This window comes from Thiothrix subterranea, from assembly GCF_016772315.1.
Lineage (GTDB): Bacteria > Pseudomonadota > Gammaproteobacteria > Thiotrichales > Thiotrichaceae > Thiothrix > Thiothrix subterranea.
The window spans coordinates 2012748-2128090 of the sequence record NZ_CP053482.1 but is presented as its reverse complement, the minus strand read 5'-3'; the positions used below and the strand labels follow the sequence as shown (position 1 = coordinate 2128090).

At 51.0% G+C, this 115343-nt stretch carries 113 protein-coding genes (2 of these 113 cut by a window edge); 55 read left to right on the top strand and 58 right to left on the bottom strand.

Annotation, left to right across the window (positions count from 1 at the left end):
• From glmS to HMY34_RS10440, 5 genes are all read right to left on the bottom strand, one after another.
• On the bottom strand, positions 1 to 1080 hold the 5' portion of the coding sequence (gene glmS / locus HMY34_RS10460; RefSeq protein WP_202715439.1) for a glutamine--fructose-6-phosphate transaminase (isomerizing). Its footprint begins 759 nt before the window's first position; the window shows 1080 of its 1839 coding nt (coding positions 1-1080); it begins with the start codon at positions 1078 to 1080; its stop codon lies beyond the left edge, outside the window.
• Positions 1080 to 2459 carry a bifunctional UDP-N-acetylglucosamine diphosphorylase/glucosamine-1-phosphate N-acetyltransferase GlmU gene (gene glmU / locus HMY34_RS10455; RefSeq protein ID WP_202715438.1) on the bottom strand — a complete coding sequence of 460 codons (1380 nt, stop codon included), beginning with the start codon at positions 2457 to 2459 and terminating at the stop codon, positions 1080 to 1082. Before glmU ends, glmS begins: the two co-directional genes overlap by 1 nt.
• Before the next feature lie 65 nt (positions 2460 to 2524).
• Positions 2525 to 3217 carry an acireductone synthase gene (mtnC, locus tag HMY34_RS10450; protein ID WP_202715437.1) on the bottom strand — a complete coding sequence of 231 codons (693 nt, stop codon included), beginning with the start codon at positions 3215 to 3217 and terminating at the stop codon, positions 2525 to 2527.
• Positions 3217 to 3759, bottom strand: a complete 543-nt coding sequence (locus HMY34_RS10445; protein ID WP_202715436.1) for a 1,2-dihydroxy-3-keto-5-methylthiopentene dioxygenase — start codon at positions 3757 to 3759, stop codon at positions 3217 to 3219. Before HMY34_RS10445 ends, mtnC begins: the two co-directional genes overlap by 1 nt.
• A 4-nt stretch (positions 3760 to 3763) precedes the next feature.
• The gene (locus HMY34_RS10440; protein ID WP_202715435.1) at positions 3764 to 4375 is read right to left on the bottom strand and encodes a methylthioribulose 1-phosphate dehydratase; all 612 of its coding nucleotides are present in this window, start codon (positions 4373 to 4375) and stop codon (positions 3764 to 3766) included.
• 168 nt (positions 4376 to 4543) lie between these two features.
• On the opposite strand from HMY34_RS10440, the gene HMY34_RS10435 reads away from it, so the two are divergent.
• Entirely contained in the window at positions 4544 to 4999 is a 456-nt protein-coding gene (locus HMY34_RS10435) for a sulfur globule family protein (protein WP_202715434.1), read from the top strand.
• Positions 5000 to 5131: 132 nt separating this feature from the next.
• Here the strand turns inward: HMY34_RS10435 and HMY34_RS10430 are convergent, their stop codons facing one another.
• From HMY34_RS10430 to HMY34_RS10410, 5 genes are read right to left on the bottom strand one after another with little or no spacing between them, the layout of a single operon-like run.
• Complete coding sequence (locus HMY34_RS10430; RefSeq protein WP_228287822.1) at positions 5132 to 6412, bottom strand: ribonucleotide-diphosphate reductase subunit beta; 1281 nt, start codon at positions 6410 to 6412, stop codon at positions 5132 to 5134.
• A gap of 35 nt (positions 6413 to 6447) precedes the next feature.
• On the bottom strand, positions 6448 to 7518 hold the full coding sequence (locus HMY34_RS10425) for a DNA cytosine methyltransferase (protein ID WP_202715433.1): 1071 nt from the start codon (positions 7516 to 7518) through the stop codon (positions 6448 to 6450).
• 5 nt (positions 7519 to 7523) lie between these two features.
• Entirely contained in the window at positions 7524 to 8711 is a 1188-nt protein-coding gene (locus tag HMY34_RS10420; protein ID WP_202715432.1) for a DNA cytosine methyltransferase, read from the bottom strand.
• Positions 8708 to 9355 (bottom strand): Eco29kI family restriction endonuclease, encoded by a 648-nt coding sequence (locus HMY34_RS10415; protein WP_202715431.1) that lies wholly within the window; start codon positions 9353 to 9355, stop codon positions 8708 to 8710. Before HMY34_RS10415 ends, HMY34_RS10420 begins: the two co-directional genes overlap by 4 nt.
• A 5-nt stretch (positions 9356 to 9360) precedes the next feature.
• Complete coding sequence (locus HMY34_RS10410) at positions 9361 to 13326, bottom strand: ribonucleoside-diphosphate reductase subunit alpha (RefSeq protein ID WP_202715430.1); 3966 nt, start codon at positions 13324 to 13326, stop codon at positions 9361 to 9363.
• Between the two features lie 230 nt (positions 13327 to 13556).
• On the opposite strand from HMY34_RS10410, the gene HMY34_RS10405 reads away from it, so the two are divergent.
• The 10 genes from HMY34_RS10405 (at position 13557) to HMY34_RS10360 (ending at position 22316) form a co-directional block, all read left to right on the top strand.
• Positions 13557 to 14057 carry a CREC-EF hand family protein gene (locus tag HMY34_RS10405; RefSeq protein WP_202715429.1) on the top strand — a complete coding sequence of 167 codons (501 nt, stop codon included), beginning with the start codon at positions 13557 to 13559 and terminating at the stop codon, positions 14055 to 14057.
• Between the two features lie 3 nt (positions 14058 to 14060).
• Entirely contained in the window at positions 14061 to 14888 is an 828-nt protein-coding gene (locus tag HMY34_RS10400; RefSeq protein WP_202715428.1) for an HvfB family MNIO-type RiPP peptide maturase, read from the top strand.
• Complete coding sequence (locus HMY34_RS10395) at positions 14885 to 15634, top strand: HvfC family RiPP maturation protein (protein ID WP_202715427.1); 750 nt, start codon at positions 14885 to 14887, stop codon at positions 15632 to 15634. The genes HMY34_RS10400 and HMY34_RS10395 overlap by 4 nt, the downstream gene beginning before the upstream one ends.
• Before the next feature lie 101 nt (positions 15635 to 15735).
• Complete coding sequence (locus tag HMY34_RS10390) at positions 15736 to 15954, top strand: hypothetical protein (RefSeq protein WP_202715426.1); 219 nt, start codon at positions 15736 to 15738, stop codon at positions 15952 to 15954.
• Positions 15955 to 15957: 3 nt separating this feature from the next.
• Positions 15958 to 16968, top strand: coding sequence for an AraC family transcriptional regulator (locus HMY34_RS10385; RefSeq protein WP_202715425.1), 1011 nt, complete (start codon positions 15958 to 15960; stop codon positions 16966 to 16968).
• Between the two features lie 151 nt (positions 16969 to 17119).
• Entirely contained in the window at positions 17120 to 17731 is a 612-nt protein-coding gene (gene lexA / locus HMY34_RS10380) for a transcriptional repressor LexA (RefSeq protein ID WP_202715424.1), read from the top strand.
• Between the two features lie 23 nt (positions 17732 to 17754).
• Entirely contained in the window at positions 17755 to 18066 is a 312-nt protein-coding gene (locus HMY34_RS10375) for a hypothetical protein (protein WP_202715423.1), read from the top strand.
• 111 nt (positions 18067 to 18177) lie between these two features.
• A complete protein-coding gene (locus tag HMY34_RS10370) occupies positions 18178 to 19629 on the top strand; it encodes a hypothetical protein (RefSeq protein ID WP_202715422.1) in 1452 nt (483 codons plus the stop codon).
• Between the two features lie 116 nt (positions 19630 to 19745).
• On the top strand, positions 19746 to 20906 hold the full coding sequence (locus tag HMY34_RS10365; protein WP_202715421.1) for a FimV/HubP family polar landmark protein: 1161 nt from the start codon (positions 19746 to 19748) through the stop codon (positions 20904 to 20906).
• 414 nt (positions 20907 to 21320) lie between these two features.
• Positions 21321 to 22316, top strand: a complete 996-nt coding sequence (locus HMY34_RS10360) for an adenosine kinase (RefSeq protein WP_202715420.1) — start codon at positions 21321 to 21323, stop codon at positions 22314 to 22316.
• On the opposite strand, the gene ribF is transcribed toward HMY34_RS10360, so the two are convergent.
• Complete coding sequence (gene ribF / locus HMY34_RS10355; protein WP_202715419.1) at positions 22313 to 23230, bottom strand: bifunctional riboflavin kinase/FAD synthetase; 918 nt, start codon at positions 23228 to 23230, stop codon at positions 22313 to 22315. The two genes, HMY34_RS10360 and ribF, sit on opposite strands and share 4 nt — an antisense overlap.
• Before the next feature lie 9 nt (positions 23231 to 23239).
• A complete protein-coding gene (locus HMY34_RS10350; protein WP_202715418.1) occupies positions 23240 to 23704 on the bottom strand; it encodes a tRNA (cytidine(34)-2'-O)-methyltransferase in 465 nt (154 codons plus the stop codon).
• Between the two features lie 89 nt (positions 23705 to 23793).
• Here HMY34_RS10350 and HMY34_RS10345 point away from each other — a divergent pair, with 89 nt between their 5' ends.
• Positions 23794 to 25032, top strand: coding sequence for an ATP-binding protein (locus HMY34_RS10345; protein WP_202715417.1), 1239 nt, complete (start codon positions 23794 to 23796; stop codon positions 25030 to 25032).
• A 107-nt stretch (positions 25033 to 25139) separates the two neighbouring features.
• Positions 25140 to 25550: an SMEK domain-containing protein gene (locus tag HMY34_RS10340; RefSeq protein WP_202715416.1), complete on the top strand. Its 411-nt coding sequence runs from the start codon at positions 25140 to 25142 to the stop codon at positions 25548 to 25550.
• A gap of 13 nt (positions 25551 to 25563) precedes the next feature.
• On the opposite strand, the gene HMY34_RS10335 is transcribed toward HMY34_RS10340, so the two are convergent.
• On the bottom strand, positions 25564 to 26001 hold the full coding sequence (locus tag HMY34_RS10335) for a transposase family protein (RefSeq protein ID WP_202715415.1): 438 nt from the start codon (positions 25999 to 26001) through the stop codon (positions 25564 to 25566).
• Complete coding sequence (locus tag HMY34_RS10330; protein WP_202715414.1) at positions 25970 to 26470, bottom strand: helix-turn-helix domain-containing protein; 501 nt, start codon at positions 26468 to 26470, stop codon at positions 25970 to 25972. Before HMY34_RS10330 ends, HMY34_RS10335 begins: the two co-directional genes overlap by 32 nt.
• A gap of 106 nt (positions 26471 to 26576) precedes the next feature.
• On the opposite strand from HMY34_RS10330, the gene HMY34_RS10325 reads away from it, so the two are divergent.
• Both HMY34_RS10325 and HMY34_RS10320 read left to right on the top strand, forming a co-directional pair.
• Positions 26577 to 27236, top strand: coding sequence for a hypothetical protein (locus HMY34_RS10325; protein WP_202715413.1), 660 nt, complete (start codon positions 26577 to 26579; stop codon positions 27234 to 27236).
• Between the two features lie 11 nt (positions 27237 to 27247).
• The gene (locus HMY34_RS10320) at positions 27248 to 28720 is read left to right on the top strand and encodes a hypothetical protein (protein WP_202715412.1); all 1473 of its coding nucleotides are present in this window, start codon (positions 27248 to 27250) and stop codon (positions 28718 to 28720) included.
• 58 nt (positions 28721 to 28778) lie between these two features.
• On the opposite strand, the gene HMY34_RS10315 is transcribed toward HMY34_RS10320, so the two are convergent.
• Positions 28779 to 30677: a Dam family site-specific DNA-(adenine-N6)-methyltransferase gene (locus HMY34_RS10315; protein WP_202715411.1), complete on the bottom strand. Its 1899-nt coding sequence runs from the start codon at positions 30675 to 30677 to the stop codon at positions 28779 to 28781.
• Between the two features lie 185 nt (positions 30678 to 30862).
• Here HMY34_RS10315 and HMY34_RS10310 point away from each other — a divergent pair, with 185 nt between their 5' ends.
• From HMY34_RS10310 to HMY34_RS10300, 3 genes are all read left to right on the top strand, one after another.
• Positions 30863 to 32740, top strand: coding sequence for a hypothetical protein (locus HMY34_RS10310; RefSeq protein ID WP_202715410.1), 1878 nt, complete (start codon positions 30863 to 30865; stop codon positions 32738 to 32740).
• Between the two features lie 146 nt (positions 32741 to 32886).
• On the top strand, positions 32887 to 33468 hold the full coding sequence (locus tag HMY34_RS10305; protein ID WP_202715409.1) for an RNA polymerase sigma factor: 582 nt from the start codon (positions 32887 to 32889) through the stop codon (positions 33466 to 33468).
• The gene (locus HMY34_RS10300) at positions 33465 to 33944 is read left to right on the top strand and encodes a cupin domain-containing protein (protein WP_202715408.1); all 480 of its coding nucleotides are present in this window, start codon (positions 33465 to 33467) and stop codon (positions 33942 to 33944) included. The genes HMY34_RS10305 and HMY34_RS10300 overlap by 4 nt, the downstream gene beginning before the upstream one ends.
• 6 nt (positions 33945 to 33950) lie before the next feature.
• On the opposite strand, the gene HMY34_RS10295 is transcribed toward HMY34_RS10300, so the two are convergent.
• From HMY34_RS10295 to HMY34_RS10275, 5 genes are read right to left on the bottom strand one after another with little or no spacing between them, the layout of a single operon-like run.
• On the bottom strand, positions 33951 to 34583 hold the full coding sequence (locus HMY34_RS10295) for a histidine phosphatase family protein (RefSeq protein WP_202715407.1): 633 nt from the start codon (positions 34581 to 34583) through the stop codon (positions 33951 to 33953).
• A 7-nt stretch (positions 34584 to 34590) separates the two neighbouring features.
• Positions 34591 to 35097 carry a bifunctional pyr operon transcriptional regulator/uracil phosphoribosyltransferase PyrR gene (gene pyrR / locus HMY34_RS10290; RefSeq protein WP_202715406.1) on the bottom strand — a complete coding sequence of 169 codons (507 nt, stop codon included), beginning with the start codon at positions 35095 to 35097 and terminating at the stop codon, positions 34591 to 34593.
• Entirely contained in the window at positions 35078 to 35524 is a 447-nt protein-coding gene (gene ruvX / locus HMY34_RS10285; RefSeq protein WP_202715405.1) for a Holliday junction resolvase RuvX, read from the bottom strand. Before ruvX ends, pyrR begins: the two co-directional genes overlap by 20 nt.
• Positions 35521 to 36087 carry a YqgE/AlgH family protein gene (locus HMY34_RS10280; RefSeq protein ID WP_202715404.1) on the bottom strand — a complete coding sequence of 189 codons (567 nt, stop codon included), beginning with the start codon at positions 36085 to 36087 and terminating at the stop codon, positions 35521 to 35523. The genes ruvX and HMY34_RS10280 overlap by 4 nt, the downstream gene beginning before the upstream one ends.
• Positions 36088 to 36109: 22 nt before the next feature.
• Entirely contained in the window at positions 36110 to 36967 is an 858-nt protein-coding gene (locus tag HMY34_RS10275) for an energy transducer TonB (RefSeq protein ID WP_228287821.1), read from the bottom strand.
• A 149-nt stretch (positions 36968 to 37116) separates the two neighbouring features.
• On the opposite strand from HMY34_RS10275, the gene HMY34_RS10270 reads away from it, so the two are divergent.
• Positions 37117 to 37713 (top strand): SCO family protein, encoded by a 597-nt coding sequence (locus tag HMY34_RS10270; protein ID WP_202715402.1) that lies wholly within the window; start codon positions 37117 to 37119, stop codon positions 37711 to 37713.
• Here HMY34_RS10270 and HMY34_RS10265 read toward each other — a convergent pair.
• From HMY34_RS10265 to HMY34_RS10230, 8 genes are all read right to left on the bottom strand, one after another.
• Positions 37694 to 38476, bottom strand: coding sequence for a methyltransferase domain-containing protein (locus tag HMY34_RS10265; RefSeq protein ID WP_202715401.1), 783 nt, complete (start codon positions 38474 to 38476; stop codon positions 37694 to 37696). The two genes, HMY34_RS10270 and HMY34_RS10265, sit on opposite strands and share 20 nt — an antisense overlap.
• 234 nt (positions 38477 to 38710) lie before the next feature.
• Positions 38711 to 40513 (bottom strand): ATP-binding cassette domain-containing protein, encoded by a 1803-nt coding sequence (locus HMY34_RS10260; RefSeq protein ID WP_202715400.1) that lies wholly within the window; start codon positions 40511 to 40513, stop codon positions 38711 to 38713.
• A 98-nt stretch (positions 40514 to 40611) separates the two neighbouring features.
• Positions 40612 to 41454: a transglutaminase-like domain-containing protein gene (locus HMY34_RS10255; protein ID WP_202715399.1), complete on the bottom strand. Its 843-nt coding sequence runs from the start codon at positions 41452 to 41454 to the stop codon at positions 40612 to 40614.
• A 77-nt stretch (positions 41455 to 41531) separates the two neighbouring features.
• Positions 41532 to 43214, bottom strand: coding sequence for an ATP-binding protein (locus HMY34_RS10250; protein WP_202715398.1), 1683 nt, complete (start codon positions 43212 to 43214; stop codon positions 41532 to 41534).
• 107 nt (positions 43215 to 43321) lie between these two features.
• The gene (locus tag HMY34_RS10245) at positions 43322 to 44935 is read right to left on the bottom strand and encodes a hypothetical protein (RefSeq protein ID WP_202715397.1); all 1614 of its coding nucleotides are present in this window, start codon (positions 44933 to 44935) and stop codon (positions 43322 to 43324) included.
• Between the two features lie 109 nt (positions 44936 to 45044).
• Positions 45045 to 45404, bottom strand: coding sequence for a hypothetical protein (locus HMY34_RS10240; RefSeq protein ID WP_202715396.1), 360 nt, complete (start codon positions 45402 to 45404; stop codon positions 45045 to 45047).
• A 4-nt stretch (positions 45405 to 45408) separates the two neighbouring features.
• Positions 45409 to 45696, bottom strand: a complete 288-nt coding sequence (locus HMY34_RS10235) for a heavy-metal-associated domain-containing protein (protein WP_202715395.1) — start codon at positions 45694 to 45696, stop codon at positions 45409 to 45411.
• 72 nt (positions 45697 to 45768) lie between these two features.
• Positions 45769 to 46116 carry an FUN14 domain-containing protein gene (locus HMY34_RS10230; RefSeq protein ID WP_202715394.1) on the bottom strand — a complete coding sequence of 116 codons (348 nt, stop codon included), beginning with the start codon at positions 46114 to 46116 and terminating at the stop codon, positions 45769 to 45771.
• 106 nt (positions 46117 to 46222) lie between these two features.
• Between HMY34_RS10230 and HMY34_RS10225 the strand changes: the two genes are divergently transcribed.
• The 4 genes from HMY34_RS10225 (at position 46223) to rnd (ending at position 50700) form a co-directional block, all read left to right on the top strand.
• Complete coding sequence (locus HMY34_RS10225) at positions 46223 to 47002, top strand: hypothetical protein (protein WP_202715393.1); 780 nt, start codon at positions 46223 to 46225, stop codon at positions 47000 to 47002.
• Positions 46912 to 47481: a hypothetical protein gene (locus HMY34_RS10220; RefSeq protein WP_202715392.1), complete on the top strand. Its 570-nt coding sequence runs from the start codon at positions 46912 to 46914 to the stop codon at positions 47479 to 47481. Before HMY34_RS10225 ends, HMY34_RS10220 begins: the two co-directional genes overlap by 91 nt.
• A gap of 11 nt (positions 47482 to 47492) precedes the next feature.
• Positions 47493 to 49232, top strand: coding sequence for a trypsin-like serine peptidase (locus tag HMY34_RS10215; RefSeq protein WP_202715391.1), 1740 nt, complete (start codon positions 47493 to 47495; stop codon positions 49230 to 49232).
• 325 nt (positions 49233 to 49557) lie between these two features.
• Positions 49558 to 50700: a ribonuclease D gene (gene rnd, locus HMY34_RS10210; protein ID WP_202715390.1), complete on the top strand. Its 1143-nt coding sequence runs from the start codon at positions 49558 to 49560 to the stop codon at positions 50698 to 50700.
• A 1-nt stretch (position 50701) separates the two neighbouring features.
• On the opposite strand, the gene HMY34_RS10205 is transcribed toward rnd, so the two are convergent.
• Complete coding sequence (locus HMY34_RS10205) at positions 50702 to 51742, bottom strand: tRNA (5-methylaminomethyl-2-thiouridylate)-methyltransferase (protein WP_202715389.1); 1041 nt, start codon at positions 51740 to 51742, stop codon at positions 50702 to 50704.
• A 156-nt stretch (positions 51743 to 51898) separates the two neighbouring features.
• Between HMY34_RS10205 and HMY34_RS10200 the strand changes: the two genes are divergently transcribed.
• The 4 genes from HMY34_RS10200 to HMY34_RS10185 are packed head-to-tail and all read left to right on the top strand — an operon-like array spanning position 51899 to position 57957.
• Positions 51899 to 53020 carry a glycosyltransferase family 4 protein gene (locus HMY34_RS10200; RefSeq protein ID WP_202715388.1) on the top strand — a complete coding sequence of 374 codons (1122 nt, stop codon included), beginning with the start codon at positions 51899 to 51901 and terminating at the stop codon, positions 53018 to 53020.
• Positions 53020 to 53541, top strand: coding sequence for an oligosaccharide flippase family protein (locus HMY34_RS10195; protein ID WP_202715387.1), 522 nt, complete (start codon positions 53020 to 53022; stop codon positions 53539 to 53541). The genes HMY34_RS10200 and HMY34_RS10195 overlap by 1 nt, the downstream gene beginning before the upstream one ends.
• Positions 53538 to 54512 (top strand): lipopolysaccharide biosynthesis protein, encoded by a 975-nt coding sequence (locus HMY34_RS10190; RefSeq protein WP_202715386.1) that lies wholly within the window; start codon positions 53538 to 53540, stop codon positions 54510 to 54512. The genes HMY34_RS10195 and HMY34_RS10190 overlap by 4 nt, the downstream gene beginning before the upstream one ends.
• A gap of 46 nt (positions 54513 to 54558) precedes the next feature.
• Positions 54559 to 57957, top strand: a complete 3399-nt coding sequence (locus tag HMY34_RS10185) for a polysaccharide biosynthesis tyrosine autokinase (protein WP_202715385.1) — start codon at positions 54559 to 54561, stop codon at positions 57955 to 57957.
• A 21-nt stretch (positions 57958 to 57978) separates the two neighbouring features.
• Here the strand turns inward: HMY34_RS10185 and HMY34_RS10180 are convergent, their stop codons facing one another.
• Entirely contained in the window at positions 57979 to 59211 is a 1233-nt protein-coding gene (locus HMY34_RS10180) for an O-antigen ligase family protein (RefSeq protein ID WP_202715384.1), read from the bottom strand.
• 275 nt (positions 59212 to 59486) lie between these two features.
• Between HMY34_RS10180 and HMY34_RS10175 the strand changes: the two genes are divergently transcribed.
• Positions 59487 to 60467: a polysaccharide deacetylase family protein gene (locus tag HMY34_RS10175; protein WP_202715383.1), complete on the top strand. Its 981-nt coding sequence runs from the start codon at positions 59487 to 59489 to the stop codon at positions 60465 to 60467.
• A gap of 145 nt (positions 60468 to 60612) precedes the next feature.
• The gene (locus tag HMY34_RS10170) at positions 60613 to 62277 is read left to right on the top strand and encodes a fibronectin type III domain-containing protein (RefSeq protein WP_202715382.1); all 1665 of its coding nucleotides are present in this window, start codon (positions 60613 to 60615) and stop codon (positions 62275 to 62277) included.
• A gap of 12 nt (positions 62278 to 62289) precedes the next feature.
• Here the strand turns inward: HMY34_RS10170 and HMY34_RS10165 are convergent, their stop codons facing one another.
• From HMY34_RS10165 to HMY34_RS10155, 3 genes are read right to left on the bottom strand one after another with little or no spacing between them, the layout of a single operon-like run.
• Positions 62290 to 62463 (bottom strand): hypothetical protein, encoded by a 174-nt coding sequence (locus HMY34_RS10165; RefSeq protein WP_202715381.1) that lies wholly within the window; start codon positions 62461 to 62463, stop codon positions 62290 to 62292.
• Complete coding sequence (locus HMY34_RS10160) at positions 62441 to 63391, bottom strand: hypothetical protein (RefSeq protein WP_202715380.1); 951 nt, start codon at positions 63389 to 63391, stop codon at positions 62441 to 62443. Before HMY34_RS10160 ends, HMY34_RS10165 begins: the two co-directional genes overlap by 23 nt.
• 39 nt (positions 63392 to 63430) lie before the next feature.
• Positions 63431 to 64633: an RtcB family protein gene (locus HMY34_RS10155; RefSeq protein WP_202715379.1), complete on the bottom strand. Its 1203-nt coding sequence runs from the start codon at positions 64631 to 64633 to the stop codon at positions 63431 to 63433.
• A gap of 305 nt (positions 64634 to 64938) precedes the next feature.
• Between HMY34_RS10155 and HMY34_RS10150 the strand changes: the two genes are divergently transcribed.
• Together HMY34_RS10150 and HMY34_RS10145 are read left to right on the top strand one after the other, a co-directional pair.
• Positions 64939 to 66267, top strand: a complete 1329-nt coding sequence (locus HMY34_RS10150) for a Fic family protein (protein WP_202715378.1) — start codon at positions 64939 to 64941, stop codon at positions 66265 to 66267.
• A gap of 70 nt (positions 66268 to 66337) precedes the next feature.
• Positions 66338 to 66508 carry a hypothetical protein gene (locus HMY34_RS10145; protein WP_202715377.1) on the top strand — a complete coding sequence of 57 codons (171 nt, stop codon included), beginning with the start codon at positions 66338 to 66340 and terminating at the stop codon, positions 66506 to 66508.
• Here the strand turns inward: HMY34_RS10145 and mog are convergent, their stop codons facing one another.
• From mog to HMY34_RS10120, 5 genes are all read right to left on the bottom strand, one after another.
• Complete coding sequence (gene mog, locus HMY34_RS10140; RefSeq protein ID WP_202715376.1) at positions 66509 to 67057, bottom strand: molybdopterin adenylyltransferase; 549 nt, start codon at positions 67055 to 67057, stop codon at positions 66509 to 66511.
• 83 nt (positions 67058 to 67140) lie between these two features.
• Positions 67141 to 67593, bottom strand: a complete 453-nt coding sequence (locus HMY34_RS10135; RefSeq protein WP_202715375.1) for a sulfur globule family protein — start codon at positions 67591 to 67593, stop codon at positions 67141 to 67143.
• Between the two features lie 141 nt (positions 67594 to 67734).
• Positions 67735 to 68661, bottom strand: a complete 927-nt coding sequence (locus HMY34_RS10130) for a LysR family transcriptional regulator (RefSeq protein WP_202715374.1) — start codon at positions 68659 to 68661, stop codon at positions 67735 to 67737.
• A gap of 108 nt (positions 68662 to 68769) precedes the next feature.
• The gene (locus HMY34_RS10125) at positions 68770 to 69309 is read right to left on the bottom strand and encodes a hypothetical protein (protein ID WP_202715373.1); all 540 of its coding nucleotides are present in this window, start codon (positions 69307 to 69309) and stop codon (positions 68770 to 68772) included.
• A complete protein-coding gene (locus HMY34_RS10120) occupies positions 69303 to 70001 on the bottom strand; it encodes an SDR family oxidoreductase (RefSeq protein ID WP_202715372.1) in 699 nt (232 codons plus the stop codon). The genes HMY34_RS10125 and HMY34_RS10120 overlap by 7 nt, the downstream gene beginning before the upstream one ends.
• Positions 70002 to 70195: 194 nt before the next feature.
• Between HMY34_RS10120 and HMY34_RS10115 the strand changes: the two genes are divergently transcribed.
• Both HMY34_RS10115 and HMY34_RS10110 read left to right on the top strand, forming a co-directional pair.
• The gene (locus tag HMY34_RS10115; protein ID WP_202715371.1) at positions 70196 to 71356 is read left to right on the top strand and encodes a YncE family protein; all 1161 of its coding nucleotides are present in this window, start codon (positions 70196 to 70198) and stop codon (positions 71354 to 71356) included.
• Positions 71357 to 71394: 38 nt separating this feature from the next.
• The gene (locus HMY34_RS10110) at positions 71395 to 73704 is read left to right on the top strand and encodes a PKD domain-containing protein (RefSeq protein ID WP_202715370.1); all 2310 of its coding nucleotides are present in this window, start codon (positions 71395 to 71397) and stop codon (positions 73702 to 73704) included.
• Here HMY34_RS10110 and HMY34_RS10105 read toward each other — a convergent pair.
• Complete coding sequence (locus HMY34_RS10105; protein ID WP_202715369.1) at positions 73701 to 75515, bottom strand: tetratricopeptide repeat protein; 1815 nt, start codon at positions 75513 to 75515, stop codon at positions 73701 to 73703. The genes HMY34_RS10110 and HMY34_RS10105 overlap by 4 nt on opposite strands.
• A 107-nt stretch (positions 75516 to 75622) precedes the next feature.
• Here HMY34_RS10105 and HMY34_RS10100 point away from each other — a divergent pair, with 107 nt between their 5' ends.
• Positions 75623 to 75856 carry a DUF6489 family protein gene (locus HMY34_RS10100; RefSeq protein WP_202715368.1) on the top strand — a complete coding sequence of 78 codons (234 nt, stop codon included), beginning with the start codon at positions 75623 to 75625 and terminating at the stop codon, positions 75854 to 75856.
• Here the strand turns inward: HMY34_RS10100 and bioF are convergent.
• Positions 75853 to 77025 carry an 8-amino-7-oxononanoate synthase gene (gene bioF / locus HMY34_RS10095; protein ID WP_202715367.1) on the bottom strand — a complete coding sequence of 391 codons (1173 nt, stop codon included), beginning with the start codon at positions 77023 to 77025 and terminating at the stop codon, positions 75853 to 75855. The genes HMY34_RS10100 and bioF overlap by 4 nt on opposite strands.
• Positions 77026 to 77078: 53 nt before the next feature.
• Positions 77079 to 77309 (bottom strand): sulfurtransferase TusA family protein, encoded by a 231-nt coding sequence (locus tag HMY34_RS10090; protein ID WP_202715366.1) that lies wholly within the window; start codon positions 77307 to 77309, stop codon positions 77079 to 77081.
• Between the two features lie 126 nt (positions 77310 to 77435).
• Here HMY34_RS10090 and dapF point away from each other — a divergent pair, with 126 nt between their 5' ends.
• From dapF to HMY34_RS10070, 4 genes are all read left to right on the top strand, one after another.
• Positions 77436 to 78275, top strand: coding sequence for a diaminopimelate epimerase (gene dapF / locus HMY34_RS10085; RefSeq protein WP_202715365.1), 840 nt, complete (start codon positions 77436 to 77438; stop codon positions 78273 to 78275).
• Positions 78272 to 78991, top strand: coding sequence for a DUF484 family protein (locus tag HMY34_RS10080; RefSeq protein ID WP_202715364.1), 720 nt, complete (start codon positions 78272 to 78274; stop codon positions 78989 to 78991). The genes dapF and HMY34_RS10080 overlap by 4 nt, the downstream gene beginning before the upstream one ends.
• A complete protein-coding gene (gene xerC, locus HMY34_RS10075) occupies positions 78992 to 79909 on the top strand; it encodes a tyrosine recombinase XerC (protein WP_228287820.1) in 918 nt (305 codons plus the stop codon).
• Between the two features lie 197 nt (positions 79910 to 80106).
• Positions 80107 to 81315: an RNA-guided endonuclease InsQ/TnpB family protein gene (locus tag HMY34_RS10070; protein ID WP_202715363.1), complete on the top strand. Its 1209-nt coding sequence runs from the start codon at positions 80107 to 80109 to the stop codon at positions 81313 to 81315.
• Between the two features lie 24 nt (positions 81316 to 81339).
• Here the strand turns inward: HMY34_RS10070 and HMY34_RS10065 are convergent, their stop codons facing one another.
• The 4 genes from HMY34_RS10065 to HMY34_RS10050 are packed head-to-tail and all read right to left on the bottom strand — an operon-like array spanning position 81340 to position 83648.
• Positions 81340 to 81948 carry a hypothetical protein gene (locus tag HMY34_RS10065; protein WP_202715362.1) on the bottom strand — a complete coding sequence of 203 codons (609 nt, stop codon included), beginning with the start codon at positions 81946 to 81948 and terminating at the stop codon, positions 81340 to 81342.
• 8 nt (positions 81949 to 81956) lie between these two features.
• Positions 81957 to 82298, bottom strand: coding sequence for a hypothetical protein (locus HMY34_RS10060; RefSeq protein ID WP_202715361.1), 342 nt, complete (start codon positions 82296 to 82298; stop codon positions 81957 to 81959).
• 24 nt (positions 82299 to 82322) lie between these two features.
• Positions 82323 to 82865 carry an ankyrin repeat domain-containing protein gene (locus HMY34_RS10055; RefSeq protein WP_202715360.1) on the bottom strand — a complete coding sequence of 181 codons (543 nt, stop codon included), beginning with the start codon at positions 82863 to 82865 and terminating at the stop codon, positions 82323 to 82325.
• Entirely contained in the window at positions 82866 to 83648 is a 783-nt protein-coding gene (locus HMY34_RS10050; RefSeq protein WP_202715359.1) for an ATP-binding protein, read from the bottom strand. It lies immediately after the preceding gene.
• Positions 83649 to 83861: 213 nt separating this feature from the next.
• Between HMY34_RS10050 and HMY34_RS10045 the strand changes: the two genes are divergently transcribed.
• The gene (locus HMY34_RS10045) at positions 83862 to 85280 is read left to right on the top strand and encodes a hypothetical protein (protein WP_202715358.1); all 1419 of its coding nucleotides are present in this window, start codon (positions 83862 to 83864) and stop codon (positions 85278 to 85280) included.
• Here the strand turns inward: HMY34_RS10045 and HMY34_RS10040 are convergent.
• On the bottom strand, positions 85277 to 86020 hold the full coding sequence (locus HMY34_RS10040; RefSeq protein WP_202715357.1) for a YdcF family protein: 744 nt from the start codon (positions 86018 to 86020) through the stop codon (positions 85277 to 85279). The two genes, HMY34_RS10045 and HMY34_RS10040, sit on opposite strands and share 4 nt — an antisense overlap.
• On the bottom strand, positions 86017 to 86967 hold the full coding sequence (gene lipA / locus HMY34_RS10035) for a lipoyl synthase (protein WP_202715356.1): 951 nt from the start codon (positions 86965 to 86967) through the stop codon (positions 86017 to 86019). The genes HMY34_RS10040 and lipA overlap by 4 nt, the downstream gene beginning before the upstream one ends.
• Before the next feature lie 156 nt (positions 86968 to 87123).
• Here lipA and HMY34_RS10030 point away from each other — a divergent pair, with 156 nt between their 5' ends.
• The 4 genes from HMY34_RS10030 (at position 87124) to HMY34_RS10015 (ending at position 91929) form a co-directional block, all read left to right on the top strand.
• Positions 87124 to 89175 carry a type I restriction-modification system subunit M gene (locus tag HMY34_RS10030; protein WP_202715355.1) on the top strand — a complete coding sequence of 684 codons (2052 nt, stop codon included), beginning with the start codon at positions 87124 to 87126 and terminating at the stop codon, positions 89173 to 89175.
• A 133-nt stretch (positions 89176 to 89308) separates the two neighbouring features.
• Positions 89309 to 90325, top strand: coding sequence for an Abi family protein (locus tag HMY34_RS10025; protein ID WP_202715354.1), 1017 nt, complete (start codon positions 89309 to 89311; stop codon positions 90323 to 90325).
• Between the two features lie 139 nt (positions 90326 to 90464).
• Positions 90465 to 91622 carry a restriction endonuclease subunit S gene (locus tag HMY34_RS10020; protein WP_202715353.1) on the top strand — a complete coding sequence of 386 codons (1158 nt, stop codon included), beginning with the start codon at positions 90465 to 90467 and terminating at the stop codon, positions 91620 to 91622.
• Positions 91623 to 91677: 55 nt separating this feature from the next.
• Positions 91678 to 91929 (top strand): UPF0175 family protein, encoded by a 252-nt coding sequence (locus tag HMY34_RS10015; protein ID WP_202715352.1) that lies wholly within the window; start codon positions 91678 to 91680, stop codon positions 91927 to 91929.
• A 35-nt stretch (positions 91930 to 91964) separates the two neighbouring features.
• On the opposite strand, the gene HMY34_RS10010 is transcribed toward HMY34_RS10015, so the two are convergent.
• Together HMY34_RS10010 and HMY34_RS10005 are read right to left on the bottom strand one after the other, a co-directional pair.
• Positions 91965 to 92201: a YlcI/YnfO family protein gene (locus HMY34_RS10010; RefSeq protein ID WP_093065262.1), complete on the bottom strand. Its 237-nt coding sequence runs from the start codon at positions 92199 to 92201 to the stop codon at positions 91965 to 91967.
• A complete protein-coding gene (locus HMY34_RS10005) occupies positions 92198 to 92629 on the bottom strand; it encodes a putative toxin-antitoxin system toxin component, PIN family (RefSeq protein WP_202715351.1) in 432 nt (143 codons plus the stop codon). Before HMY34_RS10005 ends, HMY34_RS10010 begins: the two co-directional genes overlap by 4 nt.
• Before the next feature lie 139 nt (positions 92630 to 92768).
• Between HMY34_RS10005 and HMY34_RS10000 the strand changes: the two genes are divergently transcribed.
• Together HMY34_RS10000 and HMY34_RS09995 are read left to right on the top strand one after the other, a co-directional pair.
• Positions 92769 to 93434, top strand: coding sequence for a hypothetical protein (locus HMY34_RS10000; protein WP_202715350.1), 666 nt, complete (start codon positions 92769 to 92771; stop codon positions 93432 to 93434).
• A gap of 15 nt (positions 93435 to 93449) precedes the next feature.
• Positions 93450 to 96638 carry a type I restriction endonuclease subunit R gene (locus HMY34_RS09995; protein ID WP_202715349.1) on the top strand — a complete coding sequence of 1063 codons (3189 nt, stop codon included), beginning with the start codon at positions 93450 to 93452 and terminating at the stop codon, positions 96636 to 96638.
• A 1-nt stretch (position 96639) separates the two neighbouring features.
• Here HMY34_RS09995 and mnmE read toward each other — a convergent pair whose 3' ends face one another.
• Genes mnmE through rpmH form a run of 4 tightly spaced genes read right to left on the bottom strand, consistent with a single transcriptional unit; the run spans position 96640 to position 100237 of the window.
• Entirely contained in the window at positions 96640 to 97980 is a 1341-nt protein-coding gene (mnmE, locus tag HMY34_RS09990; RefSeq protein WP_202715348.1) for a tRNA uridine-5-carboxymethylaminomethyl(34) synthesis GTPase MnmE, read from the bottom strand.
• Positions 97981 to 97993: 13 nt separating this feature from the next.
• Positions 97994 to 99667: a membrane protein insertase YidC gene (yidC, locus tag HMY34_RS09985; RefSeq protein ID WP_202715347.1), complete on the bottom strand. Its 1674-nt coding sequence runs from the start codon at positions 99665 to 99667 to the stop codon at positions 97994 to 97996.
• A 26-nt stretch (positions 99668 to 99693) separates the two neighbouring features.
• Entirely contained in the window at positions 99694 to 100098 is a 405-nt protein-coding gene (gene rnpA, locus HMY34_RS09980; RefSeq protein WP_202715346.1) for a ribonuclease P protein component, read from the bottom strand.
• A gap of 4 nt (positions 100099 to 100102) precedes the next feature.
• Positions 100103 to 100237: a 50S ribosomal protein L34 gene (gene rpmH, locus HMY34_RS09975; RefSeq protein WP_028488473.1), complete on the bottom strand. Its 135-nt coding sequence runs from the start codon at positions 100235 to 100237 to the stop codon at positions 100103 to 100105.
• Between the two features lie 235 nt (positions 100238 to 100472).
• Here rpmH and dnaA point away from each other — a divergent pair, with 235 nt between their 5' ends.
• The 9 genes from dnaA (at position 100473) to HMY34_RS09930 (ending at position 112029) form a co-directional block, all read left to right on the top strand.
• Positions 100473 to 101864 carry a chromosomal replication initiator protein DnaA gene (gene dnaA, locus HMY34_RS09970; protein WP_202715345.1) on the top strand — a complete coding sequence of 464 codons (1392 nt, stop codon included), beginning with the start codon at positions 100473 to 100475 and terminating at the stop codon, positions 101862 to 101864.
• 225 nt (positions 101865 to 102089) lie between these two features.
• Positions 102090 to 103199 carry a DNA polymerase III subunit beta gene (gene dnaN / locus HMY34_RS09965; RefSeq protein ID WP_202715344.1) on the top strand — a complete coding sequence of 370 codons (1110 nt, stop codon included), beginning with the start codon at positions 102090 to 102092 and terminating at the stop codon, positions 103197 to 103199.
• A gap of 17 nt (positions 103200 to 103216) precedes the next feature.
• Positions 103217 to 104314, top strand: a complete 1098-nt coding sequence (gene recF, locus HMY34_RS09960; protein ID WP_202715343.1) for a DNA replication/repair protein RecF — start codon at positions 103217 to 103219, stop codon at positions 104312 to 104314.
• 30 nt (positions 104315 to 104344) lie between these two features.
• Entirely contained in the window at positions 104345 to 106780 is a 2436-nt protein-coding gene (gene gyrB, locus HMY34_RS09955) for a DNA topoisomerase (ATP-hydrolyzing) subunit B (RefSeq protein WP_202715342.1), read from the top strand.
• A gap of 8 nt (positions 106781 to 106788) precedes the next feature.
• Positions 106789 to 108828, top strand: coding sequence for a M3 family metallopeptidase (locus tag HMY34_RS09950; RefSeq protein ID WP_202715341.1), 2040 nt, complete (start codon positions 106789 to 106791; stop codon positions 108826 to 108828).
• Positions 108825 to 109592 (top strand): exodeoxyribonuclease III, encoded by a 768-nt coding sequence (gene xth / locus HMY34_RS09945; protein ID WP_202715340.1) that lies wholly within the window; start codon positions 108825 to 108827, stop codon positions 109590 to 109592. The genes HMY34_RS09950 and xth overlap by 4 nt, the downstream gene beginning before the upstream one ends.
• Positions 109589 to 110092 (top strand): hypothetical protein, encoded by a 504-nt coding sequence (locus tag HMY34_RS09940; protein ID WP_202719080.1) that lies wholly within the window; start codon positions 109589 to 109591, stop codon positions 110090 to 110092. The genes xth and HMY34_RS09940 overlap by 4 nt, the downstream gene beginning before the upstream one ends.
• Positions 110093 to 110210: 118 nt before the next feature.
• Positions 110211 to 111056 (top strand): hypothetical protein, encoded by an 846-nt coding sequence (locus HMY34_RS09935; protein ID WP_202719079.1) that lies wholly within the window; start codon positions 110211 to 110213, stop codon positions 111054 to 111056.
• 4 nt (positions 111057 to 111060) lie between these two features.
• Entirely contained in the window at positions 111061 to 112029 is a 969-nt protein-coding gene (locus HMY34_RS09930; RefSeq protein ID WP_202719078.1) for a patatin-like phospholipase family protein, read from the top strand.
• A 6-nt stretch (positions 112030 to 112035) separates the two neighbouring features.
• Here HMY34_RS09930 and HMY34_RS09925 read toward each other — a convergent pair whose 3' ends face one another.
• Entirely contained in the window at positions 112036 to 112713 is a 678-nt protein-coding gene (locus tag HMY34_RS09925; protein WP_202719077.1) for an energy-coupling factor ABC transporter permease, read from the bottom strand.
• Between HMY34_RS09925 and HMY34_RS09920 the strand changes: the two genes are divergently transcribed.
• Positions 112712 to 113101 (top strand): VanZ family protein, encoded by a 390-nt coding sequence (locus HMY34_RS09920; RefSeq protein WP_202719076.1) that lies wholly within the window; start codon positions 112712 to 112714, stop codon positions 113099 to 113101. The two genes, HMY34_RS09925 and HMY34_RS09920, sit on opposite strands and share 2 nt — an antisense overlap.
• Here the strand turns inward: HMY34_RS09920 and HMY34_RS09915 are convergent.
• The 4 genes from HMY34_RS09915 to HMY34_RS09900 all read right to left on the bottom strand — a co-directional run.
• Positions 113098 to 113763, bottom strand: a complete 666-nt coding sequence (locus HMY34_RS09915; RefSeq protein WP_202719075.1) for a DUF3299 domain-containing protein — start codon at positions 113761 to 113763, stop codon at positions 113098 to 113100. The two genes, HMY34_RS09920 and HMY34_RS09915, sit on opposite strands and share 4 nt — an antisense overlap.
• Before the next feature lies 1 nt (position 113764).
• Positions 113765 to 115024, bottom strand: coding sequence for an ABC transporter permease (locus HMY34_RS09910; RefSeq protein WP_202719074.1), 1260 nt, complete (start codon positions 115022 to 115024; stop codon positions 113765 to 113767).
• On the bottom strand, positions 115021 to 115269 hold the full coding sequence (locus tag HMY34_RS09905) for a VF530 family protein (RefSeq protein WP_202719073.1): 249 nt from the start codon (positions 115267 to 115269) through the stop codon (positions 115021 to 115023). The genes HMY34_RS09910 and HMY34_RS09905 overlap by 4 nt, the downstream gene beginning before the upstream one ends.
• A 71-nt stretch (positions 115270 to 115340) precedes the next feature.
• A protein-coding gene (locus HMY34_RS09900; RefSeq protein WP_202719072.1) for an ABC transporter ATP-binding protein crosses the window boundary here: on the bottom strand, positions 115341 to 115343 show its end. It continues 672 nt past the right edge of the window; the window shows 3 of its 675 coding nt (coding positions 673-675); the start codon falls outside the window, past its right edge; its stop codon occupies positions 115341 to 115343.

The following is a 115343-nucleotide window of genomic DNA, read 5'->3' as shown; positions in this document are numbered from 1 at the left end:
AGCCAAGGTATCAGCGGTTTCGCCCGACTGTGAAATTGTCACGAATAGCATGTTTTTGCGCGGCGGCTGACGGCGGTAACGGTATTCGCTGGCAACTTCCACGTTACATGGAATATCGGTATTCGCCTCAATCCAATAACGCCCCACCAAGCCTGAGTGGAAACTCGTACCACACGCAATGATTTGAATTTCATCCACTTGCGCCAAACGTTCCAACGCATCCGGCACACCTAACAATGCAGGCAAAACGTGATCACCTGCCAACCGGTTTTCCAATGTCCCCGTCACCGATTGCGGCTGCTCGAAGATTTCCTTCAGCATGAAATGGCGGTAGTCGCCCAATTCCGCCGAACACATCGACGCATTCGACTCGCGTACCGGACGCTCCACGCGCTCGCCATTCAGGTCAAAAATGTCGATCTTCTTGCGCGTAATTCGCGCCACATCGCCATTTTCCAAATAAATAAAGCGGCTAGTTACGGGTAACAGTGCTTGAATGTCTGAACCAATGAAATTTTCACCAATCCCCAAGCCCAGCACCAGCGGGCTGCCTTGACGTGCCACGATCAGCGTATCCGGCTCATCGGGCGAAATCACCGCCATTGCATACGCGCCATGCAATTCACAACGCGCCGCCATCACCGCATCCAACATACTCACACCCTGACGGCGGAAGATGTCGATCAAATGCGCAATGACCTCAGTATCGGTATCCGAATCAAAACGGTAGCCGTCATCCTGCAAGCGTTTGCGCAGTTCGACATGGTTTTCGATAATGCCGTTATGCACCAAACCGACCCATTCACCGCTGAAATGCGGGTGCGCATTGCGTTCGGCAGGCACGCCATGCGTCGCCCAACGGGTGTGCGCAATGCCTAATTTGCCGTCAATCGGTTCGCCTTCAAGGCGTTCCATCAGCGCCGCCACTTTGCCCACAGCACGGCTACGCACCAAATCCCCCATGTCACGAATGACTGCGACCCCTGCGGAGTCATAACCGCGATATTCCAGACGGCGTAAGCCTTCCAATAAAATTTCCACCACCGGACGTTGCGCAACTGCGCCGACAATACCACACATTATTTTTTCTCCTTCACTGGACGCTGCCAGCCTTTCAAGGTCATTTGTTTGGCGCGGGACAAGGTGAGTTCACCTGCCGGAGCATCTTTAGTAATGGTTGAACCTGCGCCAATGGTAGCACCGTCGCCAACACTGACCGGCGCAACCAATTGGGTGCAAGAACCGACAAACACATCGTTACCGATCACGGTTTTGTGTTTATTGGCACCGTCGTAATTGCAGGTAATCGTGCCTGCCCCAATATTCACGTTGTCACCCATCTCGGTATCGCCGATGTAGCTCAGGTGGTTCACCTTGCTGCCTTTGCCGATGATGGCTTTTTTGGTTTCGACGAAATTGCCGATCTTGGCTTTTGCAGCAAGAACTGTGCCGGGGCGCAACCGCGCAAACGGGCCAATGTCGCAATTTTCCGCAATGACGGCTGATTCAATCACCGAATGCGCTTTGATGTGTGTATTGTCACCAATTTCAGCATCCTGAATCACGCAACCGGCTTCCACCGTGACGTTATTGCCGAACTTGACCTTGCCGATCAACACCACATTCACATCCAAAAAGACATCTTGCCCGGTTTCGACCGTGCCGCGAATGTCCAAACGGGCGGGATCAGCAACGGTCACGCCTTCCAGCATCAACTTTTCCACCTGACGTTGTTGGCAAGCGCGTTCCAAACGTGCCAATTGCACGCGGTTATTCGCGCCTTCGACCTCGACCGGATCAGCACACATTACCGTATTAATGCTACCGCCTTCGGCTACCGCCAAGCTGACGCAATCGGTGAGGTAATATTCGCCTTGTGCATTTTGCGGGGTCAGTTGCTGCAACCAACGCTTCATATCTGCACCGCGTGCGGCAATAAAGCCGGTATTCACTTCGCCAATCTGGCGCTGCGCATCAGTTGCATCTTTTTCTTCGACAATCGCCTGCACCAAACCGTCAGCATTGCGCACAATACGCCCGTAGCCTTTCGGATCAGCGAGTTGCGTGGTCAAAATGCATAACGCTGCATCGCCCAAGCCTTGCGCCAACGCTTGTAACGTCGTGGAACGAATCAGTGGTACATCGCCATACGCAATCAATACCACGTCGTCATTGTCCACCAAATGGATGGCTTGGCTGACCGCATGACCCGTGCCTTTTTGCAGCGATTGCAGCGCCCAGTTGAGGTTTTCGCCTTGAATGCGTTCGCGCACCAATTCGCCGCCATGCCCATACACAATCGCCATGTGGCAAGCCACACAACGGTTTTGCAATACCGCACAAGCATCCACGACGTGTTGCAGCATGGGTTTGCCTGCGATAGGGTGAAGGACTTTGGGCAACGCGGAACGCATCCGAGTGCCTTGACCCGCTGCGAGGATAATCGGAAAAATATTCATGGGGGATATGCCCGTCAGTAAAATAAAATGATTGTCTTAAATAATAGTCATATTATGCAGCCTGATTACGTGATGCTCATCACATCCAGCTCATCAAAGTTTTTTACGCAAGGGTGCTGCAAGGTAGCCGTTGGCTGATTTTCGCGAACCAGACAGCACGTTTTTAAACCCACTTGCGCGGCAGCATCCAATTCTTCCGCAATATCCGACAGGAACAGGATCTCGCTTGCCGACAAATCAAGCGCTTCCACAATCGTCTGATACGAGTTAGCCTCGCGCTTATGCCCTACCGCCGTATCGAAATAGCCACTGAACAGCGGGGTTAAATCACCTGCATCAGAATAACCGAACAACAGCTTCTGCGCATACACCGAACCCGACGAATAGACATACAATTTCAGACCAAGCTCATGCCAGTGCAATAAATGACGCACCGCATCCTCATACACATGCCCGGTGAAATCGCCGTTGCGGTAGCCTTCTTCCCACATCAAACCCTGAATCGCTTTTAGCGGGGTAATCTTTTTATCGTCCGCAATCCACTGCCGCAATTGCGCAATCGCCCCCGCCAACGACAACACCGCATTGCCGGTTTCCAGTCGCACGTCATCTATGAGTTTGGCGACTTGCGGGTCTTGACGATGCTTCACCACAAACACTTCCATTTGCTGGTCGGCGTAAGGAAATAACACGTCTTTCACGAATGACAGACTGGTGGTCGTGCCTTCAATGTCGGTAAGTATGCCTTTAATGCTCATCAGTTCTCCAAGCGCGGAAACAGTGCCGCAATCTCACTGCCGGTAAAATTCGCCACCCAGCCGTCGGTATTGGTGAACAAGCGAATCGCCTTGAAACGTGGATTTGCTCCCATATCAAACCAATGCGTTGCCCCCGCTGGCACGCTGATCAAATCGCCCTTTTCGCACAATACCGTGTATACCTTATCGCCCAGATGCAGGTAAAACAAACCCTGACCATCCACAAAAAAACGCACTTCGTATTCGGTATGGGTGTGTTCGTTCAAAAATTTCTGGCGAAATAGCGCCTTGTCGGGGTGATCGGGCGTTAAACTGACGACATCCACGCTTTGAAAGCCGTTTTCAGCCATTAAACGCTCAATATCCGCACGATACGCCGCAATCACTTCTTCTTGCGTTGCCGTATCCGACAACGGTGCATTGGCTTCCCAACGCTCAAAACGCACGCCTTGCACCTGCAATAAGGCGCTGATGGTCGCGTAATCGGTATAGGTGTCTGCTTGGTGCGGATTGTTGTCCGCGTAAATCTTCAATTCACTCATGGTGTTACCTGTCTAATAGCAGTTGCCGATAAACACATTCAAACAAAAACTCTAACGCCTCAATATGCCGCTGGGTATCCGCCACTGTCGCGCCCCACGTATACAAGCCATGCCCGCGAATCAAATAGCCGACGGTCTGCGGGTTTGCATCCAAATAAGCATCCACGACGGCCACCAACGCGGGAATATCTTGGCTATTCGGGAACACGGGGATAACGACACGACTTTCATGCGTTTCAACATTAGGAAAGGCTTTTTGCACTTCGTAGCCCTCGAATACCACCTCATCCAGCCGCATCGACAGCACGGTGGCATTCACCGAATGCGTATGCAACACACAAACAATCGCCGGATCGCGCCGGTACATCACCGTATGCAAACCCGTTTCCGCAGAAGGGCGTTTGCCCGCATCTAAAGCATTGCCTTGCAAATCTGCTCGCAAAAACCCGTGCTCATCCAGCCGCCCTTTATGCTGACCGGAACTGGTAATGAGCATCTCGTCAGCACCCAAGCGGGCAGAGAAATTGCTGCTAGTCGCCGGAACCCAACCCCTAGCATGAAAAAACTGCCCAGCGGCGATTAACTCAGCACGCAAGCGCAATAATGTCTCAGACATAACATCACTCATGGCATAAAGCTTAGCATTTTCGCAGCATTGCACCCGTTTGTCAGACGATTTGCAAAAAGTTCTCCAAACCGTAAAAAATCACTTTACATTAGAAAACTCTAATATTATAATACTCTCATATTGAACTTACACACAAATTTGCTAGGAAACACACTCATGAAATTACAAGCTATTCTTTTCTCTGCTCTGATCGCTCTGTCTGGCGCTGCTTCTGCTGAATTCTTTGACGGCTTCGACAACGGTTCTGCAACTGGCAACACGGCTGGTAACGGCACTGCTTCTACTGCTGGTAACGGCACTGGCTACAGCAAAGGCAACGGCGATGCAAACGGCTGGGGTCGTGGTAAAGGCGACGCTGACGGTGAAGTTGATTTCAGCATCACTTTCAAAGGCAAAGGCCGCACTAATCTGGATACCGACATGGCTGCTAACGGCAAAGGCAACGGCGACTGGTACGGCGCTGGCAATGGTTACGGCTACGGTGATGGCAACAGCAACGCTTACGGTACTGGCAACTCTTCCAAAGCTGGCTACGGCGCTCCTGTAATGGCTCCTGCTATGCCAATGGCTGCACCACAAGCGCCAGTTGCTGCACCTGCTGCTGCGAAATAATACTTAGGGCGGGAATACCTGCTCACAGTCCTAGCAAGGGCATCATTCTTCGGGATGGTGCTCTTGCTTTCGTTTATGCGCAAAAAAAGCCCGGTTAATTCGGGCTTTTTTTGTTTCAGGGCAAGCGCAAACTTAATCCCACTTCAGCGCCCCGCCCGTTTGGTATTCCGTCACGCGCGTTTCAAAGAAGTTCTTTTCCTTACGCATATTGGACTGCTCGTCCAACCAAGGCAGGGCATTTTGCGCACCGGGGAACGGTTCTGCCATGCCCAACTGACGCGCCCGACGGTTCGCAATAAAACGGAACTGTTCGTGATGGTCTTGCTGGCTATAACCCAAAATCGGCGTCGGCAGGATGTACTTGGAATAGTTGATTTCTGCTGCTTCCGCCTCATCCCACATATCGCGCACCGCTTGCGGGTCGAGTGTCACGTTTTCTTCCTGCATGATTTGGCGCACCACGCGAATACCAAACGAAGCGTGCATTACTTCATCGCGCATAATGTATTGAAATTGCTCACCCGTACCTTTCATCATGCCCCGACGTTGCAGCGCAAAAATCGGTGAGAAACCGTTGTAGAACCAGCAGCCTTCAAAAATCCCTGAAAAGAAGGTATACGACATTACAAAATTGTGCAGATCGTCGCGATTCTTCAGGTCAATGTCATGGCGCAGCGCATCGTTTAAGCGCCGGTTCGCCAGTTGAATTTTGGCATTGATTTCCGGCACGACGCGGTAACGGTTATAGATTTCCACCTGATCCAAGCCGATGGTTTCGATGCAATGCTGGTATGTCCAGGTATGCAGGGCTTCTTCGTACACTTGGCGGGCTTGGTAGATTTGCAATTCCGGCGCGGTCATTTTTTCCATGACTGCCAAGCCAATATTGCGCATCGCCAGAATGTCGGAAGTGGTCAAGTAAGCCAGCACGTTTTCATAAACGTGACGTTCGGCGGGGCTGAGGTTGTGATGGTAGTCATGCACATCCTGCGCCATATTGATGTCGAGCGGTGTCCAGTGATTTTTGTTGGCGTTGAGGAAAAAATCCCATGCCCACGGGTATTTGAACGGCGCAAGTTGGTTGATGTCGCCACTGCCATTGATCACGCGCTTGTCAGCGCTACTGATCGGCTGTTGAGGTTTGAAAGTCTCTGGTGCAGACGGCTGGCGGGTAGCGCTGACCGTTGGAGCGGCTTCTACAGTTCTGTGAGAAGCCGCCTCTGTTACCGCCGTTGCAAGCGTCGCCGACTCCGTTGGCGATTTAACTGCAACTTGGGTTTTTGCACTGAGCTCACTTTCATCTACCTCCACAGTAGGTTCTTCAACAAACACTTCGTCAAAACTAAAAGCCGGTTGATAGCCGTTCGTGCGCGGCACGGGTGCGGCAAGTGGGTTATCCCAATTAAGCGTCATGATTTTACTCTCCTAAATGCTGAATGCCAACTAAACTAAGGTTTGAAGCTGGCAGGTGGTAAGGTTGCGAGTATTTCTCCCGCTCCCACGTAACGTGGTAGTCCTAAAAGATTGGCATATTCACTGTGTGTCGGCTCTGGAAAATGGAAACCTGCCAAATTTTGCGCCGCCACAAAAAATAGCCTTCGCCGTTTTTGAGGTGTGCCGTAATCAGCCGCCATCAACTCGCTGTGGGTCACGTCGTAACCGATGTCCGCAAATGATTGGTAGATTTCTTCAATCATGTTGGCACTCTTGACTTGCGCAAGACCATAGACATTTTCCATTACCACCATCCGAGGTTTGAGGTAGGCAATATGGCGGATGTAATCGCGGTATAAAATACCTAACGGGTCATGGGTCGCTTTCTGCTTGCCTGCGACGCTAAAAGGCTGGCAAGGTGGGCCGCCAATAATGACATCGGGATTACTGCCGATGGATAGTCGCACCTGTTCCGGTTCAAGCTCCCGAATGTCGGCACGCTGAAAATTCCATTCTGGTCTGTTTTTACAAATTGTTTTTTCTACAGGCTCTTCTATATCCGTCGAAAAGCAGGTCTTAAATTGAACAAGCGCATGACTAGCCTGTTCAAATCCCAAGTCTAAACCACCTGCCCCGCAAAAATAGGAGGCGATGTTAATCTGCCCCGTTTGCCCTTGCTTCACAAAGTAATTAGCCACTTCCCCTGCAATCGCTTTACCCAATTTGACCGGAACAGCATTGCCGATTTGCTGATGGATTTGCCCTTGTGTTCCCATAAAAACGTAGTCTACTGGGAAATCCTGCAAGGTGGCGGCTTCGCGTGGGGTCAAATAACGATCTTCTGTTGGGTGGACAAACTTATTGAAAATGTACGCTGTTACTGTCAATGCGGGTTTGTCGTGTTCCAAACGCAGCAGGCGCATGTTGGGGCCGCCTGTTTTCTTTGCACCCGTGCGCACAAAACTTTCATGTTGCAAATGCGGGGGTAAATCACCCATTTTTCCGCCGGGTGGCAAGTGCTTGATGCGTTCAAGTACAATACCAGTGTAGGGTCTGGTTTCGTGATTGCAAAATAAAACACTCATAGCGATCATGCACCTACCGCAAAAGCCAACGGCATTGTTTGTTCAAACGCTGGTTTGGCTTGCTGCAATGTTGTGCGCAAAGCCTTACCGAGTGTTTGGGACAAATGCACTGGCACGGCATTCCCGATCTGCCGCATTGCTTCGCCCCACGCGCCTTCGATATAAAAATCTGCCGGGAAGGTTTGCAGCAACTTGGCTTCATGCACAGTGAAATAGCGCACCGAGCCATCACGGTAACGCAGCATATTTTCGCCACCCGGTACGCCATGCCCACCCGCTTTCAAGGTTTTGGCAGGCAAGTCATGATCACTGCCAGTATGCCCCGGATACACCCGTGCGCCATCACGGAAAATGTGATCAGGAATAGCATGATCAGAGCGCGGGTCTGGCAAATGTCCCAACGCATCACGCACGGTTTGCCAAGGTTTCAGCACAGGCGGGAACAAACCATAACGGGTTTTGAGCGCATTTACTTGCTTTTGGATTGCTGCATTCGGCTGTTCACGCTGCTCATGCGCCAAACCGTATTTTTCCCAGTATTCGCCTGTCACAAATTTGTCCCACAACAAGCGACTATCGGAATGTGTTGGAGCAGGAAATACCCATTCCACCTCCAGATCATCACGGATACCGACCATGAACACCCGTTCACGGCTTTGCGGCACACCGTAATCCGCCGCATTGACAAGCTGATAAGCCACCTTGTATTTCAGCCCTTGATGGGTTTCGTACTTGAGCTTTCTGAGTAATTGCAGGTGTAACTGCCAATCCAATCCGAATTTGGGTTTATAGTCGGGAAAGGTCAGGCGTAGCACAATGTATTCAAAGTAATCAGCGAAGGATGAGCGCAATAAGCCTTTTACGTTTTCAAAAATGAACGCTTTGGGTTGCAGCTCGCGAATGGCGTTGATGGCATAGGGGAACATATCGCGATGATCCTGATCCGCCTGATGCTTGCCACCCAAGGAAAACGGCTGACAGGGCGGGCCACCTGCTACGATGTCCACACCCTTCAAGCCGTCGTAGCTGAAATCACGAATATCCCCTACGAAGACTTTTTCCGCACCGAAATTAGCTTGCAGGGTGGCGCAAGCGTGTTTATTGAATTCCACCAATTTGACGTGATGAAAACCAGCAAGCTCCAATCCTTTTGCCAATCCGCCTGCACCGGAGAACAGTTCCAGCGTTTTCATGACTGGCTACCCAACTGATTCAGATGAACATTAACCCGTGCAAAAATGGTGGCTGCGGAGGAATGCACCCCTTTGCACTTTTCCGCCCAAGCACGCCCCGGATGGATGACATCCCAATCAGATTTAGCCTGTTCGTAACGGCCTTTGCCGGGGTCATGATTGCCGAAACCATCCACTACCGTATTCCACAGCGGCATATTGAGTTTGATCAGTGCCGCTTCAATCGTGCTAATCATATCCGAAGCTTCACCTTCAAAGATGACGAAACGGCACATGAAATCTTCAACTGCCAGACTGCTTGCCGCGCCGATACTGCGGGCATGTTCACGTAAGCGGGTGTGCAATTCCTTCGACTGGTTCAACACATCATCTGACAATCGCGCCTGCCGCCAACCTTTGGGAACGGCTTTGCCCACGTAAATAGGGAAGTTGTAGGCAAGACGATTCAACTCTGCATATTTCTGATACGCCGGATGCTGCCCGGTGTAATAGATGGCATACACGCCCGTTCCCCCAAAGGTTTCAGGAGGCGGGAGTGTGTGCACGGGAGTTCCGTTGAAAAACCTGACCGCATCTTTGACCAGTTCAGCGAACGCGGTACTGGTGTAGAGGTGTTCGTTGCGGTCAAAAGTTAAGTGTTTCATATGACTTACTGACAAGCCTCACACTCTGGATCAAGCAACGAACACGCCTTCGGTGCTTCCGACCCCACCGATACCAAATTCGCCGCCCGCTTAATCCCCGCCACGCTATTCGCAGCCGAAGAATCATCCGAGCTGGTCTTTTCCGCGCCCGTTGCCCCCAAAGTGCGCAAGTAATACGTGGTCTTCAACCCACGCACCCACGCCAGTTTATAGAGATTATCCAGCTTCGTGCCATTCGGCTCTTTCATGTACAGGTTGAGTGATTGCCCCTGATCAATCCATTTCTGGCGGCGGCTGGCGGCTTCGACCAACCAACGTGCGTCGATTTCAAACGCGGTAGCGTATTTGGCTTTGAGCGCGTCCGGCACACGATCCAGCGGTTGTAACGAACCGTCGAAGTATTTGAGGTCGTTGATCATCACCTCATCCCACATGCCGAGTGCTTTCAAATCCTGTACCAGATACGGGTTGATGACGGTGAATTCGCCCGACAAATTGGATTTGACGAACAGGTTCTGGTAAGTCGGCTCGATGGACTGCGACACGCCGCAAATGTTGGAAATCGTCGCCGTCGGAGCAATCGCCATCACATTGGAATTGCGCATTCCCTGCGCTTTGACCTGATTGCGCAATGCATCCCAATCCAACGTTTGGGTGTGATCGACCACGAAGTATTCACCGCGTTCTTCGCCCAACAATTCCAGCGAGTCGATGGGCAGGATGCCTTTGCTCCACAACGAACCGTTGTAGCTTGGGTATTTACCGCGTTCTGCCGCCAAGTTGCTGGACGCACGAATCGCGAAATACGACACCGCTTCCATACTTTGATCGGCAAACTCCACCGCTTCGGTCGTGGCGTAAGCGAGGTTCATTTTGTACAGCGCGTCTTGGAAACCCATGATGCCCATGCCGACCGGACGGTGGCGCAGGTTGGATTTTCGCGCTTGCGGCACACTGTAGTAATTGTAGTCGATGACGTTATCCAGCATCCGCATCGCGGTGGTCACGGTGCGTTCCAGTTTTGCTACATCCAGCTTGCCGTCGTTGACGTGAGCGGTCAGATTGACCGATCCTAAATTGCATACCGCAATTTCACTGTCATTGGTGTGCAAGGTAATTTCAGTACAAAGATTGCTGGAATGCACCACACCCATGTGCTGATTGGTATAGCGCACATTGCACGGGTCTTTGAAGGTAATCCACGGATGCCCGGTTTCAAAGATCATCCCCAACATTTTGCGCCACAATTGCAGTGCAGGCAGTTTTCGGAATAATTTCATTTCGCCGCGTGCTGCTTTGGCCTCGTATTCGGCATAACGCGCTTCAAACGCTTTGCCGGTTAAATCGTGCAAATCGGGCGCATCATCGGGGGAAAACAGCGTCCATTCCGCTTCTGCTGCCACACGCTTCATGAACAGGTCAGGAATCCAGTTGGCGGTATTCATATCGTGGGTACGGCGACGTTCGTCGCCCGTGTTTTTGCGCAGTTCGAGGAAGTCTTCGATGTCGATATGCCAAGTTTCGAGATAGGCACAGACTGCGCCCTTCCGCTTGCCGCCATTGTGCGCCAGTGCCGCCGTCGTCATGTAAGACTCATCGCCTTCCACAATCAAATCGAACACAAATGGCAGGGTTGGAACAGTCTCCACACTCCGTACACGGCTGAAGACGCAACCGTTGTAAGTCAGCCAGTTACGCTTGTCGATAGGCTGGCAAGCAACCAGTGCAGCGATTTCTGGCACAGCAGGAATACGAATATCAAACGCTTTAGTAATACCGTTAAATTCGATTTGTGTACCGTCAGAACGTGTCCCTGTATGGGCATTGTCACGTTCACGGTATTGCCCAGCCGTCGGTACTCCCAAACGCAAGCACTGATAACGCAAACCTTCCGCCAGTTGACGCGAGGTATTGGTGAAGTAAATTTCCTTGCCGCGACTCACGCCGCCATCAGTTTCCAGCAAACCTTGAATCAATGCTAAGGTTTGTGGACGGGGTAAATGACTGAATTGGCGTGAAATCCGCTTTTCACCTGGCGCGTTGTAAATATCGTCATAGCTGAACGGCAACGTTGCAGCACCTGCTCCGACAATGCGCCCGTTAGTGGCATTGCGCACAACACCACGACCGCTTGCCCAATGAATTTGCGTATAGGTTTCGCCACGCCCATTTTCCCAACTATGGATACCACGTTCAGCCAAATACTCCCGCACGAAATCAAGATGCGAGTCATTTTGTGGATTGCCTGAAATGCCCCATTGCATCCCGTCTTTTGACAAATGCCCATCACCCAGCAAAATACCGTACAGCCGCGCATCGTCAGCATCAAAACCATCCACCATCACCGTTTCGGTCGGGATGACTTGTGCAACATAATCACCTTTTTGCAACTGCGCTGCTTCGACCCATTCCGGCTTCACTTTGCCTTTTGCCAACCAATTAACAGCACGGTCGTTCGCCTGCTCCAACGGCACACCCCGCAGCGCGTAGAACGGATGTCCTGCGGTCACTTTCACGGGTTCAATCGAATGCTTCACATCCAGAGCTACCATTGCATCGTGCTGGTTGTAAACCATCGCGCGTTTGACTTCGCGGTAAGTGCCGCTGATACCCAGCACCAAATCGCCCGCTTTCACGTCACGAATGGCTTTAATGCCATCGGCGGTGTGAAGCTGCGTATCCGGCGCGAAACACTGATTCACCGCAACCGCCGTATCATTCGCCACCTTCAAAAACGGCACAACACCTTGCGATTTGCCATTCGTGCCTTTGATATGCGCCCCCATGCCGCGCACCCGTGACCAGTCGTTACCCAAGCCACCGGCGTATTTCGACAGCAAGGCATTGTCTTTAATCGCATCGTAAATCCCTTCCAAATGGTCAGGCACGGTAGTCAGGTAGCAAGACGACAACTGCGGACGCAATGTTCCAGAATTAAACAGCGTCGGCGTGCTGCTCATGAAATCAAAGCTGGACAGCAAGTTGTAAAACTCAATCGCACGGTCTTCACGCTCGACTTCGTTAATGGCCAAGCCCATTGCCACGCGCATGAAAAACACCTGCGGCAATTCAAAACGCACCCCGTCATGATGCAGGAAATAGCGGTCATACAGCGTTTGCAAACCGAGGTAAGTGAACTGCAAATCGCGTTCTGGCTTAATCGCCGCGCCCAGTTTCGCCAGATCGTAACGCCCTAAATCATCCGCCAAACGCTCGACCTTGACCCCGATCTGAATGGTTTTTTTCAAGACTTCCGCATAAAGCTCAACCATTTCGTGCTGGGTGGCTTCGGTGTGTTGGCCTTCAAGGAAACTCAAGGCTTCGCGGCGCAAACTATCCATCAACATCCGTGCAGCGGCTTGCGAATAGTTGGGTTCGCGGTCAATCATGACGCGGGTACTGATAATCAACGCGGTGGCAACTTCTTTTTCAGAAATGCCGTCATACAAATTGCGCATGGTGGCAGTCATTACCTGTTCAGCACTGACTCCCTCCAAACCCTCGACGGCTTCCGCGATAATTTTGCGTAACCGCTCTTCATCCAACGGTTTCAAATCGCCGGATACGGATTTTACGTGGATCACGTTTTCGGATTTTTTGCCTTTTTTCTTGCTCTTGGCATCTTTTTCAGCACGCAACCGCGCCCGTTCCGCGCGATACAGCACGTAACTCCGCGCCACTTTGTGTTCACCTGCTCGCATTAACGCCAACTCCACTTGATCTTGAATGTCTTCGATATGCACCATGCCGCCATCGGGGGTGCGGCGCAACAAAGCATCAACCACTTGCGCGGTCAACTTACGCACGGTGTCGTGAATGCGTGCCGAACCTGACGCATTGCTGCCTTCCACATCCAAAAAGGCTTTGGTCATTGCCACCTGAATTTTGCTGCCGTCGAAGTCCGTCACCTGACCATTGCGGCGGATAACTTTGCATTTAGGGGTCATTTCAAGGTTAATGGCGGCTTGCATTCGGTGTCCTTTGATCTATTGGTTTATTTTGAGCAAAGCACTATAGGATGTGTTTTAGGAGATGGTCAAGCACAAGATATGGTCTAATTTGCGCATATTTCTACTTGCCTTTTGCGATGATTTTACAAAACAGTGACTTGCCTGCATCCACCCACAGCATTTTTGCGTACAATTCCACAGACGCAGTTTCCCTGCGCATAAAGCAACTTTTATATTCCTAGGAGATTGAAATGATGAAAACAAACACATCCCTGAAACTGGCTTTGGGCGCCACCTTCGCAGTCGTTACCTTGGGCGCAGGAGCGGTTAGTGCAGAAAACCCGTTTGCTGCTAACACCCTCACTAACGGCTACATGCAACTGGCTGAAAACAAAGCAGACGGTGAAATGAAATGTGGCGCAGGCATGTGCGGTGCGAATATGAAAGCCGGTGAAGGCAAATGCGGTGGCGATATGGACTGCCCAGCCGATGCTGATAAAGACGGCAAAGTCACCAAAGAAGAATTCATGGCTCACCACGAAAAAATGTTTACCGAAGCCGATGCTGACAAAGATGGTTCATTGAGTGCTGACGAACGTAAAGCCCTACACAGCAAAATGGGCGAAGGCAAATGCGGCGGCAAAGAAGGCACTTGCGGCGGCAATAAAGAAGAAAAGAAAGATGATAAAACCTCCCAAAATGAAACCTTCCGCCTGAATACGCCATTCGCGGCTATCAGCATCCAAGGTTAAGCCATGCAGCGCTCTGCCTTACACGGAGCAGGCTTAGGTTTCCGGCGTGACCATCTGGTTGCGCTGGAACAACAAGTCCCCGACTGCATTGATTTCTTTGAAATCGCCCCCGAAAACTGGATCGGCACTGACCCGGTTAGCGCCAAACGCTTGCAAGCTTTCACCGAACGTTACCCGTTTGTATGCCACGGGCTTTCCTTATCATTAGGCGGTTTAACCCCGCTCAACACCGAATTGCTCACTGAACTCAAGCAATTCATGCAGCTACATCGTATCCCGCTGTATACCGAGCATTTATCCTGGTGTTCCGATCACGGGCAGTTGTACGACTTGCTACCGATTCCGTTTACCGAAGCAGCGATTCAGCACACGGTTGCCCGCATTCGCCAAACCCAAGACGTATTGGGGCAGCAAATCGGCATTGAAAACGCTTCGTTCTACCTGCAAGCCCCCATCAATGAGATGGATGAAGCCACCTTCATCAACGCAGTGTTGACCGAAGCCGATTGCCTGTTGCATCTGGATGTGAATAACGTCTACGTTAACAGCGTCAACCACGCTTACGACCCTTACGAATTTTTGCGCAAACTGCCCAAAGAACGGGTGGTGTATCTGCACATGGCGGGGCATTACCAACAAGAAGAAAATCTGCTGATCGACACGCATGGCGCTCCAGTCATCGACCCGGTGTGGGCATTGCTGGATTTCACCTACCAGCAATTTGGCGTATTCCCGACCTTGTTAGAACGCGATTACCACATCCCGCCCTTGGAAGAATTGCTCCCGGAAGTGCAGCACATTGCCAGCCTGCAACGGAAACACGCCGCATGAATGCTACTGAAGCCTACCAACGTGCCTTTGCCGCCCATTTGCGCGACCCTGCCGCGAATCCGCCGCCTGCCGGTGTTGACGCGGCACGAGCGGGTGTTTACGTGGAATTGCTGTTTAATAATGTGGAAGATTTCCTCAGCAACTGCTTTCCGGTGATTCGCAGCATTCTGGATGATGACGCATGGAATGCGCTGGTACGCCAATTTTACGCCGAACACGCTTGCACCACGCCGTATTTCCGCGAAATCCCCGCCGAATTTGTGCAATGGCTCACGTCGACTTCGCTCAGTGAACGTCCGCCGTTTTTACTAGAACTCGCGCATTACGAATGGGTGGAAATCCCACTGACACTCGCTGACGCGACTATCGACTGGCAGCACATCGACCCGGACGGTGATTTATTGGATGGCACACCGGTATTGAATCCGGTCATGTTGTTGCAAAGCTATCAATACCCCGTCCACCGCATTAGCGCGGCTTACCAACCGCACACCCCTGAACCCACCCATTTATTATTAATACGAAATAGAGAAAATAAAATTGATTTTATAGAACTTAATGCCATTACTGCTAAACTGGTAAAACACTTACAAGAGGGGGAAAATGCCAGAAAAGCTCTCACTCGGATTGCTGTGGAAATTCAACACCAAAACATTGAGCAACTATTAGCGTTCGGATTAACCCTGTTACACCAGTTTCAACAACAACACGTATTATTGGGTGTGGCGAATCTCTCGACGCCATAACCACTTATCAGCAATAAACGCCCCTATCGGTAAATTCTATGTTTACTGAAGACAAGAATGTGTTATCTAAGTGGCATATTCTTATCGAGGGCCTTCTTACCATGCGTACACTGTTATCACTCGCGGCATCGGCATGTATTTTGTTCATAAGCAGCTTCATGGCGGGCTGTACCGACACCGCGCCAGTCAAAGAAGCTGAAACCAAAAGCATTCAGGACGTAGCCAAAGATGCCATGAATTCCACCGGCAAACTGACCAAAGAACAAGTGGATGCGCTGATCCGCGCCAATGCTGCCTGTCGACCTGACGATAAGCGTTAAGCCATGCAGACACTCAGCACCTTACTCATTGGTTTTTCCATCTTCAGCATTCCGCTGCTTGCATTCACGCATTTCCGGCACGAACATTACCAAGGGCAAGCCGCCGCACAAGCCATGGGCATTATCGTGCTGATTGCGTTGCTGGGTTTGCAATTAACGCATTTTACCGGGTTACAAACGGGGGCAGACAGTATTCACAGCCCTTACTACCAAGTCTTATTGTTTAGCGTTGCCCCCACTTTTTATTTGTTCAGTAAGCCACTGTTGCAAGCCACTACTGAAAAGTTACCGCGCGACTTGCTGCATTTATTACCGATTTTGATTGCCCCGTTTCTGCCCTTTCAGGTCGCGGTAACAGTGGCCTTTGTCTTAGGGGCTGGGTATTGTGTGTGGTTAGCCCGGCGCGTGTATGCAGCATTGCATCAGCAACGCCGTCGCTTTCAGCCAGTAGGGATGATTTTGAGTGCCGCATTCGCTATCGCTTTATCTGTCCTGCCACTGGGAATCGGCATTACTTTGCTTCCAGAAAACGTCTTTTTCACGGTACACGCCAGTGCCATTGGGTTAGTGCTGTTATTGATCCATGCCGCGCTCAGCATTGCCCCGCGCTTGACCACGGAAATCGCCGAAGTTGCCCGCGAAACCCACACCGTTTCCACCCTAGCGGATGTGGACTGCGAAACAATGTTGGCGGAAGTCGAAGGCTTAATGCAGGAAAAAGAACTGTTCCGCCAACCCGATTTAGCCATCACTGCGTTGGCAGAACGCCTCGGACTTTCCAGCCAACAATTGGCGGAATTACTGCAAACCCGTCTTGGCAAAGGCTTCTCACGCTATGTGCGCGAATTCCGTGTCGAAGCCGCAGAAGACATGCTCTTAGAAGAACCCGACACCACCTTGCAAGCCGTGGGTTTAAGCGTCGGCTTTGCGTCAGAAATCCAATTTACCGAAGCCTTTCGTGAAATCAGCGGCATGACGCCGGGACAATTCCGCAAAATCAATCTTCACGGCTGATAAGCGCTCTTTCTTCCGATCAATTCTGCCGCTCATCGGTAAAACCGAACAAAAAACGAATTCATGGCAAGTATTTTTGATTGGCGTAATCGGGCGCTAAACCGTATATTTGGTTCGTGTTTTGTTCGTTTTACTAAGCAGGAACCGCGCCATGCTCACACGCCGCCAACAACAAATTTGGGACATTATTCAGTCCCTGTACGCTCGCAATGGCTATACGCCGACCTTGGATGAAATCGCCCAAGCAGGCGGAATTTCCACCCGCAGCACCGTTCACCAACACGTGCAAGCACTGATTCGGGAAGGCCGCTTGCACACCACAGCCGGTAAACGCGCCTATCGGTTGCCAGAAACGACTGTGGCGCGTCACCCGCAAATGCCATTACGCCTTGGCCTCCCGCTCGCCGGACGCATCGCTGCCGGTAAACCGATCGAGGCGATTGCAGGCAAAGATGAAATCAACCCCAGCGATTTGTTTGGTGGCAATGGGCGTTACGTGCTGGAAGTGCGTGGCGAGTCGATGATCGACATCGGCATTATGGATGGGGATTTCGTCGTCATCCAACAACAAGACAACGCTCGCGATGGCGACATTGTGGTGGCCTTGGTGGAGCGCGAAGAAGCCACCCTCAAACGCCTATACCGCCTGCCCGACGGACATATCGAATTACGCCCAGAAAACAGTCAAATGCAACCGATGCTCTACCCCGCCGAAAGCGTACAGGTACAGGGTAAAATGGTCGGTTTGTTCCGCAGTTATTAATCCAAGCCTTCAGGAGTAACCCGATGAATACCAACACGCAAACACCGTCACTTGACGCAACCTTATCCACCCCACCAAACCAACCGGAATGGGGGCAAGTCTGGCAAATCACTCGCGCCTTGCTGGTCGTTTGGGCATTGGCTGTTTGGGCTTTGCTGATCTTACTGCCCGGTTTGGAGCAGATCATTAACATGGAAACCGCCATGTTGCATTTGCCCTACGTGCTGATCGGCTTGGCTCTAGTGGGAGCCGTCGTAGCCGCGCACAGCTTGCGGGCTGACCGGCATCTATTGTGGTTTTTGAGCGTGCTGCTGATGTTGGCAGGCTGGATGTAAACCATGAGCACTAAAGATGCAGCATAAAAATGGCGTGATGAAAGTTGCCGCTTCCAACACGCCCGAAATTCCCGCTATCACTCCGTAAAGTTTAAGACAGGAACATTCATTATGACGGATTCCAGTACAAATACCAACGTAGACCGACCAGCGCACCTGGTCGCCACCAAATCACTGCGCGACATCTTGAGCGATTTGCGCAAAGCCGAAGCTTGGCTGCTGATGGCAGCGTTCGCGGCGTTCCTTGCCTCGGCTTTTTTTGTGGTGAAATATTTCGTGGGCGAGGAAATGGATCCCCCCAATTGGAGCGGCGAACAATGGGCAAATGCCATGCTCGGTTTAGGCATTACTGCCGTGATCACTGCCGCTCAAGCTTTTTTGTACGCCAGTGGCTATAAAGGCCCGGCAGCCATCGTTGCGACAGTGATTGTGGTATTTTTTGGCTTATTTTCAGAAGTCTCGCAGTCAATGGAACGTGAAGATGCCACCGTGCGCCAGCGCTCTGAAGACTCGCCGGTGTTTCAAGCCACGCTCGGCAGCATTCAGAATTTGAGCGTGCAAGCGGCTGCGCCTTCGGGTGCTACCGCACAATTGGCAGCCGCACGCGGTCAATTGGCAAGGCACGAAGCGGAACTGGCGGCGTGTCGGGCTAAATACCGTACCGATACGCGCGTTCAACAATGCGAACGTTACGAACACGACAAAATTGCACAAGCACGCGGTGCACTCGCAGCGGCAGAAGCAACCGCCGGTAGTTCTGCCAACATGGTCGGTTCCGCGCTGAGTGCCGCGATTATCCAAGCCAAAACGCTGGAATACGACGAAGACAAACACTACGCCATGATCCGCTTGCTCAAAGATTTGTTTAATGTTGGCGGCATTTGGGCATCGTTTTTGTTTTCGATCATTATTATTGGCACGTTTGAATACGCTTTTCACTTTGTGGGCAGCTACGTGGCAGACCACAAACGCGCCTTGCTAGTGATGGGGCGCGATACGCACGGTGAACTGATCCACGCGAATCCTGACGGGTTAGCCGCAAACAGTGAATTAGCCGAGGCAAACTTCAACGGCATTCCGAGGGATTTCGGTAATGCCGAACGCGATCAATACCTGAACCAAATCACCCCGGAACGCACCGAATTGACCGAAGTAGGCAATGTGCGTATCCATGCTGAAGCCGATGCGCCGGAAACGTCACGCCCAGATCCGCCGGAAGCCAAGGTGCGCGACCTGACCCGTGAACGCTTTTTCAAGCTGATTTACACGGAAGTGCGTTCGCGGATTCTCAACGGTGATGTCAAACCCACGGTACGCCCAGCGACCGATGCTGTCACCGATGTGATTCGCCATCACACCAAGGCATTGGGCTTGCAACCGTCCCTGATCGGTAAACCCGAACGCCAGAAAATTGCGGAAAAAATCCTCGAAAAACTGGAACGTGAAACAGTGCTGGAACTGAACCCGCAACAAGGTGTCGGAAAGCCTAAGTACCTGCTGGCAAGCCGCTGGGCAAACCGGCCTGCACCGGAAATCCCGATGGCGGGGCAAGCCGTCCGGTAAACCGTGCAGAGCGGCTAACATCGGGTTATGATTATATGGGCTATGACGATCCGGCTGCATTTCGAGCGCGGATCGTCTATATAAAAGATTAACTTAGATGTCTGTGCGGAATTGCCATGAAATATAAAATACTTGCTGTTGCCACGGGGCTGTTGTTGGCAGCATCACTCACCAGCTTGCCACCCGCCTTCGCTGACGCCAATTATGGGCCGGTCAAAAACAATGACACTTTGTGGGATATTGCCAGTCGGCAACGGCCTTCTTACGCCATTAGTGTGCCGCAAATGATGGCGGCTATCCGGGCAAAAAATCCTGATGCTTTTATTAACGGTGACATTAATAAACTCAAAAAAGGGATTCACCTCCAGATCCCTGTCATTCCTGACGTTCAACAAAATGCCAATAAACAAGCTTCGCAAGACAGCTTACACGCTGAAATGACGCGCTTGCGAGAACAGCTCAGCACCGAACAACAACGCAGCGCTGACTTAAGCAAGCAATTGGCAAGCTTACAAGCCAACCAAGCGGCGACCACGGCTGAACCGACACAAGATCAGGCGCAAGTTGCACAATTGCAAAACGCTCTAATGATCAAATTACAAACAGAATTGACTGAACTGAAGCAACAACTGCAAGCCAAAGACGCCCGCATCGCAGAACTGGAAACCGCTTCGGCGCAAGTTGCCGCTTTACCGACCACCAATGCAACACCCGAACAAACCCAGCAAGCCGACGCCGCCGTGCAAGCCGAACTGACCGAACTGAAACAACTGTTGGAACAACGCGATACGCACATTCAGAACTTGCAAGCCTCATTGCGCGAAGCCAGCATTTCCATCAAACGCCAATATGCGGAAAGCCAAACCCTGCACGCCCGCCTTAAGGAATTGGAACCCGGTAATACTGCTGCTGCGCCGCCACCACCGGCTGAACCGGGTAGCACTCCGCCCCCCAGCCTGACTTTGGCTACCGATCCAGCAACCGAGCAAACCCCAAGTGCTCCACCTGAATCCACACCTGTCTTTATCGACCAAGTAACGCCACCAGCGACAACCACAGTAGACAGTCGCGACAAACCCGCCATGCCATTGCAAAACATCCTAGAGCAGCAAATCACCGGCACGGAAGGCAGTAAATTTCCGACACCCACACGGGTATCGTTGGTCGTTGCGTTGATTTCATTGATGTTTATTTTAGCACTGCTGTGGCGCTCTATTTCCCAACGACGCGCACTCAATCGGGAAGAAGCCCGCTTACGCGCTGAGTTGGAAGCATAGCCGCTAAACACAGGCTTGTTGGCTATTGTCATCAGGCAAGCTCCACGTGAAACATTGCGGATTGGTTAATAACTTATTGACAAGGACTGTGGATAAGTCTTCCAATCCGCTGCGGAATCCGAGGACTTTGTGTGGTAAAAGCCTGCTCAGTTTTTTCTAGCCAATTCCTGAACCCAGAATTAAAAAACCGATTTTTTAGATAAAAGGCTTGATTTAGCCGACCAATGACGTGCATAGCCGCCCATTTGCAGATTTTAACCATACTATCCATCAGTATCTTTATGCACAGCAGCCACACGGTGACAAACGGTTTGCCTGTGGATAACTTCGTGGATAACTTCAACTGCAAATGCTGGAAAAGAAACGCTGGATAGGGTACAAGGCGTTTTCACACAATTATCTGACGGGGACACGATGAAGTACGACGTATTCGGTATTGGCAACGCGCTGGTAGACAAGGAATTCGAGGTCACAGAAGACTTTTTGGCGGCACACGGCATCCAAAAAGGCATGATGACCCTGATTGATGAGGCAAAACAGCAGCAATTACTCGCGGGTTTAAGCGCAACCTTCGGCATGAAAAAGCGTGCCAGCGGCGGTTCTGCCGCGAATAGCATCGTGGCAGTAAGTCAGTTTGGCGGCAAAACGTTTTACGCCTGCAAAGTTGCGAATGACGAAACCGGCGAGTTTTACATGAACGATTTGCACGCGGCGGGTGTGGCGACCAAGCTGGATCAGGTGCGTTGCAGCTCGGAAGGTGTCACCGGCAAGTGCATGGTCATGGTCACGCCGGATGCGGAGCGCACCATGAACACGTTTTTGGGTATTACTGCTGACTTTTCCGAAGCCGAATTGCATTTGGATGAGCTGAAGCAAGCGCAATATTTGTATATCGAAGGCTATTTGGTCACGTCGGATATTTCGCGGGCGGCAGCCTTGAAAGCGCGACAAGTGGCGAAAGAGCATGGCGTGAAAACCGCGATGACCTTCTCCGACCCCGCGATGGTGCGTTTCTTCCGCAGTGGTGTGAATGAAATGCTGGGGGATGGCGCGGATATTTTGTTCTGTAACCATGAGGAAGTCAGCGTGTTTACTGGCAAAGAGGATCTGGAAGAGGCGATTGCCGCCATCAAGCCGTATGCGGGCAAGCTGGTGATCACGCTGGGCAGCAAGGGTGCGCTGGTGGTGGATGATGACGGGCGTACTGAAATTGCCGCGCATCCCGCCAAAGCGGTGGATACCAATGGCGCGGGCGATATGTTTGCTGGCGCATTCCTGTATGGGATTACGCAGGGCATGGATAATGCGCAAGCGGGCAAATTGGCGAGCATGGCGGCATCACGGGTGGTGACGGTGTTTGGCGCACGCTTGGATAAAGATGCGCATCAGGCGGTGTTGGCTGCTGTTTAAAACAGCGCTCTGGCTTGCACGGCATCCCGCGCAATCTGTGCCTTCAATTCGTCCAGTGACGCAAATTTCATTTCGTCACGGATGAATGCCACGGGTTCGACGCAAATGTGTTTGCCGTACACCTGTTGCGCAAAGTCGAACAGGTGAACTTCCAGCCGATTTTCCACGCCATGTACCGACGGACGTGTGCCTAGATTTGCCACGCCGTTGATGGTTTCCTCGCCTAATCCGTATACTTTTACTGCATACACACCGCGACGTAGCGCGATGTGTTGCGGCACGCGCATGTTCAGGGTCGGAAAGCCGATGGTACGCCCGCGCTTGTCGCCGTGGCGGACGCGCCCCGAAATGCGGTAAGGCTTGCCCAGCAATTCTGCGGCTTGCTCCAGTTCTGCGGTGCTCAACGCAAGGCGAATGCGGGTGCTGCTGACACGCTCATCGGCGTGCAAGAATGTCGGCGTATCCACTACCTGCATTCCCGCTGCCGCGCCCATGGTTTGCAGTAAGTGGTAATCGCCGCGTCGCCCTTTGCCGAAGCGGAAATCATCACCCACCACCAAATAGCGCACCTTTAAACCATCCAGCAGGATGTGTTGCACGAAATCTTCCGCCTCCATGCTCGCCAGTTGCTTGTTAAAGCGGAGGCAGGCAAAACGTTCTACGTTCATCGCTTCCAGCAAGCGCAGTTTGTCGCGCAAGGCGTAAATGCGCGGTGGTGGCGGGGCGCGGAAAAACTCAATCGGTAGCGGCTCGAAGCTGATCACCGTCGCGGGTAAACCGAGGGCTTGCGCCTTCCATTCGACGTGTTGGATCACGGCTTGATGCCCTTTGTGCAAGCCATCGAAGTTGCCGATGGTGGCGACACAACCCAGATCGTGGGCGGGAGCGGGGAGGATGCGGCGTAGTAGTTTCATGCGCTAAGTTTACCTCAAATCGGCAAAATCATGCTGGCGCAATGCCTCATACACCACCACCGCGACAGTATTCGACAGGTTCATGCTGCGGCTATCCGCCAACATCGGCACGCGCAATTTCAGCTCATCCGGCAGGCTCAACAGCAAGGCTTCTGGCAAACCGCGCGTTTCGGGGCCAAACAGTAACACGTCTCCCGGCTGAAAATCGGCATCACTGTAGCGCGTACTCACCTTGGTACTCAACGCAAACACGCGCTTGCCCTGCATTGCTAAGTTGAACGCGGCAAAATTGTCGTGTTCCTGCACCACCGCCAAATCACGGTAATCCATGCCTGCTCGCTTAACTTGCTTCTCATCCAGCGAAAAACCTAGGGGGTGGATCAGGTGCAACCGGCAGCCAGTGTTAGCACACAGGCGCATGATATTGCCAGTATTTGGCGGGATTTCGGGTTGGTAAAGCGCAATATCAAACATCAAAAAACATCCATTTCATTCCTGATCGTAGGATAACATAATCCTGATTTCACGCTATACTAATCCCAATCTTACGACGTAGGTATCGCATGAATAACGCCTCATTATACCCCAGACTACTCCTAAAACACCTACAAGAAGCACTCGCTGATACTCCAGTGGTATTGATTACTGGCCCACGGCAGGCTGGTAAAACCACGCTGGTACGCCAATTAGCAGGCACTGGGATGCGCTACCTGACACTGGACGATAACCTTACCCTGTTGGCGGCGCAACAAGATCCGGTCGGTTTCATCCGTACTCTTGATCGGGCAGTGATTGACGAAATCCAGCGTGCGCCGCAACTGTTGCTGGCTATCAAAAAGACCGTGGATGAAGACCGCCGACCGGGGCGTTTCCTGCTAACGGGTTCTGCCAATTTAATGACGTTACCCCTGGTGGCGGATTCATTGGCAGGACGCATGGAAACCCTTCCCTTGTACCCGTTTGCTCAGGTAGAAACCCATTACCAAACAAGCTGTTGGCTAGATGCCATCTTTGCGGGAAACATCCCTGTGACCACTCAACCCCTGCTGGGTGATGACCTGATAGAAGCCGTTTTGCGCGGTGGCTACCCTGAAGCCTTAACCCGCCCGAATCCACGTCGCCGTCAGACATGGCATCGCCAGTATCTTGATGCACTCATCCAACGCGACGTGCAGGACATTGCCACCATCGACAAATTGGGGCAACTCCCCCTTTTCCTAAACGCATTAGCAGAAATGGCAGGGCAACTCTGCAATTACAGCCAGTTAGGGGCGCAAATGGGGATGGATGCCAAAACAGCCAACAAATACATGGGCATTTTCGAGCAGATGTATGTGCTGAAACGTATTCCGGTGTGGGCGAATAACCGTCTCAAGCGCGTCCTCAAATCCCCCAAACTGCAATTTATAGATTCCGGTTTGCTGGCTTCCGTGCGGGGTTTGACGGTGGAGACCCTTAAACGTGATCGTACTTTGTTCGGGGCATTGCTGGAAACTTTTGTGTATGCCGAATTGCTCAAGCACAGTACCTGGGCGCAAGCGGATTACCAAATACTCTATTACCGCGATACTGATCAGTATGAGGTCGATTTTGTGGTGGAAAACAGAGCGGGCGAACTGATCGGCGTGGAAGTTAAAGCCTCCGCCACGCTCACCGAAAAAGACCTGCGCGGGCTGAAACGGCTGGTGAGTTTGGCAGGCGATGCCATGAAGTTAGGTGTGATTCTGTACGATGGGACGGAAGCACTGCCATTAGGTGAAAAGCTCATGGCAGTGCCGTTGTCGAGTTTGTGGGGTAGTTAATGGCAAAGAATAATTACCTTGATTAGCTGTTATATTGATGTTTTTCTGAGACATTGCTGTACAATAGTCAATCAATATTGGTTTTAAACTAGGGTGTCACTAAATTTATGCAGTCACAAGATTTAGTTTGTAAAATAATAGATTACTTAAGTATCTTGAGTCGGAAGATTGAAATGCATAATTCATTAGGTTTCTTCGATGTAAATAGGAGAGCCGAACACTTCTATGCTGATTTCTTAAATATTGTTTTTGGTTATGAACTGAAAAATCTTAATGATATTGAAAAAAATGCTACTGCCATTGATTTATATGATGAAAAAAATGGTATTTCAATACAAGTTACTTCTGAGGCTGAAATTAGTAAATACAGAGAAACTGTTGAGAAATTTGTTGCTGCCGAACTTTATAAAAAATATCCAACACTCATAGTTCTTCTTATAACAAGAAAAAAGAGAAAACATAACATCAATATTATTGAGATAAATAATAGACATTATTCCAAAATCTCAACTTATTGATGGTTAAATGAATTCAGTAGTTTTTGATTCGCATGGCAGTGCGTAAATTGTGCAAACCACAAGCGATTTCCATCACTAAATCATCAAAATCTTCCACGTAGTTGCGGAAAATATCTTTGACGCACCGACACCGTTTGATACCGCTGTTCACATGTTCAATGACCACCCGAATGCTAGAAATGGCACGATTATGCGCTTTATCCTTATCACTCAAGGGTTTACCTCGTGGCTTTTTCTTGGGTTGGTGGACAACTGCCCCGTCACCCGAATTATGCCCCAGATAGCCCAAATCCCGGTAAATCTCATACCCTTCTGGCACTTTCACGCCTTCCTCATCCGCGATGCGTTTGTCATGGTCTTTGCCGCGTCGTGTTTCTCCCAAGTATTTGATTTCACGATCTTCTAAGCCTGCTATTATGTTATTCTTCACCGAATGGAATTTTTTTTCCACTGTAGTATTCCTCCTGAACCCCAAAGTCAGTCGGACGTTGGATACGGCGTTCTGTCGCATCCAAGCCCAGCGCTTGCGGCATTTCATGCGAAAGGCGTTCCAATACCTCTTCGGGGAGTCTGGCCGGGGAATGTCCCATGCTTTTTAAGCTCGACTGCAAAACGGGACACAGGCGATGTATCCACCGATTGGCTAACCCTTGGGACATATTGAAGGAGTAGCCCAACACTTCTTGCAGTGGGTAAGTCTTCAAATAATACAGAATAAAGAACAACTTATCTTCGATCGTTGTCAGGTTGCCGGGGCGACCTCGCTTCGTTTCACTCTCATGACCATCAACAATCAACTGCGCCGTGTATGCCCGTTGAAAATGGGGCAACAGTTTGGTGAATTCACCCAGATCTATGCCTGTCATGGCGCGGAAGGTTTTGCTCTTGCCTTTGAGCGCATGGTAGCTGTACTCTGTCATGGGTGTTCCGTTCCCTTGGTGAAAATGATGATCATAGGTTGTAGCGCATTCCCGTTGATTTTTCACATGATTTGTTGACTAGGGACAAGTGCGAGATTTTGGAATAATGTCTAATTTTTATTTTGATGTGAGAGAAAGTGTCTGGGATATTGATGGAAAAATACTAACAAAAATAGACAGTAAGAATCTAGATGAACTACAAAAACTCTTAAGTTTTCTTGAGAAGAATTTAAACTTTAAAGATATAGGTGAAGATATGAGCACAACACAAAACTTTAATTTCAATAATTCAAATCAAAATCCAAATATTAATGCAGGCAGCGGAATACAAAACATTACTCAAAATATCACGCAAAGCAATGAAACTATAGGAATAAGTGAAGCGAAAAAACTATTTGATATTGGTATGTTTCCCGTAGCCAAAGAAAAATTTAGAAAAATAGTAGCGATGAATCCAGAAGATAAAGAAGTTTGTATGTATTACCTACTATCAAGTCTATCCGATATTAATATAAGGAGTTTAAGTGATTCTAACGTCAGTCGCATGTATGCAATGATTGAAAGATTCCGGGATGATGATTTTTTTAAGCTGTTGTGGCTTATAGTTTTCTATGAACACAGTGATGTTAATGGATTAGGAGATAAGAAATATAATTTACTCAAAGAGATGCAATCAGGTTCATGCTTTACAATCAGTGATCAAGAAAAAAAACTGCTGAGTGGGTTGAAAATTAGTTCAAAGAAAGCATCAATACTTTTGCAATAGGTCGAATAATTATGTTTATTAGTAAGATTTTTAAAACAATCAAATTCATCTTGAAGTTTTTATCAACCATCCTTGATAAGATTTTATCTTTGGCTATTAATAATGGAAGTAAGTCGGCAAACTCAAAAAAACTCAACACCTTCGAATATAGTGGCGAGTCTTCTTTAATTGAAGACTATAAATGCTTTGATGATAAATCAAACCTAGACTTTATAGATGGAAGGGAAATATTAGACAATCCTTCATGGAGTGAAAATACCAAAAAGCTTTGGTATTATTTTTATAGACCATACAATTATGGCTATAATATAGGAGGAAATCAAAGGAGAAGAATTAGAGATATGGAGATTGCCATTATTGAAAAAACAAATCAATTAAAAATATTTAGAATTACAATTATCGTTCTTACATTAATTTCTTTTTTTGCTATTTATAATGCATATGCAAATAATGATTATTCAGTGAGTTCATCTATTTTTTTGCTTCTTGCTTGCTTCATGGTGATAGTCTATTTTATTTTTGCTCATGGAGTTACTGAAGATGAACTATCTTCTTTCAAAGAAGGTATACGAGAATTAAATTATGAAGTCGCTTTTCTTGTGGAGCAGCAAAAAAATATTTTATATAATAGATTATCTTCCAATGATATTGAAAAAATGTTTTGGAATGACATGGTAAGTTTGGAAAAATATTTTATTGAAACAATTTTGAATGAAGATTTTTATTCTGTTAAAGAAAAAACAAGAAAATATTATGATAATAAAGTTGCCAATGATGTTTTTTTGAAAAATAAAATAGATTTGCCTGTGTTTCCATTAGTTCCGAGTTGGGGAATGCTACAGCAGTCTTATATTGGTGGAATTAATAATTCTAGGAGAACAGGCTTATATACATTTCATCGGAAGATTGGTGATAAAATTGCTACATGGAGGAATACATCATCAGGAAAGTCTTTTTATCGTATTTGCTACATACAATTCTTATTTTTTGAGGAGAGAAATCTTCGAGTTATATCTTTGTATTATGACTTTATTACAAAAGAAAAATTTGATGTAAGAAATGAGGGTTTTCCATATAATCATATTTCTCATTACTCATATAATGAAGAAGATTTATCCTATATGATGACTGATCCCTTAATTGAAAATTTAAATATTCCAGAAAACCTGATTCAAAATATATATGAAAAGCAAACAAAAGCAATTTCTTTTTCCTTTTCTAGTGGCTCTTCTTATAAATGTGTTCTTCCTGATAAAGATGTCAGTAATGGCTTGAGTGATTGGTTGAAATATAAAGAGAAAGTTTCTTACAAGATAGAGAACCAAGGATTTCTGACACAAGAAGATAAAAAAGAAATGTTAAATAGTGAGGTTGAACAAGATGATGTTATTTTTACATTGGCAAAAGCAACTTTTGAAGAAATAGGTCGCCGAGTTAAAAACTTCTCAATTATGGATAAAGATAATACTTATGATGAATTTTAGTTTAAATTCGGTTAGGTAGCTTGACACATAGGGGTATTACCAAATAACCATGGTTTCATTAATACCCCACGAACAGGTATTCTGTGACCTGATTCTTGTTATCCCCGACTTTGTGCTGTTGATTGCCCATTGAGTAGCGGTAGTTGACCGGAATGGCTTGCACATGCGTTTTGTATTTACCCATTAAGGCTAACATTTCTTCTTGCGTGGGCTGACTATTGGACGAGTAGGAAACCAATAAAATGCTGTCTTTAAAACGCTTAAACAAGGTATCAAATGCGGCTGTCGCGCCTTGGCGTGAAGAAAATGGCGTTGGGTAAGACTTAAACTTTTTGGTTTGGGTGTGTTGTTGAATTTCCACACCTTGCCAATCGCGGGCAATGCCTTCGACGAAATGGTAACGCCGCACGTATTCATTGTCGGAGTAAGGCGAATAATAAGGTGGGTCAAGATACACCAAATCGCAACCTTTCGAGGAAACTTCCAGCGCGTCTTTATGCAATGAGCGGTTTTGTTTACCGTTATCAAAAACCGCCGCATTCAACGTGGTAACTGCTTCTAAAAATTGTGTGGCAAACGTGAGTTTTAAATCTTTACGCCCATCGTCGTAACGTTCCCCCGTATACGTAAAAATACCGCGCGGGCGTTTTTTAACACAAGCCCGGATCAACGCAGCACGCGCAATCGCTTGTTGATACGGATCAGCCATCAGCTTGATATTCGCCCGCAAACGGTCAATTAAACGGTTGTCGTCATCGTTGAAATACAAACCTTGAAAGGTCGTCTCCACAAAACCATCACCGAGCGTTGGTGTATCCAATAACGCTTGCGCGGCAGCACTGCTCAAAGTGACATCGTTATTTTCAATCAGGGCCTTGCTAATGGTGTGAGACATTGCCATATAGTCATTGCTAACCACTTGTTTACCTTGCGTTTTAAACAAGTAACTCACCACGCCAGAACCGGCAAATAAATCGTGTACGGTGTCAAATTCAAACTGCGAAGCCACACTCCAAATCGCATCCAACAATTTATTTTTCGATCCCATGTAACGGGTAGAGGGGTATTTACTCATTTGTATCGGCAAGGCGGTAACGAGTTTGAGCTGAAACTGTTTTTTCGGGGGAACGCTGACGATCACATCCTGCCCTTCGCGCTTTTTACCTTGGCAGGAAATATAACGCTTGGTTTGCAAGACATCCAAGGTAAAAGCGCCGTACAACTCATGCACCAATGGATGATTCGCATTGGTTAAGACCACATGGCAACCCAATTCATGCAGGCGCATGACTTCGCTGGATAATTCGATATGATCTTCTTCGTGAAATTGTTCTTTGGTATAGCGTTTAAAATCGGCGTAAGTGGATACCGGCAAATAAGGCGGATCGAGAAATACAAAATCGCCGGGTTGGGTATGTTCGCGCAAAACGGTTTTGTAATCCGCGCACACAATCTGGGTATGTTGCAGCAAAGTCGCCGCATTCCGCAGGTTATCAGCATCCAAAATCGTGGGGTTGGTGTAACGACCAAATGGCACATTAAATTGCCCTTGCTTATTCACCCGATACAAGCCGTTAAAACAGGTACGGTTTAAGTAAATGGTGCGAGCCGCAGCTAAACTCGGTTCGAGGCTGTGCCAATCCCAAGCGCGGACGGCGTAAAATTGCTCTTTATCGTAGCGAAATTGCGCCAGATGCTTAATCACCGCTTCCACATCGTCAGCGACCGCCTGATACAAATTGATGAGTTCGGGATTGCTATCAGCGATTAAGCCGTTTTGGGGTTGAGACGCAAAAAATAATGCCCCTCCGCCGATGAAGGGTTCGATGTAACGACCATAGCGTTTTGGCATTTTGTTGAATAATTCATCGAGCAACTGCGACTTGCCACCGACCCACTTGAGTAAGGGGCGAGGTTTGTCCGTGCTTGATGATAAATGCTTCAATGCGTATGCCATGATTTTTCCCTAATACTTACCGAGACACTAAGCCAGCAGTATTCCCTAAATAGTGAGCCGTTTCACTTTTTTCTGCACAAAATGGCACAAACACCAATCCAGTTGTCACGCGCTTGCGTAATACCTCAAGACATGTCGATACCAGCGCTGCCCGAATCCTGATAACGAACGATTGGAGAGCCATGATGAACAACTTTAGCCGACGTAATCTCACCTATCCGCGTGTGGGCGGTGCCAGCGTATTACTGGCAGCCTTACTGAGTGGCTGCAATGGCGGCAGCAGCAATAACGCGACTGTCACCCCCGACCCGAACCCCACACCCGTGACGCCTGTGACACCTGCCCCGCCAGCCGTTTCCCCCGTCGCTTTGGGCAAAAGCGTATTCAGCTACGAAACCTTCGGCAACGAACGTTTCTGGACAGATGCCATGCGCTTGCCGCAAGGCTTGGCGGGCGCAGGCGTCACCCCGCTGGATGCCCTGAATCTGGGGCTGAACGTGAATGTCGAAGCCCTATCGCCGGGGACAGCCACCGCCTTAGTGGGCGCGTTAGATCAAATCAAGGCAGGCACATCCCCCAGCGACACCGTGCTGGCCAAGCCGGAAGTGACCCTTGCCTTGATCAACGAAGGCGCAGTCATCGGGGTTGTACCCTTCGATGCGGCAGGTCAGCGCAAACCCTTGGGCAGTGATCCCGCGTTCAAAAATGATAGCGTTTTCAACCCGCTGGTGGGCGACCGCATCGGGGTATCGTGCTCCTTGTGCCATGCGGCTACCGATAATTCCATCGTGCCTGCGGGGTTTGCAGGCCCCGGTTCGGTCGGCAAACAAGTCGATGGCGTGATTGCGGAAAAGCTGGATGTTGGGGCAATTTTTGCAGCGGCAGAAAACCCGCTGGCGTATTTGCCGTTCCTGCAACTGTCGTATGACGCGCTGGGCGATGCAACCCTAGGGCGTGGCAGTTTCGCCGGTATTAAAAGCAGCGATTCGATTGCAGATCAAACCGCCGCTGCCCGCGAATACCTGACAGGCATGACCGCTGAAGGCTTGCGCCATTACCCGATTAGCTCGTTTGACGCGACCCCGGATGGTATCGGCAATGCCACGTACATCCCGCCGTTTTTCCGTACCGACCTTGCTGCGCCGTGGGGTAGCAGTGGCGCGTTTGAGAAACTGGATGATTTCAACAATCTGGTATACACCGTGGCACTCGACCCGACCAGCTTACTGACCAAAGACGGGCGTGCTTTCCTGAACTTCCTCGCAGGGCCGGTGGGGGATGAAATTGCCGAACGTTATGAAACGGTGTTGCGGGCAACCCATGTGATACCCGATGCCACGACTTCCGACGCCATCAAGCCGTTTGTGACCGCGAATACTACCGGCATGGCGGCAGGTTCGCCGACTGGCCCGGTGGGTTTGCGGGTGGATGAGAACAAATTGCAAGCATTGCGGGCATACACCGATCAATTGCAATCGCCTGCTGCTCCGGCGGGTTTGAATCCTGAAAAAGTGGCATTGGGCGAACAGATTTTCATGATGCCACGCGCTGCGGGTGGGGCAAATTGCATTGCCTGCCATACTGCACCGGATAAGGCGGTGGAAAGTTTTGTGCGCCCACTCGAACAATTGTACCGCCCTTACAGCAATAATCTGCTGACCTTGCTGGATCGTTCGGACAAAGGCATTACCAATATCCAGAAAACGCTGGCAGGTGCTGACCCGAATTACGACCTGTCACTGGTGGTGTTGGATGCGAGTATTCGCGGTGAACCCGTCAGTGCGCCGGGGTCAAAACCGGGTTACGCCAAACCGTTGTTGCTGGACTTGAATGCCAAGGATGATTTCCTGCATGACGGTTCCGTTGGCGGGGCAACTGCTGCTGCCGGTTTGAACAAACTGCTTGACCCCGCACGCGGCACAGAATCACCGCATCCGTTTTACTTTCCGGGCTTGAGTGCCACGGGTGAGCCGCAAGTGGGGCCGTATCTGGGCGATGGTGATGGCAGTGCCGGGCGTGAAGCGTTGACCGAATACTTGCGTAGCCGTACCACTCAACAATAAGCGTTCCGCAACACACTCCCCTGGCTCTAGGGCTGGGGTTTTAAAGCCTGACAGGATTCCCCCTCATCCGTCAGGCTTATTTTTTAAAATTCGGGATGCAATGCCCCTGTGCTAGACTCACAAAATCATTTTGCGGGAGAGCATGAATGGCACACGATCAGGCCGAACTTTACCCTTTGCTGGCACAAGTACAGCGGGGTGATCAACAGGCATTGGGCAGTTTTTACGATGCAACCGTGGGCAGGGTGTACGCCGTTGCGCTCAAAGTCACCGCGAATCCGGCGTTGGCGGAAGAGATTGTCAGCGATGTGTATTTACAAGTGTGGCGGGCAGCGGGCAGTTACAGCGCCGAACGTGCTACCCCGCTGGCATGGTTGTTGATGATGGCACACAGCCGTGCAATTGATGCACTGCGCAAAGAGTCTGCCACCACCAAACAGCAAGTGGAATTGAGCGATGATTTCGAGGCAGCCGATACCGCTACGCCCAACCCGCTCGAGTTAACCTTGACGGTGGAAGCGGACAGTGCCTTGCAAACTGCCTTGCAATTATTGGATGCGCCGCAACGCCAATTGATTGCATTGGCGTTCTATCGAGGCTTGAGCCATCAGGAAATCGCCGCGCATACCGGCGAACCGTTAGGGACAATCAAAACACAGTTACGGCGGGCGCAAGCGATTTTACGCGCCGCCTTGGCGGATTCTTTTCCAGACAGAGGTGTGTCATGAACAGCAATGACGACAACAACGTAATGACAGACGCATTGGACGCGGACGTAGTAGCATTATTGGCAGAACACCACGCCAGTGCGACAGTGCCAGCCGCGCTGAAACTGCGGATGCGCACCGCTATGCTGGAAAAAGTGGCGGCAGAAAGCGCGTGCCTGACACCGGGTTTCCAAACCATTCGCGCGGCGGAAGGGGAATGGATACACGCTGTCCCCGGTGCAGCAATCAAAATCTTGCACCAAAGTGCGCATTCCCCGGTGGTCACGTATTTGGCACGGTTGGAACCGGGGTTTGAAATGCCAGGGCATCCGCACCCCTACGATGAAGAGTGCATTATGCTCGAAGGCGAAATGTGGTTGGGGGACTTGCACCTCAAGGCGGGCGATTACCACTTTGCCGCTAAAGGTGTGTTGCACGGCAAATTGCGGACAGAAACCGGCGCGTTGGTGTTTCAGAAAGGGGTATTGCCGGTTTAAAACGTGTCAGGCGTGTGGCAAACCGTGCCCGACCAATGAGGTTTCCCCGTCAGGGTAAGTGCGCACCCGCGTAATCTGCGCGTAGCCCACTTCAAAGCGCAAGCTACGCTGGTAAAGGATGTCGAGCACTTTTGCCAACACCACCCGAATCACGCCCGCATGAGTCAGCAGTAACACGTTTTGCCCCGCGTAAATGTTCTGCAAATCCTGCCAGCCTGCTTGCACGCGGTCGATGAAATCTTCCATCGCTTCGCCATTGGGGGCAATAAAGCGGCGCGGCTGATACCACAAGTGTTGCATGAGTTCTGGGTCTTGTTCCCAGATGGCGGTGTGGGTTTTGCCGATCCAATCGCCGAAATCCATTTCCCCAAACCGCGCATCGACCACAAACGGACAATCGAGGCGCTGCGCCAATAAGCGGGCAAAATCGTGGCAACGGCGGCTGGGGGAGCTGATTACGATGTCCCACTTCCCCGGATTGGTGGCGATGGCAAGTTGTTTCCAGCCATGATTGCCAAGCGGTTCGTTACTAGGCGCGCAAAACAAATCAGGGGTCACAACTTGCCCGTGGCGTAATAAGTCAACCGTTGTCGGCGTAGTAACTGTGTCAGGGGATGGGGTTTCTGGAATTTCTGTCATGACTCGTTCATATTTTAACCAATTGCAGACTCAGTGGCTCGGGGCCACTGACTTGATAACGGAAACCACTGCCCGGTTCTTCACGCAACGCATTGATTTGCGGTTCAATCGGTAACTCACGCCCTTCACGCGCAATCAGCGCAATCACAGTAATGCTGGCAGGGCGACCAAAATCAAACAATTCGTTCATTGCGCCCCGTAAAGTACGCCCCGTGTAGACCACATCATCCACCAGCAATACATGGCGACCTTCAATCTCAAACGGCAAATGCGACGGTTTTTGTTGGCGATGCAAACCGACCCGATTGAAATCATCGCGGTAGAAAGTAGCACTGAGTTCGCCGAGTGCTTCGCTAATTGCTAAGCGTTGGTGTAGGGCTTGGGCGACCCAAACGCCTGCGGTGTGTAAGCCGACCATTACCGGATTGGTAATCTGGTGGACTTGCATCCATGCGCGAGTTTGTTGTTCGAGCTGGTCGAGTAATTCGTTGATATTATAGTTCTTGTTGTCCATGGGTGTATTCCTGCATCCAGCTTTCGAGAATGATCGTCGCTGCTATTTGGTCAATTTCTTCTTTACGCACTTTGCGCTTGCGTCCGGCTTGGCGGGCTTGTTTCAAGCGTTGTTCCGCTTCCAGTGATGAGAGTTGTTCGCTTACCACGTCAACTGGCAGGTGATAACGCCCTTCCAATTGGCGGATAAAGCGTAAAATCGGCTCTTGCATGGCGCTGTCCGAACCATCCAGTTTGCGTGGCATTCCCACCACCAAGCGCTTCGGCTGCCATTCTTGCAGGCAACGGCTAATCGCATTCCAATCGGGTACACCGTCGTGCGCTTGAATGGTCGACTGCGGGGTAGCAATCCCGGTGACGGTATTGGTAATCGCCACGCCAATTCTTGCCTTGCCGTAATCAAAGCCTAGCACCGTCATGTGACTCATGCGTGACCCGCCATAACCCCTAATAAGTTCAAATCCACACCAAGAGTACGTGCCGCACCGCGCCAGCGTTCCTGATACGGCATCTCGAATAAAATCGGCGCAGTGGAAGCGCAGGTTAACCAAGCATTTTCTTTGATTTCGTGTTCGAGTTGCCCCGGACTCCAACCCGCACAGCCCAGCAACAGCAAAAAGTGTGCAGGGCCGCGATCGTGTGCAATGTCTTGCAAAATATCGCGTGATGAAGTGAGCGCTAAATCGTCACTGATGCGCAAGGTGCTATCCCAGTTACGGTCGCCGTCATGCAAGACAAAACCTTGTTCGGCTTGCACCGGGCCGCCACTGAGCGCGTATTGCCCGGCAATGTGCGGGTCGTCAATCACAATGTCGAGTTGCTCAAATAACTCGCCCACGGTCATATCCAGCGGGCGATTAATGGTCACACCAAACGCGCCGAATTCATCGTGTTGGCAGATCAGGCTGACCGTGTGCTCGAAGTTGGGGTCGCCCATGCTCGGCATTGCAATCAGCAGATGATTACGCAAGTTGAAGGTATCTTGAGTCACGGTTGTTTCGATCACGCTCTGGCTATTGGGTATTCAGGGTTCCGCTGTGGAAAATCCACGTGCGAGTGATGTTTAATTGATCCCACTTGCGGCGAATTTCATCAGGCAATGCGGGGTAAGGACCTGCGAGTTTAATAATGCGCAGCGCGGCTTTGTCCAGCACGTCATACCCTGATGATAGACTAATTTGCGCGTCAACGACACGCCCGCCATGATCCAGCGTGGCATTGAGGATAAGTTTGCCACTGAGGTTGCGCATAATGGCTTCTTCGGGGAAATTGATATTGCCGATGCGCTCAATTTTTTTCACCCAGGCATCAATGTATTCCGCTTCCACCGCACTTTTAGCACTCACGGCATCAATGAAATGGATGCGCGGGCGGCGGGCGTAACGCGCTTCGTCTTCATCCATTTCGGCGAGTAATTGGGCAATTTCTTCGGTGGCATCGGTGCGTTCATCCGCCACCGGCACGTCTTCTTCCTCTACCGGCTGTTCCGGGGTTTTCTCGACGCGCTTGAAGGTTTCGCCCTTGGTGGTGAGGATTTGCGGGGTCAATTTCAGCGGCGTGTCGGGGGAACCGGCTTCGGATTGCACCGGCGATTCGCCACTGGTTTCGATCGGCAAAAGCGAAGACAGCGGGCTTTGCGGGCGGTTGGCTTCATCGCTGCTGCCACTGGCTTGCTGGTTGGCTTGCGCGATGAAATCCACCACATCGGGCGCTTCTGCCGAATGCGTTTGCACGAGGGTAATGTCCAATACAGGTGCAAGGCGAGTATTCTGGTTAATTTCTGGGAGAAAGCCCACGCCGAAAATCAGTGCTAGATGCAACAGCGCGGCAATGGGAAAAGTTTTGGCTAACGGTTCGTCAGCTAGGTTCATTGGCAATACATGCATTGTTATAGTACGCAGATAACGTGTCCCACGGACAGGATATTGTTGTTAATATGATCCTGCTTGCTTTTTTTCAAGGTATGCCCCTTTGATTGGGCTTATCTTAGCATTATTGATAACCGCTTGAGTAGAGTTTGATGTTGAAACAAATCATTGGGGTCGTATTAGCCATGGCCTTAGGCGCGGGTGGTGCGTGGATCGCCGCCGGATTTTTCAGCCCGGATGCGGTAGTCAGCGATGCCGCTTTACCCTTACCGCAAGGTGGGGATTTTACCTTGCAAGGCGTCAATGGCGCGGTCAATCTGCGTGATTTTCGTGGCAAAACCGTGGTGCTGTATTTTGGCTACACCGCCTGCCCGGATATTTGCCCCACCTCAATGGCGACATTGAAAGCCGCGCTGGGGCAGTTGAATGCTGCCGAATTGCAGCAAGTGCAAGGGTTATTCGTATCGGTTGACCCGGAACGCGACACCTTGGCGCACATCCAGCGTTACGTCGGTTATTTTCACCCCAATCTGGTGGGCGTGAGCGGCGAACAAGCACAATTGCAGGAAATTACCCGCCGTTACAATGCATTTTACCGCAAGGTGGAAGTGCCGGGGTCAGCCATGGCGTACACCATCGACCATTCCGCGATTTTGTACGTGATTGATAAGCAAGGGCAAGTGCGCGAACAAGTGCAACACGCGGTGCCCCCCGCTGAATTAGCCGCTGCTATTCGCCGGTGGTTGTGAGTTTGCGGCACAGCATGTGCTGGTAACGCGCCAGCGAACGCCAAGGTTCTTGTTGCGAATACTGGCGTTCCAGTGGCAACACTTCTTCCAATTTGGCGGCTTTGCGCACATCGCGGTACATGTAATCGTAAAAGCAGCGCACCCCCGACCAGGTATGCAATTCCAAACCCATGGGAGCCAGCCAGCTTAAGACTTCATCGGGTTTCAGCGGGGAAATCGGTGCTAAGCCGCGTTGCCCATCACTGGCAATATTGCCTTGGCGCACGGTTTCCAAATCACCGGCAATCAGCCGCCGCATCACGGTGGAATGGTGGTTGAAAAACATCAGCGACAACCAGCCACCGGGTTTCAAATGGGACAACAACTCGGCTAAGCCCGCGCGTGGTTGCGCCATCCATTCCAATACCGCGTGAAACGTAATCAGGTCAAAACTGCCACAGTCGTTGGCGGCGAGTTCTTGCACACTCAGCGGCAATAATTGGATGGAATCTTGCACCCCAGCGTCGACAATGGTGGCGGCAGCGCGTTGCAACATTTCGCCGGACGGTTCCGCCAACACCACACGGTGGCCTTGCTCTGCTAACCAAATCGCCATTTGCCCCAAGCCGCCACCGGCATCCAGAATCCGCAACGGACGGGTATTGACCACCAAGGCTTGCAAATCATCTTGCAGAATAGCCAAGCGAATCGCGCCACGCGGGTCATCGTAGATGCTGCGCTGGAAGCGTTGAGCCAAACCATCAAAGATGCGGTCGTGTTGCATGGCGGAAACCTATGGTGATTACTAGGAAAATTCCCACAATTTTTGACAAAGATCATGGAAAAAGACTTGACGTGTAAACCGGCATTAACTTTTTGTTTGCTATGCTGATTTCAAGTTGTAAGGACTCTTTCTAATCAACTTGGTGTGCCAGAGACCCCTCAACTGACCATATCATCTGGCACATATTTCAACCGGCCGACACTTGTGGACGCCGGTTTTTTTATGCCCGCAAGCTTAAGCTTGTTGTTCCAGCGCTTCCCAACGGGCGAACGTGGTTTCCATTTCCGCCTCCAGCGTTTGCAATTCATCCTGACGTGCTGCCACTTGAGCGGCACTTTGTTGGAAAAAATCGGGCTGGCTCATCAGCTCGTGGAGGGCGGCAATCGCCAATTCCAGTTGCTCAATGCGGGCAGGCAATTGTTCAAGTTCGCGCTGATCCTTGAAACTGAGCTTTTTTTTGGGAGCGGGTTTAGCGGCGACCACGACGGGTTTTTCCGCCGGTTTTTCGGTTTTGGCGGCAGATTTGTCTTTCTCTGACACCGGCTGCGGGCGTTGTAACAGCCAGTCGTCGTAACCGCCCGCGTATTCGCCAATCGTGTCGTTATCAAACACGATGGTGCGCGTGACCACTGAGTTGAGGAAACTTCTGTCATGCGAAATCAGCAATAACGTGCCTTGGTAGTCGATCAGCAATTCTTCCAACAATTCGAGGGTTTCGGCATCGAGGTCGTTGGTCGGTTCGTCGAGCACCAGTAAATTGGAAGGTTGCGAGAACAATCGCGCCAGCAATAAACGGTTACGTTCGCCGCCGGACAGCACTTTCACCGGCTTTTGGATTTGCAGCGGGGTGAACAGGAAATCCTGCAAATAGCTGATGATATGGCGCTTTTGCCCGTTGATTTCCACAAAATCGGAACCGCTGGCGATATTATCGCGCAGGTTTTTTTCGCCATCAAATTGCGAACGGTGTTGGTCGAAATAGGCGACTTGCAAGCGTGTGCCGAGCTTGACCGTACCCGCCGTGGGCTGTAATTGCCCTAATAACAGTTTGATCAGAGTGGTTTTGCCGACACCGTTGGGGCCAATAATGCCGATCTTGTCACCACGCAAGACGGTGGTGTTGAAGTCTTGAATCAACAACTTGCCATCCCAGCCGTAATCCAAGTGTTCGGCTTCGACCACGATTTTGCCGGAATTGTCGCCTTGCCCGATTTGCGCGGTGACTTTGCCTTGCAGGTTGCGGCGTTGCTTGAATTCTTCGCGCATCGCTTCCAAGCGGCGCACGCGGCCTTCGTTACGGGTGCGACGGGCTTTGACACCTTGGCGTATCCACACTTCTTCGTCGGCTAAGCGCTTGTCGAACAGCGCGGCTTGTTGGGCTTCGGCATCGAGCGCGGCTTGTTTGTTTTCTTGGTATTTTTGAAAATTGCCCGGCCAACTGGTGAGCTTGCCCCGGTCGAGTTCAATAATGCGCGTCGCCAATTTTTGCACGAAGGAGCGGTCATGGCTGACAAACAACAGCGTGCTTTTGAAGCCCATCAGGAAGTTTTCCAACCATTCAATCGCGGGGATGTCGAGGTGGTTGGTCGGTTCGTCCAGCAACAGCAAATCGGGTTCGGCAACGAGGGCGCGAGCCAGCAATGCGCGACGTTTCCAGCCACCGGAGAGGCTTTCAAACAAGGTATCAGGGTCAAGCTGGATGCGGGAAAGCACGGTGTCGACTTTCCACTGGATTTGCCAGTCGTCTTCGGGGGCTACTTCGCCTAAGCCTTCTGCCACAATGTCGAAAATGCGGGCAGAAAGGTCATGCGGCACGTCTTGTTGCAGGCGGGCGATTTTGAGTTCGGGCTGGTGAATCATTTCGCCATCATCCGGCAGGATGTCGCGGCACAACAGCTTCATGAGGGTGGATTTGCCCGTACCGTTGCGCCCTAACAAACACAAGCGTTCGTTCGGTTCAATGGTGAGGTCGATGCCGTCAAACAGGCGATTGTCGCCGTTTTCGAGGTGGATATTGCGTAAGTGAAGTAAAGCCATGAGTGCCAGCAAGGTGTTGAACAGGCGGGCAGTATAGCGCAGATACGGGAAAAAGGGTTCTGTCTGTCAGTCATCCGTCACGTTGTACAAAGCGTCACTCATTGCGTGGCGCTAGACACCGCGCCCCCGTTATCGGGAAGACTTTCACCAGAAGCTGTTACCGCTGCCACCACCATGCTATCCATTGCGGCTTCACCGACAAGCGTCGCGAAAGACGCATCAGCAGCATCACGACCCGTGCCAATGCGCACAAAACCACTCACTGGGGCAAGTTTCGTCGCATCAAATAAATACCACTTGTCGCCCAAATACGCCTCGAAAAAGCCGTGGAAATCCGGGGGATTCAATTCAGGTGCATACCCCGCGACGTAGCGTGCCGGAATGCCCAGAGCGCGACAAAACGCAATGCTTAAATGCGCAAAATCGCGGCACACACCCGCCCGCTGAATCAATACATCGCAAGCACCGGATGAAGCATCGGTGCTGCCGGGCAGGTAATCAATATTGTGATAGACCCAATCAGCGACAGCCTGCACCCGTGCATACCCCATGGGTAACTGACCAAATTCCTTAAAAGCAAAACGGCCTAAGCGATCCGATTCACAATAACGGCTGGGGTTTAAATAAGGTAAAATATCAGCGGATAAGGCGCTAAATTGAATTTCCTCTAAGGGTGCGGCAGGCATCAACACTGGCATTAACTGCACGCTGGCACGGTATTCTACCGTTAACGTCCCCGGTTGTGCTTGAAAACGTATCAAACGACTGCCGTAGTCGCCAATGTCCACCCACTCCACCGGCGTATAAGGCGTCACCGTTAACGCTTCTTGCTGTAGCTGTTGGAAATCTGTTTTCGCGGGTGCAATGCTGAACACAAAACTCGTGGGTTCGACGATGGTGTAATTTAATTGGCAAAAAACATTAATCACATTGGTCGACATGGCGGGCATCCCTTTCAATAACGTGACTTAACATAGCAGTTCTCACAACAATCGGTAACTGCCTTCGTTATTATCCGTCAAGCGCGGACGGCACACGCTTGCACCTCTTTATCCAATTGGCGGACTTGTTTTTGGTATTTTTTGGTACGAATTTGCAAGGTGTGTAAGGTGTTCTGATAGCGTTTGAGCTGGGTCATTAGCTCAATCATCTTGTCGAGGTCAGTGCGTTGCAGCGCGGGTGGCTCTGCCGATACCTCAATCACCGGATTGATTTCCGCGCTACTGATGATTGCAGCAGGTGGCAAGGCTGCGGTGAGCGCGGGCGTTATGCTGCTGAGCCATGCCAAATCAATGTTCGGTGTATACACGCTGGCTTCGGTGAACTCAGGTGGTGGTGTTACCGTTTCAGCGACCATGACAGGTTCGGCGACGGTGGTGGGCGTCGGGGTAATTAATTTGCCGAACGGTCCGGTTACTTTGACCGATTTTTGTGTGACCGTCAGCGGGACGATATTTGCCAGCGTGTCGGTAACAGGCGGCAGCGCCGCGTGGTATTGCATCAGGTGCGCATTGGTTTGTTTCCACGCCACCGGCCAATCGTATTTGAATTGCCGTTGGTAAGCTTCCCGCACCCACAGCGGCAGCCAGAAACACCGCCCGGAGAGTTCCAGCAAACCCAATTCACGCAATTGCAGGATGGCTTGGTAACGCTTGCGTTGGCTTAGGCGTAAGAAGCCTGCGATCAGGCTGGCGTAATTGTCTTGCGGCGGACGCTTGAAAATCGGGGGCAGCGACCAGCCACGCTCTCGACTGAGTAAGGCTTCCAACGTGTCCCAGTGCACTGGGCGGTACAACAAACTCAAGAGATAGAGGATGGCTTCGCTGGGTTTGCCGTGCAATTCGGTGGCGTTGGCGACCAGAATGCGGCGGGCTTGGCGACCGTCGGCTTGCTGATCCATCAACACAGGGATTCGATCCATGCGTTGCCAATCGCCCGCGTGCCACACGCTCAGGTAGCCACCCAGCAAATGCATGGTCAGAGGATTTTGCCCGTAATCGACCGCCATTTGACGCAATTTGTCGCTATCGGCTTGCACGCCTTTGTGGGTTAAGCATTCGGCAGCGGCATCGACGGATAATTTTTCCAGTGCATGGCGTTTGACTCCGGCGTCGGGGAAGTTGCCTGCTAAGGATTTGCGCCCAATGACAACGCACAGACCTGGATTTTGAGCAGCAAGGCGTTCCAATAACACATTCAGACGCGGGTCGCCGACTTGGTTCTCGCTGCTGCCTTTGGTGTATTGTAAGGTTTCTACACCGTCCAAAATCAATAAAGTATGGTGCGCACTCACCAATTTGGCTAAATATTCACCCTGTAATAAATTGGGGCAGCAGGTGGCGACTTCTCCACCAAACCAATGCAGCGCATAGCGGAAAAATTCTTCTACCGGGTCTTGCAGGGGCTGAGTAAGATCGGGTGGGTAAAATGACCAGAGGAATACCGTTTCGGCGTCATGCCAGTGCTTTTTTTGCAGGGTATGCAGCCATTTATGTATTAGGGCGGTTTTGCCTATCCCCGCCTCCCCATGCAACAAAAATAAGCGTGACTGGCTATCAACCCAAGCTTGATTGAGTAAACCGATTTCGTGAGTACGCCCAAATAATACGGGGGTTTCAAACTGCTTAACGTAGTCTTCCGCCTCGGTATCGCGCTGCCCACAATGGTATTCGTCCCGGATAAAGATCCTGGTCATTTGCATTCCCCAATGCCTGTAAAACGTTTTTATGGGCTACACGGTAGCAAATCATCCGCACTTGTCAAGCAACCCATCTGCCATTCAGTCCCCCTTTCTGGCAGAAAGTTCAGTCAGGCACTGAGGCGTTTAACCGTGGGTTGGCTGCCCGCCATATTACGAGCGCGTTGCAACAGGAATGCGGCTTCGCGAACGCCGCCGGTTAAACGCAATAAGCGCGTCAACAGCTTCATGTTTTGCGCCATGCTGGGTTGGTCGTGGCTGAGTTCCGCATACGCCACCCCGCGTCGGGCGCAATACATCGCCGCCGCGAGATTACCGAGAATCAAATGGTGTTCACACAAGTGATTCGCAATGATCGAAGCGCGATACCAATGTTTTTGTAGGGCGGATTTTTCCAGTTTGACGCCGAGCGAGCGAGTCGCTGTGACGGTTGCTTGCAAGTCGGAATGCCCCAATGCCAAATATTTGATCTGACTACCGGGCAAGGTCGCGGTATTAGGGGGAAGCACGGTGGCGAGCGTTTGCGTGCATTTTTCCAATAAACTTTGCAGGCGTTCGGGAATGCCGGGGAATCTGGCGCGTACCCGTTCGCGGAAATAGGTGCGTAACAGGCTATGCACATCCAATGCGCCGGTGTCGGGAGCGGCGGTAATCAATTGAAGGTGATACAAGCGGCGTTGCACTCTGGAAAATTCGCGAATACTGAGTTTGCTCAGCGGCACCAGCGCTTGCAGGGTTTCATCGGGCTTCAACCAACGCTGAAACCACGCTTGTCGCTGACTGTGCAGCAGCAAGAATAATTCTTTTTGCGTCACCGGGCGATCCAATAAAGTGATGAGGTAGAGCAATAATAGCTCTGGGGTTTTCCACAGCCATTGTTCGATTAAGGCGAGTACGCGCCGTGTTTGTAAGCCTTCGCGCTCTTTATCGCGCCATGCCAGAATGCTGTGTGCTTCTTCGACACGCCCACCGTTAGCAAGGTGTGACCCCAATAAATTGAGGGTAAGCGCATGACCGCAAAAGTCATGTGAAAGTCTTCGCAAGGTATCGGGTAATAAGAGCACCCCGCGTTGACGCAATAATTCCGCACCTTCGTCTTCACTCAAATCGGGCAAGGTGTATTGGGTGATATGTTGTTGAAATACTTCGCAGCTTGGCAATGGCTGGCGAGACGCAATCACGCATAAGCCGGGGTTATACGCTGCCAGTAAATTAATGAGAACACCCAGTGCCTGCGTCTGCGGGGCGGGTGATTCATCGGTTATTTCATCAGCATCAAAACTGACACTGGGGAAATTATCCAACACTAAGAGCGTGCGCGTGCGTTGAATCAGTTTGGCTAACAGGTTGACGCGCTCAAGGGGGTGTTCGGGCAAAATCAGGTGATTGCCAAACCATTGCAGCGCGTGTTGAACGAATTCGTCAACCAATGCTGGCACATCCGCCGCGTCAGTGCTGTCGGGGAATGACCACGCATACACTTTGTCAGCCCCCAACCAATCAGCGGCTTCCAACCTGCTTAACCACGCTTGCAGCAAGGACGTTTTCCCCGTGCCGCCGAGTGCATTGAGTAGAAAAAAGCCGGTGGCTTCATCGTGCCAAGCGTGATCCAATGCCAAGAGTTCGCGCTCACGGGCGACGAATCCTTGGGCGCTATCCAGTACGTTGGCAACGGCGTGTTGCCCTTGTTGATGCCGCCAAAAGGTGACAAATACCCCGATCATATTGTTGCCCACCTGATAAATAGGTCGAATATTGTTATTTATTAGCTAATCAGCTTATCAAGTAAAATAGATTTTTTTAATTAAAATAGATTTATGGCATATAAGCGTTCTATTTTCCAGCACTCAGTTGTTCGGCGGAAGGATCCGGGGTTTCAACCAGCTCATTTTGCACCAATTTCTCTGGAGTATTATTGACCGGCTTGGTCGCTGACTCAGTGAGTTCTGGGGTTTCTTCCGCCGCCGCGAGGGGCAAATCTTCCTGTATGCTTTCGGTTAAATCGGTCATATTACTCAAGCATTCTTGCAAGTATGCTGATTTTTTACCGTCACTAATGCCGTCTTCTTCAGCATAGGTGTTACACAGTTCAGTGAGTGCCGCATTGTTGTTTTCAGCGGCACTGTCTTCTGCATGGAGGGTAGCACTGGTGCTGATGCCGAGCAGGGTCAGCAGGATGAGAGGGTATTTCATGGGGTTAACCTTTTTTAGGCATGTCAATCCGCCCAATCGCGCAACTGACGACTGAACGGGCTTTTTCTTTCAGGGATGCCAAGCCTTCGACGGAACCGCGTTCGGGGTAGCCAAGGCCAAACAGGGTTTGCACGGCAGCGTCACGCACGGCTTCGCTGCTATGCAAGGTGACAACCTGATGCTCTATATCGACATCCACCGCTTGGATTTGTTCATTTTCCATTAGTTTTTTGGAAATGGTATTCGCACAACCACCACAGCGGATATTTTCAACTTCGATACGGGTTTCCATGACACTCATCTCCCTGACTGGTGATTAATCTAGGGATATTAATATGGCGTCAATAGCCAAAAAACACAAGGTTTAGCCGATTTTCAGTCCGACAAAAAATCCAGCAACTGCACTCACGCCCTTGCTGGTGATGTACGAGAGGCGTTCGACCAGAAAACCCCCCGATTGTTTGACCATGCCGGTAGCGGCATTGGCAGCACTTTGCAGTTTTTCATCAGTCATTTCGGTAATCCCGTAATACTCGGTGACGAACAACAACACAATTGCCGCGCCGCCAAGAAACAAGGCAAGCCGCAACATTTTTTTGGCGAAATAGCCGACCGCCAGACCGATGACAAAAGGTGCGCCCACGTTCCCCAACAGGAAAGCGGAGGAGAGAATGTCAGTGCTTGGCGCGGTAGTGAGAGAATAATCGTTCATTGTTTGCCCTTTGATAGACCGTTTAGATCATTGGAGTTTTATTTGTAAAGAGAGTTCTGCTAAATTTATCACTAATCATAAAAAATAACATGGATAGCCATCAAGCATGAAGTATTCCATCGGTTTGGCGTGTCTGTTGGTGTGCATAGCATTGCCGGTTCACGCCACTCAAATCATCCAGCCTTCGACAGCGGCTACCACGGTTAGCGGCGGTAGTGTAATCGTTTTTAAGCCCGTTTACACCGTGGCAACCCCGGATAATGGCGCAGAAACCGGACTGGGTTTGCGGGTGCATTTCAATGCCAATGCCTTGCAATTCAAGGGTGTGAGTAAGGCTTTCGCTTACGGTCTCCAGCCGGTTGGGGAAGTGAGCGTGGATAGCGCCAATGGGGATGCGGATGCCAGTACCGACAGCTACCTCACGCTGGCATGGGTGGATGTGACCGCGCAATGGCCGGGTGCTGACGGATTGCCACTAACCTTGGGTGAAGTGGCGTTTGACGTGTTGCCAGGGTTTATCGGCACGACCCACATCCGCACCAGCGCCAGTGACACGGCGGATGGCGTGGCCTTGCAAACAACGCCAATGAAAGTGACGGCGGAAACCGTCGCAGAATCGGTAACGCTCAAGTTGCGCGGAATGCTACAAGGCGCTTACGTGAGTGCGGATGCGCAGATGCGGGATAGTTTGCGTACCACTAATTCGCTTCCATTGACACAGCCGTATGCAGTGAAGCCACGACCACCACCTTGCTGGCAACCACGGGTAATGATGCAATCGTCGATTGGGTATTGGTGGAATTACGCCCGCAACAACAGCCGCAAACGCGCGTTGCCAGCCAAGCCGCCTTATTGCAACGTGATGGCGATGTCGTTGATGCCATGACGGGAAGCACCGCTCTGAGCTTTAAGGTTGCGCCGGGGGATTATTATGTGGCTTTGCGTCACCGTAATCATTTGGCGGTAATGAGTGCTGCCCCACTCAAACTGACCGCCAATGCCAGCACGCTGGATTTCACCCAAAGTACCACGCCGATTTACGGCAATGAGGTGCGGATTTCACAAAGCGCGGTGCGACTGTTGCCGACGGGCGATGCCAATGCGGATTTCAAATTGATTTCCGATGGCCCCGGTAACGACAAAAACACGGTGCTGGGCGTCATCCTCGCCAGCCCGGAAAATACTGGAGCGCATACCAACTTTCAGTTACCGGGCTATCGAACAACCGATATGAATCTGGACGGTAAAACCCTCTACGTCGGCCCGGATAATGACGTCAATGCCTTATTAGGCAATATTTTATTAGCACCGGGCAATAGCACTAACAGCACCAATTACATTCTGCCCAGCAGCTTGCCGCAATAAGGTCATTCACGATGAAAATGCTAACCCTGACGTGTTTATTACTGGCCTTGGCGCACCCGGTACAGGCAAATAGCCGCGCTGAACCGGAAGTTTTTCAAGGCGAAACCGCCACTGAAACGGTGGCATTGCGCTTGCCGGTATTGCCCAAGGCGGCAGCACGGGGTGCAACCACGCGCAACACTACGGCAACGGCTAATGCGGTGAGTTTACCGGCATTGCAAGACGTTGAGCTTCAGTTATTGCAAAACGGGCAAGGGGCGAAGGCGTATCGCGTCGGCGTCGGGCGGGCATTGCCCAGCAGCGTCAGTGACACCATGGATTTGAATGCGTGGCAATGGACAACGGTTAGCGGCGGCAAAGTGGCGCATTTCAGTGTGACCTCCACTGGCGCGGTGCGGGTGCGGGCGCAGGTGCAGATCGGCAATTTCCCCGCAGGCGCAGAGCTGCGCTTTTATTCCCCCACGAACCCGGCCCAAGTGTTTGCGGCGGATGCCGCCGCCCATAGCCTTACTTGGTCGCCGACGGTGGAAGGCGATACCTTGGGCATGGAGGTGTTTCTGCCCACCGGGGTAACGCCTCAACAGGTGGAATTGGCACTGCCGCAGCTTTCGCATTTGGTGGTTGACCCCGCCAGTAGTCAGCTCAAAAGCAGTATTGTCAAAGAAGAATACGCCAGTTGCCAGCAAGACATCGCCTGTGCCAGCCCTGCTTGGCAGGAAACCGGCAAAGCGGTGGCGCGTTATGTGTTTACCGAAGCGGATGGTTTGAGTTATTTGTGTTCGGGAACGGTGCTGGCAGATAACGATGTGTACACGCAAGTACCGTATTTTTTCACCGCCGCGCATTGTGTTAACAATCAGCAAGCCGCCAGCACCATGGATTTGTTCTGGTTGTATGCAAATGCCACCTGTGGCGGCACTAACAGCAGCTTTACGCAAACCACCGGCGGCGCACAATTATTGATGAGCAAAACGGCGTTAGACACAACCTTTGTGCGTCTGAATAAAAATCCGCCCACTGGCGTATTGATGTCGGGGTGGACGAATACGCCCCTGACCAGCAATCAAGCCGTGACCGGCATCCATCACGGTTTGGGCAGCCCGAAAAAGTACGCAATGGGTAATTTTCAAGCGCACATGCGGATGGAAACCCTCAACGGGGGCTATTCTGTCATCCCCGATACTAACGGTGATTTTTCCAGCGTGCAGTGGCATACCGGCATTACCGCACCGGGGAGCAGCGGTTCGGGCATTTGGGTGGAACAGGGCGGCAAACATTACCTCAACGGTTCTTTGCTGGGCGGTTCGTCGGATTGTGCCAATCCCGCTGCGCCGGATGAATACAGCCGTTTCGAGCGCACTTGGCCGCTGATTAGCAGTTGGTTGGGGGCAACCGGCACGCCGCCGTCATTGCGCCTGCGCGGTAGCAACATTCCGCCCACGGGCTTGGTGGAAGGAGTGCTCATCGCCCGTTATTTGCAAGGGACACGCGGAGCCGCGTTGGTGGAAGGTGTTACCCAGCATACGTTCAATCTTGCGACACTGGAAACGCAATTAGCCGCCGTGCAGCAGGTGATGGACATTGACGCGGATGGACAGCAGCAGGCTGATAAAGATGCGATTTTGTTGATACGTTATTTGCTGGGTTTGCGCAATGCCGCGCTGATTCAGGGGATAACATTGAGTAGCTCGGAACGGAAAACGGCGAGTAGCATCACCACGTACTTGGAAGCGTTGTTGAATCCGGTTTAGCGAACCCGAAAAAAAACCCGGTCGTGTTGACCGGGTTGACCGCTCAGACCATACACAACCTAGCAATACTGTGCATGGCAACTACCCTCACTAGCGGTTTCAAAAGCGTTACTGTTCAGGAAATTTGATATTTCTCAATGTGCAGAAAAACGTGAGCAATGTCAACAAACAGTTGATATTTCAAATATTCTTAAACACTAACGTTGCAGTGCACCAAAGCCATGAGGATTGCTGTGTTTTTATGGGTATGCGGGTGTTCCAAGGTATGGTTACACCCCTGTTTGCCGTACAATCGTTGCTGTTCTAGTTGAAGCGCACCACGTCTATGTTTGATTATATTGATAATGCCGAAAAGTTAACCGACCTCATGGCTCGGCTCGATGCTGCCGAATGGATTACCTTGGATACGGAATTCATCCGCGAAAAAACCTATTACCCGCGATTGTGTTTGATCCAAATTGCCAGTGCTGACACCTTGGCGTGCATTGACCCCATCGCGATTAGTGATTTGCAACCGTTTCTGAAGTGGCTCAATCAGCCACAGCGCCTGAAAGTCTTGCACGCCGCTTGGCAAGATCTGGAAATCTTCCACCATTTAGGCAATGGCAACGTACCCGCCCCGCTGTTTGATACCCAAGTTGCCGCTGCCGTGTTGGGCATGGGCGACCAATTGGGGTATGCGCGTTTGGTGGAAGCCTTGCTGGGCATAGCGCTGGATAAATCGCAGTCACGTACCGATTGGTCACGCCGCCCTTTGACGAGGGCGCAACTGGAATACGCCATTGACGATGTACGCCATTTGCGCGATGTTTATTTGCGCTTGCGCGAACAACTGGAACAATTGGGGCGGATGCATTGGTTGGAAAAACCGTTCCAAAAACTCGCCGATCCCGCGACTTACACCGTTGACCCGCAAACCGTGTGGGAACGGGTGAAAGGCTTGCAAATCCTCAAGCCGCAGCAATTGGCAATTTTGCGCGAATTAGCGGCATGGCGTGAACAGCGTGCCTTGCTCAAAGACATTCCCCGACGCTGGATTTTATCCGATGAAATCTTGCTAGACATGGCACGGATGCAACCGGACAGCCCAGCGGCATTGCGCCAGATTCGTGGCTTGAGCGATGAACAAATTGAACGCGGTGCGGGCGAATGGCTGGCTTGCATTGCTCGTGGACAAGCAGTGCCGAAAAGTGAATGCCCATCCTTACCGCGTCGCCGCAAACTGGATGCGTCCATGAGCGTGGTGGCGGACGTGCTGACCGCCCTGCTCAATCAAGTCGCGCATGAAAACGGCATTTCGGCGCAAATGATTGCCACCCGCCAACAGCTTGAAAAAATGCTGGAAGAAGGGCGCACCACCCTGTCTGACGATTGGCGTGGCGCGTTGGTGAATGATTTGTTTACGGCGGTATTGGCAGGTAAGGCCAGCATTCGCGTGCGGGATCAGCAATTGGTCATGGAAGCGTGATTCAAAGTAGCCAAGTATCCGGCAAGTCGCGCAAGGGCGTAACGCTGATTTCCTGAAGCGCAGCACCCGGACGAGCGAACTGGCAGACGACTTCCGCCGCGTGCTTGCCTTGGCTGTAGCGGGCTGAAATTTGCGCGGCAAGGTGCACATCGTCATCGGTAAGCGTATCGCCATCCAGCAAGGTTAACGGGCCGGAATGACTGGCGGTTTTGATCCAGAGGAATTGGTTTTTGTAGCCTTCGAGGAAATGGGTTTCACCCTCCTCGCGTGACACAATCATTTTAAAATGCGGTCGCGGGCGTAAATGCCGCCCGATTTTCAGCAACATAATGTCATCGAGTTCATAAGCGCGGTTAGGGCGATGCGCCCACAAATCTTGCAGTTTGTCGGTGTAATTAGCATCCGTCAGGAAGCAACAGCCGCCCGCCGGTTGTGCGTAATCCGTGATTCCCCACTGGGCAGCAAGGGCTATCTGCGGTTTGCGGTTGCGCCCTCGGAAACCAAACAACTGGTCACGATCAACCCAGCCTTCGCGTTCGGGTTTGCTGGGGGGTAAATTGTGCGCAGACAGTGGGCGTAACAGCAGTTCTTCCGCACCCGATTCGGCGGCAATAATCGGCATGGTGTCCGGGCGTTGCGACATGGGGCGTTGCCCCACCACTTCGCCGGTAATGATGAAATCGAAACCTTTTTGCTGAATCCATTCGTGCGCTTTTTTTACCATGAAAATCTTGCAGTCAAGGCAAGGGTTTAGGTGTGCGCCGTAGCCGTATTTGGGGTTGAGCACGACATCTTTGTAGGCTTCCACAATATCCACAATGTGCAGTTTGATGCCGAGTTGTTCGGCTACCCAGAGGGCATTGTTGCGTTTGATTTTATCGCTGTGGTGTTTGCGGATGGCGTGCGTATGGCCTTCTACGCAAAAGCCGGTGTAGAAGTTGATGCCTTCCACATGAATGCCTTGTTCCAACACCGCTTTGGTGGCAAGCATGGAATCAAGGCCACCGGAAAGCAGGGAAACAGCGCGGTATTGTCGGGTCATTAGGCTCACTAACTGGTTGGGTTGAGGCTAAGTATACGCTATGCGCCGGTCGCTTGTGCCAGTCTTCCTGCGACTGCTACCACTGTTCGCAGCCGCACTCAACAGCGATTCGATACAATGATAGGGTGCATTTATGTCTACGCTTGAGTTCATCGCATGAATGCCACTGTTATTTTGTCTGCGTACTACCGGCACAAACCCGGCGGGTTTACCACGCGCCTGTACCGCGCTTACCGCGCCTTGGATGCAGCGGGCTATCGGGTGATCTATATTGCAACTGAAACGTTGCCGGTGGAAGGTGAACGTATCCAGCCGGTCATTTTGCCGATGCGTTCCCGCCCGACTTCGCTGTGGTATTGGCCGGAATTTTGCTGGCGGGCAGTACGCGAGATGCGGCGCTTGACCCGTGAACATCAGATTACGCAACATTTCATTTTTTCATTTTTTTACGCAACCCTCTCCATTTTCGCGGGTAAGGGGCTAGGGGTACGCACCCTAACCTTTATACGCGGCGATGATGTGTTTGACTCGCGCAAAAAACGCTTTGCAGGGTTGCGTATTGCCTTTCATCGTGTGTTGGAAAAATTGGGAATGCGCTATTCCCATCAAGTGATTACCACCAGCGAAACGATGCGGGCGATCATTAACCAACGTTCCGGCGGAAACACCAAAACACGTTGCCTGCCTAACCATATCGTCACACAGCCACTGGCATTACCACGCCCCGACATTCGCCGCGATACCCTACGTATGGTAACAGTATCGGTGGTAACGCCACGCAAAAACATCTTGTTTATGCTGGAAGCCCTTAGCAAAGTGCGTAACACCAATTGGGAATACCTTGTGATAGGTGATGACACCAGCGGCGTGGGCTATCAGGCACAACTGCAAGCCTTCATCGACACAGCAGGTATTGCCGATAAAGTCTCTTTCCTCGGCTGGCAAAGCGATATTGCATCTATTTTGCAAACCTGCCATCTGTTTGTCTTTCCTACCCTGCATGAAGGTTCCCCCAACGCCTTGTTGGAAGCCATGGGCTATGGTCTGCCTTGCCTCGCCAGTGATATTCCCGAAATACGTGAGGTGCTGCCTGACCACGAATTGCTGTTTCCCCCCGACCAGCACGCGGTATTGATCAACAAACTGGATAAATTCCTGCAATTACCGGGCTATGCCACCGTGCTCAGCAGCAAAACTGCCGCTTGTCAGGCACGTTATCGCTTCGACTGGAATCAACGCATTGTGGATTTGGTTGCGGCGGCGGCTGTGCGTACCTGATGAGCAAGAACTACACTAATTCGACTTTGATTCGCCTGTTTGCTATCGGTCTCAATGCCTTAGGTGCGGTAATACTGTTACCTTTTATCCTCCAGTCACTGGGTGAAAACGCTTTTGGCTTGTGGTCGATGGCGAATGCGATTGTCGGTTATTTGTTGTTGTTGGATTTCGGGATTGCTTACGCTTGTACGCGCTACCTTGCCTTACACGGCGATGATAAACACGCTTGGCAAATGACCCTGAGTACCTCGATGTTCCTATCCCTGCTATTGACGGGGTTATTATTACTCGTTGCGGTATTGGTGCAATTCAGCATCCCACCACTCGCCACCACCCAACAGGCACTGTGGGACGTGATCACGATTTTGCTAGTGGAAGTCGCCCTATCTGTACCATTGCGGCTTTACCAAAGTGTTTTGCGAGCAGAAGTCCGCTATTTGGAAATTGGTTGGTTTGAAACAGTACGTATCAGCCTACGCTTGCTAGGCATACCCCTGATCTTGTGGCTAGGGGGGAATTGATAGCCATTCTGTTATACGCCTCTGTTGTCAATGTACTGTTTTTTGCCTTCATGCTGATCAGCGTGTACCGACGCGACCATACGGTGTATCTGCAATGGCAAGCCGTAGACTGGCAGCACTTGAAAGCGTTATTGCGTTTCAGCAAATACACGGCATTGAGTCAAACGGCTGATTTTTTCAAATACCGCACCGACAATGTATTGGTCGGGGTGTTGATTGGTATGCAGGCCGTTGCACCTTACGCCATTATGATCGTGCTGATAGACATGCTGACACAAGTTCTGATGCGCTTTCAAAGCTACTGGGACACCATTATCATGCGCCAGGTTGGAGAGCGACGCCTCGCCAGTGCTTTAGATACCCTGTTAACGTCACTGCAAATTGGGGTAGGGTTGGCACTATTGGCTATTTTTAATACATGGCTGGTGGGTGAAACTTTTCTAACCCTATGGGTGGGTCAGTTTTACGCATACCTCGCCCTACCGCTGACGATTTTCACCCTTACCTTGCTAGGGTTGGCGGTGCAATTGGCAACTACGCCGTATTTCAATGCTGTTGGTCAACAGAAAGCCAATGCGTTGCTGGGCATCTCTGAAATGGGCATTAAATTAGCATTACTCTGGCCTTTTAGTATTCTGTTCACTGCTGATGGGGTTATTTATGCCAGCGTGTTAGCCACATTCTTGGCAACAGTGTTACGCATGAATAGCCTTGCCGCGACCCTTGCGATAAGTTCAGCACGCCTGTGGCGTCTGGTGACTTGTAAAATTCTGCCCGCCGCGCTACTGGTGCTGGGCTTGTGGGGCTTAACCCTCTTAGCCATTCGTGCTGGTTTACATAATTGGGTGTTGCTCAGCCTGATATTGATGCTGGAAGCCCTGCTATTTTTAATGATCTTGAAAAAACGCTACTTACCAAATCATCTGCTGATTTTCACCACCTGTCCCAAGCCTCATGGCAATAACCATTAATCTTATCTATTGTAAAAATCACCTGAGTAACGGTTAGGGACACACTGTGAAAATCGCATTTATTGCCATTAAAGGTATTGACCGCATTGGTGGGGTCGAAACCTACACACTTGAACTGGGCAAGCGCTTGGTTGATGCAGGCCATCAGGTTGTTGTTTATACCATTAAAACTCCCCAATATTCTCGCCCATTTTTTCATGAAGGCATGTGGATTATTCCGTTGCCGACATTAAAGCATGTGTATTTTGAAAAAATGCTGCTGGTTGCTCTGGCGAGTTTTCATCAATTCAGCATTAAACATCTGGATATTGTGCATTACCAAGCGATTGGTCCCAGCCTGTTTTCCTTCATCCCTCGACTAGCAGGGCGGCGTACCATTTTCCAAAGTCATGGGCATGAATGGGCGCACGCATGGAACGGTCTGGCGCGTATGGTCTTTCTGATGTCTGAAAAACTCAGTTTTTGGTTCGCTCACGACTCCATCGCCGTGTCACGTTCGCTGCGCCATTACTACCAGAAAAAATACAAACGTGATGTTACCTACATTCCGTCGGGCATCACCCCGCGCCAAGCCATTCCCTGCCAGACCATTTCCCGTCACGGCATTAAGCCAGATGGCTACATCCTGTTTGTTGGCAGGCTATCCAAGGAAAAACGGGTACACGACCTGATGCGAGCCTATCAACGGCTGCAAAACCCGCCACTTAAGCTGGTAATTGTGGGCAATGCACGGGCAGGCGACACTTACGGTGACGAATTACGTGCTCTCGCAAGCAATGACAGCCGCATAGTCTTTACGGGTGCTGTCTATGGCGATGAGCTGATTGAGTGGTACAGCAATGCCTACGTGTATGTATTACCGTCTGAAACAGAAGGGCTGCCCATTACCTTATTGGAAGCCATGAGCCTAGGGCGTTGCTGTATCGCAAGCAATATTGAGGCCAATGCGGAAGCACTCAGTAACAAAGGCATTTTATTTCCTATGGGTGATGTCAACGCCCTAAGCACACAGTTACAACAGGCGATGACAAACCCTGCCAAGGTAAAACACATCGGCAGTATTTTGCATCAGCATGTGTTGAGTAATTACACCTGGACACTGATTACCGAACAATTTATCCGTTTTTACCAGAAAGTCATGCTGCCAGTTTCAGGGCAGCCTGCAAACCTATTGACCATGCAAGGCAAGCACACCATGTCTATAAATCACCCTATTAACAAAGCCGCTGATATTGCCGAAACAAGCAATGTGGCAAGCATCATGCTGCCAGAAGAAAATCGTGGCTACTACGCGCCACCGCCACAGCAGATCCCACTCCGGCAATACTGGGGAGCATTGCGCCATAACATGATACCTATCATGCTCTCCACTTTGGGGGGAGCATTACTGATGTTAGGACTTGCCGCTCTGACCAGCCCCACGTATACGGCTAAAAGCAGTATCAAAGTGGATACACGTAGCCCCATGTTGCTGGATTATGATGTCGATACGGCTCGACCGCCTTCCTATATTGATGAAACGGTTTTTTACAACACGCAATTTAAGATGCTACGCAGCCGTGATCTCGCCAGTCGTGTGATCGACAAACTGGCAATGCGGGACAGCCTGCTGGCAGAACGCCCCTTCAACCCGACCTTGTATGCTTTGACTGACCCATTCAAGGACTTGGTTAAATTTATGCGTGGTCTGCTCCCTACTGATGACAACGCAAGCAACGCTATTGAGCAAGTCACCGCAGAAGAAATCTTTCTTAACAACCTCAGTATCAAACCTGTCAAAAGTTCACGGATTATCGACATCCAATACACAGGGCAAAATCCTGAACAAGCCCGCAATGTGGTACAAACCCTAACAGAAACATTTGTCGAGCAACAATACGAAGATCGCCGCGAAGTCGCAGAAGGCGGTAAGCGTTTCCTGAACGAGCAAATCTATTCAGCGCGTGAAAAACTACAAGCCGCTGAAGCCGCACTGATCCGTTACGCCAGAACCAAAAATATCGTGGATACCAATGCCGATGAACCACTCATCGCCCAAAAGCTGGAAGCCCTCAGCAAAGCTTACATGACAGCCAAAGAAAATCGCATTCGCACCCAAAGCCAATTCAATAATAAGGGCGAACTTTCCGGTATTTTGAATGCGGCGGATGACCCTGTTGTTCAAGAACACCAGCAAGAACTCGGCAAACTACAAGGTGCTTACCTGTCCAACTTGGAATTATTCAAACCCAATTACCCCGCCATGTTGTCGTTACAGGAACAAATTCACAGCCGTGAACGCTTAATTGCTGAAGCAACTACGCTGATCCGTAAAAATACCACCAATAACCTCCGCGCCTCCTTTGATGCCGCAGCCGATGAAGAGCAGAAGTTAGCCAAAGAAATCAAGCTATTAGAAAAGGAACTCTTAACGTTTCGCAGCGACAATATTGGCTATGCCAATCTAAAGCGCGATGTGGACAGTTTTCGGAGCTTATACGAAGGGCTATTGCAGCGCTTGAAAGAAGTCAGTGTGGTCGAAACCGTGCAAAGTGACAACGTGAGTGTTGTCGATACTGCCGTTGCACCATCGCGTAAGGATGGCCCCAGCTACTCAAAATACCTGCTGCTAGGGTTGCTCTCTGGGTTCTTGCTGAGTTCATTGTTGATCCTCATGCGTGAAATCATGCAACCCAAAGTGCGTGTCTCAGCCGATCTGCAAGAAGCGGGCGGTAAATATCAAATCTTGCACGCCCTGCCTTACAATAAAGCCGTGAGTGAGGGGTCTACGGTCATTTTCAAACCCAACGCTGCCGCTATTTGGTTAGATGCCTTACGTTATCTGCGCACATCGCTAGTGCTGGCAAACTATGGGAAATTTCCACAAGTGTTGCACATTACCAGCCCGCTACCGGGTGAAGGCAAAAGCACAGTAGCTGTCAACCTTGCAACCCTCTTAGCTAGTTCCGGTCATAAAGTTCTGTTGATAGATGCCGATTTACGCAAACCTACCGTCCATAAGCACCTAAACTTGGATAATAGCAGTGGCTTGACGAACTACCTGAGTGGCAACCTCGATCAAAGCCCATTGCATCGGATAAAAAGCACACGTTTGCTGTTTGCTGTTTGTGCAGGACCTGCCATCCTCGATCCGGTCGAAGCCCTGTCTAGCACACGGATGCAATCGCTGCTCGACAAGGCACGTGAACTGTTTGACTACGTGATTATTGATGCGCCACCCGTATTGGGTATGGCAGATTCCTTACTGCTCTCCAACCGTGCAGATGGCACGCTCTTAATCGTTGCGAACAACACCTCTACCAAACAGGAAGTCCGTACCTCGATTGAATGCCTAGAGAAAAGCCATGGCAAATTGCTCGGTTTGGTACAAAATATGGTTCCCCTGCGACACATTAGCAAGGCATCCAACTATTCTGATGGGCGTAATATGCTCATCCCTGCTTAAACATAGCCACTGCCACCTGCCTCAGGCGGTGGTGGGCTGTTCCCGGTAAATCTCGTACAGCATGACCGCAATCACCATATCCATAAACAAATCATTACTCAGAATACCAGCGTTATGAAACACAGAATTCACTAACGTAGCGACAATAATCGCTAACCGATACCAGCTTCCTTTCATGAGACGGTAAAGGTAATAAACCAACAACAATAGTCCAGCAAATCCATACGTGTGCATCAAATTCAAAATGGAATTGTGTACTGGTACAATGTATTGGGCTTTTTCCAACGGCCCGTAATCGAATAAATTGCGTTCGTTCACAAAATACTCGACGGCGTACTCCACCGTATTAAACTCAAAACCGTAACCCCACGGCTTCTGCCAAAACAACTCAATACCGTATTTATAAAGTGTGGAACGCCCCGCTGCGGAAGCATCATCCAAATTGATCAAGCGCGAATCCACATCGGCATTACCCGGTAGCAACAGGTAAGCCATTGCGCCGAGTAACACGGCTACCCCCGCTAACGGAATCACCCGTGCCGGGAATAGCCGCAAATAGACTAATGCAGGCATTATTAAGGCAGCCCCCATGGCAGAACGGGTTTCTGAGGCAAAAATCCCGCCTGCCAGTATGATGCACCCGAATCCCCCCAACCACTGAATACGCTGATCAGCAGGATTCTTGATAACCCAGTAAAGCGTCAGTGCCATCGCACTTAACAGCATATACGTCTGGGGAATCGCATACAGTGTTAGTCCGGGGGGACGATCCAGTACTTCCGCCATTTGGGTGCGCATTTCATCACTGATTTCCTTATTCTGCATTTCCTGAAGAATTGCATGAAACTCCCAAGCAACGTGCACATCAAATCCTTGCAAAATGCCAATCAATGCTGAAGGCAATGCCAAACCCAGCAGGACAAACGCCAGCACCCGAAAACCGTACTGCTCCAGAATAAAATAAGCGACCATGAGCAACAAATAGGATTGCAACACTCGCATTTCACCGCTAATGATACTGCCCATACCCACATTGTTGGTTAGCGACACCACCAAGCCCAGCAATGCCAGCAAAACGTAGATCACATTCACCGGTCGCAAGCGAGCAACCACGCTGCTGTCTAATAACAACACCAATCCACCGGTCAACAAAATCAGAAACGACCTAACTGGCAAGCCTGCCAGATAAACATTGTTCAGGTAAGCCAAAAAGATAAAATGCAGGCAAAATAGCCATAAGATAAGCGTGCGCAAGGTTATTTCTCCCTCTGGGTTTCAATTTTATTCTATATAAATTCTTTTGTGTGCAATCACCATGTTTTTTCGACAAGGCGACGACTACGTGAGACGACTAGTGTGAGGATGAATATAATTTGCACTAAATAGTGTTTATATCCAAATATCACCAAAATCACTCACTTCATCAATACAGTAACCCCTGAATATTACTAATACCCTATCTTCACTTACACGTAATGTGATTTTGGTTTTACAAGCGTTTGTATAATAATTTTAGCTGGAGAAACAATGTGAAGGGTCTTTTTAACAAACTAGCAGTAATCTGTTTGTCAGCTATGCTTTTATCGGTTAATAGCCAAGCAGCAACCAATCAGCCGGGCATTGTTTTGACCTTCGATGACACCAGTGCGGCTCTTTGGCATAATTTTTTTGCAGGCAGGACGGATAATGTGCGTGCCACATTCTTCGTCAGTCAATGGCATACCTTGTCCACGGCACAGATACAGCAACTACGGGATTTGCAAAACCGAGGACATGAAATAGGTTGCCACAGCCGTAACCATATAGGGGTGGGGCAGTATCTTTTCGATCCCAATCGAACGTTGGAATATGTCAATACCGAAGTGATTCCAGCAATACGTAACATGAATAACGATGGATTCTATCCGATGAGCTTTTCCTATCCTTCTGGGGAACGGAATGAAAATTACGACGCTGTTATCAGACCTTATTTGCCTTATTTACGCACAACTTATTATGACTCAAGTCGATCATTTGCCCAAACTGAGCAAATCTACCACAACAGTGATAAGGTATACGCTGTCCTTGCTGGGGCGAGCCTTGATAACCGCTATGGTGTTACGATCGCAGAAATTGAGCAAGCGCTAATTCGCGCAAAAAATAATAATGAAGTCATTACTTTATACGGGCATTATATATTTGATGATAGATCGTTGGATGCAGATTCTACCTATGCGATACGTGCCAGCAAGTTGAACCAGATCATTGCGATAGCCCAACGATTGGGACTGAAGTTTTACACGTTTCATGAAGCTTTTGAAATTCCTAACCAACCACCGTCCCCCTCGGTTTCTCCATTAAATAGCAGTAATAATACTGGCACGACTCCTTCAAATAGTCTTTCTAGCGTACCACCTGAAGTCATTCCACAAACCAATAATAACGGTGGCGGCGGTGGCAGTTTCCCTCTCAGTTATCTAATGCTTACTTTTGTCTTAATGCTTCGTCAGTCATTTAGAGCAAAACCATAACCACTTAACGGCAGATCGCTACGTCCTGTCTCTCGGAGAGTAGATAAGCAGAATCTACGCTTATCTTCATGGAAAGATCATTATTTTTATCTATTGCTTATTTAATGATGATTCCAAATTTTCTATCAATGTAAGGTACTAAGCTATGAGAAATTTTTTCAAAAAATGGATCGTAATCTATTGGTTAGCTGTTGTATTTGGCACCAGTGTCCAAGCAGCAACCAATCAACCGGGCGTCGTATTAACCTTTGATGACACCAGTACGGGGCTTTGGCATAATTTTTTTGCAAACAGGACTGATAATGTACGCGCCACGTTCTTTGTAACCAAGTGGCATGAGTTATCCCGTCCTACCCAGATCGACCAACTACGGGATTTGCAAAACAAGGGGCATGAAATAGGTTGCCACAGTTATGACCATACCGGCGTGGGTGAGTTTTTGTTTAATCCTAGTCGGACGCAGGAATACGTGAATACTCAAGTCATCCCCGCCATACAAAATATGCAAGCTGATGGCTTCGATCCGGTTAGTTTTTCATACCCATCCGGTGAGCGCGACGAAAACTATGACGCGGCTATCAGACAGTACCTTCCTTATTTGCGCACAACTTTTTACGATGCGGGCAAACAACTGGCGCAAATGGATGAAATCTACCATAACAGCGACAAAACCTATGGCGTTCTGGAAGGGGAAAGCCTTGATAATCGCTATGGACGCACTGTGGCAGAAATAGAACAAGCACTGATTCGTGCAAAAAATAACAATGAAATTATTACCTTGTATGGTCATTATATCTTTGACGATACCTCACCGGATGCAGATTCCCAGTATGCGATTCGTGCCAGCAAACTGAATCAAATTATTGATATTGCAAAAGGTTTAGGGTTGAAGTTTTATACGTTTAAGGAAGCTTATGATCTTACCAATGGCGTCATTACGCCCCCGCTTGCTCCGACTAGTCTGACAGCAACTGCCCTCTCCAACAGTCAAGTACGCCTAAACTGGGTGGATGCCAGTAGTGATGAAACGGGCTTCAAGATTGAACGCTGCCAAGGTGCAACCTGTACTGGCTTTGCTGAGGTCGGCACGGTTTCTGCCAATGGCATTACCTTTAGTGACAGTAATCTTGTGAGTAACACCAGCTACCGTTACCGGATACGCGCCTACCGAGGAACGAATCACTCCGGCTATTCCAGCACTGTGACCACTGCGACACTAGCTGCACCGTCTTTGTTGGCTGCCCCAACTAGCCTGACAGCAACCGCCCTCTCCAGCAGCCAAGTACGCCTAAATTGGGTAGATACCAGCAGCAATGAAACCGGCTTTAAGATTGAGCGCTGCCTCAATGCGGCTTGTACTAACTTTACAGTGATCAAAACGACGGGGGCGAATATTGTCCAGTTTACCAATACCAATTTACAGGCAAATAAAAACTACCGTTATCGAATTCGTGCTTACCGAGGAACCGTTTATTCTGATTATTCCAATACGGTAGATATAACCGTATCCACACCCTCAACCGCGATTGCTGCACCTGCCAATTTGACTGCAACGGTACTTGCTGGCAATAAGGTGCGTTTAAATTGGATAGATGCCAGCAACAATGAAACAGGGTTCAAGGTGGAACGTTGCCTAAAAGCGGGTTGCACCAGCTTTGAATTTTTAGGTAGCGTCGCGGCAAATGCAGTGAGCTTTACCGATAGTGACTCCACACTGGAGAGTGGCGAGAGCTACCGTTATCGCGTGCGGGCTTACCAGACCAACGGCACTTATTCCGCCTATAGCAACATTATCGCACTAAATATGTGATGTTTTGAGCCACTATGCGGCTTGCTCAAGGTAGGCACTTTCAGTGCCTACCTTGTTGACCAGTTTACGCAACTGGCGTTTGTCTTCCTGCCGTTTGGCAGACTGGCTTTTTTCGTGAACCCCACCCCGATTGACGAATAAGTGGTGGGCGACGGGATTGCGCTTACGCGGCTGCTTTTTTGCCATGAGATTGCTCCTGTGTTGGCAGTTTGAACCATTGTGCTTTACCGTGGCGTTGCAGGTAATGCAGATAACGGACAGGTTTAAGGAAGTCCGGCGCTTCGCTGGTTGGGACGAAGCAAAACTTTTTCGGCAATTCGGTGTACAAATAACGCGGCGGCTTGCCGAGGTGGTAGTAACGCTCGATACCTTTGAGGCGATTACCCGTGTCATAACTGTGGTAAAACACGTCGCGGATACCCAGTTCGCGGCGAATGAAGCACAGTGCCGCCGTCAACATCGCTTCATCCCACACCTTGGCGTAAGGACGTAATACCTCGCGGTATTGCTGCATCTTGTCCTCGCCGTACAGACAGTTTTGGTAGCTATCCGCTGCACCTTTGACCCAATCGGACTGGATTTCTTCGATCAGCGCCTGATTGCTGGCAAAATCCAGATCAATTCGCGCCCAAGCTAGTGTTTCCAGCGTGCCATCCTTGCACACCGGATGCCCGTGGTAGGAAAACGGGGCAACATCGTCCGCGCCAACCAGCGTTTTGAGGTGCTGGTGGTGGTCGTTGGCAAAATTCAGTTGCAGTACCAAGTCGTAACCCGTGCGGCAGGTCTGTTTCCAATGGCGGTCGGTTTTGTCGTCTGTACCCCATTCATCCAATGTGAGGATGAAATTCAGCGGTTTGTGGTCGCGGTATTGGGCAATAACCGCTTCCAAATGCCACGGTTCTAGCTGCCCTTTGCCCGCTAACGCCAAGGCTTCGGTGACAATCGGTTTGGTTAGCAATTTGGCATAAGGAGAGCGGCGCAATGCCGCAATCCCCATGCCGTTGCCGATATAATCCTTGAGCAATTGCAGTGCGTAGCTGTCCGGTGCGTAGCGGAACACCGTGCGGTTGCCGCTTAAGCATTCGCGGATCAGTTCAACTTGGGTTTTTTCCATTGGTTGCTCCTTGAAGAGGGCGTATGCAATACGCCCCTACTAACCTTTCACGCAAATGACTTGTTTCAACGTATGTACGACCTCGACCAGATCGCTTTGGTTCTGCATCACCACGTCGATGTCCTTGTACGCGCCGGGAATTTCATCAACCACGCCTTTATCCTTGCGGCATTCGATGCCCTTGGTCTGGGCTTCCAGATCGAGGGTGTTGAAACGCCGTTTGGCTTCGGTGCGGCTCATGCGTCGCCCTGCGCCGTGCGAACAGGAACAGAACGATTGCGCATTGCCTAAGCCGCGCACGATGTACGATTTCGCCCCCATGCTGCCGGGAATAATGCCGAGCTGCCCCAACTGCGCACTGATTGCGCCCTTGCGAGTCAGGTAAACTTCCGCGCCGAAGTGCGTTTCCTTTTGCACGTAATTGTGGTGGCAGTTGATCGCTTCACGAGTGGTGGTAAACGCGGGCAAGGCTTTGCTGCGTTGCAACGCATCTAATACCAAGCGCATCATTTCGCGGCGATTGACCATGGCGTAATCCTGCGCCCAACCGACGGCTTCCACGTAATCATCGAAATGCTGTGTGCCTTCGGTGAAGTAGGCGAGGTCTTTGTCCGGCAATTGACCGAGTTCCCGCCCCACATCCTTTTTGGCTTTTTCGATGAAATAACGCCCGATGGCATTGCCAACCCCGCGACTGCCGGAATGCAGCATCACCCACACGTCGTCACTTTCGTCGATGCACAGTTCGATAAAATGGTTGCCGCCACCGAGTGTGCCGAGTTGCTTGCCCCATTGGCGGTGAAAGTTTTTCAACATTTTCACCAGTCCGGGGTGCTTGTCGGTAATCACATCCAGATGCTTACCCATATTATTGAGCGTCGCACCGTTGAGGCTGGGGCGCTCGTGTTCATCGAAACCGGTAGGCACGCGCTGTTCAATCGCCGTGCGAATGTTGTACAAGTTATCCGGCAAGTCGTGGGCTTTGAGCGATAAACGTACCGCGTTCATTCCACAACCAATATCCACGCCGACGGCAGCGGGAATAATCGCGCCACGGGTGGGAATCACCGAACCCACGGTCGCACCAATGCCATGATGCACGTCTGGCATCGCCGCAATGTGGCTGTGGATGAAGGGCAGTTGCGATAGGTTTCCCAATTGTGTCAGCGAACCGCTATCCACGTCGTCAGTAAAAATCTTGACCGGAACCTTGCCCTTATTGAGCATAAAACTGATAGGCATAAAAAAACCCCGTTGGTTTTTAGGCCATCCGGGGTTTTCGACATGCTGTACACGAAGCACCGCATTCTTACACCGGATGACTGACATCAGTCCCCCGGCACAAGCGCGGGAGACACTAGTTGATTGAATTGCTCCGTATATGTCCATTCAGCATGTTGGGTGTCTCCATAAAATAAGGTTGATAATGGTGAGAAAGTGTAGCGGTAAGCTTGCAAATGTCAAGGAAAAATAAATGGCGGATAACTTGACCGCCAAGCCCAATATGGCGGATATTCCTCACATATCAGACAAAAATGGCGGATAATATGACCGATAACACCGAAAGACTCCTGAAAATCCTGAAAAAGCTCGACAAACCCGCCGCCATTTCGGAGATTTTGCCGCATTTAGACATCACCGAGCGCACTCTACACCGCTGGCTGGCTCAAGCCGTTACGTCAGGGCAGGTTCAAGCAAGCGGCACAAAACGCGGACGACGCTACACCGTCGCGGAAATGGCTGAAACCAACCTTCACCCGTACTTTTCCGCCACGGCACTGCAATTGTTGCACCAAATCCGGCAACCGCTGATTACCCGCGAACCTTGTACCTACCGCCCCGAATGGCTGGCGGCTTACCAACCCAACCAAACGTTTTACCTCACTGCCAGACAACGCGAGATTTTGCTGCAACAAGGGCAACAACTGCGCGTGGAATTACCGGCGGGTACGTATGCCCAGCGTATTTTCAACCGTTTATTGATTGACTTGTCCTACAACTCTTCGCGGCTGGAAGGCAACACGTATTCGCTGCTGGATACGCAAAAATTGCTACTGGAAGGCATGGCGGCTGACAATAAGCTGGATGCAGAAAAAATCATGCTGCTGAATCACAAAGATGCAATCCGTTTTTTAGTGGACGGTATTCAGCGGCTCGACATTACGCAAGATAATATTCGTTCCCTGCATTACCTATTGGCAGATGGTTTGGTAACGACGGGTGCAGCAGGGCAAATACGGCAAGATTCCGTGCGCATTTCTGCCAGTACCTACCTGCCAATCGACAATCAAACCCGTTTAGCACAACAACTCACCGCGATTACCACGACAGCGCAAGCGATCCATGACCCGTTTGAGCAGAGTTTTTTCCTGCTGGTTCACATTGCTTATTTGCAGGCTTTTATTGATGTGAATAAACGCACTTCGCGCTTAGCGTGCAATATTCCGCTGGTACGCCACAACCTTGTGCCACTGTCGTTTAACGATATGGATAAGGATGATTACGCCAGTGCCGTACTGGTGACGTATGAACGCAATGATGTCACGCCGCTGGCAGAACTGTATGTCAGTTCGTATTTACGCTCGTGTAAATTGTACAGTGTCACCGTGGAGGCGATGGGCATCGACCCGTTGCGTGTGCAATACCGTCCCGCACGACGCGAACTGATTCGCGCGATTGTGCAGCAATTCCTGCACAGTGATGCGCTGGCAACGCATATTCAAACGTATACAGAAACGCATATTCCGCCCGAACATCGGGAGAAATTCGCGGCAGATTTGCACGCGGATCTCGCCAATCTTGCACCGTTTAGCATTGCGGGAATGGGCTTCTCGGTGCGGGAATTGGAGGCTTGGTTGCTGGGTTGTGAGACGTGACTGTTTGGGATGTCTTCATACAAGCTTTGCTATAGTGGCTTAATCAATAATAACAATAAGGCAACACCTCATGGCACAGACAGAAAGAGCAACGCGCCGCCGCAAAAAATCGGCCCGCACTAGCATTGAACCCTTCATCAAAGGCATCATTGCATGGGTTGGCACTTTAGCCATTTTAGGCGGGCTGGGGATTATCGTGAACGGTATTACCAGTTTATACACGCTGGCATTAGCGGGCTAATCAACGCGGTTTGGCATGAGCGGGGCGAAACGCTTTGCACTGTTCCGGGTCAGCTTCCAGATACGCCGCTTCGATCAAATCCAAGCAATACGGAATTGCCGGGAATACCGCTTGCAAGCAATCATCAATCGCCGACGGTTTACCCGGCAAATTCACGATCAAACTGCGCCCGCGAATACCCGCCGTTTGCCGTGACAGAATGGCGGTTGGCACAAACTTTAACGAAGCCGTGCGCATTAACTCGCCGAAACCGGGCATCATTTTACTGCACACCGCTTCCGTCGCTTCCGGCGTCACGTCACGTAACGCAGGCCCCGTGCCGCCGGTCGTCACGATCAAACCACAGCCTTCGACATCACTCAATTCACGCAATGCCGCTTCAATGTCAGGCTGTTCATCAGGAATGACCCGCGCCACCGCTTCCCACGGGCTGGTCAACACGCGGCTAAACCACGCATGAATCGCCGGGCCGCCTTTGTCTTCGTATTCACCGCGACTGGCACGGTCGGAAATCGTCAAAATACCAATGCGGGCAATCGCTTGTGTCATCGTATCCATTCCTAATTTGAGGCGGGTAAAACGCAAAAAGGCACCCCGAAGGATGCCTTTTCATTCAGCGTAAATGCTGAAAATTACTTTGCTACAGTCGGTGCAACCGGTGCAGTCGCTTGTGGCATAGTGGGCATCATGGGTGCAGCCATTGGGGTGCTGCCTGCTTTGCTGCTAGAAGCATTGCCAGAGAAGTTACGGTTTTGTTCAGTGTAACCATAACCATTGCCCGCAGTATACCAGTCACCGTTGCCTTTACCATTAGCCGCCATGTCGGTATCCAGATTGGTTTTGCCTTTGCCTTTGAAAGTCAGGCTGAAATCCACTTCACCATCGGCATCACCTTTACCACGACCCCAGCCATTCAGATCACCCTTACCAGTGCCGTAGCCAGTCGCGTCAGCAGCCGTTGAACCAGTGCCATTGCCAGACGTATTGCCTGCCGCAGAACCGTTGTCGAAACCGTCAAAGAATTCAGCAGAAGCAGCACCAGAGATAGCGATCAATGCGGCGAAAGCAATAGCGTGTAATTTCATGTGTGTATTTCCTAGCGTTAGTTTTACGTTTTTGATAAATTTCAATTTAGAGAATTATAATATTAGAAATTTCTAACGTAAAGTACCATTAGCTACTTTTAGCGACCACTTATCCGAGGGTGAACCCTTGGCGAAAAACACTCAAGCTTTTGCCAACTTGACCCGCTCCATCACCCCGCTGACGGCTGCTTCCAATTGATTGCGTACCCACTGGTGCGCGGGGTCGCCTTGATGACGCTTGTGCCACAGCATAAACATAAATACCGACGGCAAATTGAACGGTGGAATGCTGGATGAAAATCCCGATAATGCTCCCATCCGCAACATTCCCGGCGCAATCGCCAACAAGTCACTGCCACGCATAAAACTCGCCATGTCGGAAAAGTTAGGGACACGAATCGCCACTTGCTGTTCCAATTCCCGCGCAATCGGTGCCGCCAATGGCACTACGCGCTGCCCATCGACCAAATTCAAGCCAACGTAACGCGCATTGCGGAAATCTGCCAAGGTGCGCGGGGCTTGACGTGCATTGCCATCAAAGAAACAACGCGGCTGATCAATGAAGAGGCGTTTATAAAGAATGTCTGTCCCCTCCGGCGCAACCGGCGATAGCAGCAAATCCGCTTTGCCAGTGCGCAATAATTCCAGCGACGGGTATTCCGAAATCAGGGTGCGCAACGAAAATTCTTTGGTTTCGCTGGCGACTTGCCGGTACAGCTCTGGCAGGATCAGATCACGCTGAAAATCGTTCGTGCCGACGGTGAAATGCAGCGCCGTCTGTTTGGGTTTGAACACCTGTTCGGCAGTCAATTGCTGCATGTCCGCCAACACCAAGCGCATTCGTTCGCCGAGGCTTTCCGCACGCGCCGTAGCGACAATTTCTTGCCCACCGGTACGCACAAATAAGGGGTCATGAAATACCGAGCGCAATTTGGTGAGGCAATTACCAATAACCGTTTTGGTAATCCCCAACTTATCGGCAGCACTGGCAAGCGACCCCTGTTCCAATACGGTCAGGAAAACATGCATCGAATAGCCATCTAAGGCGAGGTAGTCGTGATCTTTCATGCTAATGATGTTAGCAGCTTGTTTTTATTTATAAAAATATATAAAAACTTTTTTGTAATTAGTTTTTTTGTGGTCAATAGCCAACGGTCAGCTAAAAAGCACCCTATGTCAGAAAAATGCCAAGATCAGCAACACCAAACCGACCAAGATCAGCAATAAAACAAATAACAACGATAAAAAGCCCAGAATAAGCGATAGCGGGTTGACCAACGTACCAATGCTGATATACGAACCCAGCAACTCCCGCGCTTCGGTTGCCAGCGAACCAATGCTCCACAAACTCTTTGCGGAACTAAGAAAGCTCAGTTTTTTCACTTGCCCAGCGCGGATGCCTTGCACCGTTTCCTGAATCTCCCCTTTGGCATCGGTCATCATGCGCCCGGCGATATTTGGTAAATCTTTAAGCTCTTCCAACGCCCACCAAAAGCGCAGCAAAATCAGCAGCGGCAGCAATACCACGCCCGCCACAATCAGCGCACTGGTCAACGACAGCCCTTTGAGGAAAAACAGCCAGATAAAAATCCACACATCCAGCCCCACGCCCAACAAGGCGGCAAAGCGCACCTTGTCAGACACGCTATCCACCAACGGCAACAAGCGTTCAAAAATGGTGAGCAGGCGTTGCTGCTTGTCCGACGTTGCTACCACGCGATCGTACTGCCATCAATATCAATCAAACGCCCCGAATCCGCCAAAGTCACGGTTGCCAAATTGCGTTTCAACGCGGTAACAGATTCTTCCACCGACAGCTCACCGTTAGGGCCGCCCATGTCGGTGCGTACCCAACCCGGATGCAGCAATACCACGCTAATGCCTTTACGTGCCAAATCGTGCGCCGCACTTTTGTTGACCATATTCAACGCGGCTTTGCTGGAGCGGTAGACGTAACTGCCGCCAGAGGTATTGTCGGTAATACTGCCCATTTTGCTGCTCATATTGGCAATGATTTTGCGCTCGCTTAAGGCAACATTGGCAGCGAAATCTTGCATCATCAGCATCGGGGTGATGACGTTGATGTTCAGCACATCCAGCCATTCATCGGCTTGGCATTGCCCGAAACCTTGCGTGCTCCAACTGCCCGATACGCCCGCACTGTTGAACAGAATGTCGATGGGCTGACCTTTGAGTTGCGCCGCAAGTGCCATGCGCTGTGCGGCGTTGGTGACATCCAGCAAATACACCGTGACTTTACCCGCAGATGCAGCAGCCAATTTATTCAAATCGTGTGCATTTTCGGGGGAACGGCAGCAAGCCAAAACATTCCAGCCATCAGCGGCGTATTGACGAACCAGTTCCAAACCAATGCCGCGATTGGCACCTGTAATCATAATTGTAGGCATGTAACGCTTCCTTCTAGTGGGGTGAAACGATTATAGCAGGGTCGTTAAAGATTGTGGGAAATCGCACGATCAGCAGTTTAATTTATGATGTTAATTTATCAAGCTAATTAGGTTATGATGGGCTCTACGTTTTCACCGACGATAATCACTAATAAAAAGATGGGGTTTACATGCTTGCAAGCAAGATCATTCCAATGCTACTGATGTCTAGCGTACTGGTCGCGTGTGGTGGCGGAACCGGCGCGTCGCTTTCCACAACGACCACAACGACGACCACCACCCCAACGGGTAGCAACAGCAATACCACAACGAATAACAATACCGGCACTTCCACCGCAACAACCGGGGGTTCATCCACGGCAACGGGCAATACCACGACCAGTGGCGCACGTTTGCTAACCCGCAATGTGGTGGATGCGGCTTACAGCGATGCGTTGGAACGCTTAATCACGGTCAGCTCTTTGCCTGATAATGCGCTCACGCTTATTAACCCCGCAACCGGCGAACAACAAGCGGTAGTCTTGACACTTACCCCGACCAGCGTAGCCATCAGCCCGGATGGAAAAACCGCCGTGGTAGGGCACAATAACGCGGTAACGCAGGTAAATTTGCAAACCGCCAGCGTGATGAATTTATACAATAATCTCAATATGAGCGTTTTCGATCTCTCGCTGGATGCCCAAGGCATTGCTTACGCCACTCCCAAAACCAATGAAATAGCGGGCGCACTAAAATCCATCAATTTAAACACAGGGCTAGTCACCGCCAGTCTCTCCCTGGTGCAAGCGGGCAGTTTTTACCTGCAACTTGCGCCCAGTCTGAAGGCGCTTTACCTGCTTGATAAAGGCGCACAGCCGGTGGATTTGGCCAAAGCCGATGCCAGCATTACCCCTCCGGCTTGGCTATACGATTCCCCGTATAACGGCGATCACGACATCGGCGGTGCCACTGGCAAAGGGCTGTGGCTTACTGAAGATGATGCTTACCTTTTGACGGCGGGCGAAACCTTATTCCGCACCGCTAATACCCAAGACCAAGACATGCTGTATCAGCGCAGCCTGTCAGACAACGATAATGATCCGACGACCACGCTATTGCACGCGGATCATTCACAGGAAGCGGGAAAGTTCGTGGTGATATTGGATAAGGGGATAGCCGGTGTTAACACCGATTACCGTCTGAAAACCTACACCGCACCCCAATTGGTCGTTAGCGACGAGCAAAAGCTCAGCACGATGAATTTAAATAACAGCGGCAATCCCGTGATTCCACAATTTGTATTTTTCAATAGCGATGGCAGCAAACGCTATGCGCTGCTGAAACAAGGCACGGAAACTTACTTACTCACATTCTAATGATTGTTTTTCGTATGCATTAATAATAGGGGCTATTCATGAAAACCACACATATCTTGCCTGCACTGGTGGCAGGCACACTTTTAAGCGCGTGCGGCGGCACGACCACGTCCACCACCACCACGGGCGGCACGAGCACGCCGATTATTACCGATAACGGCGCGAACACCACCCCGAACACCGAAAGCAACAAACTGGCGGATGCCAGCAGCGTTTACACCGGCAGCCGGGCGTTGGCATTGCTGGATACCGTCAACAGCATGGCATTTGTCAATCTGGTGTTAGGCACCGAAAACATCAATGACAATATCACCGCCCCGCCCGGAACTGCCGCGCGTTCCGCCACTGTCAGCACGGCGCAAGCCAATTTATTGCAATCTCAACGCCTGTTGTCGGCACTGGCAGCACAACAAATTACCGCGCAAGGCTATCAAGCTCGCGGCGTCAACAGCAGTGATACCTGCCCCGGTGGTGGTACTGCCACAGTCACAGGGGATGTGGATGACACCACCTTCACCGGCACACTACAAGTGCTCTATAACCAATGCAAAAGTGAAAATGTCGTCACCAACGGCAGCGCCATGCTGGTTATCCACGCCTTCAATATCGCCTACCGCACCCCAACATCCTACACCGTCAGCATGAAAGGCTTAAGCGTTCGCGTCGATGATGCACCTTATACAATAACCGGTACATTACGCACTGACCTAAACCTTGCGACGGGGCAAAGCACGTTGCTGATGAATCAATACCAACTCAATCTCGGCAAAGGCAATCAAAAACAACAACTGGCCGAAGCGGTGAAAATGAACGTGGACAGCAGCGGCTACACCGACATCACCGGCAAATTCTGCGAAGGCGTACAAGGCTGCGTCACCGCCAGCACGCTTAAACCGTTGATGTTTGCCGCCGATGGCGTGCCACTCTCAGGCGAACTAGCATTGACCGGTGCAGCCAGCAGCAACGTGCAGGTCATTGCGCAAGGTTACGACACCGCCACCCCACCACAACGCAAATTGCAGGTTAATCTGGACAGCAATGGCGACGGCGTGTACGAATCTCCCTCCATCCGCAACGAATCCGTGCTGAAAAACTTCCCCGTCAACACCAATGCTGCCCCCACCGCCGTCGCAACCCTGCCAATTGCCACCACCCTGGGGGCAACGCTCATGTTAGATGGCAGCAAAACCACTGACCCCGAAGGCGATTTCCTCACCTACCACTGGACGCTGGAAGCTGCGCCAACCGACAGCAGCGCCGTGGTGGTAGCTGCCGACAGCATTACCGCCAGTTTTACACCCGACAAACAAGGCACGTATACCGTTAGCCTGAAAGCGACCGACGTACTTGGCAATACCCACGTAACCAGCAGCAACCTGACAGTGATGGCAGCGGCTAACCCCTTGAATGGCAATACACTCGATGCTGCTTACAGCGATGCGTTAGATCAACTGATTACGGTCAGCAGCCAACCCCGCAATGCATTGAACATCATTCACCCCAACAGTGGCAGGCAGCAAACGGTAGCGTTGCCATTCGTACCCACCAGTCTTGCCATTAGCCCAGACGGTGAAACCGCCGTGGTTGGGCATAACGGTGCGATTACCCACGTCGATTTAGCTCACGCTGAAATCTTGGATGTCCACGAAGATTTGGGCATTAACGTGTTTGATATTGCGCTAGGCAATAATGGCAAAGCCTATGCCACTCCGCCAGCCAGCCTGAGATGGAGCTATTTGTACGCGATTGATCTTGCCAGCGGCAGCGTGCAAGAAGACGGCGGCACACAACGCTTGTTCGGTGGCGCACACCTGCAAGCCGTGCCGAGCTTGAGAGCGGTTTACACCTTGGATACCGATTTCGCGAAAAATGATCTGAACCGCTACGACACTAGCGCGGCACAACCGATGTGGTTACATGATTCGCCATACTACGGGCAACACGATGTGGGTGGAGCCAATAGCAACCTGTGGAGCACGGATGATGGCATGTATTTGCTGACCGCTGGCGGCAGCCTGTTCCAAACAGCGGCGCAGGTCGAAGCGGATATGCATTACCAACGGAGCGTCGCGGATGACGATGGCAAACCGGCCACGTATTTATTGCACGCCGACCATTCGCAAAAAGCCGCGAAATTTGTCGCGATTGAAGCGGCATCTGACAGCTACCGCTTAAAGACGTACACCACGCCCTTGCTGAATCTCGACAATAGCTTAGTGCTGCAAGGCTTGAGCATTGATGGCAGCAGCGCGATGGTCAAACCGAGCTTTGTGTTTTTCAATGCCGAAGGCACGGAACGTTACAGCGTGCTGGAACAAGCTGGCAAAAGTTACGTGATGGCATTCTAATCGGTTGAACACTGAAAGGCGGCAAGCTGCGCTTCACACGCGCTGATCTTGCCGCCCGGTAAGGGCAACGCATCTTGCAAAATGGCACAAGCGGCCTGTTTTCCCCCGACAATGCCGTATTCGGCTTCTAGCAATACCAATGTCTCAATGACTTTATTGGTATTGCAATCGCGTTTTCTATCCGCACTGAGCGCCGCTTGGTAAGTGTCGGCGGCTTTGCTGTAAGCCCCTTCTGCAAAATAACGATCCGCCAGCGCGAGGTAAAATTGCTTGTCGAGCAGCACTTTATTGGCGGGGTTGAGCGTGCGGGCAACGTCACAAGCGGCATGATTGATGGCGCTTGGTAGCGTTTCCAGCGGGGCAGACCATGCGTGTGCAATACACAGGTTATTTTGAATCCAATCAATGCGCGGATTGAGGCTGACGGCTTGGGTCAGCGCCCGTTGCGCTTCCTCAACACTGCGTAACGGCGGATCGGTATTCATCAGCAATATGCCAAGATTCGCCCAAGCAAACGCATTGCCGCAGTTTTGCTGGATGGCTTGCGCGTACTTTTCCACCGCCTGTAACGGGCGGTTATTGTTGTAGAGCAAGGTGGCATCGCCTTCGGTGCGGTTAGACGTCAATATCGCCTCGGATTTGGCAGCGGGCTGGGCTTCACAATCGGCTTGCAAGGCTTTGACCGACGGTAATGTCAGGGTTTGCGCTGCTGAAGTCACACGCATCATGCTGCGCATCGTCAAGCTATCCGCTTGAAACGCCTTAGCATCCGGCAAAGCGGGGTAAGCCAGCGGTGCGGCAGCCGCTGCTGGCATGGGTGCGGGCAGGCTCAGGGAGAGATTCGCCACTTCCGGCACGACCGGCGCTTGGCATACCTTGGTATTGGCGTAATCCGGGCATAACAGCCGGGTTTTATCCAATGCATTACCGGTAATTTGCGCGAGGATATGGCGCAAGGTGTCATTGTTACTCGTGAAACGCTGAGTACGGGTGGCGTGCAATTCGTCCAACAATGCGCCAAGGCTTGCCGGTGTCAGTTGTGCACTTTGCAGGCGTGTACAGTAGTCAAATAACGCAGCGAGTTGGCTCTCGGTGTGTTCGTTGGCCTCGGCTTCACCGCTGCAATAGTAATACAGGTTGTGGCTTTCCGAGGCGACGCTTAACAAGCGGTGACGGCTTTCGCGCAACATGTCGCGGAGCAAATCCATATTGAGTGCATTCGGGTCGCGAGTGCCAAGCTCACGCTCAAAACTGAACATGCGCCCTTCCAATTCCACTTGCAGGAACAGCTTGCCCTGATCTTGGTAAACCGAGCCGGTGATATTGCGCCGCCCAAAGATACTGGCGATGAATTCCACCACATCATTGATGGAAATGCCGGTTTCGGGCAATTTGATCGCCGCACCGAGCAGGTAATCGTCGGTCTTGCCGGTCACTGCCTCGATATTCACTTTGCCATTGCGACTGTTGCGTTGCACCGTGGTGTAAATATCGGCTTCTGCCAGCAATAGCTCTTGCTTGAGCGTATTCGCAATAACCCGTCCGGCATCGGCGTGGCGATCGGTCATGCTTTTGGGAACGGCAAACGGCTTCACCAGCACCAATTGCGCACTTTGCAACGCCTGATAGACCACCAACAATACAATCAACAGCAGCCCTAAGGTCGCAAACAGGCGTAAAAATCCCATAATGCGTTCGGTCAATAAGCGCATGACATCAACCGAACGCAGCAACAGGGCTTGCGTGGCATTGCGCCAAGCTTGTAAGCGTGCACGCCACGCCGCTACAGGGGGATTCGCTGGTTCAGTCATAATGGCCCGTTTCCTTTGCAAAGGTTTCAAGGATTATAGGCAATATCCACGCGATTAACGGATTTGTGGCAAACTGTGTGCATAGCAACAATACGAGGGAACCCGCTATGAATATTACCGTCAACGTCGAGATGACGCCCGAAGAATTGCGCCGCGTGATGGGCCTGCCCGATGTGCAAGCCTTCAATCAGGAAGTCATGGCACAAATGCTGAAGAAAATGCAGGAAGGCGCGGAAGGTTTCGACCCACTAACGTTTTTTAAACCGGGCGTCGCGGGCAATGCGGATGTGTTTAAGCAGTGGATGGAACTGTTTGGCAAATTTGGTGGCATGAAAAGCTAAGCTTTACCCAATGCATCCAGCAAACGTTCCACGTCTTCCACTGTGTGTGCCGCCGACAATGTAACCCGCAAGCGTGCGGTTTCGACGGGGACGGTGGGCGGGCGAATCGCTGTCACCAGAATTCCCCACGCTTCCAGCTTGCGACTGATGCTCAGCGCCTGTTCACTGCTGCCCACCAACATCGGCTGAATCGCGGTGTCAGACGGCATTAGCGGCAAGCCCAATTGCACCGCGCCCGTGCGAAACTGTTGAATCAGGCTGCGTAAATGTTCACGCCGCCAACTTTCGGTTGCTACCAATTGCAAGCTGACTAAGGTGGCAGCGGCAACAGCGGGCGGCTGAGCGGTGGTATAAATCCAGGTGCGCGCGGTTTGAATCAGGTATTCAATCAAATCATGGCTACCGGCGATGAATGCGCCTGCGGTGCCGAGTGCTTTACCCAAAGTGCCCATGAGAATCGGCACGTCGTCTTGATTCAAGCCAGCGGCTTCCACCAAACCTGCGCCAGTATTGCCCAATACGCCAAACCCGTGCGCATCATCCACCATCAGCCAAGCCTCATGCTGCTGCGCCATCAGCGCGAGTTTGGCAAGCGGAGCCACATCGCCATCCATACTGAAGACGCCATCGGTGAGAATCAGTTGGGTGGGTGTGTCACCTTCTTGTGCCAGCAAACGTTTGCCGAGGCTAGTGGTGTCATTGTGCGGGTAACGGATCAGTTTTGCGCCCGATAATAAGGCTGCATCGACCAGCGAGGCATGATTCAAACGGTCGGCATACACCACATCGTTGCGCCCGGTTAGCAGGGCATTGACTACGCCCAGATTTGCCATATAGCCGGTGGAAAATAGCAAGGCACGTTCCCGACCCGTGAAGGCGGCTAACGCTTCTTCCAATTGTTGATGCGGGCGCGAATGCCCATTGACCAAATGTGCCGCGCCACTGCCGACGCCGTAAGTATTGGCGGCTTGCTGAAACGCACGAATGACGGCGGGGTGATTTGCCAGCCCAAGGTAATCATTGCTGCAAAACGTGAGTAACGGTTTGCCATCAATATGGCGTTGGGGTTGTTGCGGAGAGTCCGCGACGCGCGTGCTGCGGTAAAGGTGCCGGGAACGGCGAAGATCGAGTTCTGAGCGGAGTTTGGTAAATTTGGAATCAGCAGGCATGGTGATGAGAGTACGTTACGCAGGGGCGAAACAGCTTCCGCCCCCACATGCCATTACCCTTTCTTGATCATGAAAGTGTAATCGCCGCCAGATTCGCTGGTGCTGACCATTTCGTTGCCAGTTTGCTTGCAAAAAGCTTCCATATCTTTGACAGAGCCTGGGTCAGTCGCGATGACCTTTAGGATTTCGCCAGCAGCCAAGCCGTTAATGGCTTTCTTGGTGCGTAAAATAGGCAGTGGGCAATTTAAGCCGCGCGCGTCGAGTTCTTGTTTAAAATCAGACATAGTTCCTCTCCTGATCTTGCGATTAATGTGATGCGATCCGAAAAATTGAGTCAGGTAACATATCATCAAAATTGCTGTATCGCTATATGTTTGTATACTAATGCTTTCGTTAATAGGAAATTCGGTATGGCTGGCGGCGAGCTTCATTTCACCAAAATGCACGGTTTAGGCAATGATTTTGTGGTGTTGGATGGCATTAATCAGCGGGTAGATTTAAGTACCGCGCAAATTCAGCACATTGCTGACCGCCATTTCGGGGTCGGGTGTGATCAATTATTGCTGGTGGAAGCCTACGCAGGCGCGGATGCGGAATTCCGTTACCGTATTTTCAATGCCGATGGCGGTGAGGTAGAACAATGTGGGAATGGGGCGCGTTGTTTTGCGCGTTTCGTGTATGATCAAGGTTTAACTCGCCAGACCACAATCCCGGTCATGACCGCCAGCGGGCGTATTGTGTTACACATTCAAACCGATGGGCAGGTAATGGTGAACATGGGCGTGCCGGTATTAGCGCCAGCACAAATACCGTTCGTTGCCGAGAGGCAGCAAACGCTTTATTCCGTGGATGTGGGTGGTGAAACCCTTGCGTTAGCCGCTGTGTCGATGGGCAATCCCCATGCTGTATTACAAGTGACGGCGGTGGATAGCGCTCCGGTAGCAAGCTTAGGTGCGTTGTTGGAAAGCCATCCGGCGTTTCCCAAACGGGTCAATGTCGGTTTTATGCAAGTGGTGGCGCGTGACCGTATCCGCTTACGGGTTTTCGAGCGCGGCTGTGGCGAAACGCTGGCGTGTGGCACGGGTGCTTGTGCTGCGGTGGTAGCCGGGCGCTTGCAAGGCTTATTGGATGAGCAAGTTAGCGTCAGCTTGCCCGGTGGCGAGTTGCGGATTCAGTGGCAAGGTGCAGGGCAGCCGGTAGCAATGACCGGCCCGGCAGTAACGGTATTCAGGGGAACACTTAACCTATGAACACAGCAGATGGACAGCACGATCACAGCATCAGTGCTGAGCAGGTAGCGGCTTGGTTGCGCCACCACCCCAATTTTTTTCGTGAGCATGAAGACGTGCTGGATGGTTTAAGCATTCCGCATTTGCATACCGGCGGGGCGGTGTCGCTGCTGGAACGTTTGGTGCAACGCCAGCGTGATCAGTACCGTGAATTGCAGGAACGCCAAAGTGACATGCTGAAAGCGGCGCGTGACAGCGAACATGTGATTGCCCGCTTGCACCATCTGGCGCTGGAACTCATGACCTGTGATAGCCTCGATGATGTGGTCGGAACTTGCAACCACATGCTGCGCGGTGATTTCAAAGCCGACAATGTGGTGTTACGCCTAATCGGGCATGGGCGCACGCGGAATGGCTTGCATTTCATTGACCCCGACGATAAATACCTCAAGCAACTGGCCACGCTGTTTCGTAAGCGCCAACCGGTGTGTGGGCGTTTGCGCCCGCGCCAGCAAATGTTTTTGTTTGGCGATGAGGGCGCATCCATTAAATCAGCGGTGTTGATTCCGTTGTTTGAGGCGCGTGAAATCGGCGTGCTGGCACTGGGTAGCGAAAACGAAGCCCGTTTTTATCCCGGCATGGGTACATTATTCATCGGGCAACTCGGCGGGCTGGTGGCACGCGCCTTAGCCCGTTATTTGGAACCACCCTTGCATACCGTCGAGATGGGGTCTTAAGTGGCATTAAATGAAGTGGTGGATGCGATTCTGGCGCGTTACCACCACCATTTGTTCAGTGAAAAACGCTATTCGCCGCGCACCGTCAGCAGTTACGAACACGATTTAAACGATTTCATTGCGTGGCTGGAACAACAGGCAGGCGCGGCGGAAACGCCCTCGCCGTTAACCATCCACACCGCGCAAGTACGCCAATGGATCAGTCACTTGCACCGCAAAGGCTTGTCGGGCAAAAGTTTGCAACGCAAGCTGTCTTCCATCCGGCGCTTTTACCGTTTTCTATTGCGTGAAAATCTGATAGAAAATAACCCAGTCGTGGATGTGCAATCGCCGAAACACGCCCGCAAATTGCCCGATACCTTGGATGCGGATACTTTGGAACGGCTGTTGAACATCGAGTCGGATGATATTTTAGCCGTGCGCGACAGTGCTTTGATGGAATTGCTGTATTCCTCTGGGTTGCGCTTGGCAGAACTGGTGGGGTTGGATGTCCACGATGTCGACCAACGCCAGCAGCAAGTGCGCGTAATCGGCAAAGGCAATAAAGAACGTTACATACCCGTTGGGCGCACGGCATTAACCGCCGTAGCCAAGTGGGTGCAGCAGCGGGTTACATTGGCGGCACACGGCGAACCGGCCTTGTTTGTCAGCAAACGCGGCACGCGCTTACACCCACGCAGTGTGCAATTTCGGTTGAATCACTGGCGTTTGCAACAAGGTTTGGAACAGCACGTCCACCCGCACAAATTGCGCCATTCCTTCGCCAGTCATGTGTTGGAATCGTCGGGGGATTTACGCGCGGTGCAAGAAATGCTGGGTCATGCTGACATTAGCAGCACCCAGATTTACACGCATTTGGATTTTCAGCACCTTGCTGCGGTGTATGACAAGGCGCACCCACGCGCCAAGAAAAAGTAACGCGCCCTGAACATCCTTGCAGCACCCTGAGCGGAGTCGAAGGGTTTGAAACAGTTACCATAAAATCTATCTAAATATATTCAAACTTTATCATTTTGGTTAGGTTTATAAAAGCGTAGTGCCGTTTATCCGTAAAAGATAGCAGCAAAAGCACGGATGACTAGACAACTATCACACCGTGCTGCATTCTGTTTGCCATGATCATCAGCCACAAAATCCGCCTTGACACCAACCATAAGCAAGCGACGTACTTGGCGAAAGCCGCAGGCACAGCGCGGTTTGCCTACAATTGGGCATTAGCGGAATGGCAAACCCAATACACGGCATGGAAGGAAGACAACACCCAGCCAAAACCCAACCAAATGCGCTTGCGCCGCCAATTGAACGCCATCAAACGCGAACAATTCCCCTGGATGCTGGAAGTCACCAAAAATGCCCCGCAAATGGCAATTATCCAACTCGGCGCAGCCTTCAAAAACTTCTTTGCGGGACGCACCCAGTACCCGCAATTCAAAAAGAAAGGCAAAAGCCGCGACAGTTTCACCCTCACCAATGACCAGTTTGCCATCGACGCTTGCCGCATCCGCATTCCCAATCTTGGGGTAGTACGGATGCGGGAAACGTTACGCTTTTCCGGTAAAATTCTCTCTGCCACGATTTCCCGCACCGCTGATCAGTGGTTCGCCAGCATCACCGTGGATACCATCTCAAACCACCTCCTGCCTGCCGAAAACCAAGGCGCAGTGGGGGTAGATTTGGGTGTATCCGCACTGGCAACGCTGTCAACGGGGGAAAAAGTGGTCGGGGCGAAGCCGCATAAAGCCTTGCTTTCCCGCCTAAAACGGCTCTCGCTCAGCCTGTCCCGCAAGGTCAAAAGCAGTGCCAACCGCCACAAGGCAAAACAAAAACTGGCAAAACTTCACGCACGCATCGCCAATATCCGCCAAGACAGTTTGCACCAACTCACCACGGATTTGACCCGCCGTTTTCACATCATCGGCATTGAAAACTTGAACGTATCGGGCATGGTGAAAAACCGTCATTTATCCCGTGCCATCAGTGACATGGGATTCTTCGAGTTCCGGCGGCAACTGGAATACAAGGCGGAAATGCGCGGTGCGTTGGTCGTGGTAGCTGATCGGTTTTTTGCTTCGAGCAAGACGTGTTCTGCTTCTGGCTGTGGGCATAAAGTGGAAAAGCTACCGCTGTCGGTGCGTGAATGGACTTGCCCTGACTGTCGTGCAGTTCATGACCGTGACATCAATGCCGCCAAAAATTTGAAAAAATATGCCGTGAGTTCCACGGTGTCTGCCTGTGGAGGGGAAGGCTCTGGCTCTCGGTGCAAACCGAAGGTGAAACCAGCCCCAATGAAGCAGGAATTTAACCGCAAACTTGACCTTGGTTAAGTTTGTATAAGTTTAAAGGAACGGCTAATCTTCCATCAGCCAAATGGAATGGATAGTGGCGGAAGAAGCCGCAATATTGGTAATCGCTTCACCGCTAGGGTAAACGCCTGCCGTGCCAGTGTTAGCGATCACTTGAAACACCATGGTTATTGGGGCGTTATTGAAGGTAGCAAATTCGCGCGATTCGATTTCCGTCCACTGAATTTCTTTCAAACCACCGAGCTTTTCACCCACGCTTTGCAGATTTTCCCCGACTTTTACCCCTTGTTCCGTAACGAAACGCGGGCTGAGGATGCGAATCAAATTGGCGGTATGGGTACTGCGATCCAGCATGATATTCATGAGGGCTTCGCCGTTCATTTTCAGCGTCATCCACTCGATACCGTCACCGTCTTGTTCGACCGCAGCATTGACACCCGGCATCGCTGCCGGAATGTCAGTGGACAACATCCCCAGTTGAATAGCACCGGCACTGGTGTCGGTAACGGGGTAATGGTCGAGCAATGTCTCAGTAACGGGGGCATTAGATTGCTGTTGCTTGGCAGGTTTTTGTGGGTCGGTATTATCCGACCCGCAACCGTTCAACAACAGGGATACTAATAACAAGCCAGTACTTAAGCGGGTGCGTAGCATGTTTGCTCTCAGGATGGGTTCTCAAAGAAAATATAGGAAGTCGAATAGTCACTGAACTCAAAGTAAACTTTCTTCTCACCGGCATCGGCAACACCGTTGAGATTAGCATCAAGAATACCATAACCAAAGCGGTAAGGACGGTCAGCGTTACTGCCCGTGCCTGCGGCAGTGGTTAATTTGTCAATTTTCATGAACCGTCTGACCAGTTTTTCACCGGCATACACTTCCAGCACACCGCTGACCCCGGTCCAGTTGTTGATTTCACGCCCGATTTTATTTTGGGTTTCTTGGGTACAAGCGCCCAGACCGAGTAGCACGGCGAGTGTTAAAAATACGGTTGTCAATTTCATATACTGTCCTCAATAAGCATTTAATCAGTAACCTAGGATACGTGCAGTACGCAGGTCGCCTTGATCCAGTGCCATTTGTACCGGAGTTTTCGCCGGAGTGCCAGTGGTAAGGGCTTTCGGGTCAGCGCCTTGTTGAATCAGGTAATTGGCAATATCGGCACGCCCAAAACGCGCCGCATGGTGTAACGGTGTCCAGCCCGTGGCGGTTGTCGCACTAATCACCGCGCCATTGCTGACCAACTGCATCACAGCCGGTAATACACCGGAGGCAACCGCCGCGTGCAATGCCGTTTCACCCGATGCGGTGGCAGTGCTAGGGTTTGCACCTTGCGCCAACAGGCTACGAATAGTGTCCGTATTGCCCGCTTGTGCCGCTTCCCACAGTTGCTTATTCAATGCATCCGCTGCGGGAACCACCGCTGCTTCAGCCGTTGCTGTTGCTGGAAGCGGCGTTGTGCTGGCTTCCGAGGGTGTTGCTTTGGTTTCTGACGTACTTGCGCAACCGTTGAGACCCAGCGCTAATAACGCTGTTCCCAGCAACACCGTGGAAAATTTCTGAGCGTGCATCTAATTTAAACCTGTTTGGCAATGGTTGAAGAAGTGCCGTGCCGTGCGCCCACTTTGACCGCCGCGTTCAGTCGCGAAAGCCATGGCTTCTTGGTGCAGCAATTCTGCATCTTGTACTCGACCTTTAAACAGTTTGTCCACAATCTCCAGATAAGTGTCTCGATTCATGGCGTGGAAAGGCAGCGACAAGCCAAAACGATCCGCCAGCGAGAGTTTGTCGTCAACGGCTTCACCGAGGTGGATTTCGCCGTTGACCATGCTGGTAGCCAAATTGTCGGACAGTTGCTCCGGCATCATGTGCCGCCGGTTGGAGGTGGCGTAAATCAGCACGTTTTCCGGCGGCTTTTCCAACGTGCCTTCCATCGTGCTTTTCAACATGCGGTATTCGCCTTGGCCTTCATCGAACGTCAGGTCATCGCAATAGATAATGAAACGGTGGTGGGAATCGACAATTTCATCGGTAATATCCACCAACACACTCAGATCGTCTTTGGAAATCTGAATCATGCGTAAGCCATACGTATGGTAACGGGTCAGCACGGCTTTAATCAGCGACGATTTGCCCACACCACGCGCTCCCCACAACAGCGCATGACTGGCGGGTTTGCCCCGTAAAAAATGTTCGGTATTGCGGAACAGCGCTTCTTTCTGCGCGTCGATGCCTTGCAAGGTATCGGGGTTCACCAAGTCAACATTCCTAATGGGTTTAAGGAAATGCCGGTTGGAACGCCACACCGCTGCCAGCGTACTACGCCAGTCAATCGTCAGTTTGCCAAAAGCCATTATAACTCCCTTCGATAATGAGCCTGTACGGATTGCCCTTCAAGTTTAGTCGTTTCCATCAAAATTTGCCGCTGCTTTGTGGAAATGTTGCGTGGCTTTATATTTTGCACAAGCGCTATCTATTTACGCCGAAGTGTGGTAAATACGCAACTTCTAACATTAGAAAATACTAATATTCAACACGCACCGCACGACGCGAGGAAGGTTTGCTGTATGAAACAAGCTGTTAAGCACCCGCCTGAACACAGTTTCAAGCTTAAAGCGCTGAGTTTTTTGATTGGTTTGGTCATTGTCTTTTTGACCGCCGCCAATGGGATTTTTACCTATTCTGGGGCGTATTTGTATCTGGAAGAACAGGTATACGCCATTTTGTTTGCCGCCGCCGTACAATTTGCGATTGCGATTGCGCTATTAGCCCTGCCGTATGTGCACGGGATCGGCAAATTGTCATTGATCGTGGTGTATGCCGCCGCGTTGCTCTTATCCAGCTTGAGCGCGTATACCTACATTTATAATAGCAGTTTGCCGGGGTATAACACCGCCCAAACCGTGGATACGGGCTTGAAAGCCACCCTCACCACCAACCTGAGTGATGTACTCGCCGTCGAGCAACAATTTTTGCGTGATGCCGATGCCAAGGTCGCGGAAACCCAACGCTTGGTGGAGGAAGAAGCCAAGAATGGCGGGCGTTCGGGTTTAGGGCCGGGCAAAGGTGCTAATTATTACGCCAAAGTGGATGCGCACGAACAAGCGCTTACGGCACAAGCCACTGCCCAGCAAAACTTTACCGCGATGCGCGAACAACTTACCCGCGTGAATCAGCAATTAGCCACCGTCAGTGATGAAGCCTTGCGCGACAGTTTACTGGTGGAAGTTGCCAAACTACGCGCCCTGACCAATGCCGATGGCAGCCGTACCGCGCTGACTCAGTTGCTCAAGCAAGATTTGGGCGACGTGCAAAATCCGGTGGAAAAAGCACTGGCAACCCTGATTACCCCTGACAATTATTCCATCAGCGTCATCGTAGGAATTATTTGGGCGGCGGTGTTTGACTTGGTGGCGCTGTTTTTGGGGATTGTGCGTTATTACTTGCTCAGCCCCGGCAAGCCGATTTTCCAGAGCATTTACGATGGCTTATTGGGTATTGCGGTGTTTTTCATGAAGTTGTTCAACCTGCGCAAAGAAGCCGCTTTCCAATTCAATCAAGCGCCGGGTTATCAGCAACACAAGCATGAAATTCCGCTGAATTCGCCGGAAATGCAAACCTTTGCGACCCGTTTATTGGTGGGCAGCCAGATGGCATCCCCCGATGACGCCGACCCTGCTGAACCGTTACGCACTTTAATCAGCCACATTCAGCCGCTGCATATGGAAGGTGAAGCACAGCAAGTGGGAATTCCATTTACCGTGGTGGAACAAGAGTCACGCCTGAAAACCTTGCTGGCGATGCTGATTCAAAGCGGGGTGCTATTGCATCGGCGCGAAGCGGAATGTTATGTGCTGAATCCGGCGGAAAACATGGCGCAAAAGGTCATGGTGTTCATCCGCATGGGGATGCGTAACAGCCCGGACAGTTTGCTCTCACCCGCCGCGTTTTTGCTCAGCCCGGAACAGCGTCAAGCCTTGGCTTAATGCTTCAACTCATACGCCAGCAGCCCCAGCCATTCGTGCAGGGCTGTTTGGCTGCGAGCCAGCGCATTGGCTTGCGGAATCCACCACAACCATTCATGCCGCCAGAAATTGCTTGAGCCGTAACTGAGGGAAGCCGGAAAATACTGCACTTGCCGCTCCGCAAACACCTGCATGGCACGCGGCATGTGCCATGCGTGCGTCACGACCCACGCGGAACGAATCCCCGCATCTGTCAGTATTTGATCAGTGAACGCCGCATTTTCCCAAGTGGTGTGGCTTTGGTTTTCCTGCCAACGCAACGGCACTTGAAAGGTATTTTCCAGCACCTCGCGCATAAAACTCACATCTTGATCACTGCCAGAGAGCAACAGCGGCAAGCCGGTCTTGCGGTGCAAATGCGCGGCATAATTGAGGCGTTCCAACTCGGTGCTGGCACTCATGCGTCCCCCGTATTCGCTGGCTTCAAGATTGCGTTCTGCCCCCAGAATCACAATCGCTTCCGGCAAGGGCGCTTGTAACCACAATTCGGGAACAGGCAGGTATTGCTGTTCCAAACCCACCATGAGCTTTTCAGCAACCACCGGCAAACTCAACACCACCGTTTGTAAAATGCCAGTGAATAACACGGTCAGCATTGCGCCACGCCAGCGGTAGAGCAGCAGCGCCAACAATACAAACACCACCAAGTTGCCGGGCGGCAATAGCAAAAATTCCAGCGTGCGGCTGGTGACAACGTTCATGCGCCGCTAAATGTACCGGCGGCTTGCTGATCCGCATGGTAAGACGAGCGTACCATCGGCCCGCTGGCAACCTTGGTGAAACCCATTGCCGTGGCAATGTCGGCAAGTTCCGCGAATTCATCCGGGGTAACAAAGCGATCTACCGGCAAATGGTGACGGCTGGGCTGCAAGTATTGCCCCAAGGTCAGCATGTCACAGTCATGGGCGCGTAGGTCTTTCAAGGTTTCAATGACTTCTTCCTTGGTTTCGCCTAAACCGAGCATTAAGCCGGACTTGCTGGGGATGTGCGGAAACAGGCGTTTGAATTCCTTGATCAAATTCAGCGAGTATTGGTAATCCGCACCGGGGCGTGATTGTTTGTACAAACGCGGCACGGTTTCCATATTGTGGTTAAACACATCCGGCGGGGCTGTTTCGAGGATTTGCAGGGCAATCTCCATACGCCCACGAAAATCGGGAGTGAGGATTTCGATCTTGAGCGCTGGGTTCAATTCGCGGGCTTTCTGGATGCATTGAACGAAATGTTCCGCACCACCGTCACGCAAATCGTCGCGGTCAACCGAGGTGATCACCACGTATTTTAAGCTCATCGCACGGATGGTTTCCGCCATATTCAGCGGTTCATCGGCATCCAACGGCAGCGGTTTGCCGTGGGATACGTCGCAGAAGGGGCAACGCCGGGTGCAAATATCGCCCATGATCATAAAGGTTGCCGTGCCGTGGGTGAAGCATTCGCCAAGGTTGGGGCAGGCGGCTTCTTCACATACCGTATGCAGTTTTTGCTCGCGCAAGATCGCTTTGAGGCGTTTGACTTCCGGGGTGGTCGGCGCTTTGGCTTTGATCCATGCCGGTTTGCGGCGGAATTCGGTGGTTGGTTCAATCTTGATGGGGATACGGGCTACTTTGTCAGCGCCACGTTCTTTATGACCGGGTTCTTTACGTTCCATAAGGTCTGCGTGTCTCGTTTGGTGGATTGTCGACACATTTTGACATTCTCATCAGCGTAAAGAAAGCAGCAATACTTTTTACTTAATTGCAGTCAGACCAGTTATACCCCGTGTGTTAAACTGGTGCGCTTTATGCGCCAAGGCTTTCCTGCTGCTATGTCTGACAACCAAAACCCCAATGCCGAATTCATTTGGTCAGTCGCTGACCTATTGCGCGGTGATTTCAAACGTTCGCAATACGGGCGCATTATTTTGCCCTTCACCTTGTTGCGGCGCATGGAATGTGTGCTTGCACCTACCAAACAAGCGGTGTTGGACTTGCATCAGGCAATGGGAGAAAACGCGCTAGAAATATTGTTGCTTACCGCAGCCAAGCAAGCGTTTTACAACACTTCCAGCATGACGCTTGGCAAACTGGGGGAACGCGGCACACTCGACAATCTGAACCACTACCTCAAAAGCTTTTCGGCAAACGCTTACCAGATTTTCGACTATTTCAACTTTGCCGAATTTGCCGCGCAACTGAACGATGCCGACCTGTTGTATCAGGTGGTGAACAAATTTCGGGAGATGGATTTAAGCCCGCAAACACTTTCCAACCACGACATGGGCTTGATGTTTGAGGAGCTGATCCGGCGGTTTGCGGAATCCTCCAATGAAACGGCAGGGGAACACTTCACCCCGCGTGACATTGTGCGCCTGACCACTGCCTTGGTGATTATGGAAGATGACAAGGTAAACGGGCAAAGCAAAGGCATTATCCGCACCATTTACGACCCGACAGCGGGGACAGGCGGCTTCCTTTCCAGCGGTTCGGAATACATCCACAGCATTCATCCCACCGCCTCCATCAAGGTATTTGGGCAGGAACTCAACCCCGAATCCTACGCCATCTGCAAAGGCGATATGCTGATCAAGGGGCAGGAGATTGAAAACCTCAAGCTGGGTAATACGCTATCCAACGACCAGCTCCCCAACCAACGGTTTGACTACATGCTATCCAACCCGCCGTTTGGGGTGGACTGGAAAAAAGTCGAAAAAGTCATCAAGGACGAACACGAACTCAAAGGCATGATGGGGCGGTTTGGGGCTGGCTTGCCGCGTGTCTCCGATGGTTCATTGCTGTTTTTGATGCACTTGCTCGCCAAAATGCACCCACAAGACGGTGAAACTTCGCGTATCGGCATTATCCTCAACGGTTCACCGCTGTTTACCGGCGGTGCGGGGTCGGGTGAAAGCGAAATCCGCCGTTATGTGCTGGAAAACGATTTGCTGGAAGGCATTATCGCCCTGCCTAACGATATGTTTTACAACACCGGCATTGCCACTTACATCTGGATACTCAGCAACCACAAAATCGCGGAACGCAAAGACAAAGTGCTGCTGGTGGATGCGACCAACGATTACAACAAAATGCGCAAATCCTTGGGTAACAAGCGCAATGTGTTGAGCGAAGAACAGATAAACACGCTGGTACGGCTGTACGATGCGTTCACCCCCAGCGCAAAAGCCAAAATCTTTGCCACCACCGCGTTTGGCTATCGGCGCATCACCGTAGAACGCCCGTTGCGGCTATCGGTGCAATTCACCGCTGCAAAAGTTGCCAACCTGCGCACCGCAGAAATCCCCCCTAAACTGGCAGCCAAACACCTGCTGTTCATCGCTAAGGTGGAACAACTGCATGACGCTATCGGGGAAACCCAATACGACGACTTCAACGCCTTTGAACCGTTACTGAAAGCCGCCTGTAAAAAGTGCGACATCAAGCTGGATGCGTGGGAACGCAAGCAACTATTGGATGCGATAACGTGGAAAAATCCCACCGCTGAAAAGGTCATCAAAAAGCTGTACGAAGAAGTCGAATTATCCAAGCTGTACGGCTTCTACGACTACAGCGGCAAGGGCAGTTACAATTTTGTCGAATACGAAGCCGACAGCGATTTGCGCGACTACGAAAACGTCCCCTTGTGCGAAGACATCGAAACCTATTTCCAGCGTGAAGTGTTGCCACACGTACCGGAGGCGTGGATCGACAGCACCAAGCGCGATGCCAAGGACAAGCAAATCGGCATTATCGGCTATGAAATCCCCTTCAACCGCCATTTTTACCAGTACAGCCCGCCGCGTGCGCTGGAAGCGATTGATGCTGATTTAGCCACAGTGAGTGACGAAATCATGGCGATGCTAAAGGAGATAGGGGCGAAATAATGGCATTGACGAATATAATCCTAACCTCTATGATTGGGCGTAATACACCCGCCATGCCTCTACACTTCGGTGCAAGCACAAATCGAGCGGGTTTTTTTATGCCTGAAAGTTATGCCAACCTTCAGGTATCTTAATGAAAACATTCAATAAACCTGCACTGCCTGTAGCAAATCAACTAGCTTTGTTGCGTGAGCGTGGCTTAACTATTCGGAATGAAGTCAGAGCTGAACGCTACCTCGAAGTCATCAGTTCTTTCCGTCTTTCCCCTTACATGCGCCCGTTTCAGGATGCAAATTGCGAAAATCACACTTTTCATCCGGGAAGTGAATTCAAGCAAATCGTCGACCTGTATGCTTTCGACAGAGAGCTACGCCTATTTGTCATGGATGCTATCGAACGGGTTGAGGTAGCGACACGTGCAGCCATCAACAACCACATGGCAGTTCAATATGGGGCACACTGGTTTATGAATGAATGTAACTTCGGTCAATATTACAGGCATGACTTACTTATTGATGAAATACAAAGAAAAATTGATGATGAAAAAGAGAATCTAAATCGTGACATTATTGCTATCGAAAGAAAAACCACAAATGAAACTCTCAGGCAGCAACAGATTGAAAATCGTACCCGTGACAATTATTTTCGTTTTTACGCACATTGTTACGATTCTCCGGCTTTACCACCAGGATGGGCAATAGTAGAAATATTAAGCCTTGGTGCATTATCAAGGTTATTTCGTGGGCTTGCCAAAGACAATGACCGCAAAGAAATAGCTAAACAGTTTGATATTCCTCATGAAATTTTGCAATCATGGCTACATACACTTACATTTGTCCGTAATCTTTGCGCTCATCATTCAAGACTTTGGAATAGAGAAATATCCATTCTCCCAAGATTACCAAGAAGTCCAAATTGGCAACTACCACCGCGCCTTGTGCCTTCTCAAGTGCAACCTATGCGACGTGTATACGTTGTGCTGTTAATACTCAGTCACCTGATGGAACAGGTAAGCCCTGATAGTGAATGGCGGATACGTTTTCGCAAATTGCTGAAAGATCACCCTGAAACCAACCTAACCATGATGGGTTTCCCCTCCGATTGGGAACAGCATCCCCTATGGAAAATAGCAGGTTCATCCCATGCCTAACTACCGCCCCTATCCCGACTACCAACCCTCCGGCATCGACTGGCTCGGCGACATCCCCACCCACTGGAAAGCCAAACGCCTCAAATACGGTTTTCAGCTTCTCACGGAAAAAGCGGTAGAAAAAGAAAATCCCGTTGGTTTGGAAAATATCGAAGGGTGGTCTGGTCAGTTTATTGAAACAGAAAGTGAGTTTCAGGGTGACGGTATTGCCTTTCAGAAAGGCGACATACTCTTTGGAAAATTACGCCCGTATCTTGCCAAGGTCTATTTAGCTGACTTTCAGGGTGAAGCAGTTGGGGATTTTCACGTTATGCGTCCAACCTCTGATATGGTCGGGAAATTTGCGCTTTATCAGTGCTTAAATAAAGATTTCATCACAACGGTTGATAGCTCAACCTATGGCGCAAAAATGCCACGGGTTAGCTGGGAATATATGGCAAATATGCTATTTGCTTTTCCATCATTTGATGAACAACAGCAAATCGCCGCTTTCCTCGACCGCGAAACCGTCAAAATCGACCAACTGATTGCCAAGCAACAGCAGCTTATCGAATTGCTCAAGGAAAAACGCCAAGCCGTCATCAGCCATGCCGTCACCAAGGGGCTGAATCCTGATGTAAAAATGAATCCATCCGGCGTGGAGTGGCTGGGGGATGTGCCGGAGCATTGGACGATTGCACAACTAAAACTGTTCACCACCTTGATGCAAACGGGACCATTTGGCAGTCAACTACACGCCGAAGATTACACTGAAGAGGGTGTTCCTGTTATTAATCCTGCACATATCACCCCAGATAGAACGCTTTCACCCGATCCTCTAGTATCCGTCACTCAAAACACTGCATCAAGATTAGAACGCCACCAACTAAACACAGGTGATTTGATTCTCGGCAGACGGGGTGAATTAGGGCGTTGCGCGGTAATCCATCAAGAACAAGCTGGCTGGATATGCGGCACAGGCAGTTTAAAAATCACGGTAAAACTTTCACTGAATCCAGAATACACCGCTTATTTAATCAGTAGCGAAGGGGTGAGAGCAGAGTTATCCCTAGCATCCAAAGGCTCAACGATGGATAACCTTAATACAGAAATACTTGGCAGCATTCGTATTCCCATTCCTCCCGTTCATGAACAACAAACAATTCTGGAAAACATTTCAAACCAAAAAGAAAAGTACCATCGGTTATTGGAAAAGGCGCAGCGGCAGATTGGGTTGTTGCGGGAGCGGCGGGCGGCGCTGATTTCGGCGGCAGTGACGGGGAAGATTGATGTGCGGGAGGTGGCATTGCTTGCCTAGCCAGATATTGCCACCTACTATAACCCTTGAGCCAAACGTCTACGGAGTGATACCCATGCACGCTTTATCCATCCCCTACGCTGATGATCTGCTGATCACATCCGGCAAACCAATCAAAGAGTTAGAAGAAGAATTACGCTTCCTGCTCGCACTCAAATTGTTTGAACTGCACCGCCTGACCTTGGGCAAAGCCGCCGAATTCTGCGGCATGGAAAAACTGCGGTTCATGTTTGAAGTCGGACGGCTAAAAATCCCCGTCATGAATCTGGACGATGACCAAATTGCCGATGAGTTAAGCGATGACTAAAGATGTCGGGCTGAAGCCCGACCTACAATCCAGCATTACAAACGATCAAACGCCTCTGGCTCAACATCCGGCACAGCACGCATAACCTTGAGAAAATCCGCGCGTGAGGCTTGAGCCGCTTCTTGCGCCAGATAATTCTTGGTCAGCAAGGCAGACATCTTTTCAGCAGCAGCCGTCACCAAAAATTGATTGATGGATACACCATCCGCCTTTGCCAGCTCTTTAATCTTCTCATGCAAGGATTGGGGTAAACGTAACGTCAGTGTAGTCATGATGTTTTACCTTTTAATAATTCAAGAAAACGCCCCGGTGTAATCGCTTCGATCCCAAAGGTATCAATATTGGCAAAATCACGGAGGTTGTGTGTAACGATGTAACGGCTAGAAGAGGCAACCGCTAGTTCCAGTACCATGTCGTCTTTTGGATCACTTAACCACGGTCGCCATAAAAAGAAAATGTCGTGATGGCTAGTGATTCCGCAGATGTAACGCAAAAACTGGAGAATTTCCGCTTTGCTGCTTGCCCCGGTCATGTGTTCGTCGCGGGTCAGCACATCCTGATATTCGGTATACAAGGGTACAGACAACGCCACCTGAAAATACTCCAACGGTAATTGTGAAACAAGCGCGTAAGAAGCCCCTTTACTGGAGCGTAACGCCGACAACATCACATTCGTATCAATCACAATTCGTGTTTTCATGGTGTCATATATACAACCATTTGTAGCAATCTGGCAAGCATCTTGGGGCAAAGCGCGAAAAGATCAGCCCAATGAATAGTGACGGGTACTACTGATCTGCGTAATATACTCACACATTAATCAAATATTGGGGCTATCAATGGGCAGTGAGTTTTTGATCAGACCGAACGAATCCGCCAAAACCATCGAAATTCCCGTCAGGATACGCAAAGGTAACAAAATTGAATTTTTCTACAGCGACCACCTGCCAAACATTCAGGAAGGCACTCTTGCCCGTCTGATTATTCCAGCCCATGCAGTACAAGAAAAAGACAAACGCCTGTTGCTCTCTTCGGAAAAAATAGTGGAACTCTTGCCAACCAACAGTGTGCTGTTCACCGAAGTAACTATCGAGAAATGGGATGATATTCACCCCGAAATTTGTCAGAAAATTCAAGCAACATCGGCAAGGTTTGAGAAATCCGAGAACACTTGTGGCAAGCAATTTTTTCACGGCAGACTGGGATTCATTGAGGTCATCCTACAAGCTCCTCTGAATCTGATCCTGCGCGGCACAAAGCAAGCCAAGCTGAAAAACTGCCAATGTTACATACCGTTGCTGGATAAAACGGTGGGTAGCCTTAATCAAGCCTACTATCAAATTTCACAAGCAATCGAAGTCCATCGTGCCTCACACGGTGGCTCTGTCTTCGACCACATGTATTACAGTGATGGAAAAGACTGCATCAGCTTAGATGTCTTGCGTAAAACCAAGGAAGCAGAGGAAGAACAGGAACGCTTCATCAATAAGCAGAATACAAACTAACAGGCGAACTATTTCATGAGCAACAGCGGCGAAAAAGCCTTTCAAAATGACATCCTGCAAGCCCTGCTTGCCAATGGCTGGAAACCCGGTAAATCCGCTGCTTATGACCGCGAACGCGCTTTATACCCCGAAGATTTGCTCGGTTTCGTGCAAGAATCGCAACCCGAACAATGGGCGAAATTCGTTAAACTCAACCCCAAAGACCCCGATACGGCTTTTCTGAACGCGGTTGAAAAACAGCTTACCAAAGCCGACCCCAACGCCACCCACAAGGATTTACGCCGCTACGGAACGCTAGGCGTATTACGCAATGAACTGAAACTCCCCGGTGCGCGTTTCCGCCTCTGCCAATTCATGCCCGACCACACCCTCAATGAAGAAACGTTAAGCCGTTACCAAAAAAATCGCCTGCGCGTGGTGGATGAACTGGTGTATTCACCGCACGGCTACAAGGGGCGGTTTGATTTTGCCTTATTCCTGAATGGCATTCCCGTTGCCACCATTGAAATGAAATCCGTCTTCAAGCAACCGCTGGACTATGCCTTGTTGCAATACCAGCAAGACCGCCCACCGCTTGACCCCAAAACCAAAAAGCCCGAACCCTTGCTGACCTTCAAACGTGGCGCATTGGTGCATTTCGTCGTACATCAATACGAAGTCAAAATGACCACGCGCTTGCAAGGCGCAAACACCTATTTCCTGCCCTTCAACAAAGGCACAAAAGACGGCGGTGCGGGCAACGATGTGCCGGAAAACGGCGATTACACTACCGCCTATTTGTGGCAAGAAATTCTGCTACCCGCTAACTTCCTCAAAATCATCGGGCGTTACCTGCATCTTAAGGTGGAAGATGCCGAAGACTGGCAAGGTCGTCGTTACACCAAAGAAAGCATGATTTTCCCGCGCTACCATCAGTGGAAAGTGGTGGAACGGCTAACTCATGAAGCACGAACCCACGGGGCGGGGCAACGTTATCTTATTCAGCACAGTGCTGGTTCAGGTAAATCCAATTCCATTGCGTGGGTAGCGCACCAACTGGCAACGCTGTACGACGCGAAGGGCGACAAGCAATTCCAATCGGTTATTGTGGTAACAGACCGCACAGTGCTGGATGACCAATTGCAAGACACCATTTATCAATTTGAACACGCTGAAGGCGTAGTCGGGCGCATCAACCGCAAAGAAGGGCAAGGCTCGAAATCGGCAAAACTAGCCGATGCGCTGGAAACAACCCAACCGATCATCATTGTCACCATCCAAACCTTCCCGTTTGTGCTGGATGAAATCCGCAGCCGCGCCACCCTCAAAACCCACCGTTATGCCATCATTGCCGACGAAGCGCATTCCTCACAAACCCAAGGCACAGCACACAAATTGCGTGAAGTGTTGCTCTCCGAAGCGCTAGAAGAAGAAAATACCCTCTCCACAGAGGACGTGATGAATCTGTCATTGGAAGCACGCTACGGTATAGAAAATCTTAGTTACTTTGCCTTCACAGCTACCCCGAAAGCCAAAACATTGGAAATCTTCGGCACATACCCGCATCCTGATGAACCACCCAGCGACAGCAATCTACCGGAAGCCTTCGACACCTACACCATGCGCCAAGCGATTGAGGAAGGCTTTATCCTCGATGTCCTCAAAAATTACACCACCTACGACAATGCGCAAAAACTGGCACATTTGCAGCCCTATGACCCAGACGAAGTAGACAAAAAGCAGGCGATGAAGGAAGGGCGCGAATGGGTCAACCTGCACCCCACTAATATCACGCAAAAGGTTAAAGTGATCGTCGAACACTTCAAAACCAATGTCATGCACTTACTGGATGGGCAAGCCAAAGCCATGCTTGTCACCAGTTCGCGTAAAAGTGCGGTGCGTTTCAAGCTGGCATTTGACCGCTACGTGCAAGACAAAGGCTACGACAAATTACACGCAATGGTGGCGTTTTCCGGCGAAGTCAACGACCCTCCAAGCGGCGACCAAGCCTTTACCGAAATCAATATGAACCCGTTGCTGCGCGGGCGTGATATGCGTGAAGCCTTCGATAAAGCGGATTATCAGGTGATGATTGTCGCCAACAAATTCCAGACGGGCTTTGACCAACCCAAACTGTGCGCCATGTATGTGGATAAAAAGCTGGGCGACATTGATTGTGTGCAAACCCTGTCGCGCCTCAACCGCACTTACCCCGGCAAACGCGCTGAAAATGTCTACGTGCTGGATTTCGTCAATGAGCCGGAAGATATTCTCACGGCTTTCCGCCAATACTATAAAACAGCAGAATTGGCAGGCGTTTCTGACCCCAAAGTAGTGACCGAACTCTTCAGCAAATTGCGCCATGACAACAGCCTGATTCGCTGGAGTGAAGTGGAAACCTTCGTCGTCGCGTGGTGTGACAGAACCGAAAAAGGCTCAAAGAAACTCAGCAATGCCTGTAAACCGGCGGTTGACCGTTGGTTAGCACAATACCGTTCTGCCCGTGCTGCCCAAAAAGAGGCTGAAAACGTCCTGAAACACGCTAAAGCCAGTGGCAACAGCATCTTAATTGGCAACGCCGAACGTAGCGTCAAACAGTGCAGACTGGAAACCAGCCGCCTCGAAAACTTCAAAAGCAATCTGGGTAAATACGTGCGGGCGTATGAATTCCTTTCGCAAATCATCGACTACGACGATATGGAACTGGAAAAATTCATGTTGTATGCCCGCCATTTACAAAACCTGCTAACGCTGGACAATGCCGACCGCGAAGTGATCGACTGGACAGACGTAGCCATGAGCCATTACCGCTTGTCCGAGATCAGCCGCCAACACCTGAATCTGGCAGATGACAAAGGCGACTACGATGTGAAATTACGCCCCATGACCGATTCCGGTTCTGCGGGTGTACGTGACAAAGAAACCGAATTACTCACCGAAACCGTCGAACGCCTGAACCTGATGTTTGGTGCGGGTAAGTTGAGTGATAAAGATTTGCTGAACTATGCCAATGCCATTAAGGACAAGTTGCTTGAAAATGAGCGCATTATGGATCAGGTGCGCAACAACCCAGCGGATCGGGTGATGTTGGGCGATTTCCCCAAAGCCGTGGATGCTGCGGTGATTGAGGCGGGCAACGTGCATCAGGAAATGATGATGACCTATTTGAAAAATCCGGCGACACGCGAACAATTTATGCGGTTTTTGTTGGATGGAATGGTTTAGATTATTTGCCAATGCAAAAATTCGAGAATATTTCACCTAACAAATCATCCGGCGTAAACCGTCCGGTAATCTGCCCTAGCGTATCCTGCGCGGTACGCAATTCTTCCGCCATTAATTCCCCCGCATTGAACTCGCGCAACTGAAATTCAGCACGTTCCACCGCTGCCTGCGTCGTCTCCAACGCCTGCAAATGCCGCCGCCGCGCCATAAACGTACCTTCCGCTTCGCCCTGATAACCCATCCGCGTTTTCAACTCAGCGCGTAAGGCATCAATTCCCAACGACTGTTTGGCGGAAATGTAAAGGTGTTCGCCCTGTTTACCGGGGAGTTTGCCGCTTAAATCGACTTTGTTATGCACGGTAATCCGCGGCAAGTGAGGGGGTAAACGCGCCAGAATGTCAGCATTTTCCGGTTCGTCATGGCGGGTATCATCCACCAGTAACAGAATCAAATCCGCTTTAGCAATTTCCGCCCAAGCACGTTCAATGCCAATCTTTTCCACCGGATCATCACTCTCGCGCAAACCAGCCGTGTCGACAATGTGCAGCGGCATTCCGTCAAGGTTAATGCGTTCGCGCAACACATCGCGCGTGGTTCCGGCAATTTCGGTAACAATCGCGGTTTCCTGCCCAGCCAAGGCATTCAACAAACTCGACTTGCCCGCGTTGGGTCTGCCCACGATCACCAGATGCATCCCGTCACGCAATAAACTGCCTTGCCGCGCTTTCAGGAAGATCGTGTGTAATTGCTGTTTAATGCTTTCCAGCCGGTTAGTCACTGCGACATCCGCCAGAAAGTCGATTTCCTCATCGGGGAAATCCAACGCCGCTTCCACATATACCCGCAATTCGATTAAGCCCGTGAGCAATACATTCACCGCCGTGGAAAATTCCCCCTGCAACGAACGCAACGCCGACCGCGCTGCTTGTTCCGACCCCGAATCAATCAAATCGGCAATCGCTTCCGCTTGCGCCAAATCCAGCTTGTCGTTTAAGAAAGCACGTTCGGAAAACTCGCCGGGGCGAGCCAACCGCGCACCCAGTTCCACGCAACGTTTGAGCAGCATATCCAGCACCACCGTACCGCCATGTCCTTGCAGCTCTAACACGTCTTCGCCGGTGAATGAATGCGGGGCAGGGAAATACAAGGCGATACCGTCATCCAAGGCCGTGCCATCGACAGCTTTAAACAAACGGTGAACCGCTTTGCGCGGGGAGGGCAGAGAGCCAAGGATAGCAACCGCAAGCTCAGGCACGCGCTTGCCGGAAAGTCGGATAATCCCAACCCCACCGCGCCCCGGCGGTGTGGCTACGGCAGCGATGGTGTCAGGATTGTTCCACATCAAACATCAACCTCTAAGCATGTCCAACAATTTTCTTATTGATAAACCATTGTTGGGCAATCGACAATACGTTATTGACGACCCAGTACAGTACCAAACCGGCAGGAAACCACAAGAACATGACCGTGAAAATAATCGGCATGAACTGGAAGATTTTCTGCTGCATCGGGTCCGCCGGTGGCGGGTTAAGTTTTTGCTGTACCCACATTGACGCACCCATAATGAGTGGCAATACAAAGTACGGATCCATAATCGACAAGTCTTTGTACCACAGCAACCACGACGCTTGGCGCAATTCCACGCTTTCCAACAGTACCCAATACAAGCCCATGAACACCGGAATCTGGATCAAAATCGGCAAACAACCACCCAACGGGTTAATCTTTTCCTTGCGGTAAATGTCCATCATGGCTTTTTGTTTGCCTTGTGGATCATTCGCGTAACGATCGTTGAGTTCTTTGAGCTTCGGTGACACCGCTTTCATTTTCGCCATCGACTTGTAACTCATCGCCGATGGATAAAAGAACGCCAGCTTGATTAAAATCGTGAGGAAGATAATCGTCCAACCCCAGTTGCCAACAACGCCATGAATCATCTGCATCAGCCAGAAAATCGGCTTGGAAATGAAGGCAAAAATACCGTAATCCACGGTTAAATCCAGCCCCGTGGCAATGCTTTCCAGCATATCTTGGTCTTTAGGCCCGACATAGAAACCACTCTTGAACAGCCCGGTTGCCCCCGGTGCGACTTGCTGCACGGCGCTGCGCATTCCCAATACATAGCCTTTCACGCCTTGGCTTTGCGGAACCATGCTGTAGTATTGCGTTTCCTGATCTTGCTGCGGAATCCACGCACTCAGGAAGTAATGCTCCTGCATCGCCACCCAGCCGCCATTCACGGTTTCATTGACTGGCTTTTCATCCAAATCGTCAAATGACAGCTTGGTGTATTTGCCTTCGTGGAAATACGCCCCGCCAACATAGGCTTGCACCCCGCTCAACAGGCTACCCGCGTTTGCCGCGTAACCGTGCTTCAATTGACGGTATTCGGTACCGCTCCAGATGCTGGTGGATTGGTTGTTAACTTCGTGTTCAACGTTAACCAGAAAACTACCGCGTTTAAAGACAAAACGCTTGGTCACGCTGACGCCATTCGCGCCTTGCCAAGTTAACGGCACGATCAACTCATTCTGCCCCTCAGCCAAGGTGTACTCGGTTTGAGCAGCGCTGTAGGTCGCAAGGTGATCTGGCGCGAGGGATTTAGCATCAACCCCCTCCACCACTTGATGTTGTAACCCGGATTGCGCCACGTAATTGCGCCCATTCAAATCCAGAATTTTAACCGGCTTATCCGGCGTATCCAGACTGACAGGGTAAGTGGGCAAATCGGTTTCTAAAATTTCGCCACCACGGGTATTAATGCGTAACACCAGTGTATCGGTACGCACGGTCAGGGTTTGACCCACGCCATTATCCGCAGCCGGTACAGGCGCTGCTTGCCCCGGTATTGCAGCCACACTGCCTTGCACGGGAACTTCTTGGGCCGCGCCATCAACGCTGGCGGGGGCAGTCACACTACTGGCGGCAGCGACTGGGGGTTTGGGTGCATGATCCTGTTGCCATGTTGTCCAAATCAGGAACAGCATGAAAAGCAGGGTGAGATACAGGAAGGGACGTTGCGAATCCATGGGTAAAGCAATCCGGTTATTGACGGTTAGGGTAGGGCAATTTCATTGGGGCTGCCCGGACCGGCAGAGTATAGCTTGTGCAGGCGCAACCATAAACCTTCCAGTTGCTGGAAAATGTCAGTATTACTCATTGCCAGCACCTCAGCGCGGCACATAATCACCATATCCACGGCTGGCAGGCTGGTTTGATGCTGACGGAAGCTTTCCCGCACCAGCCGCCGAATGCGATTACGCTCATGCGCTCGCCGCAAGGCTTTTTTGGCAATCGCCATCCCCAAACGCGGAAAGCCGACGCTGTTAGCGGCGGCTCTGGCATTCAAACCGTTGGCGTGCAGGCGTTTACCGTGTTGGAATACCCGTTGGAAATCGACCCCGCGCGTTAGGCGCACCTCACGCGGAAAGGCGGTTATTCCTGAGTGACCTGCATCCAAAATCTTATGGAATCAGGCGTGCGCGGCCTTTGGCACGACGCGCACTCAATATTTTACGACCATCCGCCGTTGCCATGCGGGCGCGGAAACCGTGGGTACGGGCGCGGTGGATTTTGCTCGGTTGGAAGGTTCTTTTCATGACAAGTCACCAGTTAAATCATTAAGTCAATCACTGCCACGGCTCCAAAAAAATTCCCAGAATGCGGACAGCTAAAAAGGTGAGGCACATTAAGGGATTGCATGGATTTTGTCAACACCGCAATCAACACGTGGGTGTAGCTTGCGCTTGTGGATAACTCTGGAGCGTGCCTATAATTCGCTGTTCCAACACCGTGCTTTATACCTCGTTTCAACCACCTTGGAACCGCTTTTCTATGCTCTGGCAACAATGTTTACAGCAACTCGAACAAGAAGTCCCCAACAGTGAAATCAACACCTGGCTACGTGCTTTACACGCCATTGAAAAGCGTCAGGCATTGTATTTATTAGCCCCCAATACCATTGTGCTCCAACAAGTACACGAACACTATTTGCCACGCATTGCCTTTCACGCCCGCATTCTGACTGGCGATAATGAATTTGATGTATTGCTGCAAATTGGTTCATCAGTTCCCACGCCACCGTTACGCGAAGAGCCGCCGCCGCCGTTTCCTTCCCCCCAATTATCCAAACCACCCGAAGACGTGCCTAATCGTGAACGTGGCTGGAATTCACAGCAACCAGCACCGGTCAGTGAACGCTTTGCCAATTCACTCAACCCGCGCATGACCTTCGCGAATTTTGTGGAAGGCAAATCCAATCAACTTGCCTGCGCGACCTCGCAACAAGTCGGGGATCACGCCGACACCGGCTACAACCCGCTGTTCATTTACGGTGGAGTTGGCTTGGGCAAAACCCATTTAATGCACGCCATCGGCAACCGCATCCTCGAATGTGACCCCGGTGCACGGGTGATTTATGTGTACGCCGAACGTTTCGTCAATGACATGATTTCGGCTATCCGCAACTCACGCATGGAAGAATTCAAGCAACATTACCGTAGCTTGGATGCGCTGCTGATTGACGACATCCAATTCTTTGCGGGCAAAGACCGTTCAATGGAAGAGTTTTTCCATACCTTCAATGCGCTGCTGGAAGGGCAGAAACGCATTATTCTCGCCAGCGACAAATTTCCCCGCGATCTCGAAGGCATTGAAGACCGTTTAAAGACGCGCTTCAATTGGGGTTTAACCGTACAAATCGAATCCCCCGATCTCGAAACCCGTGTAGCAATTTTGCGCAAGAAAGCCGAGGATGCGGGCTTACGCTTGCCCAATGACGTGAGTTTTTTCATCGGCAAGCGCTTCCACTCCAATATCCGCGATTTGGAAGGGGCATTGCAACGGGTCATTGCCAGTATGCGCTTAAAGTGCACCACACAAGTGACCTTGGATTTTGTGCAAAATGCCCTGCGCGATCAATTAGCCAGCCAAGACAAAATGGTGTCCATGGGGAACATCAAAAAAATCGTGGCGCAATACTACAACATTCGGGTAACGGACCTAGATGCGAAAAGCCGCAACCGCTCAGTCGCACGCCCACGGCAAATGGCGATGGCACTTTCCAAAGAACTGACTAACCACAGCTTGCCCGAAATTGGCGACGAATTCGGTGGTCGTGATCACACCACCGTGATGCACGCTTGCCGCAAAGTCGTCGAGTTGCGTGAGTCAACGCCCAAGCTGGAGGAGGACTATCGCATCCTGTTTCGCACGTTAACAAGCTGAGGATAACTACCCTGATAAGTTTGTGGGTAAACTGTGGATAACTTTTCCCGTAAAGTTACACACAACTTATCCACAGGCAAATGGCCTACTTACTCACAACTTATTAAGCTGTGGATAAGTGAAAATTCACCCTAAGTAATCAAAAGGTTAAGAAAACTATGCACAGGTTCCCTCTTGCCTTACTATTATTACTATTCTTTAAATACATTTAAGATATATTAAGTAATGAGACTAACCCAAACCCGTGAACACCTACTCGAATCCTTGCAAGCCACCTTGGGGGCAATCGAGAAACGTCATACCGCGCCCATTCTGGAAAACGTGTTACTGCGCATTCAGGGCAATCAGTCCTTCTGGCGTGGCACTGACTTGGAACTGGAAATTGCCACTCACGCACCCATCATGGATGGCGCTGACGGCGAGATCACCATTCCTGCCCGCAAATTGGCGGACATTTGCAAATCGCTTCCCCCCGAAAGCATTGTGAATATCGAAGTCCAAGCCGATAAACGCGCCCGCGTCAGCGCTGGACGCAGCCGTTTTGAACTCGCTACCCTACCTGCCAGCGAATTCCCAGAACTGGAAGACATCGGTGATGTGCATACATTGGAATTGCCAGAAAACACGCTGAAGCATTTGTTAGAAGCGTCGTCATTCGCCATGGCTAATCAAGACGTGCGCTATTACCTCAACGGTTTGCTGTTGGAAGTAAATCCTGATGGGGTACGTACCGTAGCAACCGATGGACATCGCTTAGCATTGTGTTTCCACACAGCGGATATGCCCGGTGTGGAGCAAAGCCGTCAGTTGATTATGCCCCGCAAAGGTGTATTGGAACTGTCACGTTTATTACGCAATGACTGCCAAGTGCCAGTACAAGTACAAAGCAGCCAGAACCACCTACGGGTGCAACTGGATAATTTACGCTTCACCACCAAGCTGGTAGACGGGCGTTACCCCGATTACCGCGCAGCCGTTCCCGGTGGTGGTCAGATTCAAGTGGATTTGGATCGCAAAGCTTTCAAGGACATGTTGAATCGGGTTGCCATTCTCTCCAACGAGAAGTTCCGAGGTGTACGCCTGTCGTTGAGCGAAAACAGCTTAAAGGTCGAAGCCAATAACCCTGAGCAAGAAATTGCTACCGACGAATTGGACGTGCATTACACCGGTAAAGATTTCAGCATTGGCTTTAACGTCACTTATCTGTTGGATGCAGTCAACCATTTGGAGGGGCAAACCCTAAGAATGCACTGCAATGCCCCCGAAAGCAGCGTGTTACTCACCGACCCCGACGATGACACGGTACGTAATGTTATCATGCCGATCCGTTTGTAAATGCGAGAACCAGTAGGGTGTGGATAAGTCGTCTTAACATTCAACATTGTCGAGTTATCCACAGCGCCACGCTAGCATTAAGCGAACATGCGAATGTGTTGTATGGGGATAACGCTTCCGGCAAGTCGAGTTTGCTGGAAGCCCTCGCGGTATTGTCGCGAGGACGTTCGTTTCGTACCCCACGGATGGCGGAAATCATTACCCGTGGGGAAAACGAACTCACCGTTGCTGCCAGCGTGGAACAGGGGATTATTTCGCAAAGTTATCCACTGGGCATTACCAAAAGTGCCACCGATACGCGCATTCGCATCAACCACGCTGACGTGCAACAACAAGCCGAACTCAGTAGCCATGTTCCGCTCACCCTCATTCACCCCGGTTCGGTGGAGTTACTCACAGGTAGCCCCACCGCACGCCGCGCTTTTTTGGATTGGATTGCGTTTTATCGCTTTGCTGAATTCAATCGGGCATGGCGGGACTACCAACGGGTGTTAAAGCAACGCAATGCCTGCCTACGCGACCCGAAGCAACGTCAAGCGCTGCCACAGTGGACACGGCAGTTAATCGCCTTACAGCCGATTCTGTGGCGTTACAGGGTAGATGCGTTAGCAGCGTTACAAACGACTTTGCAAGATTGTGGTGAGTTACTCACCGCAGTAAGTTATCCACAGCTTGTGCTCAGTAGTGGCTTTCCGGCGGGAATTAATCCACAAGATGAGCAGCAAATAGCGCAATTTTTAAGCGAAAAAATCGAACAAGAATGCAAGCAAGGTTTCACCCTCTACGGCGCACATCGGGCGGATTTGCACATCTTGCTGGAAGGCGTTCCCGCCTTACGCATTGCCTCACGCGGGCAGCTTAAAGTACTCGCGGTGGCTTTATTGTTAGCGCAAAGTCATGCCATTGCGGATAACGCCACAAAACGCGGTATAATCGCCATCGACGACTTGGCATCAGAACTGGATGAGCAAAACCAGCAAGCGTTGTACAATACCCTGCGCACGACGCAGCAACAATTAATCATAACCGGCACACACTACCAACCCCTGAAGAATTGGGTGGCAGACGCGCAGGTGTTTCAAGTGAAACACGGGCAAGTATTTGCCGCAAACTGATCACCCCATGACCGTAACAATGGAAATAACATGACTGAACCAACACCTGCTGTACCCACCTACGATTCCTCGAACATTAAAGTACTCAAAGGCTTGGAAGCGGTGCGCAAACGCCCCGGTATGTACATCGGTGACACCGATGATGGCACGGGTTTGCACCACATGGTCTTCGAAGTTGTGGATAACTCTATCGACGAAGCGCTTGCCGGTTATTGCAAAGAAGTCAAAGTCGAAATTTTCAGTGATGGCTCGGTGCGCGTGTCGGATGACGGTCGCGGCATTCCAGTGGATATGCACGAAGAGGAAGGGCGTTCTGCCGCTGAAGTCATTATGACCGTGTTGCACGCGGGCGGTAAATTTGACGATAACTCGTACAAAGTGTCCGGCGGTTTGCACGGTGTCGGTATCTCGGTGGTGAATGCGTTGTCGTCCGACTTGGAATTGACGGTGCGCCGCAACGGTAAATTGCATCAGCAAATGTACAAGCTTGGCGATCCGGTTGCACCACTGGCAATTATTGGCGATACCGAAGGCACAGGAACATCGGTGCGTTTCTGGCCGAGTGCGGAGATTTTCGCACTGACTGAATTTCATTACGACATCCTCGCGAAACGGCTGCGGGAATTATCGTTTTTGAACTCTGGGGTACGCATTCACCTGATCGACCGTCGCGGCGAAGGGCGTGAAGACGTGTTTGAATACGAGGGCGGCATTAAAGCCTTCGTCGCGCACCTTAACCGCAACAAATCACCCATACACAATAATATCATTTACTTCACCACCGAGCGTGATGGCGTGGGCGTGGAAGTGGCGTTGCAATGGAACGATTCGTATCAGGAAAACATTTTCTGCTACACCAATAATATTCCACAGCGTGATGGCGGCTCGCATTTGTCCGGCTTCCGCGCTGCCCTTACTCGCACCCTAAACAGCTATATCGAAAGTGCTGGATTGGCGAAGAAAGAAAAAATCAGCCCGACGGGTGATGATGCGCGTGAAGGTTTGACTGCGGTGCTATCGGTCAAAGTACCTGACCCCAAATTCTCCTCGCAGACCAAAGACAAGCTGGTGTCTTCTGAGGTTAAAGGCATTGTCGAAGCCGCCATGAACGAACGTCTCGGCGAATTCCTGTTGGAAAGCCCTTCTGAAGCCAAGCTGATTGCAGGCAAGATGATCGAAGCGGCGCGGGCGCGTGAAGCGGCTCGTAAAGCGCGTGATATGACTCGGCGCAAGGGCGCGTTAGACATTGCGGGTTTGCCTGGTAAGCTAGCTGACTGCCAAGAAAAAGACCCTGCCCTGTCCGAACTGTTTCTGGTGGAAGGGGATTCAGCGGGTGGTTCTGCCAAGCAAGGGCGTGACCGTCGTACCCAAGCGATTCTGCCGTTGAAAGGCAAAATCTTGAATGTGGAACGGGCGCGTTTCGACAAGATGATCAGCTCCCAAGAAGTGGGTACGCTGATTATTGCGCTAGGCTGCGGGATTGGGCGCGAAGAATACAATATCGAAAAATTGCGTTACCACCGCATTATTATTATGACGGATGCGGACGTGGATGGTTCACACATCCGCACCCTGCTGCTGACGTTCTTCTATCGGCAATTGCCGGAATTGGTGGAACGCGGTTACATCTACATTGCGCAACCGCCGCTGTACAAAGCCAAGCGCGGCAAACAAGAGCAATACATCAAAGACGACAGCGAAATGGAACGTTACTTGCTGCAATTGGCACTGGATGGCTCAAACCTGCATTTGGACGCGCACTCCCCTGCGATCAGTGGCGAAGCCTTGGAAACCTTGGTGCGACAATACAATGCCGCCAAGCAAGTGATTAGCCGCTTGTCACGCCGTTACGACCGTAATTTGCTGGAAGCCTTGCTGTTTGAAAGACTGCCTTCCACTGAAGACATTAACAGCGTAACCGCTGAATCGTTTGCGGAATGGGTAGGCAGTGCCATTGCCACGATGAACACGGCGGATAACGGCGCACGTACTTATACCTCGCATTTAAACAAAATTGACGACAGTGCGTGGACGTTAGAAGTGAACCGCCGTCAGCACGGTTTGGATCATCGGATTCTGCTCGATCGCGATTTCTTCTTAATGCCAGAAACCAAATTGCTGATCAAAACCAACCGTGAAATGGATGGTTTACTCGGTGAAGGTGCAGTGGTGATACGCGGCGAACGCAAATACGAAGCGCAGCGTTTCGACCAATTGGTGGAATGGTTGATGAAAGAAGCCAACCGTGGGTTGCAAATCAGCCGCTACAAAGGTTTGGGTGAAATGAATCCTGAGCAATTGTGGGATACCACGCTGAACCCTGAAACGCGCCGTTTGATGCAGGTGCGGGTCGAAGATGCGATTGCTGCCGACGAAGTGTTTACCATGTTGATGGGCGATGAAGTCGAGCCGCGTCGTGACTTTATCGAAAAGAATGCGTTGTCTGTTTCCAATCTGGACGTGTGAGGTTTTACGTGGAACAAAAAAATCCCTTGCTGGACATCAGCAAACTGCCGCTGTTCTCGCAAATCAAGCCGGAACATATTACCCCTGCGTTAGACGTAGTGTTGCAAGACAACCGCGCATGGTTAGACCAAACGCTGGATACTGAAACACGTTTCACGTGGAACAATCTGGTTGCGCCGATGAACGAAGCGGGCAATCGCTTGGATCGCATGTGGTCGCCCGTGAGTCACATGAACGCGGTGGTCAACACCGAGGAATTGCGTAAGGCATACAACGACAACCTGTCGCGCTTGAGTGATTATCACACGGAGTTGGGGCAGAACGCGAAGTTGTATCAAGCCATGCAGTCCGTGCGCGAAGGCGAAACTGGGCTGGATGCAGCACAGCAGAAAAGTCTGGATGATAGCTTGCTCGGTTTCACGCTATCCGGTGTGGCTTTGCCAGACGCGCAAAAAGAGCGTTTCCGTGCCATCAGTCAGGAACTCTCACAACTGACTTCGCGCTTTTCCGACAATGTGTTGGACGCCACCAATGCGTGGACGAAGCAAATTCTAGATGTGAACGAACTCGCGGGTTTGCCCGAATCCGCATTGGAAATGGCAGCACAAACCGCCAAGCAGCGTGACATGGAAGGCTGGGTGATTACCCTGCAATTCCCTTCTTACTTCCCGGTGATGACGTATGCCGATAACCGCGAGTTGCGGGCGGAAGTCTACCGTGCGTACACCACCCGTGCTTCGGAACTGGGGGCGAATGCGGAATGGGATAACACGCAAGTCATGTGCGACATCCTGCGCTTGCGTCAGGAAGAAGCCAGTTTGCTGGGTTACGCCAATTTTGCTGAACTCTCGTTGGCAACCAAGATGGCGGAAAGTCCGCAGCAAGTGTTGGATTTCCTCGAAGACTTGGCACGTAAATCCAAGGCATTTGCGGCAACGGAATTTGCCGAGATCCAAACCTTTGCGCGTGATCAGTTAGGGCTGGACGATGTGCAAGCGTGGGACGTGGGTTACGTCAGCGAGAAGATGAAACAAGCGCGTTTCGATTTCAGCGAAGAAGATCTCAAGCCCTACTTCCCTGCTGCTCGCGTGATCAGCGGCTTGTTTACTTTGGTGGAAAAACTCTTCGGTGTGCGCATCGAGCAGCAAGCCGGTCATATTGATTTGTGGCACAACGACGTGCATTTCTATCTGGTCTATGACCGTAGCGGTGCGGTGCAAGCGTGTTTCTACCTCGATTTGTACGCTCGTCAGCACAAACGCGGTGGGGCGTGGATGAGCGATTTCTGCGGACGTTTTCAGCGTGTCGATGGCTTGCAGATTCCGGTCGCGTTCATGACGTGCAATAGCAGCGCTCCTGTTGGTGACAAGCCTGCGCTGTTTACCCACGATGAAGTGGTGACGCTGTTCCACGAGTTTGGGCACGGTTTGCACCACATGCTCACGCAAGTCGATTATCCCGATGTCGCGGGTATCAATGGCGTGGAATGGGATGCAGTGGAGTTACCGAGCCAGTTCATGGAAAACTGGTGTTGGGAACGTAGCGTGTTGGATATGATTGCGGCACATTGGCAAACCGGCGAGGCATTACCCGAAGCCTTGTTCCAAAAAATGCAGGCAGCTCGGCATTTTCAGACCGCGATGGGAACAGTACGCCAACTGGAGTTTTCGCTGTTCGACATGCGTTTGCATCTCGACCCGCAAGCGGCAGAACCCGGTCGTCTGGAAGCCATCCGTCAGGAGGTGTTGGAACAGGTAGCGGTGATCAAACCCCCTGCCTTCAACCGGATGCCCAACAGTTTCACCCACGTCTTTGCCGGTGGTTACGCGGCAGGCTATTACAGCTACAAGTGGGCGGAAGTGTTGTCAGCCGATGCGTTTGCTCGTTTTGAAGAAGAAGGCTTGTTTGACGCAGGCGTGGGCGAAGCGTTCTTGAAAGAAGTGCTGCAAGTCGGTGGTTCACGCAAAGCAATGGAATCGTTTGTCGCTTTCCGTGGGCGCAAACCTTCCGCCGATGCCCTGCTCCGTCATAGTGGTCTTACTGCATGAAGATTGCGACTTGGAACGTCAATTCGCTGCGGGTACGCTTGCCTCACGTATTGCAATGGCTGGAAGCAGCCCAACCTGACGTACTCGCGATTCAGGAAACCAAAACGGTTGATGAGCAGTTTCCGCTGGCAGAGCTGGAAGCGGCTGGTTACAACGCGGTATTCGCCGGGCAGAAAACCTATAACGGCGTGGCGATTTTGAGTAAATCGCCCGCCACCGAAATTGTCACCGACATCCCGGATTTAGACGATCCCCAACGCCGCATCCTTGCCGCGACTATCGACGGGGTTCGGGTGGTGAATTTGTACGTGGTCAACGGTGCAGAAGTCGACTCCGACAAATACGCTTACAAGCTCGATTGGCTTGCGAAAGTGACTGCTTGGTTACAGCAACAAGCCGCGTTATATCCGTCATTGGTGGTGCTGGGCGATTTCAATATTGCCCCCGAAGACCGTGATGTGCATGACCCAGTGGCGTGGGGGGAAGGTATCCTCTGCTCCCCTGCTGAGCGTGCGGCGTTGCAGGCCATTCAAGCGTTGGGTTTAAGCGATACCTTCCGTCAGTTTGTGCAGCCTGACAAGAGCTTTAGCTGGTGGGATTACCGTGGCGGTGGTTTCCGGCGCAATCACGGGTTGCGGATTGATTTGATTCTTGCCAGCAAGCCCTTAGCGGATGCGTGTCAGTCGTGTGTGATTGACCGTGAACCACGCACCTGGGAAAAGCCTTCCGACCATACGCCGGTGGTGGCGGAGTTTACACGGTGATACGGTATTTGCTGATCGGTATAACCGTATTTGTGCTGACGGTTGCGGGCAAATGGTGGTTTGATACCCGCCCTAGCACTGCCCTACCCATCATCGCGCTGAGTCTGCAAACCCCGTGTGATTTGCACCAAGCGCCGTGTGTGGCGAGTGATGCACAAGGGCGGCGTTTACGTTTCAGCATTAACCCCACGAGCATTCCGTTGATGGAAGAATTGACTGTGCAGGTCGACACCAGCGGTTTGGCAGACGTCAACAATCTGCGCTTGACGGTCGAAGGCGTAAATATGTTCATGGGCTACCAATACGCCGATTTGAAATCCATCGGCGCAACGCAATTCCAAGGCAAACTGATTTTGCCGGTGTGTACGCTGGAAAGAATGGAATGGTTGGCGACTTTAGACGTCTTTACCCCCGCTGCGAAGCTGCAAGCCAAGATTCCATTCGTGACGATGAGCAGCAAAGCTTTACCGCCGTTTAACCAAAATCTGCTTGATAAATAGTCAAAACAATGTGCTTTAGCCGTCAGGCGTAAAAACGGTGGTGTCTATCTGCTGAAGATTGTTATTTAGCCTGCGATAGCGTTTCATTGCTGCCATGTCAGAACACAGTGCATTTTTCATGGTAAACAATAAAAACAACATGCCATTGTTGGTAGCCGTATTGCTGTTAGCCGCTTTCAGTATCGGTTCCGCCAAATTATCGGCAACTACTCCTACACCATTGCCAGTAGCGGCGGTTAATACCGCTTCAACCGATAATTTAGCTCTATCGGTGATATTAGCAAGTGATCTCTCTGTGGCAGTAAGGGATATTACTTGGCGCATCCGCGCCGCCGATGGCAGCTACGAACAGCGTTACATTGGGCCTTCGCCGTCGCTCAGTGTACCTAGCGGTCAATACGAAATAACACTGTTGATTGGTACTTATAGCGCCACTCAAACCGTTAAGGTCTTGGAAGGGAAACTCAGCCGTCTCGCTGTTACTGCCAATATCGGGCGTTTACGGATCAATAGCTCCCACCCTGCTGACTGGAAAATTACTGCTCAACAGGGAGCAGATGCGGGAAAAGTCGTGAGCAGCAGCAAGGGTAGTAAAATCCTCAATACCCTCTTGCCACCGGGTGAATACGACGTATTAGCCAGCCGTGGCGATGGCATTCAACATTCGCAGCGCTTGCACGTCACCTCTGGTAAACTCAGTGCCGCTACTATCCAAATGCCTTCTGGCAAAGTGACATTGGTTGCAACCCTTGCTAATGGCCCCGCCCTGCGCCCGATGAGTTGGGCAGTGTATCGGCTCGATGATGGCAAGCAAACCATTGCAACCCCGCGCCGTCATTCTGCCAATCTCGAAGTAGCACCGGGTCATTACGAAGCCGTGGCAACCTTGGATGGGCAAGAACGCCGTCGCGCCTTCACGGTATTGACGGGGACAAGTAACCGCATTGTGATTGCAATGGATTAAACGCATGGCACATCTCCCCCGTATTGGCATTGCACTGGGCAGTGGTTCGTCGCGTGGCTGGGCGCACATTGGCGTGTTACGCGCCTTGGCTGAACACGGCATTCACCCGGAAATTGTGTGCGGCTGTTCGGTCGGCGCTATTGTCGGTGCCGCTTATGCTGCTCAGCGTTTGGATGTGCTAGAAACCGGGGTGCTGGCGTTCAACCGTTTAGAACTCGTGCGCTTTTTCGAGTTAAACCCTTCGCTTAACGGCTTTGTGAATCGCGACAAGCTGCAACAGTTCTTTCACACCAACGTGTGTGACGCTACGCAAAGCATTGAACAACTGTCATGCAAATTCGCCAGTGTTGCCACTGATTTAGAAACCGGGCGCGAAATCTGGTTTACGCAAGGTGCGGTGCTGGAAGCCGTTTTCGCCTCCATCGCCCTCCCCGGTTTGTTTACCCCCTATCGTTATGGCAAGCAATGGCTGGTGGATGGCGGTTTGGTTAACCCCGTGCCCGTATCCATGTGCCGTGCGTTGGGGGCAGAGGTCATTATTGCGGTGAATTTGAATGGCAATATTGCGCGGCGTTACGCTAACCACATCCAAAAAGCCAAACCAGAGAAACCAGTTGATGCCACCCCCAATAAAACCAGTGACGGTACAACGGCTAAGCCTGAAACTTTTGTGGATACGTTGACCACTTCATTGCGTGAATATTCCGCCGCGTTATTCCCTGACACCAACAGCAAACCCAAAGAAACGGCTCCTGGCTTGATGGATGCACTCGCCGCTTCCATCAATATCATGCAAGATAAAATCACCCGCAGCCGCATGGTCGGCGACCCACCGGAAATATTGCTCACACCCTCGCTGGAACACATTGGATTATTGGAATTCCACCGTGCCGCTGAAGCGATTGCTGAGGGTTATGACACCGTGGAACGCATGTGGCCTGAAATTAACCGCCTGCTAGGTGCTAAATCTTAGCCACGCTTAACGCGGTTTATCGTCGTCAATTTTGCGCAGGTAACGGGCATCATCAAACGCCGGAATGCATTGCGGCATATACACCACCGCAATCGCCACCAACATGCCATTGATAATGCCTTCGGGAAACATTAACAGCGGAATAAATGGCAGGTAATAGGTTTGCAAATAATGCGCGGTGAAAGTATCCGTCCACCACAGCAATAAGCTGCCGGTGAGCACCACCGCGACACTGCTTAGAATCGCGGCGAGAAAGCCATTAACGAATATAAAAATGAAGATATTCGTGGGTAAATGCTGCTGGCTCCAGCGTAATAACTGGTGCGTAATCAGGATCGGGATGCCGCCCATCACCAAAGTATTCAGCGGTATTGCCAGCAAACCCGCTTCCAAATGCCAGAAAGCGATACTAACGATCACCGTAGCGGCAAGCAGCGCCAAGCGCCAACCGAACATCAGCGTCATGACGGTCATGCCGAGTAAATGAAAATTGAGGGTCGTACCTATGCCTGCCCTTAATAGCCATATAACACTTGCAAATGCAATCGCGCCTAGGTAAACATGCGTATGTTCACGCACATAAACCCAATTAGCGTGACGCAGCGCACGCCCTAACACAACAAAAAGTAGGAAACTGGCAGCAATTAACCAGTCCTCATTGAAAACATTAGCAGGTATATCCATGCAAGCCATCCTCTCACGATTCACGGTTAACCCGCGACAAACCCGACTTCTACTGAAGTTTTTATTCGTCGCCTTGGCTGGACTCGGTATTGTTGCCGCGTTACTGCCCGGTGGTGGTCAAGGCTTACCCCATGCAGACAAGTTGATGCACGCCGGTGCTCTGTTTGGGTTTGCCCTGCTCTTGGATTTGGCAACCACGCGCAGCTTCTGGCGCTGGCAAGTACCTATACTCCTGTGCTACGGCGTTTTCATTGAGATAGTGCAAGGTTTTACCACATGGCGCTCGGCATCTTTGGCGGATATTGCCGCTGATGCCGCCGGTATCTTGCTGTATTGGGTATTGTGGCGGTTGGCATTGCAACGCGCGGTGCCACACGACAACGGTTAATTGGGTTTAGCCGTGGTGTCATCGTCTTGGTAAATTTCTACGGAGGCGTCTTTGATTTGGTAGCCCGCCTCGGCAAGATCGGTGTGGATTTGTTCGGTGACAATTGTTCCATATACCCATACCGGTTCGTACATGCGTTCTATGCCGATGCTTTTGCTTTCTAGCGGCTTGACCAGTAAAGTTTGGTTGAGTGGTGGTGGTGGGGTGTGAATGCACGCGCCAAAATACGGTACGAGCAAAAATTCTTTCACCATGCCCTTGGCTTCGTCTATTTCCAAGGGCGACATAAAGCCGGGGATTTTGATTTTCTGACCATTGAGTTTAGGGTTGACTGGGGCGGCGTTTAATTCTGCTTGCATTTTTTCCAACACAGCATCTTCAGCGGGGTCGCCTTCGGCAATCGAATCAATTTCCGGTTGGTATTTTTTGACGATTTCCGCCAGCCCCTGCCCCGGTAGTTCCAGATTTTCCCATTCGATTTCGGTGTATTCGCCGTTTTGTGGTGATTTGGTGGCGCTGGGTTGGGTCACGGATTTAATGGGTGTACCCACCGCAGGCGCATTGCTGGGGAGCGCGGGCGGCGTGTCTGCTGGGTTTTTTTCACCGCAAGCGACCAACAAGCTAGTGAGGATAATGACGGGGAATAATAGTTTTGTGTTCATTTTAAACTCTTACGGTTAAACCATCTTGCAGGGAACGCCGATACGCAATTGCCCCCGGAATCAGGCTGAACAGTAACGCAAGCAGCGTCACCACTGCAAGCAACAGCCCTTCATGCCAAGTCGGAAGCCAAGTGCTCAGGTAAAACCCGTATTCCGCCATCACCCACGGACGTGCCGCTAATACCCCAACCCACACCAGCGCTGCACCCAACAAGCCACCGAATACCGCCAATACCCCCGCTTCCAGCACAAACAGCAGGAACACCTGACGCGGGTGTGCGCCCACTGCCCGTAAAATTGCCATTTCGCGCCGCCGCTCATTCAAGGTGGACAGTAGCGTGGTCAACATGCCCAGCAAGCCCGCTATCACCACAAAGCCCGTGATAATGCGCAACACGTTTTCAAACATGCCAATGGCTTGCCAGAGTTCTGCCAGCGCCACGCCGGGGACGGTTGCCAGCAAGGGTTCGCGTTTGTAATCGTTGATTTCGCGTTGCACTCGAAACGCGGCAGCGCGGTTTTTTAGTCCGACCATAAACGCGGTAATCACTTTGGGTTGCAGGTTTTTCTGCAAGGCTTCATCAGCGCTGATTTGGTAGCCGGGGACTTTTGCACCGCCTACCCAGTCGATGTGAATGGCTTCGATGCCTTCCAGCGAGACATGCACGGTGCGGTCAATCGGTGTGCCAGTGGGCTTGAGAATGCCCACTACCTGAAACGGTTTGTCGGCGTGCAACGTAAAGCTAGTTGCCGCCGCGCCGTGCGCAATCACGATGTTGTCGTGGAGCTGGTAGCCGAGTTTGCGTGCCACTTCTGCCCCCAACACGGCATCGAACACGCCCGCAAACGGCTTACCCTCGGCAAATTCAAGCAAGCGTTTATCACCGTGGCGGTAGTAGCGAAAATAATCCTGATTCGTGCCCAGCACGCGATAGCCCTTGTGTGAATCACCAAGACTGATGGGAATTGTCCACTCCACCAGCGGTTTGTTGGCGATCTCTTGGTAGGATTGCCAACTGATATTGTTGGTGGCGTTGCCGATACGAAACACGCTGTAGAGCAGCAATTGCACCGGGCCGCTGCGTGCGCCCACCACCAAATCCGTGCTGGAAATGGTGCTTAGGAAGCTACTTTTCGCCTCTTTGCGGATGTATTCCACGCCCAGCAACAGCGCGACGCTAATGGCGATGGCAAACAACGTGAGCAGCAAACTGGCGCGGCGATTCCACAAACTGTGCAGGGTGAGGTTGAGCAGGATCATGATTCGCGCCGTTTTTCACGCAACATAAAGCCGTACAGCCCTTCGACTTTTTCTCGCGCCCAGGGGGTTTTGCGCAGGAATTTCAGGCTGGAAGCCATGCTGGGGTCACTGGCAAAACAGCGCACCGGGATGCGCTCGGCTAAGCCTTCCCAGCCGAAATAGTCCACCAGTTCGGTGAGGATGGTTTGCAAGGTTAAGCCGTGCAGTGGGTTGTTGTTTTGCTTTTGGGTGGGGATTGTATTCATTTCAATAGTTTCCAGCAGATGGTGTTGTAGGGGCAATTCATGGATTGCCCCTACGGGGATTGGCACGGGTATTA

Bases quoted from the DNA above. Each gene is read 5' to 3' on its own strand.
- HMY34_RS10305 (WP_202715409.1), top strand. From the start codon at position 32,887: ATGGCACACGATCAGGCCGAACTTTACCCTTTGCTGGCACAAGTACAG.
- mnmE (WP_202715348.1), bottom strand. From the start codon at position 97,980: ATGTGGAACAATCCTGACACCATCGCTGCCGTAGCCACACCGCCGGGG.
- HMY34_RS10425 (WP_202715433.1), bottom strand. From the start codon at position 7,518: ATGAGTGTTTTATTTTGCAATCACGAAACCAGACCCTACACTGGTATT.
- HMY34_RS10205 (WP_202715389.1), bottom strand. From the start codon at position 51,742: ATGACCCGACAATACCGCGCTGTTTCCCTGCTTTCCGGTGGCCTTGAT.
- HMY34_RS10430 (WP_228287822.1), bottom strand. From the start codon at position 6,412: ATGACGCTTAATTGGGATAACCCACTTGCCGCACCCGTGCCGCGCACG.
- HMY34_RS10265 (WP_202715401.1), bottom strand. From the start codon at position 38,476: ATGCAACACGACCGCATCTTTGATGGTTTGGCTCAACGCTTCCAGCGC.
- HMY34_RS10045 (WP_202715358.1), top strand. From the start codon at position 83,862: ATGAAACAAGCTGTTAAGCACCCGCCTGAACACAGTTTCAAGCTTAAA.
- HMY34_RS10225 (WP_202715393.1), top strand. From the start codon at position 46,223: ATGAAGTATTCCATCGGTTTGGCGTGTCTGTTGGTGTGCATAGCATTG.
- HMY34_RS10400 (WP_202715428.1), top strand. From the start codon at position 14,061: ATGCAGCGCTCTGCCTTACACGGAGCAGGCTTAGGTTTCCGGCGTGAC.
- mog (WP_202715376.1), bottom strand. From the start codon at position 67,057: ATGACACAAGCGATTGCCCGCATTGGTATTTTGACGATTTCCGACCGT.
- HMY34_RS10370 (WP_202715422.1), top strand. From the start codon at position 18,178: ATGACGGATTCCAGTACAAATACCAACGTAGACCGACCAGCGCACCTG.
- HMY34_RS10100 (WP_202715368.1), top strand. From the start codon at position 75,623: ATGAATATTACCGTCAACGTCGAGATGACGCCCGAAGAATTGCGCCGC.
- bioF (WP_202715367.1), bottom strand. From the start codon at position 77,025: ATGCCTGCTGATTCCAAATTTACCAAACTCCGCTCAGAACTCGATCTT.
- HMY34_RS10390 (WP_202715426.1), top strand. From the start codon at position 15,736: ATGCGTACACTGTTATCACTCGCGGCATCGGCATGTATTTTGTTCATA.
- HMY34_RS10160 (WP_202715380.1), bottom strand. From the start codon at position 63,391: ATGGAAAAAACCCAAGTTGAACTGATCCGCGAATGCTTAAGCGGCAAC.
- HMY34_RS10340 (WP_202715416.1), top strand. From the start codon at position 25,140: ATGCAGTCACAAGATTTAGTTTGTAAAATAATAGATTACTTAAGTATC.
- gyrB (WP_202715342.1), top strand. From the start codon at position 104,345: ATGACTGAACCAACACCTGCTGTACCCACCTACGATTCCTCGAACATT.
- pyrR (WP_202715406.1), bottom strand. From the start codon at position 35,097: ATGGACAACAAGAACTATAATATCAACGAATTACTCGACCAGCTCGAA.
- glmU (WP_202715438.1), bottom strand. From the start codon at position 2,459: ATGAATATTTTTCCGATTATCCTCGCAGCGGGTCAAGGCACTCGGATG.
- HMY34_RS10310 (WP_202715410.1), top strand. From the start codon at position 30,863: ATGAACAACTTTAGCCGACGTAATCTCACCTATCCGCGTGTGGGCGGT.
- HMY34_RS10350 (WP_202715418.1), bottom strand. From the start codon at position 23,704: ATGTTTGATATTGCGCTTTACCAACCCGAAATCCCGCCAAATACTGGC.
- yidC (WP_202715347.1), bottom strand. From the start codon at position 99,667: ATGGATTCGCAACGTCCCTTCCTGTATCTCACCCTGCTTTTCATGCTG.
- HMY34_RS10130 (WP_202715374.1), bottom strand. From the start codon at position 68,661: ATGAAAGATCACGACTACCTCGCCTTAGATGGCTATTCGATGCATGTT.
- HMY34_RS10145 (WP_202715377.1), top strand. From the start codon at position 66,338: ATGGCACAGACAGAAAGAGCAACGCGCCGCCGCAAAAAATCGGCCCGC.
- HMY34_RS10010 (WP_093065262.1), bottom strand. From the start codon at position 92,201: ATGACTACACTGACGTTACGTTTACCCCAATCCTTGCATGAGAAGATT.
- HMY34_RS10445 (WP_202715436.1), bottom strand. From the start codon at position 3,759: ATGAGTGAATTGAAGATTTACGCGGACAACAATCCGCACCAAGCAGAC.
- HMY34_RS10135 (WP_202715375.1), bottom strand. From the start codon at position 67,593: ATGAAATTACACGCTATTGCTTTCGCCGCATTGATCGCTATCTCTGGT.
- HMY34_RS10040 (WP_202715357.1), bottom strand. From the start codon at position 86,020: ATGAACGTTGTCACCAGCCGCACGCTGGAATTTTTGCTATTGCCGCCC.
- xth (WP_202715340.1), top strand. From the start codon at position 108,825: ATGAAGATTGCGACTTGGAACGTCAATTCGCTGCGGGTACGCTTGCCT.
- lexA (WP_202715424.1), top strand. From the start codon at position 17,120: ATGCTCACACGCCGCCAACAACAAATTTGGGACATTATTCAGTCCCTG.
- HMY34_RS10150 (WP_202715378.1), top strand. From the start codon at position 64,939: ATGACCGATAACACCGAAAGACTCCTGAAAATCCTGAAAAAGCTCGAC.
- HMY34_RS10250 (WP_202715398.1), bottom strand. From the start codon at position 43,214: ATGCAAATGACCAGGATCTTTATCCGGGACGAATACCATTGTGGGCAG.
- HMY34_RS10275 (WP_228287821.1), bottom strand. From the start codon at position 36,967: ATGAACCTAGCTGACGAACCGTTAGCCAAAACTTTTCCCATTGCCGCG.
- HMY34_RS09910 (WP_202719074.1), bottom strand. From the start codon at position 115,024: ATGATCCTGCTCAACCTCACCCTGCACAGTTTGTGGAATCGCCGCGCC.
- HMY34_RS10320 (WP_202715412.1), top strand. From the start codon at position 27,248: ATGTTTATTAGTAAGATTTTTAAAACAATCAAATTCATCTTGAAGTTT.
- HMY34_RS10440 (WP_202715435.1), bottom strand. From the start codon at position 4,375: ATGTCTGAGACATTATTGCGCTTGCGTGCTGAGTTAATCGCCGCTGGG.
- HMY34_RS10295 (WP_202715407.1), bottom strand. From the start codon at position 34,583: ATGACAGAAATTCCAGAAACCCCATCCCCTGACACAGTTACTACGCCG.
- HMY34_RS10120 (WP_202715372.1), bottom strand. From the start codon at position 70,001: ATGCCTACAATTATGATTACAGGTGCCAATCGCGGCATTGGTTTGGAA.
- HMY34_RS09935 (WP_202719079.1), top strand. From the start codon at position 110,211: ATGGTAAACAATAAAAACAACATGCCATTGTTGGTAGCCGTATTGCTG.
- HMY34_RS09930 (WP_202719078.1), top strand. From the start codon at position 111,061: ATGGCACATCTCCCCCGTATTGGCATTGCACTGGGCAGTGGTTCGTCG.
- HMY34_RS10365 (WP_202715421.1), top strand. From the start codon at position 19,746: ATGAAATATAAAATACTTGCTGTTGCCACGGGGCTGTTGTTGGCAGCA.
- HMY34_RS10415 (WP_202715431.1), bottom strand. From the start codon at position 9,355: ATGAAACACTTAACTTTTGACCGCAACGAACACCTCTACACCAGTACC.
- dapF (WP_202715365.1), top strand. From the start codon at position 77,436: ATGGCTGGCGGCGAGCTTCATTTCACCAAAATGCACGGTTTAGGCAAT.
- HMY34_RS10215 (WP_202715391.1), top strand. From the start codon at position 47,493: ATGAAAATGCTAACCCTGACGTGTTTATTACTGGCCTTGGCGCACCCG.
- HMY34_RS10330 (WP_202715414.1), bottom strand. From the start codon at position 26,470: ATGACAGAGTACAGCTACCATGCGCTCAAAGGCAAGAGCAAAACCTTC.
- HMY34_RS10070 (WP_202715363.1), top strand. From the start codon at position 80,107: ATGATCATCAGCCACAAAATCCGCCTTGACACCAACCATAAGCAAGCG.
- HMY34_RS10260 (WP_202715400.1), bottom strand. From the start codon at position 40,513: ATGGCTTTACTTCACTTACGCAATATCCACCTCGAAAACGGCGACAAT.
- HMY34_RS09995 (WP_202715349.1), top strand. From the start codon at position 93,450: ATGAGCAACAGCGGCGAAAAAGCCTTTCAAAATGACATCCTGCAAGCC.
- HMY34_RS10155 (WP_202715379.1), bottom strand. From the start codon at position 64,633: ATGCCTATCAGTTTTATGCTCAATAAGGGCAAGGTTCCGGTCAAGATT.
- HMY34_RS10270 (WP_202715402.1), top strand. From the start codon at position 37,117: ATGTTGAAACAAATCATTGGGGTCGTATTAGCCATGGCCTTAGGCGCG.
- HMY34_RS10005 (WP_202715351.1), bottom strand. From the start codon at position 92,629: ATGAAAACACGAATTGTGATTGATACGAATGTGATGTTGTCGGCGTTA.
- HMY34_RS10345 (WP_202715417.1), top strand. From the start codon at position 23,794: ATGAATAACGCCTCATTATACCCCAGACTACTCCTAAAACACCTACAA.
- HMY34_RS10315 (WP_202715411.1), bottom strand. From the start codon at position 30,677: ATGGCATACGCATTGAAGCATTTATCATCAAGCACGGACAAACCTCGC.
- HMY34_RS10360 (WP_202715420.1), top strand. From the start codon at position 21,321: ATGAAGTACGACGTATTCGGTATTGGCAACGCGCTGGTAGACAAGGAA.
- HMY34_RS09920 (WP_202719076.1), top strand. From the start codon at position 112,712: ATGCAAGCCATCCTCTCACGATTCACGGTTAACCCGCGACAAACCCGA.
- HMY34_RS10110 (WP_202715370.1), top strand. From the start codon at position 71,395: ATGAAAACCACACATATCTTGCCTGCACTGGTGGCAGGCACACTTTTA.
- HMY34_RS10200 (WP_202715388.1), top strand. From the start codon at position 51,899: ATGAATGCCACTGTTATTTTGTCTGCGTACTACCGGCACAAACCCGGC.
- HMY34_RS10300 (WP_202715408.1), top strand. From the start codon at position 33,465: ATGAACAGCAATGACGACAACAACGTAATGACAGACGCATTGGACGCG.
- HMY34_RS10230 (WP_202715394.1), bottom strand. From the start codon at position 46,116: ATGAACGATTATTCTCTCACTACCGCGCCAAGCACTGACATTCTCTCC.
- HMY34_RS10060 (WP_202715361.1), bottom strand. From the start codon at position 82,298: ATGAAATTGACAACCGTATTTTTAACACTCGCCGTGCTACTCGGTCTG.
- HMY34_RS10395 (WP_202715427.1), top strand. From the start codon at position 14,885: ATGAATGCTACTGAAGCCTACCAACGTGCCTTTGCCGCCCATTTGCGC.
- lipA (WP_202715356.1), bottom strand. From the start codon at position 86,967: ATGGAACGTAAAGAACCCGGTCATAAAGAACGTGGCGCTGACAAAGTA.
- HMY34_RS10025 (WP_202715354.1), top strand. From the start codon at position 89,309: ATGAAAACATTCAATAAACCTGCACTGCCTGTAGCAAATCAACTAGCT.
- dnaA (WP_202715345.1), top strand. From the start codon at position 100,473: ATGCTCTGGCAACAATGTTTACAGCAACTCGAACAAGAAGTCCCCAAC.
- HMY34_RS10405 (WP_202715429.1), top strand. From the start codon at position 13,557: ATGATGAAAACAAACACATCCCTGAAACTGGCTTTGGGCGCCACCTTC.
- HMY34_RS10080 (WP_202715364.1), top strand. From the start codon at position 78,272: ATGAACACAGCAGATGGACAGCACGATCACAGCATCAGTGCTGAGCAG.
- HMY34_RS10000 (WP_202715350.1), top strand. From the start codon at position 92,769: ATGGGCAGTGAGTTTTTGATCAGACCGAACGAATCCGCCAAAACCATC.
- HMY34_RS10065 (WP_202715362.1), bottom strand. From the start codon at position 81,948: ATGCTACGCACCCGCTTAAGTACTGGCTTGTTATTAGTATCCCTGTTG.
- dnaN (WP_202715344.1), top strand. From the start codon at position 102,090: ATGAGACTAACCCAAACCCGTGAACACCTACTCGAATCCTTGCAAGCC.
- HMY34_RS10050 (WP_202715359.1), bottom strand. From the start codon at position 83,648: ATGGCTTTTGGCAAACTGACGATTGACTGGCGTAGTACGCTGGCAGCG.
- HMY34_RS10105 (WP_202715369.1), bottom strand. From the start codon at position 75,515: ATGACTGAACCAGCGAATCCCCCTGTAGCGGCGTGGCGTGCACGCTTA.
- HMY34_RS09915 (WP_202719075.1), bottom strand. From the start codon at position 113,763: ATGAACACAAAACTATTATTCCCCGTCATTATCCTCACTAGCTTGTTG.
- HMY34_RS10410 (WP_202715430.1), bottom strand. From the start codon at position 13,326: ATGCAAGCCGCCATTAACCTTGAAATGACCCCTAAATGCAAAGTTATC.
- HMY34_RS09925 (WP_202719077.1), bottom strand. From the start codon at position 112,713: ATGGATATACCTGCTAATGTTTTCAATGAGGACTGGTTAATTGCTGCC.
- HMY34_RS10235 (WP_202715395.1), bottom strand. From the start codon at position 45,696: ATGGAAACCCGTATCGAAGTTGAAAATATCCGCTGTGGTGGTTGTGCG.
- ribF (WP_202715419.1), bottom strand. From the start codon at position 23,230: ATGAAACTACTACGCCGCATCCTCCCCGCTCCCGCCCACGATCTGGGT.
- ruvX (WP_202715405.1), bottom strand. From the start codon at position 35,524: ATGAGTCACATGACGGTGCTAGGCTTTGATTACGGCAAGGCAAGAATT.
- HMY34_RS10030 (WP_202715355.1), top strand. From the start codon at position 87,124: ATGTCTGACAACCAAAACCCCAATGCCGAATTCATTTGGTCAGTCGCT.
- HMY34_RS09905 (WP_202719073.1), bottom strand. From the start codon at position 115,269: ATGAATACAATCCCCACCCAAAAGCAAAACAACAACCCACTGCACGGC.
- HMY34_RS10240 (WP_202715396.1), bottom strand. From the start codon at position 45,404: ATGAAATACCCTCTCATCCTGCTGACCCTGCTCGGCATCAGCACCAGT.
- HMY34_RS10255 (WP_202715399.1), bottom strand. From the start codon at position 41,454: ATGTCGACCAATGTGATTAATGTTTTTTGCCAATTAAATTACACCATC.
- HMY34_RS10435 (WP_202715434.1), top strand. From the start codon at position 4,544: ATGAAATTACAAGCTATTCTTTTCTCTGCTCTGATCGCTCTGTCTGGC.
- HMY34_RS10420 (WP_202715432.1), bottom strand. From the start codon at position 8,711: ATGAAAACGCTGGAACTGTTCTCCGGTGCAGGCGGATTGGCAAAAGGA.
- rnd (WP_202715390.1), top strand. From the start codon at position 49,558: ATGTTTGATTATATTGATAATGCCGAAAAGTTAACCGACCTCATGGCT.
- HMY34_RS10325 (WP_202715413.1), top strand. From the start codon at position 26,577: ATGTCTAATTTTTATTTTGATGTGAGAGAAAGTGTCTGGGATATTGAT.
- mtnC (WP_202715437.1), bottom strand. From the start codon at position 3,217: ATGAGCATTAAAGGCATACTTACCGACATTGAAGGCACGACCACCAGT.
- HMY34_RS10115 (WP_202715371.1), top strand. From the start codon at position 70,196: ATGCTACTGATGTCTAGCGTACTGGTCGCGTGTGGTGGCGGAACCGGC.
- HMY34_RS10375 (WP_202715423.1), top strand. From the start codon at position 17,755: ATGAATACCAACACGCAAACACCGTCACTTGACGCAACCTTATCCACC.
- HMY34_RS10245 (WP_202715397.1), bottom strand. From the start codon at position 44,935: ATGATCGGGGTATTTGTCACCTTTTGGCGGCATCAACAAGGGCAACAC.
- HMY34_RS10090 (WP_202715366.1), bottom strand. From the start codon at position 77,309: ATGTCTGATTTTAAACAAGAACTCGACGCGCGCGGCTTAAATTGCCCA.
- HMY34_RS10170 (WP_202715382.1), top strand. From the start codon at position 60,613: ATGAGAAATTTTTTCAAAAAATGGATCGTAATCTATTGGTTAGCTGTT.
- rpmH (WP_028488473.1), bottom strand. From the start codon at position 100,237: ATGAAAAGAACCTTCCAACCGAGCAAAATCCACCGCGCCCGTACCCAC.
- HMY34_RS10195 (WP_202715387.1), top strand. From the start codon at position 53,020: ATGAGCAAGAACTACACTAATTCGACTTTGATTCGCCTGTTTGCTATC.
- HMY34_RS10165 (WP_202715381.1), bottom strand. From the start codon at position 62,463: ATGGCAAAAAAGCAGCCGCGTAAGCGCAATCCCGTCGCCCACCACTTA.
- HMY34_RS10015 (WP_202715352.1), top strand. From the start codon at position 91,678: ATGCACGCTTTATCCATCCCCTACGCTGATGATCTGCTGATCACATCC.
- HMY34_RS10055 (WP_202715360.1), bottom strand. From the start codon at position 82,865: ATGCACGCTCAGAAATTTTCCACGGTGTTGCTGGGAACAGCGTTATTA.
- HMY34_RS10385 (WP_202715425.1), top strand. From the start codon at position 15,958: ATGCAGACACTCAGCACCTTACTCATTGGTTTTTCCATCTTCAGCATT.